This is a genomic window from Citrobacter sp. CK188, from assembly GCF_030333525.1.
In the GTDB taxonomy this organism is placed as follows: domain Bacteria; phylum Pseudomonadota; class Gammaproteobacteria; order Enterobacterales; family Enterobacteriaceae; genus Citrobacter_B; species Citrobacter_B koseri.
In genome coordinates this window covers 1-115,343 of sequence record NZ_JAOWFU010000003.1, presented here as the reverse complement: position 1 = coordinate 115,343, position 115,343 = coordinate 1, and the positions used below count along the sequence as shown (strand labels likewise).

General features: G+C 54.2%; 104 protein-coding genes and 2 pseudogenes (1 of these 106 running past the window's edge). 53 read left to right on the top strand and 53 right to left on the bottom strand.

The features are described from left to right. Both argB and argC read right to left on the bottom strand, forming a co-directional pair. Window positions 1-694: the 5' portion of an acetylglutamate kinase gene (argB, locus tag OGV67_RS01830; RefSeq protein WP_012133833.1), read on the bottom strand. Its footprint begins 83 nt before the window's first position; 694 of the gene's 777 nt are visible here — the first part of the coding sequence; the start codon lies at window positions 692-694; the stop codon falls past the left edge of the window. A 7-nt stretch (window positions 695-701) separates the two neighbouring features. Beyond that, a complete protein-coding gene (argC, locus tag OGV67_RS01825; protein WP_112001501.1) occupies window positions 702-1,706 on the bottom strand; it encodes an N-acetyl-gamma-glutamyl-phosphate reductase in 1,005 nt (334 codons plus the stop codon). 154 nt (window positions 1,707-1,860) lie between these two features. Between argC and argE the strand changes: the two genes are divergently transcribed. The 4 genes from argE (at window position 1,861) to OGV67_RS01805 (ending at window position 8,902) form a co-directional block, all read left to right on the top strand. Beyond that, on the top strand, window positions 1,861-3,012 hold the full coding sequence (gene argE, locus OGV67_RS01820) for an acetylornithine deacetylase (protein WP_024130656.1): 1,152 nt from the start codon (window positions 1,861-1,863) through the stop codon (window positions 3,010-3,012). Window positions 3,013-3,299: 287 nt separating this feature from the next. Continuing rightward, window positions 3,300-5,951, top strand: a complete 2,652-nt coding sequence (gene ppc / locus OGV67_RS01815; protein ID WP_012133836.1) for a phosphoenolpyruvate carboxylase — start codon at window positions 3,300-3,302, stop codon at window positions 5,949-5,951. A gap of 218 nt (window positions 5,952-6,169) precedes the next feature. Continuing rightward, a complete protein-coding gene (locus OGV67_RS01810; RefSeq protein WP_115615265.1) occupies window positions 6,170-7,903 on the top strand; it encodes a phosphoethanolamine transferase CptA in 1,734 nt (577 codons plus the stop codon). A gap of 138 nt (window positions 7,904-8,041) precedes the next feature. Continuing rightward, window positions 8,042-8,902, top strand: a complete 861-nt coding sequence (locus tag OGV67_RS01805; RefSeq protein ID WP_012133838.1) for an AraC family transcriptional regulator — start codon at window positions 8,042-8,044, stop codon at window positions 8,900-8,902. Here the strand turns inward: OGV67_RS01805 and OGV67_RS01800 are convergent. The 5 genes from OGV67_RS01800 to OGV67_RS01780 all read right to left on the bottom strand — a co-directional run bounded on the left by OGV67_RS01800 (window position 8,889) and on the right by OGV67_RS01780 (window position 13,915). After that, complete coding sequence (locus tag OGV67_RS01800; protein WP_012133839.1) at window positions 8,889-9,245, bottom strand: PTS fructose-like transporter subunit IIB; 357 nt, start codon at window positions 9,243-9,245, stop codon at window positions 8,889-8,891. The two genes, OGV67_RS01805 and OGV67_RS01800, sit on opposite strands and share 14 nt — an antisense overlap. A 1-nt stretch (window position 9,246) precedes the next feature. Further along, window positions 9,247-10,125: a [formate-C-acetyltransferase]-activating enzyme gene (locus OGV67_RS01795; protein WP_024130657.1), complete on the bottom strand. Its 879-nt coding sequence runs from the start codon at window positions 10,123-10,125 to the stop codon at window positions 9,247-9,249. Continuing rightward, a complete protein-coding gene (locus OGV67_RS01790) occupies window positions 10,091-12,388 on the bottom strand; it encodes a formate C-acetyltransferase (RefSeq protein ID WP_286464852.1) in 2,298 nt (765 codons plus the stop codon). The genes OGV67_RS01795 and OGV67_RS01790 overlap by 35 nt, the downstream gene beginning before the upstream one ends. Window positions 12,389-12,500: 112 nt before the next feature. Further along, entirely contained in the window at window positions 12,501-12,821 is a 321-nt protein-coding gene (locus tag OGV67_RS01785) for a PTS fructose-like transporter subunit IIB (protein WP_024130658.1), read from the bottom strand. Between the two features lie 14 nt (window positions 12,822-12,835). Continuing rightward, window positions 12,836-13,915 (bottom strand): PTS fructose transporter subunit EIIC, encoded by a 1,080-nt coding sequence (locus OGV67_RS01780; RefSeq protein WP_049008130.1) that lies wholly within the window; start codon window positions 13,913-13,915, stop codon window positions 12,836-12,838. A 308-nt stretch (window positions 13,916-14,223) separates the two neighbouring features. Between OGV67_RS01780 and ptsP the strand changes: the two genes are divergently transcribed. Genes ptsP through gldA form a run of 3 tightly spaced genes read left to right on the top strand, consistent with a single transcriptional unit; the run spans window position 14,224 to window position 18,515 of the window. Continuing rightward, a complete protein-coding gene (gene ptsP, locus OGV67_RS01775; RefSeq protein WP_286464851.1) occupies window positions 14,224-16,725 on the top strand; it encodes a phosphoenolpyruvate--protein phosphotransferase in 2,502 nt (833 codons plus the stop codon). 11 nt (window positions 16,726-16,736) lie between these two features. Beyond that, window positions 16,737-17,399 carry a fructose-6-phosphate aldolase gene (gene fsa / locus OGV67_RS01770; protein WP_058668384.1) on the top strand — a complete coding sequence of 221 codons (663 nt, stop codon included), beginning with the start codon at window positions 16,737-16,739 and terminating at the stop codon, window positions 17,397-17,399. A gap of 12 nt (window positions 17,400-17,411) precedes the next feature. After that, window positions 17,412-18,515: a bifunctional L-1,2-propanediol dehydrogenase/glycerol dehydrogenase gene (gene gldA, locus OGV67_RS01765; protein ID WP_115615268.1), complete on the top strand. Its 1,104-nt coding sequence runs from the start codon at window positions 17,412-17,414 to the stop codon at window positions 18,513-18,515. 98 nt (window positions 18,516-18,613) lie between these two features. Here gldA and katG read toward each other — a convergent pair whose 3' ends face one another. The 3 genes from katG to OGV67_RS01750 all read right to left on the bottom strand — a co-directional run bounded on the left by katG (window position 18,614) and on the right by OGV67_RS01750 (window position 22,913). Beyond that, window positions 18,614-20,794 (bottom strand): catalase/peroxidase HPI, encoded by a 2,181-nt coding sequence (gene katG, locus OGV67_RS01760; RefSeq protein WP_012133848.1) that lies wholly within the window; start codon window positions 20,792-20,794, stop codon window positions 18,614-18,616. 162 nt (window positions 20,795-20,956) lie between these two features. Then, the gene (gene metF / locus OGV67_RS01755; RefSeq protein ID WP_012133849.1) at window positions 20,957-21,847 is read right to left on the bottom strand and encodes a methylenetetrahydrofolate reductase; all 891 of its coding nucleotides are present in this window, start codon (window positions 21,845-21,847) and stop codon (window positions 20,957-20,959) included. 157 nt (window positions 21,848-22,004) lie between these two features. Continuing rightward, window positions 22,005-22,913, bottom strand: coding sequence for a LysR family transcriptional regulator (locus OGV67_RS01750; protein ID WP_058668383.1), 909 nt, complete (start codon window positions 22,911-22,913; stop codon window positions 22,005-22,007). A 91-nt stretch (window positions 22,914-23,004) separates the two neighbouring features. Between OGV67_RS01750 and OGV67_RS01745 the strand changes: the two genes are divergently transcribed. Beyond that, window positions 23,005-23,376 carry a carboxymuconolactone decarboxylase family protein gene (locus tag OGV67_RS01745; RefSeq protein WP_012133851.1) on the top strand — a complete coding sequence of 124 codons (372 nt, stop codon included), beginning with the start codon at window positions 23,005-23,007 and terminating at the stop codon, window positions 23,374-23,376. A gap of 80 nt (window positions 23,377-23,456) precedes the next feature. Here OGV67_RS01745 and metL read toward each other — a convergent pair whose 3' ends face one another. Together metL and metB are read right to left on the bottom strand one after the other, a co-directional pair. After that, on the bottom strand, window positions 23,457-25,889 hold the full coding sequence (metL, locus tag OGV67_RS01740) for a bifunctional aspartate kinase/homoserine dehydrogenase II (protein ID WP_047459806.1): 2,433 nt from the start codon (window positions 25,887-25,889) through the stop codon (window positions 23,457-23,459). A 2-nt stretch (window positions 25,890-25,891) separates the two neighbouring features. Then, window positions 25,892-27,052, bottom strand: coding sequence for a cystathionine gamma-synthase (gene metB / locus OGV67_RS01735; RefSeq protein ID WP_047459810.1), 1,161 nt, complete (start codon window positions 27,050-27,052; stop codon window positions 25,892-25,894). Window positions 27,053-27,319: 267 nt separating this feature from the next. On the opposite strand from metB, the gene metJ reads away from it, so the two are divergent. Continuing rightward, window positions 27,320-27,637, top strand: coding sequence for a met regulon transcriptional regulator MetJ (metJ, locus tag OGV67_RS01730; RefSeq protein ID WP_012133855.1), 318 nt, complete (start codon window positions 27,320-27,322; stop codon window positions 27,635-27,637). 117 nt (window positions 27,638-27,754) lie between these two features. On the opposite strand, the gene rpmE is transcribed toward metJ, so the two are convergent. Next, window positions 27,755-27,967, bottom strand: a complete 213-nt coding sequence (rpmE, locus tag OGV67_RS01725; protein WP_024130659.1) for a 50S ribosomal protein L31 — start codon at window positions 27,965-27,967, stop codon at window positions 27,755-27,757. Between the two features lie 206 nt (window positions 27,968-28,173). Here rpmE and priA point away from each other — a divergent pair, with 206 nt between their 5' ends. The 7 genes from priA to rraA all read left to right on the top strand — a co-directional run bounded on the left by priA (window position 28,174) and on the right by rraA (window position 36,181). Further along, window positions 28,174-30,372, top strand: a complete 2,199-nt coding sequence (gene priA / locus OGV67_RS01720; RefSeq protein WP_286464850.1) for a primosomal protein N' — start codon at window positions 28,174-28,176, stop codon at window positions 30,370-30,372. A 155-nt stretch (window positions 30,373-30,527) separates the two neighbouring features. Then, entirely contained in the window at window positions 30,528-31,553 is a 1,026-nt protein-coding gene (gene cytR / locus OGV67_RS01715; RefSeq protein ID WP_012133858.1) for a DNA-binding transcriptional regulator CytR, read from the top strand. A gap of 86 nt (window positions 31,554-31,639) precedes the next feature. After that, window positions 31,640-32,644, top strand: a complete 1,005-nt coding sequence (ftsN, locus tag OGV67_RS01710; protein ID WP_024130660.1) for a cell division protein FtsN — start codon at window positions 31,640-31,642, stop codon at window positions 32,642-32,644. Window positions 32,645-32,735: 91 nt separating this feature from the next. Then, entirely contained in the window at window positions 32,736-33,266 is a 531-nt protein-coding gene (gene hslV / locus OGV67_RS01705; protein ID WP_012133860.1) for an ATP-dependent protease subunit HslV, read from the top strand. Between the two features lie 9 nt (window positions 33,267-33,275). Beyond that, window positions 33,276-34,607 (top strand): ATP-dependent protease ATPase subunit HslU, encoded by a 1,332-nt coding sequence (gene hslU / locus OGV67_RS01700; RefSeq protein ID WP_012133861.1) that lies wholly within the window; start codon window positions 33,276-33,278, stop codon window positions 34,605-34,607. Between the two features lie 66 nt (window positions 34,608-34,673). Beyond that, the gene (gene menA / locus OGV67_RS01695; protein WP_047459819.1) at window positions 34,674-35,603 is read left to right on the top strand and encodes a 1,4-dihydroxy-2-naphthoate polyprenyltransferase; all 930 of its coding nucleotides are present in this window, start codon (window positions 34,674-34,676) and stop codon (window positions 35,601-35,603) included. A gap of 92 nt (window positions 35,604-35,695) precedes the next feature. Continuing rightward, on the top strand, window positions 35,696-36,181 hold the full coding sequence (rraA, locus tag OGV67_RS01690) for a ribonuclease E activity regulator RraA (protein ID WP_012133864.1): 486 nt from the start codon (window positions 35,696-35,698) through the stop codon (window positions 36,179-36,181). Window positions 36,182-36,346: 165 nt separating this feature from the next. Here the strand turns inward: rraA and zapB are convergent, their stop codons facing one another. Next, on the bottom strand, window positions 36,347-36,592 hold the full coding sequence (gene zapB / locus OGV67_RS01685; protein WP_012133867.1) for a septal ring assembly protein ZapB: 246 nt from the start codon (window positions 36,590-36,592) through the stop codon (window positions 36,347-36,349). Window positions 36,593-36,982: 390 nt separating this feature from the next. Here zapB and OGV67_RS01680 point away from each other — a divergent pair, with 390 nt between their 5' ends. Beyond that, window positions 36,983-37,828: an MIP/aquaporin family protein gene (locus OGV67_RS01680; protein WP_012133869.1), complete on the top strand. Its 846-nt coding sequence runs from the start codon at window positions 36,983-36,985 to the stop codon at window positions 37,826-37,828. Window positions 37,829-37,851: 23 nt separating this feature from the next. Then, window positions 37,852-39,360 carry a glycerol kinase GlpK gene (gene glpK / locus OGV67_RS01675; protein ID WP_012133870.1) on the top strand — a complete coding sequence of 503 codons (1,509 nt, stop codon included), beginning with the start codon at window positions 37,852-37,854 and terminating at the stop codon, window positions 39,358-39,360. Between the two features lie 117 nt (window positions 39,361-39,477). Here glpK and OGV67_RS01670 read toward each other — a convergent pair whose 3' ends face one another. Further along, window positions 39,478-39,897, bottom strand: a complete 420-nt coding sequence (locus tag OGV67_RS01670) for a helix-turn-helix domain-containing protein (RefSeq protein ID WP_049011786.1) — start codon at window positions 39,895-39,897, stop codon at window positions 39,478-39,480. Next, on the bottom strand, window positions 39,897-40,205 hold the full coding sequence (locus OGV67_RS01665; protein ID WP_047459826.1) for a type II toxin-antitoxin system HigB family toxin: 309 nt from the start codon (window positions 40,203-40,205) through the stop codon (window positions 39,897-39,899). Before OGV67_RS01665 ends, OGV67_RS01670 begins: the two co-directional genes overlap by 1 nt. Before the next feature lie 140 nt (window positions 40,206-40,345). Here OGV67_RS01665 and glpX point away from each other — a divergent pair, with 140 nt between their 5' ends. Together glpX and fpr are read left to right on the top strand one after the other, a co-directional pair. Further along, entirely contained in the window at window positions 40,346-41,356 is a 1,011-nt protein-coding gene (gene glpX, locus OGV67_RS01660; protein ID WP_012133873.1) for a class II fructose-bisphosphatase, read from the top strand. Window positions 41,357-41,451: 95 nt separating this feature from the next. Continuing rightward, a complete protein-coding gene (fpr, locus tag OGV67_RS01655; protein ID WP_012133874.1) occupies window positions 41,452-42,198 on the top strand; it encodes a ferredoxin--NADP(+) reductase in 747 nt (248 codons plus the stop codon). A 75-nt stretch (window positions 42,199-42,273) separates the two neighbouring features. Here fpr and OGV67_RS01650 read toward each other — a convergent pair whose 3' ends face one another. Continuing rightward, window positions 42,274-42,720 (bottom strand): DUF805 domain-containing protein, encoded by a 447-nt coding sequence (locus OGV67_RS01650; protein WP_115615272.1) that lies wholly within the window; start codon window positions 42,718-42,720, stop codon window positions 42,274-42,276. Between the two features lie 100 nt (window positions 42,721-42,820). On the opposite strand from OGV67_RS01650, the gene OGV67_RS01645 reads away from it, so the two are divergent. Both OGV67_RS01645 and tpiA read left to right on the top strand, forming a co-directional pair. Further along, window positions 42,821-43,417 (top strand): YiiQ family protein, encoded by a 597-nt coding sequence (locus OGV67_RS01645; RefSeq protein ID WP_047459831.1) that lies wholly within the window; start codon window positions 42,821-42,823, stop codon window positions 43,415-43,417. 114 nt (window positions 43,418-43,531) lie between these two features. Continuing rightward, window positions 43,532-44,299, top strand: coding sequence for a triose-phosphate isomerase (gene tpiA / locus OGV67_RS01640; RefSeq protein WP_024130662.1), 768 nt, complete (start codon window positions 43,532-43,534; stop codon window positions 44,297-44,299). An 83-nt stretch (window positions 44,300-44,382) separates the two neighbouring features. On the opposite strand, the gene OGV67_RS01635 is transcribed toward tpiA, so the two are convergent. The 6 genes from OGV67_RS01635 to cpxP form a co-directional block, all read right to left on the bottom strand. Further along, the gene (locus OGV67_RS01635) at window positions 44,383-45,687 is read right to left on the bottom strand and encodes an SLC13 family permease (RefSeq protein WP_115615273.1); all 1,305 of its coding nucleotides are present in this window, start codon (window positions 45,685-45,687) and stop codon (window positions 44,383-44,385) included. 73 nt (window positions 45,688-45,760) lie between these two features. After that, window positions 45,761-46,510: a CDP-diacylglycerol diphosphatase gene (locus OGV67_RS01630; RefSeq protein WP_115615274.1), complete on the bottom strand. Its 750-nt coding sequence runs from the start codon at window positions 46,508-46,510 to the stop codon at window positions 45,761-45,763. Window positions 46,511-46,613: 103 nt separating this feature from the next. After that, a complete protein-coding gene (gene sbp, locus OGV67_RS01625) occupies window positions 46,614-47,603 on the bottom strand; it encodes a sulfate/thiosulfate ABC transporter substrate-binding protein Sbp (RefSeq protein WP_012133881.1) in 990 nt (329 codons plus the stop codon). A gap of 207 nt (window positions 47,604-47,810) precedes the next feature. Then, complete coding sequence (gene pfkA, locus OGV67_RS01620; RefSeq protein WP_012133883.1) at window positions 47,811-48,773, bottom strand: 6-phosphofructokinase; 963 nt, start codon at window positions 48,771-48,773, stop codon at window positions 47,811-47,813. Window positions 48,774-48,963: 190 nt separating this feature from the next. Next, window positions 48,964-49,866 carry a CDF family cation-efflux transporter FieF gene (gene fieF, locus OGV67_RS01615; protein WP_012133884.1) on the bottom strand — a complete coding sequence of 301 codons (903 nt, stop codon included), beginning with the start codon at window positions 49,864-49,866 and terminating at the stop codon, window positions 48,964-48,966. Window positions 49,867-50,014: 148 nt separating this feature from the next. Next, window positions 50,015-50,515 (bottom strand): cell-envelope stress modulator CpxP, encoded by a 501-nt coding sequence (cpxP, locus tag OGV67_RS01610; protein WP_012133885.1) that lies wholly within the window; start codon window positions 50,513-50,515, stop codon window positions 50,015-50,017. Between the two features lie 150 nt (window positions 50,516-50,665). Between cpxP and cpxR the strand changes: the two genes are divergently transcribed. Together cpxR and cpxA are read left to right on the top strand one after the other, a co-directional pair. Next, a complete protein-coding gene (gene cpxR, locus OGV67_RS01605; RefSeq protein ID WP_012133886.1) occupies window positions 50,666-51,364 on the top strand; it encodes an envelope stress response regulator transcription factor CpxR in 699 nt (232 codons plus the stop codon). Beyond that, a complete protein-coding gene (gene cpxA, locus OGV67_RS01600; RefSeq protein ID WP_012133887.1) occupies window positions 51,361-52,734 on the top strand; it encodes an envelope stress sensor histidine kinase CpxA in 1,374 nt (457 codons plus the stop codon). The genes cpxR and cpxA overlap by 4 nt, the downstream gene beginning before the upstream one ends. Before the next feature lie 268 nt (window positions 52,735-53,002). On the opposite strand, the gene yiiM is transcribed toward cpxA, so the two are convergent. Then, on the bottom strand, window positions 53,003-53,674 hold the full coding sequence (gene yiiM / locus OGV67_RS01595) for a 6-hydroxyaminopurine reductase (protein ID WP_115615275.1): 672 nt from the start codon (window positions 53,672-53,674) through the stop codon (window positions 53,003-53,005). Window positions 53,675-53,827: 153 nt separating this feature from the next. Between yiiM and OGV67_RS01590 the strand changes: the two genes are divergently transcribed. After that, window positions 53,828-54,718 carry a dihydrodipicolinate synthase family protein gene (locus tag OGV67_RS01590; RefSeq protein ID WP_024130663.1) on the top strand — a complete coding sequence of 297 codons (891 nt, stop codon included), beginning with the start codon at window positions 53,828-53,830 and terminating at the stop codon, window positions 54,716-54,718. A 52-nt stretch (window positions 54,719-54,770) separates the two neighbouring features. Here OGV67_RS01590 and kdgT read toward each other — a convergent pair whose 3' ends face one another. Together kdgT and sodA are read right to left on the bottom strand one after the other, a co-directional pair. Further along, entirely contained in the window at window positions 54,771-55,754 is a 984-nt protein-coding gene (kdgT, locus tag OGV67_RS01585) for a 2-keto-3-deoxygluconate transporter (protein WP_012133890.1), read from the bottom strand. 341 nt (window positions 55,755-56,095) lie between these two features. Then, the gene (gene sodA / locus OGV67_RS01580) at window positions 56,096-56,716 is read right to left on the bottom strand and encodes a superoxide dismutase [Mn] (protein WP_024130664.1); all 621 of its coding nucleotides are present in this window, start codon (window positions 56,714-56,716) and stop codon (window positions 56,096-56,098) included. 288 nt (window positions 56,717-57,004) lie between these two features. On the opposite strand from sodA, the gene rhaT reads away from it, so the two are divergent. Continuing rightward, a complete protein-coding gene (gene rhaT / locus OGV67_RS01575; RefSeq protein WP_049009553.1) occupies window positions 57,005-58,039 on the top strand; it encodes an L-rhamnose/proton symporter RhaT in 1,035 nt (344 codons plus the stop codon). Here the strand turns inward: rhaT and rhaR are convergent. Beyond that, complete coding sequence (gene rhaR / locus OGV67_RS01570; protein ID WP_047459845.1) at window positions 58,036-58,884, bottom strand: HTH-type transcriptional activator RhaR; 849 nt, start codon at window positions 58,882-58,884, stop codon at window positions 58,036-58,038. The two genes, rhaT and rhaR, sit on opposite strands and share 4 nt — an antisense overlap. 153 nt (window positions 58,885-59,037) lie before the next feature. Continuing rightward, complete coding sequence (rhaS, locus tag OGV67_RS01565; protein ID WP_012133897.1) at window positions 59,038-59,874, bottom strand: HTH-type transcriptional activator RhaS; 837 nt, start codon at window positions 59,872-59,874, stop codon at window positions 59,038-59,040. Window positions 59,875-60,174: 300 nt separating this feature from the next. Between rhaS and rhaB the strand changes: the two genes are divergently transcribed. From rhaB to rhaM, 5 genes are all read left to right on the top strand, one after another. Continuing rightward, on the top strand, window positions 60,175-61,644 hold the full coding sequence (gene rhaB / locus OGV67_RS01560) for a rhamnulokinase (RefSeq protein ID WP_115615276.1): 1,470 nt from the start codon (window positions 60,175-60,177) through the stop codon (window positions 61,642-61,644). Next, a complete protein-coding gene (gene rhaA, locus OGV67_RS01555) occupies window positions 61,641-62,900 on the top strand; it encodes an L-rhamnose isomerase (protein WP_012133900.1) in 1,260 nt (419 codons plus the stop codon). Before rhaB ends, rhaA begins: the two co-directional genes overlap by 4 nt. A 143-nt stretch (window positions 62,901-63,043) precedes the next feature. After that, on the top strand, window positions 63,044-63,871 hold the full coding sequence (gene rhaD, locus OGV67_RS01550; protein ID WP_049009559.1) for a rhamnulose-1-phosphate aldolase: 828 nt from the start codon (window positions 63,044-63,046) through the stop codon (window positions 63,869-63,871). Window positions 63,872-63,992: 121 nt separating this feature from the next. Continuing rightward, the gene (gene fucO / locus OGV67_RS01545) at window positions 63,993-65,141 is read left to right on the top strand and encodes a lactaldehyde reductase (RefSeq protein WP_058668376.1); all 1,149 of its coding nucleotides are present in this window, start codon (window positions 63,993-63,995) and stop codon (window positions 65,139-65,141) included. Next, on the top strand, window positions 65,138-65,452 hold the full coding sequence (gene rhaM, locus OGV67_RS01540) for an L-rhamnose mutarotase (RefSeq protein WP_012133904.1): 315 nt from the start codon (window positions 65,138-65,140) through the stop codon (window positions 65,450-65,452). The genes fucO and rhaM overlap by 4 nt, the downstream gene beginning before the upstream one ends. Window positions 65,453-65,590: 138 nt before the next feature. Here the strand turns inward: rhaM and OGV67_RS01535 are convergent, their stop codons facing one another. Continuing rightward, complete coding sequence (locus OGV67_RS01535) at window positions 65,591-66,139, bottom strand: helix-turn-helix domain-containing protein (RefSeq protein WP_012133905.1); 549 nt, start codon at window positions 66,137-66,139, stop codon at window positions 65,591-65,593. Between the two features lie 101 nt (window positions 66,140-66,240). Between OGV67_RS01535 and OGV67_RS01530 the strand changes: the two genes are divergently transcribed. Together OGV67_RS01530 and OGV67_RS01525 are read left to right on the top strand one after the other, a co-directional pair. Further along, window positions 66,241-66,900, top strand: coding sequence for an AzlC family ABC transporter permease (locus OGV67_RS01530; RefSeq protein ID WP_047459858.1), 660 nt, complete (start codon window positions 66,241-66,243; stop codon window positions 66,898-66,900). After that, the gene (locus tag OGV67_RS01525) at window positions 66,900-67,223 is read left to right on the top strand and encodes an AzlD domain-containing protein (protein WP_012133907.1); all 324 of its coding nucleotides are present in this window, start codon (window positions 66,900-66,902) and stop codon (window positions 67,221-67,223) included. Before OGV67_RS01530 ends, OGV67_RS01525 begins: the two co-directional genes overlap by 1 nt. An 88-nt stretch (window positions 67,224-67,311) precedes the next feature. Here OGV67_RS01525 and OGV67_RS01520 read toward each other — a convergent pair whose 3' ends face one another. From OGV67_RS01520 to OGV67_RS01495, 6 genes are all read right to left on the bottom strand, one after another. Further along, window positions 67,312-67,524 (bottom strand): YdgH/BhsA/McbA-like domain containing protein, encoded by a 213-nt coding sequence (locus OGV67_RS01520; RefSeq protein ID WP_115615278.1) that lies wholly within the window; start codon window positions 67,522-67,524, stop codon window positions 67,312-67,314. A gap of 128 nt (window positions 67,525-67,652) precedes the next feature. Further along, window positions 67,653-68,405, bottom strand: coding sequence for a formate dehydrogenase accessory sulfurtransferase FdhD (gene fdhD, locus OGV67_RS01515; RefSeq protein WP_320337787.1), 753 nt, complete (start codon window positions 68,403-68,405; stop codon window positions 67,653-67,655). 216 nt (window positions 68,406-68,621) lie between these two features. Further along, entirely contained in the window at window positions 68,622-69,212 is a 591-nt protein-coding gene (locus OGV67_RS01510; RefSeq protein WP_233598293.1) for a DUF1120 domain-containing protein, read from the bottom strand. Window positions 69,213-69,232: 20 nt separating this feature from the next. Beyond that, window positions 69,233-71,656: a fimbrial biogenesis outer membrane usher protein gene (locus OGV67_RS01505; protein ID WP_115615281.1), complete on the bottom strand. Its 2,424-nt coding sequence runs from the start codon at window positions 71,654-71,656 to the stop codon at window positions 69,233-69,235. Between the two features lie 36 nt (window positions 71,657-71,692). Further along, window positions 71,693-72,376 (bottom strand): fimbria/pilus chaperone family protein, encoded by a 684-nt coding sequence (locus OGV67_RS01500; protein WP_012133912.1) that lies wholly within the window; start codon window positions 72,374-72,376, stop codon window positions 71,693-71,695. 73 nt (window positions 72,377-72,449) lie between these two features. Then, window positions 72,450-73,157, bottom strand: a complete 708-nt coding sequence (locus OGV67_RS01495; RefSeq protein ID WP_047459869.1) for a DUF1120 domain-containing protein — start codon at window positions 73,155-73,157, stop codon at window positions 72,450-72,452. 642 nt (window positions 73,158-73,799) lie between these two features. On the opposite strand from OGV67_RS01495, the gene fdnG reads away from it, so the two are divergent. The 4 genes from fdnG to fdhE are packed head-to-tail and all read left to right on the top strand — an operon-like array spanning window position 73,800 to window position 79,323. After that, complete coding sequence (fdnG, locus tag OGV67_RS01490; RefSeq protein ID WP_286464849.1) at window positions 73,800-76,850, top strand: formate dehydrogenase-N subunit alpha; 3,051 nt, start codon at window positions 73,800-73,802, stop codon at window positions 76,848-76,850. Window positions 76,851-76,862: 12 nt separating this feature from the next. Then, a complete protein-coding gene (fdoH, locus tag OGV67_RS01485) occupies window positions 76,863-77,765 on the top strand; it encodes a formate dehydrogenase O subunit beta (RefSeq protein ID WP_012133916.1) in 903 nt (300 codons plus the stop codon). Then, window positions 77,762-78,397: a formate dehydrogenase cytochrome b556 subunit gene (gene fdoI, locus OGV67_RS01480; RefSeq protein ID WP_012133917.1), complete on the top strand. Its 636-nt coding sequence runs from the start codon at window positions 77,762-77,764 to the stop codon at window positions 78,395-78,397. Before fdoH ends, fdoI begins: the two co-directional genes overlap by 4 nt. Further along, window positions 78,394-79,323: a formate dehydrogenase accessory protein FdhE gene (fdhE, locus tag OGV67_RS01475; RefSeq protein ID WP_047459875.1), complete on the top strand. Its 930-nt coding sequence runs from the start codon at window positions 78,394-78,396 to the stop codon at window positions 79,321-79,323. The genes fdoI and fdhE overlap by 4 nt, the downstream gene beginning before the upstream one ends. A 36-nt stretch (window positions 79,324-79,359) precedes the next feature. Here the strand turns inward: fdhE and OGV67_RS01470 are convergent, their stop codons facing one another. Continuing rightward, window positions 79,360-79,734, bottom strand: coding sequence for a type II toxin-antitoxin system VapC family toxin (locus tag OGV67_RS01470; protein WP_115615283.1), 375 nt, complete (start codon window positions 79,732-79,734; stop codon window positions 79,360-79,362). Beyond that, window positions 79,731-79,976 (bottom strand): ribbon-helix-helix domain-containing protein, encoded by a 246-nt coding sequence (locus OGV67_RS01465; protein WP_162790489.1) that lies wholly within the window; start codon window positions 79,974-79,976, stop codon window positions 79,731-79,733. Before OGV67_RS01465 ends, OGV67_RS01470 begins: the two co-directional genes overlap by 4 nt. 204 nt (window positions 79,977-80,180) lie before the next feature. Between OGV67_RS01465 and OGV67_RS01460 the strand changes: the two are divergent. Then, window positions 80,181-80,261 (top strand): annotated as a pseudogene (locus OGV67_RS01460) (hypothetical protein); the annotation flags it as partial. Between the two features lie 27 nt (window positions 80,262-80,288). On the opposite strand, the gene fabY reads toward OGV67_RS01460, so the two are convergent. The 7 genes from fabY to OGV67_RS01425 form a co-directional block, all read right to left on the bottom strand. Then, window positions 80,289-81,230, bottom strand: a complete 942-nt coding sequence (fabY, locus tag OGV67_RS01455; protein ID WP_024130670.1) for a fatty acid biosynthesis protein FabY — start codon at window positions 81,228-81,230, stop codon at window positions 80,289-80,291. 44 nt (window positions 81,231-81,274) lie between these two features. Beyond that, window positions 81,275-81,712: a D-aminoacyl-tRNA deacylase gene (gene dtd / locus OGV67_RS01450; protein WP_047459887.1), complete on the bottom strand. Its 438-nt coding sequence runs from the start codon at window positions 81,710-81,712 to the stop codon at window positions 81,275-81,277. Beyond that, entirely contained in the window at window positions 81,709-82,581 is an 873-nt protein-coding gene (locus OGV67_RS01445) for a virulence factor BrkB family protein (RefSeq protein WP_286464848.1), read from the bottom strand. Before OGV67_RS01445 ends, dtd begins: the two co-directional genes overlap by 4 nt. Next, window positions 82,575-83,174 (bottom strand): glucose-1-phosphatase, encoded by a 600-nt coding sequence (gene yihX / locus OGV67_RS01440; protein ID WP_047459890.1) that lies wholly within the window; start codon window positions 83,172-83,174, stop codon window positions 82,575-82,577. Before yihX ends, OGV67_RS01445 begins: the two co-directional genes overlap by 7 nt. Before the next feature lie 283 nt (window positions 83,175-83,457). Further along, window positions 83,458-86,172: an autotransporter outer membrane beta-barrel domain-containing protein gene (locus OGV67_RS01435; RefSeq protein ID WP_115615284.1), complete on the bottom strand. Its 2,715-nt coding sequence runs from the start codon at window positions 86,170-86,172 to the stop codon at window positions 83,458-83,460. A 436-nt stretch (window positions 86,173-86,608) separates the two neighbouring features. Next, on the bottom strand, window positions 86,609-87,412 hold the full coding sequence (locus tag OGV67_RS01430; protein WP_058668368.1) for a DeoR/GlpR family DNA-binding transcription regulator: 804 nt from the start codon (window positions 87,410-87,412) through the stop codon (window positions 86,609-86,611). Window positions 87,413-87,444: 32 nt separating this feature from the next. Then, the gene (locus tag OGV67_RS01425; protein ID WP_115615285.1) at window positions 87,445-88,341 is read right to left on the bottom strand and encodes a sugar kinase; all 897 of its coding nucleotides are present in this window, start codon (window positions 88,339-88,341) and stop codon (window positions 87,445-87,447) included. Between the two features lie 166 nt (window positions 88,342-88,507). Between OGV67_RS01425 and yihU the strand changes: the two genes are divergently transcribed. From yihU to ompL, 7 genes are all read left to right on the top strand, one after another. Beyond that, window positions 88,508-89,404, top strand: coding sequence for a sulfolactaldehyde 3-reductase (gene yihU / locus OGV67_RS01420; protein ID WP_024130674.1), 897 nt, complete (start codon window positions 88,508-88,510; stop codon window positions 89,402-89,404). A 22-nt stretch (window positions 89,405-89,426) separates the two neighbouring features. Then, on the top strand, window positions 89,427-90,305 hold the full coding sequence (gene yihT / locus OGV67_RS01415) for a sulfofructosephosphate aldolase (RefSeq protein WP_047459903.1): 879 nt from the start codon (window positions 89,427-89,429) through the stop codon (window positions 90,303-90,305). A 15-nt stretch (window positions 90,306-90,320) separates the two neighbouring features. Beyond that, window positions 90,321-91,562 carry a sulfoquinovose isomerase gene (gene yihS / locus OGV67_RS01410; RefSeq protein WP_286464847.1) on the top strand — a complete coding sequence of 414 codons (1,242 nt, stop codon included), beginning with the start codon at window positions 90,321-90,323 and terminating at the stop codon, window positions 91,560-91,562. A 110-nt stretch (window positions 91,563-91,672) separates the two neighbouring features. After that, the gene (locus tag OGV67_RS01405) at window positions 91,673-93,697 is read left to right on the top strand and encodes an alpha-glucosidase (protein WP_115615286.1); all 2,025 of its coding nucleotides are present in this window, start codon (window positions 91,673-91,675) and stop codon (window positions 93,695-93,697) included. A gap of 45 nt (window positions 93,698-93,742) precedes the next feature. Then, window positions 93,743-95,125, top strand: coding sequence for an MFS transporter (locus OGV67_RS01400; protein ID WP_012133934.1), 1,383 nt, complete (start codon window positions 93,743-93,745; stop codon window positions 95,123-95,125). Window positions 95,126-95,170: 45 nt separating this feature from the next. Further along, window positions 95,171-96,565 carry an MFS transporter gene (locus tag OGV67_RS01395; RefSeq protein WP_012133935.1) on the top strand — a complete coding sequence of 465 codons (1,395 nt, stop codon included), beginning with the start codon at window positions 95,171-95,173 and terminating at the stop codon, window positions 96,563-96,565. An 88-nt stretch (window positions 96,566-96,653) separates the two neighbouring features. Continuing rightward, the gene (ompL, locus tag OGV67_RS01390) at window positions 96,654-97,346 is read left to right on the top strand and encodes a porin OmpL (protein WP_024130675.1); all 693 of its coding nucleotides are present in this window, start codon (window positions 96,654-96,656) and stop codon (window positions 97,344-97,346) included. Window positions 97,347-97,457: 111 nt separating this feature from the next. Here ompL and typA read toward each other — a convergent pair whose 3' ends face one another. Continuing rightward, window positions 97,458-99,281: a ribosome-dependent GTPase TypA gene (gene typA / locus OGV67_RS01385; RefSeq protein ID WP_012133937.1), complete on the bottom strand. Its 1,824-nt coding sequence runs from the start codon at window positions 99,279-99,281 to the stop codon at window positions 97,458-97,460. 377 nt (window positions 99,282-99,658) lie between these two features. On the opposite strand from typA, the gene glnA reads away from it, so the two are divergent. The 4 genes from glnA (at window position 99,659) to OGV67_RS01365 (ending at window position 104,040) form a co-directional block, all read left to right on the top strand. Then, a complete protein-coding gene (glnA, locus tag OGV67_RS01380; RefSeq protein ID WP_024130676.1) occupies window positions 99,659-101,068 on the top strand; it encodes a glutamate--ammonia ligase in 1,410 nt (469 codons plus the stop codon). A gap of 279 nt (window positions 101,069-101,347) precedes the next feature. Continuing rightward, complete coding sequence (gene glnL, locus OGV67_RS01375) at window positions 101,348-102,397, top strand: nitrogen regulation protein NR(II) (RefSeq protein ID WP_047459914.1); 1,050 nt, start codon at window positions 101,348-101,350, stop codon at window positions 102,395-102,397. Window positions 102,398-102,408: 11 nt separating this feature from the next. Further along, window positions 102,409-103,818 (top strand): nitrogen regulation protein NR(I), encoded by a 1,410-nt coding sequence (gene glnG / locus OGV67_RS01370; RefSeq protein WP_047463826.1) that lies wholly within the window; start codon window positions 102,409-102,411, stop codon window positions 103,816-103,818. Between the two features lie 111 nt (window positions 103,819-103,929). Further along, complete coding sequence (locus OGV67_RS01365) at window positions 103,930-104,040, top strand: YshB family small membrane protein (protein ID WP_096753919.1); 111 nt, start codon at window positions 103,930-103,932, stop codon at window positions 104,038-104,040. Between the two features lie 90 nt (window positions 104,041-104,130). Here OGV67_RS01365 and hemN read toward each other — a convergent pair whose 3' ends face one another. From hemN to OGV67_RS01350, 3 genes and pseudogenes are all read right to left on the bottom strand, one after another. Continuing rightward, window positions 104,131-105,504, bottom strand: a complete 1,374-nt coding sequence (gene hemN / locus OGV67_RS01360; protein WP_101744345.1) for an oxygen-independent coproporphyrinogen III oxidase — start codon at window positions 105,502-105,504, stop codon at window positions 104,131-104,133. A gap of 188 nt (window positions 105,505-105,692) precedes the next feature. Then, window positions 105,693-106,202, bottom strand: a complete 510-nt coding sequence (yihI, locus tag OGV67_RS01355) for a Der GTPase-activating protein YihI (RefSeq protein ID WP_012133944.1) — start codon at window positions 106,200-106,202, stop codon at window positions 105,693-105,695. Between the two features lie 178 nt (window positions 106,203-106,380). Beyond that, window positions 106,381-106,605: pseudogene (locus tag OGV67_RS01350) on the bottom strand (hypothetical protein). Between the two features lie 241 nt (window positions 106,606-106,846). Here OGV67_RS01350 and yihA point away from each other — a divergent pair. After that, the gene (yihA, locus tag OGV67_RS01345; RefSeq protein ID WP_024130677.1) at window positions 106,847-107,479 is read left to right on the top strand and encodes a ribosome biogenesis GTP-binding protein YihA/YsxC; all 633 of its coding nucleotides are present in this window, start codon (window positions 106,847-106,849) and stop codon (window positions 107,477-107,479) included. A 275-nt stretch (window positions 107,480-107,754) separates the two neighbouring features. Here yihA and spfP read toward each other — a convergent pair whose 3' ends face one another. Next, on the bottom strand, window positions 107,755-107,802 hold the full coding sequence (gene spfP / locus OGV67_RS22130) for a small protein SpfP (protein WP_071892919.1): 48 nt from the start codon (window positions 107,800-107,802) through the stop codon (window positions 107,755-107,757). A 166-nt stretch (window positions 107,803-107,968) separates the two neighbouring features. After that, window positions 107,969-110,755: a DNA polymerase I gene (polA, locus tag OGV67_RS01340; protein ID WP_114848722.1), complete on the bottom strand. Its 2,787-nt coding sequence runs from the start codon at window positions 110,753-110,755 to the stop codon at window positions 107,969-107,971. 363 nt (window positions 110,756-111,118) lie between these two features. On the opposite strand from polA, the gene yihG reads away from it, so the two are divergent. After that, window positions 111,119-112,054 carry a 1-acylglycerol-3-phosphate O-acyltransferase, YihG family gene (yihG, locus tag OGV67_RS01335; RefSeq protein WP_115615287.1) on the top strand — a complete coding sequence of 312 codons (936 nt, stop codon included), beginning with the start codon at window positions 111,119-111,121 and terminating at the stop codon, window positions 112,052-112,054. Window positions 112,055-112,066: 12 nt separating this feature from the next. On the opposite strand, the gene dsbA is transcribed toward yihG, so the two are convergent. The 3 genes from dsbA to OGV67_RS01320 all read right to left on the bottom strand — a co-directional run bounded on the left by dsbA (window position 112,067) and on the right by OGV67_RS01320 (window position 114,049). After that, window positions 112,067-112,690, bottom strand: coding sequence for a thiol:disulfide interchange protein DsbA (gene dsbA, locus OGV67_RS01330; protein WP_012133950.1), 624 nt, complete (start codon window positions 112,688-112,690; stop codon window positions 112,067-112,069). 26 nt (window positions 112,691-112,716) lie between these two features. Further along, window positions 112,717-113,703 (bottom strand): serine/threonine protein kinase, encoded by a 987-nt coding sequence (locus OGV67_RS01325; protein WP_115615288.1) that lies wholly within the window; start codon window positions 113,701-113,703, stop codon window positions 112,717-112,719. Between the two features lie 76 nt (window positions 113,704-113,779). Beyond that, entirely contained in the window at window positions 113,780-114,049 is a 270-nt protein-coding gene (locus tag OGV67_RS01320; RefSeq protein WP_012133952.1) for a YihD family protein, read from the bottom strand. 68 nt (window positions 114,050-114,117) lie between these two features. On the opposite strand from OGV67_RS01320, the gene mobA reads away from it, so the two are divergent. After that, window positions 114,118-114,702 carry a molybdenum cofactor guanylyltransferase MobA gene (gene mobA / locus OGV67_RS01315; protein ID WP_047459935.1) on the top strand — a complete coding sequence of 195 codons (585 nt, stop codon included), beginning with the start codon at window positions 114,118-114,120 and terminating at the stop codon, window positions 114,700-114,702. After that, window positions 114,699-115,202, top strand: coding sequence for a molybdopterin-guanine dinucleotide biosynthesis protein MobB (gene mobB, locus OGV67_RS01310; protein WP_115615289.1), 504 nt, complete (start codon window positions 114,699-114,701; stop codon window positions 115,200-115,202). Before mobA ends, mobB begins: the two co-directional genes overlap by 4 nt. Window positions 115,203-115,343 lie beyond the last annotated feature (141 nt).

The window sequence follows — 115,343 nt, the reverse complement described above, 5'->3', positions numbered from 1 at the left end:
CCGGGCGCCCCAGCGTGCGGGCGGCGTCCAGCGCCGCGTTCACCTTCACAATCATGCCGTCGGTAATGATACCTTGATCGATCAGCTGTTCCGCTTTGGCCGCCGTCATCTCGGCAATGCGCTGACCTTTGCCATCCAGAATACCGCTTACATCAGAAAGCAGGATCAGATCCGCCCCCAGCGTTGCCGCCAGCGCCGTCGCCGCCTGATCGGCATTGACGTTCATCAGTTGCCCTTCTTCGGTCACGCCAATGGAACTGACCACCGGCAAGAAGCCGCCTTCCAGCAGCGTGTTAATCAGCTTAGGCGAACCCGGCTGCGCCAGTCCAACGTGGCCCAGCTCTTCATCGAGTTGAGTCACTTTTACGCTATCGCCGTCGCCGAGATACAGGCCAACGGACGCGATATGGTGTTTTTTCGCCCACGCCAGCAAGGTTTTATTGGCGGTTCCCGCCAGCGCGCCGGTGATGATGTCAATCTGATCGGCGGGCGTCACGCGCAGGCCATTTTTCTTTTTCACCGGCAAATTTAACTGTTTCATCAGCTCATCCACAACGCAGCCGCCGCCGTGCACGATAATCAGCGGACGCTGATGCGACTCGCGGTAATTGACCAGCGCAGTAAACAGACGCTCCAGCGCCTCTTCGCTATCCAGTAATACGCCGCCCAGCTTGATAATTAATGGATTCATCATTGCACCCTTAAATAAGAGACTGCGTTTCAGCAAAGCCGAAACGGATATTTGCGCACTGCACTGCCTGCGCCGCTGCGCCTTTCAACAGGTTATCTTCGGTCGCCACCACGATCAGGTGCTCGCCCTGAACGGCAAAACCAATATCGCAGAACGGCAGCCCGACCACATTCTTCAGCGCCGGAACGCCCTTGTCATATAGCCGCACCAGCGGCTTGTCGCCATACGCCTGCTGCAACGCTTGCGCCACCTGAGTATGGGTAACGCCAGCTTTCAGGCGGCAGGTGATCGTTTCCAGAATTCCGCGCGGGAAGTTCCCCAGATGCGGCGTGAAAATAACCTCTGCCCCCAGATGGGTGGCGATTTCCGGCTGATGACGATGGGTAAAGACGCCATACGGTTGCAGGCTGACTTCACAGAAACTGTTCGAAAGCGCCGCCTTACGCCCGGCGCCGCTCACGCCGCTGGTTGCGTTAATGACCGGCCACTGGTTGAGATCCAGCAGGCCTGCGTCAATCAGCGGTTTTAACGACAATTGCGCCGCCGTCGGATAGCATCCCGGCACCGCAATCAGATTCGCTTCTTTTAGCTTGCCCGCGCTCCACTCCGCCAGGCCATACACCGCCTGTTCCAGCAGCTCAGGGTGCTGATGGGTAAAGCCATAATATTTTTCGTAGAAGGCGCTATCATTAACCCGAAACGCACCGGAGAGATCAAACACAACGCAGCCCGCATTCAGGAACTGCGGGGCCAGGTCGTGGCTCACTTCATGCGCGGTGGCGAGAAACACCACATCCACCCCGCCGCTGAACTCGCTAATATCAGACATTGGCTGCAATGGCAGATCGACAATGCCTTTTAACTGCGGATGTAAATCAGAGATTAGCTTTCCTGCATCATTGCTTTGCGCTGAGACGGTTAAAGCGGTTATGGTCATATCAGGATGACGATTTACATAGGTCACAAGCTCTGCGCCAGCGTAACCGCTGGCACCCACAATCAGCGTATTCAACATCGGGGCTGTTCACCTTCTTATGTCTGGTTGCCTGGTTAAGCCGTAACAACTTCACCTTACAGTTGGTGGGTTTTCTTACGCTCAACGTTAATGTATTTTTATTCACAAATAATGCATGAATATTGATACTATCATGACCCGAGGTGTGTCAACAATGAAAAACACTTTACCGCCATTTATCGAGATTTACCGCGCTCTGATTGCCACACCGTCGATTAGCGCTACCGAAGAAGCGCTCGATCAAAGTAATGCGTCTTTAATCACTCTGCTGGCAGACTGGTTTAAAGATCTGGGCTTCAAGGTTGAGGTTCAGGCAGTCCCCGGTACGCGCAATAAATTCAATATGCTGGCCAGCACCGGACAGGGTGCTGGCGGTTTGTTGCTGGCGGGCCATACCGATACCGTTCCCTTTGACGACGGACGCTGGACGCGCGATCCGTTCACGCTGACCGAGCACGATAACAAGCTCTACGGGCTGGGTACGGCGGACATGAAAGGCTTCTTTGCTTTTATCCTCGATGCCCTGCGTGACGTGGATGTGACGACGCTGAAAAAACCGCTGTATATTCTGGCTACCGCCGATGAAGAGACCAGCATGGCGGGCGCGCGCTATTTCGCTGAAACCACCGCCCTGCGCCCGGACTGCGCGATCATCGGTGAACCAACGTCCCTGCAACCGGTGCGTGCGCACAAAGGCCACATTTCAAACGCCATCCGCATTCTGGGGCAATCGGGCCACTCCAGCGATCCGGCGCGCGGGGTTAACGCCATTGAACTGATGCACGACGCCATTGGCCGCATCATGCAGCTGCGCGATGACCTGAAAGAACGTTATCACTACGCGGCGTTTACCGTTCCTTATCCGACATTAAACCTGGGTCACATTCACGGTGGCGACGCCGCGAACCGTATCTGCGCCTGTTGCGAGTTGCATATGGATATTCGCCCGCTGCCGGGCATGACGCTGAACGATCTCAACGGATTGCTCAACGATGCGCTGGCGCCCGTGAGCGAGCGCTGGCCGGGCCGTCTGACGGTGTCCGAACTGCATCCGCCGATTCCCGGCTACGAATGCCCGCCTGACCATCAACTGGTGGAAGTGGTCGAGAAACTGCTGGGCGCGCAAACCGAAGTGGTGAACTACTGCACCGAAGCGCCGTTTATCCAGACCTTGTGCCCAACGCTGGTGCTTGGCCCGGGTTCGATTAATCAGGCGCACCAGCCGGATGAATATCTGGAAACGCGTTTTATCAAGCCAACCCGCGAGCTGATTACGCAGGTTGTCCATCATTTCTGCTGGCATTAACTGCTTATCACCTCGCTAACCCTTTAGTGGTAAACGAGGTGATTTATTAACATTTCCATAAGCAACGCTTATTTGATTCGATGTGAATTAAATTACGTAAATTCCCGTCATTTATTCGTTTGCTGAACCGATTTCGCAGCAATTGACGTCAGGTGTTTTACGTGGCTTTATAAAGATAAGAAGTGATGTAAAAAATTAAAGTCCGAAAGATTTCACGTTGCAGCCAACGCCGCTGTGACGCGAAAGATACAGGACATATTCAAAACAGATGGGGTGTCTGGGATCATATGAACGAACAATATTCCGCGTTGCGTAGTAATGTCAGTATGCTCGGCAAAGTGCTGGGAGAAACCATCAAGGATGCGCTGGGAGAGAACATTCTTGATCGCGTAGAAACAATCCGTAAGCTGTCTAAATCATCTCGCGCTGGCAATGAAGCGAATCGCCAGGAGTTGCTCACCACGCTACAGAATCTGTCCAACGACGAGCTGCTACCTGTTGCCCGCGCGTTTAGTCAGTTCCTGAACCTGGCCAATACCGCCGAGCAGTACCACAGCATTTCGCCGCAGGGCGAAGCTGCCAGCAACCCGGAAGTGATTGCCCGCACCCTGCGTAAACTGAAAGATCAACCCAATCTCGACGAAGCCACCATCAAAAACGCGGTGGAGTCGTTATCTCTGGAACTGGTACTGACCGCACACCCTACCGAGATCACTCGCCGCACGCTGATTCACAAAATGGGCGAAGTCAACGCCTGTCTGAAGCAGCTTGATAACAAAGAGATCGCGGATTACGAACGTAATCAGCTCATGCGCCGTCTGCGCCAGCTGATCGCCCAGTCCTGGCATACGGATGAAATCCGTAAAAACCGCCCAAGTCCGGTCGACGAAGCCAAATGGGGCTTTGCGGTGGTTGAAAACAGCCTGTGGGAAGGGGTGCCAAATTATCTACGTGAGTTGAACGAACAACTGGAAGAACATCTGGGCTACAAACTGCCGGTGGATTTTGTTCCGGTGCGTTTCACCTCCTGGATGGGCGGCGACCGTGACGGCAACCCGAACGTAACGGCTGATGTCACCCGCCACGTTCTCCTGTTGAGCCGCTGGAAAGCCACCGATCTGTTCCTGAAAGATATTCAGGTTCTGATTTCTGAGCTGTCGATGGTCGACGCCACGCCGGAACTGCTGGCGCTGGTCGGCGAAGAAGGCGCATCAGAACCTTACCGCTACCTGATGAAAAGCCTGCGTTCCCGCCTGATGGCAACGCAAGCCTGGCTGGAAGCGCGTCTGAAAGGCGAGAAACTGCCGAAACCCGCTGGCCTGCTGACGCAAAACGAGCAGCTGTGGGAGCCGCTGTACGCCTGTTATCAGTCTCTGCAAGCGTGCGGCATGGGCATCATCGCCAATGGCGAACTGCTTGATACCCTGCGCCGGGTGAAATGCTTTGGCGTGCCGCTGGTGCGCATCGATATTCGCCAGGAGAGCACCCGCCATACCGAAGCGCTGGGCGAGCTGACGCGTTATCTGGGCATCGGCGATTATGAAAGCTGGTCCGAAGCCGATAAACAGGCTTTCCTGATCCGCGAACTCAACTCCAAGCGTCCGCTGCTGCCTCGTCAGTGGGAACCGAGCGACGACACCCGCGAAGTGCTTGAGACCTGTCAAGTGATTGCCGAAGCGCCGCTGGGTTCCATCGCCGCTTACGTTATCTCTATGGCGAAAACGCCGTCCGACGTGCTGGCCGTGCATCTGTTGTTGAAAGAAGCCGGAATTAGCTTTGCCATGCCGGTTGCGCCGCTGTTCGAAACGCTGGACGACCTGAACAATGCCGACGCGGTAATGACTCAGTTGCTGAATATCGACTGGTATCGCGGCTTTATTCAGGGCAAACAGATGGTCATGATTGGCTACTCTGACTCGGCGAAAGACGCAGGCGTAATGGCCGCCTCCTGGGCGCAGTATCAGGCTCAGGACGCGCTGATCAAAACCTGTGAAAAAGCCGGAATTGAACTGACGCTGTTCCACGGTCGCGGCGGTTCCATTGGCCGTGGCGGCGCGCCTGCCCATGCGGCGCTGCTTTCCCAACCGCCGGGCAGTCTGAAAGGCGGCCTGCGCGTGACCGAACAGGGTGAGATGATCCGCTTTAAGTACGGCCTGCCTGAAGTCACCATCAGCAGCCTGTCCCTGTACACCGGCGCGATTCTGGAAGCCAACCTGCTGCCGCCGCCGGAGCCGAAAAATTCGTGGCGTCATATCATGGACGAGCTGTCCGTGATCTCCTGCGACCTGTATCGCGGCTATGTCCGCGAGAATAAAGACTTCGTCCCGTACTTCCGTTCCGCAACGCCAGAACAGGAACTGGGCAAGCTGCCGCTCGGTTCGCGCCCGGCAAAACGTCGCCCGACAGGTGGGGTTGAATCCCTGCGCGCCATTCCCTGGATCTTCGCCTGGACGCAAAACCGCCTGATGCTCCCGGCCTGGTTGGGTGCGGGCACCGCGCTGCAAAAAGTCGTTGAAGATGGCAAGCAAAGCGAACTGGAAGCCATGTGCCGCGACTGGCCGTTCTTCTCCACGCGCCTCGGCATGCTAGAGATGGTGTTCTCTAAAGCCGACCTGTGGCTGGCGGAATACTACGATCAACGCCTGGTCAAAAAAGCGCTGTGGCCACTGGGTGAAGAGTTACGCAACCTGCTGGCAGAGGACATCAAAGTGGTGCTGGCGATTGCCAACGATTCCCATCTGATGGCCGACCTGCCGTGGATTGCCGAGTCTATCCAGTTAAGGAATGTGTATACCGACCCGCTGAACGTGTTGCAGGCGGAACTTTTACACCGTTCCCGTCTTGCAGAAGAGCAAGGCAAAGATCCAGACCCGCGCGTCGAACAGGCGCTGATGGTCACGATTGCGGGCGTGGCTGCGGGGATGCGTAATACCGGCTAACCCACACGCATCGTCATATCCCCTCTCGCCCGCCCGGGCGAGAGGGCTTTGAAATATTTCTGTAATAATCGCCTGTTTTTCAATATATTCCTGCCTGCGTTTTGTTCACTCTGCTGAATACGCCATCAACAAGAATAGGTCACTGGCATCGCCATACTTAAGGTTCTCTTAATGATTTGTCGCTACGTTGGCGACTCGAATAAAAACAGGCTTCATATATGTTCTTCACACACACATCTGCTAAACCTTCGTTTAGCTGGAAAGCCCTTGGCTGGGCGCTACTCTATTTTTGGTTCTTCTCTACATTACTTCAGGCCGTTATTTGCATCAGCGGCTATAGCGGCACCAACGGGCTGCGTGACTCACTGCTTTTCAGTTCGCTCTGGCTGATCCCGGTATTTTTATTTCCCCGTCATACCCGCGCGATTGCCGCCGCTATTGGCGTTGTACTCTGGGCCTCTTCGCTGGCGGCGCTCAGTTATTATGTCATTTACGGGCAGGAATTCTCGCAAAGCGTTCTGTATGTCATGTTTGAAACAAACGCGAACGAAGCCAGCGAGTACTTGAGCCAGTATTTCAGTCTGAAGATTATCCTTATCGCCCTGGCCTATACCGCCGTGGCAATCCTGCTGTGGACGCGTTTAAAGCCAATATATATTCCCGCGCCGTGGCGCTGGTTAGTCTCCTTTGTATTGTTATACGGCCTTATTCTGCATCCGATCGCCGTCGGGACGTTTATCAAACATAAGCCGTTTGAGCAGACATTAGGCGGCCTCGCCTCGCGTATGGAACCCGCTGCGCCGTGGCAGTTTATCAATGGCTATTATCAATATAATCAGCAACTCACGTCGCTGAATAGTCTGCTTAACGAGAACAACGCGCTGCCTCCGTTAACGAATTTTAAAGATAACTCCGGTGATGCGCCGCGTACGTTAGTGCTGGTTATCGGCGAGTCAACCCAGCGTGGTCGCATGAGTCTGTACGGTTATCCGCGTGAAACCACGCCAGAGCTGGACGCGTTGCATAAAAGCGATCCGGGTCTGACCGTATTCAATAACGTCGTCACCTCCCGGCCATACACGATTGAAATTCTGCAACAGGCGCTGACCTTCGCCAATGAAAAGAACCCGGATCTGTATCTGACGAAACCGTCGCTGATGAACATGATGAAACAGGCAGGTTATAAGACGTTCTGGATCACCAATCAGCAGACGATGACCGCGCGTAATACGATGCTGACCGTATTCTCGAAACAGACCGACAAGCAGTTTTATATGAATCAGCAGCGTACTCAAAGCGCGCGGGAATATGACACCAACGTTCTGGCGCCCTTTAAAGACGTAATGGCCGACCCGGCACCGAAGAAATTTATTATCGTTCACCTGCTGGGAACACATATCAAATACAAATTCCGCTACCCGGAGAATCAGGGAAAATTTGACGGTCAAACCGATCATATCCCTGCGGGCGTGAGCGAAGACGAACAGGATATTTATAACGATTACGATAACGCGAATCTGTATAACGACCATGTCGTCGCCAGCCTGATTAAGGACTATAAAGCGACTGACCCGAACGGTTTTCTGCTCTACTTCTCCGATCACGGTGAAGAAGTGTATGACACGCCGCCGCACAAAACGCAGGGACGTAACGAAGACAACCCTACGCGTCATATGTATACGGTGCCGTTCCTGTTATGGACGTCAGAAAAGTGGCAGGCCGCACACCCGCGCGATCTCTCGGCGTATGTTGACCGCAAGTACAGCAGCTCTGAACTTATCCATACCTGGTCCGACTTAGCGGGGCTGACCTACGACGGGTTCGACCCGACGCGCTCCATCACCAGCCCGCAGTTTAAGGCGATCACGCGCTGGATTGGCAACCCGTATAAGAAAAACGCGTTGATTGATTACGATACCCTGCCTTACGGGGATCGTGTCGGGAATCAGTAACGGCATCGCCGGATAACGCTGACGCTTATCCGGCCTACAAAATGCATAACCCGTGTACCGCCATCCGGCAATTATCGCTTGAGGCGGTTTACGTTCAACGTTACTGTTTCCTCTGTCTGCGCTCTGCAAGGTATCAACATGTATCACGACGTCAGCCACCTTCTCTCCCGTCTGATTAACGGCCCTATGGCGCTGCGGCAGGTTTTTTTCGCCAATACCAGCGGTACGGCGCCCGAACTGGCGTATCAGGTTGATTTTCCACGCCTGGAGATGGTGCTGGAGGGAGAGTTCACCGATACAGGCATCCCGGCCGCGCCCGTGACACTCATCGCTGGCGACGTTCTGTATGTTCCGGCAGGCAGCTGGAACTTCCCGCAGTGGCAAACGCCCGTCACCACGCTCAGCATCCTGTTCGGCAAGCAGCAATTAGGTTTCAGCGTTGTTCACTGGGACGGCAAACAATATCAGAATCTTGCAAAGCAGCATGTCGCACGTCGAGGTCCACGTATTGGCTCCTTCCTGCTGCAAACGCTCAATGAAATGCAGATGCAGCCGCAGGAACAGCAGACGGCCCGATTAATTGTCGCCAGCCTGTTGAGCCACTGCCGCGATCTGCTGGGTAGCCAAATCCAGACGGCGTCACGGAGTCAGGCGCTTTTTGAAGCGATTCGCAACTATATCGATGAGCGTTACGCTTCCCCGCTCACCCGCGAATCGGTGGCGCAGGCGTTTTATATTTCGCCAAACTACCTTTCTCATCTGTTTCAAAAAACAGGCGCTATCGGCTTTAACGAATATCTGAATCACACTCGGCTGGAACACGCGAAAACGCTGCTGAAGGGCTACGATCTGAAAGTCAAAGAAGTGGCTCACACCTGTGGATTTGTCGACAGTAACTATTTCTGCCGCCTGTTTCGTAAAAATACGGAGCGTTCGCCGTCAGAATATCGTCGGCAGTACCACAGCCAGTTGACGGAAAAGAAGGCTACTCCAGAATAAGATGCGTATGCTGCGGCGCAGTGAGCAGTTTACGCACGGCGCTCATCACCCGCTGAGGTTCGCGAAGAAAGGCGTTAATTCCTGACTGAACATACCGACTCTGAATAAAACGCTCCGCGCCCGCCAGTTCAATATCCGTAATCAGCAACACAACATCCGCCCGGTTGATATCCTCCTCCGTTAAGCGATTTTCCGTGCCCAGCGCTCCCTGGGTTTCAATTTTAATGTTCCATTTTTCCTGCTGGCAGAGCTTCTCCAGGCGTTCGGCGGCCATATAGGTATGCGCCACGCCGCTGACGCAGGCGGTAACGGCAACCAGATAGCGTACAGTTGAGACTGTCATATTAACCTCCCACAGTGACCAGAAACCCGGCTCGCTCTGCCAACGCCTGCATTTCCGCCACCTCTTGCGGCGAGGGTACAGGCACATCTTTCATTGCCCACGGCTGCCCAAGCAGACGGTATTTCGCTTCACCATACTGATGAAACGGTAGCAGGTGCACCTGATTAATCCCTGACGATAGCAACACTGCTAACGCTCGCTGCATATTCTCAACGTTGAGCGTGTAGCCCGGAATCAACGGCAAACGGGGGATGACCGTAATCCCCTCGTTTACCAGTAAACGCAGGTTATCCAGCACGCGTGGTAAATTCATTTTGACCACCTCATGCGCCTGGCGCGGCTCCATAATCTTTAAATCAAACAGCACTTCATCACACGCTTTAGCCAGCGGTAGCAACCGGCTGGCAGGCGCATCGCCTGCGGTTTCAATCGCGCAGGAAATGCCGAAACGTCGCAGACGTTGCAGAAACCGCGTGGCAAACGCCGCCTGCATTAATACTTCACCGCCAGAAAGCGTGACGCCACCGCCGGAGGTGCGAAAAAAGAGTTCGTCTTTCATCACCTCGCGTTCCAGTTCATCCAGCGTAATATCGCGCCCGATACGTTCAAACGCCCCGGAAGGACATTCATCCGCATCACGCAAGCAGGGCGAGCAGTGCAGACATTTACTCTCCCGCCGCACCGTTTCGATGCGTGGCGAAATAGATTCTGGATTGGCGCACCACGGACAGGTATGCGGGCAGCCTTTAAAAAAGACCACCGTACGAATTCCCTGCCCGTCATTCAACGAATAACGCTGAATGTTGAAAATACGTGCGACATCATCAGCGCTCGTTTCCAAATTCTTACAGCTGATGCGCGGTGCGGCGAATGATGTCATCCTGGATCTCCTTCGACAGCTCGACAAAGAAGGCACTGTAACCCGCCACGCGCACCACCAGCCCGGCGAAATCCTGCGGGCGCAATTGCGCTTCACGCAACGTATCCGCATTCAACACGTTAAACTGAATATGCTGTAGCTTAAGCTGGGTAAAGGCGCGCAGAAAATCCGCCAGTTTGCGCAAGCCGGCCTCACCTTCCAGCGTCGCGGGCGTAAACTTCACGTTGAGCAGCGTACCGTTAGAAAGCAGCGTGTTATCCAATTTACTTACTGATTTCAGCACCGCCGTCGGCCCCTGCATATCCTGGCCGAGCATTGGCGACAACCCGCCGTCTGCCAGCTGTTCCCCGGCAAAACGGCCATCCGGCGTCGCCCCCACCACCGAACCCAGCGGCACATGCGCGGAGACAGTGTATGAACCCGGTGTAAATTGCCCACCGCGCGGGTTCTGGTATTTCTCCACCTCTTTACAGTAATGGCGCAGCAGTTCAGCGCTGATGTTATCCACATCATCAATATCATTACCGTATTTCTCGAAGCGGTTAATCAGCCGGGCACGAATTCGCTCACCTTCCGGCGTCGCAAAGTTCGCCTTTAACACCGCCAGCAGTTCATCGAAACGTAAACGTTGCTGATCAAATACCAGCCCTTTTAACGCGTGCAGGGAGTCGCTCAGATTAGCAATGCCAATCCCCTGTACGCCAGAGAAGTTATAACGCGCGCCGCCATCGGTAATATCACGGCCTTTATCCAGGCAGTCGCTGATAAACGAGGAAAGCAGCGGCACCGGCGCCCAGTCACGGTGGCCGATATCGCAAATATTACTGCCTTCCACCATCAGCGTAATGTAATGGCTGATTTTGGCGCGAATATGCGCCAACAGATCTTCGTACGTCAGCGTGCGGTTTCCTTCATTCTCATACAGGCTGATTTCCATCACTTTCAGCAGGTTGAACATGGCGATGTCGTGCAGGCCGTAGGTTCTACCCGGAATCGACAGCTCCACACACCCCACTACCGCGTAATCACGGGCGTCCTCCAGCGAAACACCCCGGTTCAGGAACGCGGGCACAACCACTTCATCATTAAAGATCTGCGGAATACCGGTGCCGAGGCGAATCGTCTCCGCTGTTTTCATCAGGAAGGGCGTGTCAATCAGCGCATTGGTACGCACGCCAAGGTTCGGCTGCGGCAACTGCACATTCTGGTACGCGTCAAGACAGAGAAAAGAGAGCACGTTCACCGCACTGCGTCCGTTCTCCGTCAATCCCCCAAGCAATGCGGTGTAACCGGTCGGGAATCCGGCGAAATAGCGTGCGCTGCTGGTCGAACGTAACAGCACGATATCGTTACATTTTACCCACAGCGATTCGAGGAGCTCTTTTAAAAATGCCGGGTCTTCGCCCTGGATCAGCGATGCCTGATAAAACGGCAGCATATACTGGTCAAAACGCCCCAGCGAGAGCGAGCTGGCGTTAGACTCATATTGCAGAATGATGTTCATGTACCAGAACAGCTGGCACGCTTGCCAGAAGGTTTGCGGCTTGTACTGCATGTTATGTCGGGAGTTCGCGGCAATGGTGAGCAACTCCTGACGCCGACGCGCATCCAGGCAACTTTCCGCCATTTTCTCCGCCAGCGTCGCGTAACGCAGAATGTGGCCTTGCGAAGCCTCCAGCAGCAGCAACGCCGCCTGGTAAAAGTGATTGTCCGGCTGCTGCTGGCAGTGTTGCCGCACTTGCGCCACCAGTTCACCCAGACCGTGATTCAACAGCCGCGGGTAATCAATAATAATGTGCCCCTGCCCTTTATCCGTCTGGTTAACGCTAAAAATCTGCGTGCTGACGGCGGCTTTCACGTCATCGGTCATCTGGCCGTTGATGAAATCCTTCATCGACCGTTTTTCCCAGTACGGGAACAGCACCTCGCGGTAGAGGCGCTTATCGTCCTCGCTGATGTCAAAACGGTCCTGTGGACGCGTCGGGAACTGATCTAACTCGTTAAGTAACCAGTACGGATCCATTTCCGGCGACATAATCCCCGCCCGCGGTTTCACCGTACGGTTCCCGGCAATCAACTCCTCATCACGAATCGAAATTTCAACATGCTCAAGGATATACGCCGTCGCTTTAGCGCGACGCAATATGACCGGCTCTCCCTCTGTCTGCTGATAGCTGGCGGTATACAGCTGCGCGCGCTCAAGCGAAATTTCACGGTTATTCTGGAAAAGTGCGGCTTTAAGGCGCTGGGTACGATTCGTCATGAGGAACTCCTGTAGGCAAGCTTGTTGCCGGATGGCGGCGTGAGCGCCTTATCGGGCCTACGGGGATTAACATCGTAGGCCCGATAAGCTTGCGCCATCGGGCATTCTAACGTTAAGCAATTTGCGAAAGATGCGCGTCAATTTTGTTCATAATGGCATCGGCGCGTTTTACCGCATCGCTGATGTTGACGCGGACAATGGTTTTACCCGCAAAGCGTTCCTCAAACTTGATGCCGATATCTTTGGTCAGAATCACCATATCCGCATCCGCCACATCCGCCGCAGTCAGTTCGTTTTCCAGACCAATCGAGCCCTGGGTCTCGACTTTGACTTCCCAACCTTTTGCTTTGGCCGCGCTTTCCAGCGCTTCGGCCGCCATATAGGTGTGTGCGACACCAGAAGGACATGCGGTTACTGCGATAATTTTCGTCATGGCTCATTCCTCACTTAATTCATCTCAAACTCTAAATCCAGGTCGTCTTCTTTCTCATCAACCTGAGACACTTTCTTACGCGCCAGACTTTTCAGCACGTTAACGCAGATTGCCGTCACTACCGCCCCGACAGCGACTGCCGCGATATAACCCAGCTTGCCTTCCACAACCGGCAGAACAATCAGCCCGCCCCAGCCGGCATAACACTGCGCGCCAAACAGCGCAGCCGTTACCGCACCACAGGCAGAGCCAACCATAATGGATGGGATCACGCGCAGCGGATCGGCGGCAGCGAAGGGAATCGCGCCTTCCGTGACCCCAACGCAGCCCATTACCAGCGCGGCTTTACCGGCTTCACGTTCTTCAGAAGAGAAGTTTTTACGACCAACCAGCGTTGCCAGGCCCAGACCCAGCGGCGGAACGCAGATGCCCACCGCAGCAATCGCCACCACGCTGTATACGCCCTGCGCCACGCAAATCAGCATGAAGGCGTAGGCCACTTTGTTAATCGGGCCGCCCATATCGAAGGCCAGCATCAACCCCATGATGACCGCCAGCAGCACGATGCTGCCCTGCTGCATTCCTTGCAGCCATTGGGTCAGGCTGGTGGTTAACGCGCCAACCGGTTCGCCCAGCCCCCACATCATGATGCCTGCGGTAATGAAGGTGCCGACGATAGGGATAACAAAGATAGGCATCACCGAGCGCAATACCTTATGCACCGGGATTTTCTTCAGATAATGCACGACGATACCGCCGATAATCCCGGCGATGAGCGCGCCAAAGAACCCGGCGCCAAAGCTGTTGCCCACCCAGGCGCCGATCGCGCAAGGCGCCAGCGCGGAACGTTCAGCAATGGAGTAGCCAATATAGGCGGCGAGAAAAGGCACCATCAGCGTCAGCCCTGCGACGCCAATATCAAAAAGCTTCTTGAGATTAGGATCGGTCGCGACATCGGGAACAGCGCCTTTGCCATACAGCATGACGGAAACCGCCAGCAAGATCCCACCCGCTACGACGAAGGGGATCATATGCGAAACACCGGTCATCAGATGTTGACGGGTGTTTTTCAGGATCTGCACCAACTCTTTCATAAGTCGCTCCCGGGCCACTTCAGGCCCTTATCCATAACGTTGTTGTGGCAAACAATAGGCAATCCAACGCGGCGCAGACAGTGGATAAAAAGGCCATTTACTGGATTTTTGTAATATCAGTACAAAAATGCGATCCGCCTCATAACTTATCAAACCTCAGAAATAAGATGCCGCATTCCGACTTGTGAAGTGTCTCGCAATTTGACGTGTATGTTACATTTGTCCAGCGTTTGGCAGTTTTGTCACATGGCACTATGCGGCAACGCCCTTTTATCCTGTAGCCAGAAAATCGTTATGGGAGAAAGGCAATGGCCCTGATTGTGGAATTTACCTGTGAGCTGCCCAATGGCGTACACGCCCGCCCGGCAAGCCACGTTGAGACGCTGTGCAACACTTTTACCTCACACATTGAGTGGCATAACCTGCGCACCGACCGTAAAGGCAACGCCAAAAGCGCGCTGGCGCTGATTGGCACCGACACGCTGGCAGGCGACGCCTGTCAGTTGTTGATTTCGGGTACGGACGAACAGGATGCCCACCAGCGCCTGAGCCAATGGCTGCGCGATGAATTCCCCCTTTGCGATGCGCCTCTGGCGGAGATCAAAAATAGTGAGCTGGAGCCGCTTCCGGCGTCGCTGACAAACCTGAACCCGCTGTTTTTTCGCGCCCGCGCCGTCTGCACCGGCAGCGCGGGCGGCGTTCTGACGCAGCTCTCCTCGCTGGATCTCAATACGCTCGGCGAACTTCCTGCTGCCAGTGATATAGAGACCGAGCAATCTGCGCTGGATAACGGCTTAACGCTGCTGATAAAGAATATTGCGTTCCGCCAGCTCGACAGCGACGGCGCCACCAGCGCTATTCTGGAAGCCCACCGTTCGCTGGCAGGCGACACCTCCCTGCGCCAACATTTGCTGGCAGGCGTTGCGCGCGGTTTAAGCTGTGCGCAGGCGATAGTCGAAAGCGCCGGGCACTTTTGTGATGAGTTTGCCCGTTCCAGCAGCCGCTATTTACAGGAACGCGCGCTGGACGTACGCGACGTCTGCTTCCAGCTCCTGCAACAAATTTATGGCGAACAACGCTTCCCGGCGCCAGGCAAACTGACCCAACCCACCGTCTGTATGGCCGATGAACTCACCCCAAGCCAGTTCCTCGAACTGGACAAAACGTTCCTCAAAGGCTTGTTGTTAAAAAGCGGCGGTACGACTTCGCACACGGTTATTCTTGCCCGCTCATTCAACATTCCCACGCTGGTTGGCGTGGATATTGAGGCGCTAACGCCGTGGCTGCACCAGACGGTCTATATCGACGGCAACGCCGGTGCGATTGTCGTTGTGCCAGATGAACCCGTCACCCGTTACTACCAACAGGAAGCCCGTGTGCAGGACGCTTTACGCGAGCAACAGCGTATCTGGCTGACCCAACAAGCACGCACTGCCGACGGTATCCGTATGGAAGTGGCCGCCAACATTGCGCACTCCGTCGAAGCGCAAGCGGCATTCGGCAACGGCGCGGAAGCGGTTGGTCTGTTCCGTACAGAAATGCTGTATATGGACAGAATCAGCGCACCTTGCGAGAACGAGCTGTACAACATTTTTTGCCAAGCGCTGGAGTCCGCACAGGGCCGTAGCATTATTGTGCGCACGATGGATATCGGCGGTGACAAGCCCGTTGATTATCTGAACATTCCTGCGGAAGCCAACCCGTTCCTCGGCTATCGCGCCGTACGTATTTATGAAGAGTACGCCACGCTGTTTACCACGCAGCTGCGATCGATCCTCCGCGCTTCCGCACATGGCAGCCTGAAAATCATGATCCCGATGATCTCCTCAATGGAAGAGATCCTGTGGGTCAAAGAGAAGCTGGCGGAGGCTAAACAGCAGTTACGCAACGAGCACGTCCCGTTTGATGAGAAGATCCCCCTCGGCATCATGCTGGAAGTGCCATCGGTGATGTTCATCATCGACCAGTGCTGTGAAGAGATTGATTTCTTCAGTATTGGCAGCAATGACCTGACGCAATACCTGCTGGCGGTCGATCGCGACAACGCCAAAGTCACTCGTCACTACAACAGCCTGAATCCGGCCTTCCTGCGCGCGCTGGATTTCGCCGTACAGGCGGTACATCGTCAGGGGAAATGGATTGGCCTGTGCGGCGAACTCGGCGCGAAGGGGTCAGTGTTGCCGCTGCTGGTCGGTCTGGGGCTGGACGAGATCAGCATGAGCGCGCCGTCAATTCCTGCCGCTAAAGCGCGGATGGCGCAGCTCGACAGTCGTGCCTGCCGCCAGTTGCTGAATCAGGCGATGGCCTGTCGCACCTCGCTGGAAGTGGAGCATCTGCTGGCGCAATTCCGCATGGCCCAGCAGGACGCGCCGCTGGTCACCGCCCAGTGCATCACGCTTGATAGCGACTGGCGCAGCAAAGAAGAGGTGATCAAGGGGATGACCGACAACCTGCTGCTGGCAAGCCGCTGTCGCTACCCGCGCAAGCTGGAGGCCGACCTGTGGGCGCGTGAAGCCGTGTTCTCCACCGGGTTAGGGTTTAGCTTCGCCATTCCGCACAGCAAATCTGAACACATTGAGCAGTCCACCATCAGCGTGGCGCGTCTGAAAGCGCCGGTACGCTGGGGCGATGACGATGCGCAGTTCATCATCATGCTGACACTCAACAAACACGCCGCAGGCGACCAGCATATGCGCATTTTCTCACGCCTGGCCCGCCGCATTATGCACGAAGAATTCCGCAACGCGCTGGTCAACGCCGCATCTGCCGAGGCAATTGCCAGCCTGTTGCAACATGAACTTGAACTCTAAGAGGGAGCAAAATGGAACTCTATCTGGATACCGCGAACGTCGCGGAAGTCGAACGTCTGGCGCGCATCTTCCCTGTTGCTGGCGTCACCACCAACCCAAGCATTGTGGCGGCGAGTAAAGAATCCATCTGGGATGTACTGCCTCGCCTGCAAAAAGCCATCGGCGAAGAGGGAACGCTATTTGCCCAGACGATGAGCCGCGATGCGCAAGGAATGGTGGAAGAAGCCAAACGCCTGAGCAATGCCATTCCCGGTATTGTGGTGAAGATTCCAGTCACTGCCGAAGGTCTGGCAGCGATCAAACAGCTCAAAAAAGAAGGTATTACGACGCTGGGAACGGCTGTCTACAGCGCAGCGCAGGGCTTGCTGGCGGCGCTGGCAGGCGCAAAATACGTCGCCCCGTATGTCAATCGGGTTGATGCCCAGGGCGGCGACGGCATCCGTATGGTGCAGGAACTGCAAACCTTGCTGGAGATGCATGCGCCTGGCAGCATGGTACTGGCCGCCAGCTTTAAAACGCCGCGTCAGGCGCTGGATTGCTTACTCGCAGGATGCGAAGCAATCACCCTTCCTTTAGATGTAGCTCAACAAATGCTCAATACCCCTGCGGTAGAGTCAGCTATAGGGAAGTTTGAGCAAGACTGGAATAACGCATTTGGCCACATCAACCTGTGAGGGAAATAAAGTATGGACCACATTATTCAATCTCCTGGTAAATACATCCAGGGTGCAGATGTCATCACACGTCTTGGAGAATATCTCAAACCCCTGGCCGAACGCTGGCTGGTGGTCGGAGACAAGTTTGTCTTAAATTTTGCCCAGTCCGCGCTGGAGAAAAGTTTCCAGGATGCCGGACTGGCTCTGGACATCGCGCCATTTGGCGGCGAATGTTCGCAAAATGAAATCGATCGTCTGCGTATCGTCGCAGATAAAGCGCAGTGCGGCGCCGTTCTCGGCATCGGCGGCGGCAAAACGCTGGATACCGCGAAAGCGCTGGCCCACTTTATGGATGTCCCGGTCGCTATCGCGCCGACCATCGCCTCTACCGATGCCCCCTGTAGCGCGCTTTCCGTGATCTACACCGATGCAGGCGAGTTTGAACGCTATCTGATGCTGCCGCGTAACCCGAATATGGTGATTGTTGATACCAAAATCGTTGCGGGCGCGCCCGCGCGTCTGCTGGCTGCCGGTATCGGCGATGCGCTGGCGACCTGGTTTGAAGCGCGCGCCTGTTCACGCAGCGGCGCGACCACGATGGCGGGCGGCAAGTGTACACAGGCGGCGCTCGCGCTGGCGGAGTTGTGCTATAACACGCTGATCGAAGAGGGTGAAAAGGCCATGCTGGCGGCTGAGCAGCATGTCGTCACGCCAGCGCTGGAACGCGTGATTGAAGCCAACACTTACCTGAGCGGCGTCGGTTTTGAAAGCGGCGGTCTGGCGGCGGCGCATGCCATACATAACGGCCTGACGGCGATTCCAGACGCGCATCACTACTATCACGGTGAGAAAGTGGCGTTCGGCACGCTGACACAACTGGTACTGGAAAACGCGCCGGTTGAAGAGATCGAAACCGCTGCGGCGTTGTGCCATTCCGTTGGCCTGCCGATCACGCTGGCGCAACTGGATATTAAGCAGGACATTCCGGCGAAGATGCGCACGGTGGCGGAAGCCTCCTGCGCGGAAGGCGAAACCATTCACAACATGCCTGGCGGCGCCACGCCGGATCAGGTTTACGCCGCCCTGCTGGTTGCCGACCAGTATGGTCAGCGTTTCCTGCAAGAGTGGGAATAACGGTCAGGAGAGACAAAAAGCCCGCAGATCGTGCGGGCTTTTTTTATTTGCCGGATGGCGCTGACGCTTATCCGGCCTACACATTTTACTGAGATGGCTTACAGCAGATCGAAACGATCCAGGTTCATCACTTTCACCCATGCCGCGACGAAATCCTTCACGAATTTCTCGCGCGCATCGCTGCTGGCGTAGACTTCCGCCAGGGCACGCAGTACCGAGTTAGAACCGAATACCAGGTCTGCGCGGGTAGCCGTAAATTTCACCTCACCGCTCAGGCGATCGCGGCCTTCGAACAGCTCTTTCGATTCGTCCGCCGCTTTCCACTCGTTACGCATATCCAGCAGATTCACAAAGAAATCATTGCTGAGTACGCCCGGGCGGTCGGTAAACACGCCATTCTGGCTGCCATCAAAGTTAGCGCCCAGAACGCGCATCCCACCCACCAGCGCCGTCATCTCCGGCGCGGTCAGCGTCAGCTGCTGCGCTTTATCAATCAGCAGTGACTCGGTGGTCGACACATCAAGCCGTGCGCGATAGTTACGGAAGCCGTCTGCGATCGGTTCGAGAAGCTCAAACATCTCGATATCCGTCTGATCCTGACGAGCATCCACACGGCCTGGCGCGAACGGCACGCTGATGCTGACGCCCGCCGCACTTGCTGCCTGCTCCACACCGACAACGCCCGCAAGGACGATGATATCGGCCAGAGATGCCTTCCCGGACGATTTCTGAATCTCTTCCAGAACCGGCAGAACGCGCGCCGCAGCGGCGTTCACATCCCAGTCTCGCTGCGGCGCTAAAGCCAGGCGAGCGCCGTTGGCGCCGCCACGTTTATCGCCGCCACGGAAGGTTGACGCAGATGCCCATGCAACCGACACCAGTTCGCTGACGGAAAGCCCGGACGCGGCAATCGCGGCCTTCAGGTTGACGATGTCTTCCTGGCTCGGATTAAATACCGGCTGCGGCAGCGGGTCCTGCCAAATCAGATCTTCTTTCGGTACTTCCGGCCCGATATAGCGCGCTTTTGGCCCCATATCCCTGTGCGTCAGTTTGAACCATGCGCGGGCGAATGCTTCGTTAAACGCCTGCGGATCGTTGAGGAAACGGCGGGAAATTTTCTCGAATTCTGGATCGAAACGCAGCGTCAGGTCAGTCACCAGCATGGTGGGTTTACGTTTCTTCGACGGATCGAACGGATCGGGAATGATTTCTGGCGCATCAACCGCTTCGAACTGGATCGCGCCCGCCGGGCTGCGCGTCTGCACCCACTCGTATTTGAACAGGTTTTCGAAGAAGTAATTACTCCACTGGGTCGGCGTCTGCGACCAGACCACTTCCAGACCCGAGGTAATCGCATCGCCGCCTGCGCCGCTGCCGTAGTCACTGCTCCAGCCCAGCCCCTGCAATTCAATCGGCGCGGCTTCTGGATCAACGCCAACATGGGACGCCGCCGCCGCACCGTGGGTTTTACCCAGCGTGTGACCGCCGCCAATCAGCGCCACGGTTTCTTCATCGTTCATGCCCATATTGCCGAACGTCGCGCGGATAGCCGCAGCGGCGGAAAGTGGTTCACCGCTGTGATCCGGCCCTTCCGGGTTAACGTAGATAAGCCCCATTTCGGTGGCGCCTAACGGCGCTTTCGCCAGCGCTTCGGGATGACGGTGCGTCAGCCAGGCTTTCTCATCCCCCCAGTTCACATCAAGATCCGGTTCCCACACATCTTCACGCCCGGCGCCAAAACCGAACGTACGGAAACCGGAGTTCTCCAGCGCCACGTTACCCGCCAGAATAAACAGGTCGGCCCAGGAGATTTTCTGGCCATATTTCTGCTTGATAGGCCACAGCAGACGACGCGCCTTATCCAGGCTGACGTTGTCCGGCCAGGAGTTCAGCGGTGCAAAACGCTGCTGCCCGCGTCCGGCGCCGCCGCGCCCGTCGACGGAACGATAAGTGCCCGCGCCATGCCATGCCATACGAATAAACAGACCGGCATAGCTGCCCCAGTCCGCAGGCCACCACGGCTGAGAATCGGACAGGAGAGCTTTAAGATCCCCTTTCAGGGCGGAATAGTCGAGTTTGCTAAATTCTTTGCGGTAGTCGAAGTCCTCACCCAGCGGGTTCGAACGGTTGGAGTGTTGATTCAAAAGATCTACACGGAGTTGGTTAGGCCACCAGTCGTGGCTGCTGGTGCCAGCACCCGCGCTACGGTCGTGGCTGCCCTGATGGAAAGGGCACTTCCCGGTAGACAATGAATTATGGGTATCGTCAGACATGCTCATCTATATGCTCCCTCTACAGTGTTATCGTTACGATATACATCACCAACGATAAGATATAGTTGAAATAACCCACAGATTCGATAGCTAATATCTTTTAAATTTATGTATCAGGCGTCAGATCAAAATGTGCATAAAAAAGCCCTCCGAAGAGGGCTAATCATGTTACAGGCCGGGCCGCACACCCAACGTGTGGCAAATGGCGTAACTCATTTCAGCGCGGTTCAGGGTGTAGAAGTGGAAATCTTTCACGCCTTCACGGCTCAGGATCTTCACCATGTCCATCGCGATATTCGCCCCAACCAGCTTGCGGGTTTCCGCATCGTCATCCAGGCCGTCAAACATCTGTGACATCCACGCCGGAATGCGCACGTTAGTCATATCAGCGAATTTCTTCGCCTGCTTAAAGTTGGAGACCGGCAGAATGCCCGGAATAATTTCGACATCAATACCCGCAGAGACGCAGCGATCGCGAAAACGCAGGTAGCTTTCCACATCGAAGAAAAACTGGGTAATTGCGCGGTTAGCGCCAGCATCGACTTTGCGTTTCAGGTTGAGCAGATCCGCCTGCGCGCTTTTCGCTTCCGGGTGGACTTCCGGGTAAGCGGCGACGGAGATATCAAAATCGGCAACCTCTTTCAGTAAGCTGACCAGGTCAGCGGCATACATATCCGGCTTGCCGCTCCCCGGTGGCAGGTCGCCGCGCAGGGCAACAATATGGCGGATACCGTTATTCCAGTAATCCTGGGCAATGGTACGCAGTTCATCGCGGGTGGCGTCGATGCAGGTCAGGTGCGGCGCGGCTTCCAGGCCCGTACGCTCTTTAATGCCTTTGATGATGCTGTGCGTACGGTCGCGCTCACCGGAGTTGGCGCCGTAGGTCACGGAGACAAACTTCGGTTTCAGGCTGCTCAGTCGATCGATAGAGTTCCACAGGGTTTGCTCCATTTCACTGGTGCGCGGCGGGAAAAACTCGAACGAAACATTAATCTGACCCTGAACTTCCGCCAGGCTCTGATTCAGGGCTTCCCGCTGGTTGGCGTGAAAAAAGCTCATACCTTACCTCATCAATCGCATGTCATTATATGTTGTGTTGTGAACATCTATCCGTTTAGACGTCTGGATGTAAAAATGACCGAAAAGTGGGATGCCGTCAACAGAAAAATCACTGTTAAAGGTGAGGAATACTCAGACAACGTGAAAAAAATTCAAATCAGTCCGAAATAATGAAGGATTGCATCGCAAGCGTATTTAACCACCGCAACCGTACAGCGTTCTCAGGCAGCATCACCAGCCCGGCACGAATACGTAATTCAGTGTCGCTAAGTACGCGGAATATCACGCCCTGGCGCTGAATAGCGGCAAACGAGCCCGGGAGCAAACTCAGGCCATCGCCGTGGGCGATTCGCGCGAGCAGCACATCATGTTCCAGCGGTTCTTCAAGGCAGGAGGGGGCGTAGCCAGCGCGACGGAAAATGTGTCGGGTGTAGTCAAAAAAGGCCGGATTACGTTCCCGTTTGAACCAGAACAGCGGGCGGTGGTTAAGCGCAGCTAAGGAGAGCGACGTCAGGCTCGCTTCCGGCCAGACGGAGGGTAATGCGGCAATCAACGGTTCTTGCCAGTCGAGCGGCGTGACGGTTAACCCTGTGGCCTCAAGCGGCAGCGCCACCAGCGCCGCATCCAGTTTCCCCCGACGTACCTGGCGTACCAGTTCAGGCGAACCATGACGCACAATATGCAGCCTCTCCACACGCGTATTCAGCTGCGCCTCCAGGGGGGCAAAAATCCCCTGCTCAAACGCGGTGCTCAGCCCTAAACGCAGCGATTGCGCGCCGGTTTGCGCCAGTTGATTCAGCGCAGCATACGTTTTGTCCTGCTGCGCCAGCAGCGGGCGGACGATTTCCAGCGCGCGTAGCCCCTCATCCGTCAGCGTGAGTCCACGAGTATGACGGACAAAAAGCGTCACCCCCAGGCGTTCTTCAAGCTGGCGAATATGGCGGCTCAGCGGCGGTTGCGACATAAACAGTCGCTGTGCCGCGCGGCTCATATTGTTCTCTTCCGCCACCACGGCAAAGTAGCGTAGCAAGCGGATATCCAGAGAGTGCAGAGGGGATGTTGTCATACCGAAAAGGTATCACGGAAACGGTATTATCCAAATCATTCCGCGCCCCCTATCCTCACGCCACAGACTCCAGACAAACGAGGAATACACTATGCATTCAGAACGCTTTATTACCGGTCAGAAAATGCTGCAACAGGTGGATGGCAAGGGTGGCGATGCGGTGATCGAAAGTTTGCAAGACATTGCGCCAGATTTTGCCCGCTATCTGATCGAATTTCCGTTTGGCGATATCTATTCCCGGCCAGGGCTGGATTTACGCAGTCGGGAAATCGCAACCGTCGCCGCGTTAACCGCGCTGGGCAACGCCACGCCGCAGCTGAAGGTACATATTGCCGCTGCGCGACATGTGGGGCTAACGCAGGAGGAAATTATCGAAGTGATAATGCAGATGGCGGTTTATGCCGGTTTTCCGGCTGCGCTGAACGGTCTGTTCGCCGCAAAAGAGGTGTTTGCGACTCGGTGAAGCGCCGGGTGGCGGCGTTGCCTTATCCGACCTACATGTTCCGTAGGCCGGATAAGCGCAGCGCCATCCGGCAACAAACACTACAGCAGCTGCGCCAGGCGGTTGATATCCGACTGAATCGCCCCGGCGGTGACGTCACGACCGGCCCCCGGCCCGCGGATCACCAGCGGATTGTCGCGATACCAGCGGCTTTCGATGGCAAAGACGTTATCGCACGGCAGCAGCGCCGCCAGCGGATGTTCCGGGCGCACCGCTTCAACGCCAACGCGCGCTTTACCGTTGGCGTCGAAACGCGCCACGTAGCGCAGCACCAGCCCCATTTCACGAGCGGCTTCCAGACGCTGTACCATCTGCTCATTCAGCTCATCGCCATTTTCAAAGAAGTGATCGACAGATCCCTCTTCGCAGTGTGTGGGCACCAGCGATTCAACGCGCACCTGGTCCGGTTCGATGTCGTAACCCGCTTCACGCGCCAGAATCACCAGCTTGCGCATCACATCTTTACCAGAAAGGTCAACACGCGGGTCCGGCTCGGTCAGCCCCTGCTGCCAGGCCTGATCCACCAGATCGGTAAACGGTATGGAACCGTCAAATTGCAGGAACAGCCACGACAGCGTGCCGGAGAAGATCCCGCTGATCGACAGAATGGCATCGCCGCTGTCAATCAGATCGCGCACCGTATAGTTGATCGGCAGGCCCGCGCCGACGGTCGCGTTATACAGCCAGTGACGCCCGGTTTTTTCGAACGCGTCGTGGATCTGGCGATATTTATCGCTGGTGCTCGCCCCCGCCAGTTTATTGGCGCTGATGACGTGGAAACCGTGGCTGGCGAAATCAAGATACTGATCGGCCAGTTGCTCGCTGGCGGTGACATCCAGCACCACCAGATCGTCATACGGGTGGGCGCGCATCCACAGGAACAGCGACTCTTCATCCTGCTCAATCGCTTCGTCGTTGAAGAACGCCAGCGCACGGCTGGCATCCAGCCCTTCGTAGTTCAGCAGGCTGCGACGGCTATCCACCACGCCCGCCAGGACGAATTCAAACCCGGTACGCGCGGAGAGCGTGCTCTGCTCGCGGGCAAACAGTTCCAGCCAGCGGGAACCAATGTTGCCTTTGCCGAACAGCACCAGGCCGATGCGTTTTTCCGCGCGGAAAATAGACTGGTGCAACCCCTGAATCAGGCTTTCAGTCGGGCCGGTGCGCAGTACGGCCACCAGGCTGATCCCCTCTTCCGACTGCCAGGTAAATTCAACCGGCTGGCCTTTCAGCTGTTGCCAGAAGCGGTGGCAGTGCAGCGGGTTACGGGTGACGCCAGCGCCAACCATCGCGACCAGCGCCAGCCCCTGACGCAGGCGCAATTCGCCCGGCAGGCCCGCTTCATCAAGAATTTTTAATGCGCTATCAGCGACTTCAGAGGTGTAGCAGAATTGCAGCAGATGGCGATCGTTATGCACGCCAACCGCCAGCGGACGCACCTGCGCCCGTTTCAGAATCTGGTCGACGTCTCTCCAGGCCAGTTTAAAGTCCTGGCTGGCGGGCACCTGAAACTCAATCAGGCAAACGTCATCATGACTGGTGACGATACGCGCCCCGGTGCCGGACGCCAGCACGCGTTCAATGCGCGTGGACCCCTGATCCGGCGTGTAGCTACAGCGCAACTGCAAATCGATATCGCTGCCGGAAACCGGCTGTAGGGTACGGGCGTGCAGAACCGGCGCGGCCAGACGCGCCAGCTCGCTGGCTTCATCCAGACGCAACAGCGGCAGCAGGCAGGCATCTTTCACTTTACGCGGGTCGGCGCTGTAAACCCCGGCCACATCGCTCCAGATGGTAACGCGGGAAACACCCGCCAGCGCGCCAATTTGCGTGGCGGAATAGTCAGAACCGTTACGGCCCAGCAGCACCGTTTCGCCCGCATTGCTGCGACTGATAAAACCGGTAACGACCAGGCGCTTGCCCGGATGCTGCACCAGCAGCTGTTGCAGTAACGGGTAAGAGAGACCTTCATCTACCTGCGGCTGCGCGGCGCGTTCAGCGCGTAAAAACTCACGCGCGTCCAGCCATGCCGACGCCAGTCCTTGCTCATTCAGCACTGCGGACATCAGACGCGCAGACCAGATCTCGCCGTGTCCGACGACTTCGGCATAAACGGCATCGGTCACGCCGCTGTCGAGCAGCGCGGCAAGACGCTCCAGATCGCTAATGAAAGCGCTGATCAGACCATCCGCAACGTCGGCGGGAAGCAGCCCGCTGATCAGATCGCTCTGATAGCGGCGTAACGTCTGTTGCACCTGATGCGCGGAGAGGCGGTCGGTCTGGCTTAACTTCAGCCAGCTAATCAACTGGTTGGTGGTACTACCGGCGGCGGAAACAACCATCATATCGTCAGGCTGCGAGTACTCCGCCATAATGCCTGCGACACGCAGATAACATTTCACGTCTGCCAGACTACTGCCACCAAATTTATGCAGTTGACGACCCTTCGCCCCTGCCTGCGCAATCACACTCATGTTTACCCCTTGTTTGCAGCCCGGAAGCCATTTTCCAGGTCGGCAATTAAATCTTCGCCATCTTCAATACCGGTGGAGATACGCAGCAGCGTCTCTGAAATTCCGGCGGCAGCACGCGCTTCTGGCGCCATGCCTGCATGTGTCATCGTTGCGGCGTGGGAGATCAGGCTTTCAACACCCCCTAAGGATTCCGCCAGCGTAAACAACGACAGCCCGCCCAGGAAACGACGCAGCGTCTGCTCATCGCCATCCAGTTCAAAACTCAACATTGCGCCAAAGCCTTTTTGCTGGCGCGCGGCAATCTCGTGCCCTTGATTATCCGGCAGCGACGGATGATACAGTTTTTTCACCAGCGGCTGGGTTTGCAGATAGTCCACAATGGCCTGGGCATTGCGCTGAGCCACGTCCATTCGCGGCGCCAGAGTACGCAGCCCACGTAGCAGCAGATAGCTATCAAACGCGCCGCCGGTGACGCCAATATTATTTGCCCACCATGCCAGTTCGGTGACAATCTCTGGATCTTTCGCAATCACCACGCCAGCCACCACATCCGAATGGCCGTTTAAATATTTCGTGCATGAATGCAACACCAGATCGGCGCCCAACGCCAGCGGATTTTGCAGCGCAGGGCTTAAAAACGTGTTGTCCACAACGCTCACCGCGCCCGCTTCTCGCGACAGCTGGCAGATTTTCGCAATATCCACCACGCGTAACAACGGATTACTGGGGCTTTCCACCAGCACCAGCTTCGGTTTTTCCGCCAGCGCCGCTTTCAGCGCCTGCTCATCACCTTGATCGACAAACAGCACGCGATAACAGCCCCGCTTCGCCAGGCTGTCAAACAGGCGATAGCTGCCGCCGTAGCAGTCGTGCGGCGCCACCAGCAGATCGCCCGGCTTCAGGAACACGGTCGTCACCAGCAGAATGGCCGACATCCCGGTATTGGTCAGCACCGCGCCCGTACCGCCCTCCAGCTCCGCCAGCGCGCGCTGAACCACATCACGCGTCGGATTTCCACGTCGCGAATAGTCATGGGCGCGAGGTTCATTAAAACCAGTGAAGTTATAGGTGCTGGAAAGGTGAATCGGCGGGACAACGCAACCGTACTGCTCGTCGTCATTTAACCCGCTACGCACTGCGATGGTGGCCTGTTTACGCGTCATGTTGAGAAGTTCCTGGGCTGAATCGGTGAAAAGTCAGGCACCAGAGTAAACATTGTTACAATAGACGTCAATACATCTGGACATCTAAACTTCTTTGCGTATAGATTGAGCAAACTGGAAATAGCCGTTAAAATTATATGCATTAGCGCACATCTACAAACGCTTAACCCGTGTCACGATATCGCCTGTACGGTAAACTATGCGGGATTACGGCCAGGCACGACGATTCTGGCCCTTAACTAATGACGAGAAGATTAAAGGTATCTCATGGCTGAATGGAGCGGCGAATATATCAGCCCATACGCTGAGCACGGTAAGAAGAGTGAGCAAGTCAAAAAGATTACGGTTTCCATTCCTCTGAAGGTGTTAAAAATCCTCACCGATGAACGCACGCGTCGTCAGGTGAACAACCTGCGTCACGCCACCAACAGCGAACTGCTGTGTGAAGCGTTTCTGCATGCCTTTACCGGGCAACCATTGCCGAACGATGAAGACTTGCGTAAAGAGCGCAGTGATGAAATACCGGAAGAGGCCAAAATCATCATGCGTGAACTGGGGATCGACCCGGATACGTGGGAGTATTGATTTTTTTGCCGGATAGCGGCGGAAGGATTCAGTACCGCAGGTACTGATAAGCGTCAACGCCATCAGGCAAAGACAAAAAAAGCGCCTTTCGGCGCTTTTTTCTTTGACAGCAATAACTTATTTGCTGCCCGGGATGCTGAAACGCTTGTTGAAGCGGTCAACACGGCCACCGGTAGCAACATCACGCTGTTTGCCAGTGTAGAACGGGTGGCATTTACCGCACACGTCCAGGTTCAGGTCGTGACCTGCAGTAGAGCGGATTTTGATGACATTACCGCAAGAGCAGTTTGCAGTAATTTCTTCGTATTTCGGGTGAATATCTTTTTTCATGGGGAAACCTCGGTTTAAGGCCGCGTCGCTCTTCCAGCCCTAACGCCAGACACCACGCGATGTTGATAGTATAGGTCGATGATACAAATGTGTATCAAAGGCGGCGAATCATACAGAATTTGACCAGCGTATGCAAACTGATCCGCGCTCCCTCATCACAATGTGTATACTAACCCGCCAGAATTCAAGTCAGCCAGGATGATTACATGCCCGTCGCGCACGTTGCCTTGCCCGTTCCGCTACCCCGCACCTTTGACTATCTCTTGCCAGAAGGCATGACCGTCAAAGCCGGGTGTCGGGTGCGCGTGCCGTTTGGCAAACAGCAGGAACGCGTCGGGATTGTGGTGTCGGTCAGCGAACAAAGCGAACTGCCGCTTAACGAACTGAAAGCGGTCGTTGAGGTACTGGACAGCGAGCCGGTCTTTTCGCCCTCCGTCTGGCGTTTGCTGCTTTGGGCGGCGGATTACTACCACCATCCAATGGGTGACGTTCTGTTTCACGCTCTGCCGATTTTGCTGCGCCAGGGGAAACCCGCCAGCAACGCGCCGATGTGGTACTGGTTCGCCACCGAAGACGGCCACGCTATCGATCTCAATAGCCTGAAGCGTTCGCCTAAACAGCAACAGGCGCTGGCCGCGCTGCGGCAGGGGAAGATCTGGCGCGACCAGGTGGCGGATCTTGAATTTAATGACGCGGCGCTCCAGGCGCTGCATAAAAAAGGACTGTGCGAGCTGGCGAGCGAAACGCCCGGCTTTAGCGACTGGCGCACCCATTACGCCGTCTGTGGCGATCGGCTGCGTCTCAATACCGAACAGGCCACCGCCGTTGGCGCCATCCACAGCGCGTCGGACAGCTTTTCTGCCTGGCTGCTGGCGGGCGTTACGGGTTCCGGTAAAACAGAGGTCTATCTCAGCGTACTGGAAAACGTCCTCGCTCAGGGCAAACAGGCGCTGGTGATGGTGCCGGAAATTGGCCTGACGCCGCAAACCATCGCCCGCTTTCGCGAGCGCTTCAACGCCCCCGTCGAAGTTCTGCACTCCGGGTTAAATGACAGCGAACGTCTCTCAGCCTGGCTGAAAGCCAAAAACGGCGAGGCGGCGATTGTCATCGGCACCCGCTCATCGTTGTTTACGCCGTTTAAAAACCTCGGCGTCATTGTGATCGACGAAGAGCATGATAGCTCCTATAAGCAGCAGGAAGGCTGGCGTTACCACGCCCGCGACCTGGCGGTATACCGCGCTCACAGCGAACAAATCCCGATTATTCTCGGCTCGGCAACACCGGCGCTGGAGACGTTATGCAACGTGCGACAAAAAAAGTACCGCATGCTGCGCCTGACGCGCCGGGCAGGCAACGCACGCCCTGCCCTCCAGCATGTGCTGGATTTAAAAAGCCAGAAGATCCAGGCCGGGCTGGCTCCCGCGCTTATCGCCCGTATGCATCAGCACCTGCAGGCAGATAACCAGGTCATTCTCTTCCTTAACCGCCGGGGATTTGCTCCTGCGCTGTTATGCCACGACTGCGGCTGGATTGCCGAATGTCCGCGCTGCGATCACTATTACACGTTGCACCAGGCGCAACACCACCTGCGCTGTCACCATTGCGACAGCCAGCGCCCGATACCGCGTCAGTGCCCTTCCTGCGGCTCCACGCATATGGTGCCGGTCGGGTTAGGGACAGAACAGCTTGAGCAGGCGTTGGCGCCCTTCTTTCCCGGCGTGCCGGTCTCGCGCATCGACCGCGACACCACCAGCCGTAAAGGCGCGCTGGAGCAGCATCTGGCGGAAGTCCATCGCGGCGGCGCGCGCATTTTGATCGGCACGCAAATGCTGGCGAAAGGGCACCATTTCCCGGACGTCACCCTGGTGGCGCTGCTGGACGTTGACGGCGCGCTGTTCTCGGCGGATTTCCGTTCGGCGGAACGTTTTGCCCAGCTTTACACTCAGGTTTCCGGCCGCGCCGGACGCGCCGGAAAACAGGGCGAGGTGGTATTGCAGACCCACCATCCAGAGCACCCTTTGCTGCAAACCTTGCTGCACAAAGGCTATGACGCTTTTGCTGAACAGGCGCTGGCCGAGCGGCAAACGCTGCAACTTCCGCCGTGGACCAGCCATGTAATTGTGCGGGCGGAAGATCATAACAACCAGCAGGCGCCGGTGTTCCTGCAACAGCTGCGTAATCTGATTCAGGCCAGCCCGCTTGCGGATGACAAGCTCTGGGTATTAGGCCCGGTGCCTGCGCTCGCGCCAAAACGCGGCGGCCGCTACCGTTGGCAAATTTTGTTGCAGCATCCGTCGCGAATTCGTCTGCAACATATCGTCAGCGGCACGCTGGCGCTCATCAATACGCTACCCGAATCCCGCAAGGTTAAATGGGTGCTGGATGTCGATCCCATTGAGGGATAACGGGTCACGATGCGAGGCGGATCGTAAAATTAAATATCCATCACACTTTTTATGAAAATTCTGTAACCGCTTCCATTAACTATCTGATAAAAATGTTTTCGATGTGAGTTAAACAAGGATAGTTCTGCGCCTGATTTCCCAGGCGAGGAGAGAGTGTGAAACCGAAGAAACAGGTTGCTGCCGCTACAATGAAAGATGTTGCTATGAAGGCGAAAGTCTCAACAGCAACCGTGTCCCGTGCGTTAATGAACCCGGATAAAGTCTCCCAGTCGACCCGTAACCGGGTTGAACAGGCGGCGATGGAGGTGGGATATTTACCGCAATCAATGGGGCGAAATAGCAAACGGAATGAATCACGCACCATCCTGGTGATCGTCCCGGATATTTGTGATCCCTTTTTCAGTGAAATCATCCGGGGCATTGAGGTTACCGCCGCAAGCCACGGATATCTGGTGTTGATTGGTGACTGCGCGCACCAGAATCAGCAAGAAAAGACCTTTATCAATTTGATCATCACCAAACAAATTGATGGCATGTTATTGCTCGGTTCACGCCTGCCGTTCGACGCCAGCATTGAAGAGCAACGAAATCTGCCGCCGATGGTGATGGCCAACGAATTCGCGCCGGAGCTGGAGCTGCCTACCGTTCATATTGATAACCTGACTGCGGCCTTTAACGCCGTAAATTATCTGCATGAACAGGGGCACCAGCGTATCGGATGCATTGCCGGGCCGGAGGAGATGCCGCTGTGCCACTACCGTCTGCAAGGCTATGTGCAGGCGCTGCGTCGCTGCGGCATTACCGTCGACCCGCATTATATCGCCCGGGGCGATTTCACCTACGAGGCGGGCGGCCACGCGCTGCAACAGCTGCTTGCGCTTCCGCAGCCTCCGACCGCCGTGTTCTGTCACAGCGACGTTATGGCGCTCGGCGCGCTCTCCTGGGCCAAGCGTCATGGTCTGAAAGTCCCTGACGATCTGTCCATCATTGGCTTTGATAACATTGCGCTGGCGGAATTTTGCGACCCGCCTCTGACGACGGTTTCACAGCCGCGCTTCGATATCGGGCGCGAAGCAATGCTGCTCTTGCTCGACCAGTTACAGGGGCAAAATGTCAGCAGCGGCTCGCGCTTGCTGGACTGCGAGTTAATTATTCGTGGTTCGACGCGAGCCTTAACTTAAACCTTTAAGACTCACCTATCTGGTCAAAAGCCCGCCGCTTAAGTAACATGGCGGGCTGACGAACGAATAAATACAGCGAAACGATAGTGGCACAACGAGATTATGTACGTCGCGGTCAACCGGCACCTTCGCGGCGCAAAAAGAGCACCTCACGGAAAAAGCAACGCAACACGCCTGCGGTTTCACCCGCAATGGTCGCTATTGCGGCGGCTGTCCTTGTGGCCTTTATCGGGGGTCTGTACTTCATTACTCATCACAAAAAAGAAGAGTCCGAAACGCTGCAAAGCCAGAAAGTGACCGGCAACGGGCTGCCGCCGAAGCCGGAAGAGCGCTGGCGCTACATTAAAGAGCTGGAAAGCCGCCAGCCGGGCGTGCGTGCGCCAACCGAGCCTTCTGCGGGCGGCGAAGTGATGAACCCGGAGCAGCTCACCAGCGAGCAGCGTCAGCTACTGGCGCAAATGCAGGCGGATATGCGCCAGCAGCCGACCCAGCTTAACGAAGTGCCGTGGAACGAACAGACGCCTGAACAGCGTCAGCAGACATTGCAGCGCCAGCGTCAGGCACAGCAGCAGGTACAACAGCAGCAGTGGGCTAACACCCAGCCGGTTCAACAGCCGCGTACGCAGCCACGCGTGACGGAGCAACCGTACCAACAGCCACAGCAGCAACCGCGTACGGCGCAGACTGCGCCTGCACAGCAGCCACGCCAGACGCAGCAGCCGAAGCAGACGACATCCCAGCAGCCTTATCAGGACCTGTTGCAGACGCCTGCGCACACCACGACTTCTCAGCCTAAAACGCAGCAGGCCGCGCCGATCGCGCGTGAACCTGAAGCGCCAAAACAGACGGCAGAGAAGAAAGATGAACGTCGCTGGATGGTGCAATGCGGCTCCTTCAAAGGCGCCGAGCAAGCGGAAACCGTGCGCGCCCAGTTGGCTTTTGAAGGCTTTGACTCCAAAATCACCACCAACAACGGGTGGAATCGTGTGGTCATCGGCCCTGTCAAAGGCAAAGAGAATGCAGACAGCACCCTTAACCGCCTGAAGATGGCGGGTCACACAAACTGCATTCGACTCGCCTCCGGGGGTTGAAACCCCCAAAATCCCCCCCATTTATATTTGCATTATGCCCCGTACCGCGTGCGGGGCCTGTATTCTGCATTTGTAACCAAGGGGTCTGCTCGTGACAACAATAGTAAGCGTACGCCGTAACGGCCATGTGGTAATCGCCGGTGATGGTCAGGCCACACTGGGCAATACCGTAATGAAAGGCAACGTGAAGAAAGTTCGCCGTCTGTACAACGATAAAGTCATTGCGGGATTTGCAGGGGGAACGGCAGACGCATTCACGCTGTTCGAACTGTTTGAGCGTAAATTAGAAATGCATCAGGGCCACCTGGTCAAAGCCGCCGTTGAACTGGCGAAAGACTGGCGTACCGACCGCATGCTACGCAAGCTCGAAGCGCTGCTGGCCGTCGCAGATGAAACCGCTTCACTGATCATCACGGGTAATGGCGATGTCATACAGCCGGAAAATGATCTGATTGCTATCGGCTCCGGTGGTCCCTACGCCCAGGCTGCGGCACGCGCACTGTTAGAAAATACCGAACTGGGCGCCCGCGAAATTGCTGAAAAGGCGTTGGATATTGCAGGCGATATCTGCATTTACACCAACCACTTCCACACCATTGAAGAATTACCGTCTAAAGCGTAAGGATCTCCCATGTCTGAAATGACCCCACGCGAAATCGTCAGCGAACTGAACAAGCACATCATTGGCCAGGACAACGCCAAGCGTTCCGTGGCGATTGCACTGCGTAACCGCTGGCGCCGCATGCAGCTCAACGAAGAGCTGCGCCATGAAGTGACGCCAAAAAATATTCTGATGATCGGCCCGACCGGCGTAGGTAAAACCGAAATCGCGCGTCGCCTGGCAAAACTGGCCAACGCGCCGTTCATCAAAGTTGAAGCGACAAAATTCACCGAAGTCGGTTATGTGGGTAAAGAAGTGGATTCCATTATCCGCGACCTGACCGACTCCGCGATCAAGATGGTGCGCGTTCAGTCTATTGAGAAAAACCGCTACCGCGCAGAAGAAATGGCGGAAGAGCGTATTCTCGACGCGCTGATCCCTCCGGCAAAAAATAACTGGGGTCAGGCTGAGCAACAGCAAGAGCCGTCCGCCGCGCGCCAGGCATTCCGCAAAAAACTGCGTGAAGGCCAGCTCGACGATAAAGAAATTGAGATCAATCTCGCAGCCGCACCGATGGGCGTTGAAATTATGGCGCCTCCGGGAATGGAAGAGATGACCAGCCAGTTGCAGTCCATGTTCCAGAACCTGGGCGGCCAGAAACAAAAACCGCGTAAGCTGAAAATCAAAGACGCAATGAAGCTGCTAATTGAAGAAGAAGCGGCCAAACTGGTGAACCCGGAAGAGCTGAAACAGGAAGCCATCGACGCCGTTGAACAGCACGGAATCGTGTTTATCGACGAAATCGACAAAATCTGTAAACGCGGCGAATCCTCTGGCCCGGACGTTTCCCGCGAAGGCGTACAGCGCGACCTGCTGCCGCTGGTAGAAGGCTGCACCGTCTCTACCAAGCACGGTATGGTGAAAACCGACCACATCCTGTTTATCGCCTCCGGCGCGTTCCAGGTGGCGAAACCGTCTGATCTGATCCCTGAGTTGCAGGGGCGTCTGCCGATTCGCGTTGAGCTGAAAGCGCTGACGACGGAAGATTTCGAACGCATTCTCACCGAGCCGAACGCGTCCGTTACCGTTCAGTACAAAGCGCTGATGGCGACTGAAGGCGTGGACATTGAGTTTACCGAATCCGGCATCAAACGCATTGCCGAAGCGGCATGGCAGGTAAACGAAACCACCGAAAACATCGGTGCGCGTCGTCTGCATACCGTTCTGGAACGTCTGATGGAAGATATCTCCTATGACGCCAGCGATCTGAATGGTCAGAGCATAACAATTGATGCGGAATATGTGAGCAAACATCTGGATGCGCTGGTCGCAGATGAAGATCTGAGTCGTTTTATCCTATAATCGCGTTCAATGCATTTTCATCACTGTTGATGGGGCTGAAAAGCCCCATTTTTATTGGCGCTAAATATGACTGAACAACAACAAATTAGCCGCTCCCAGGCCTGGCTGGAAAGTTTACGACCGAAAACGTTGCCGCTCGCGTTTGCGGCAATCATCGTCGGTACAGCGCTGGCATGGTGGCAAGGGTACTTCGATCCCCTGGTTGCGCTGCTGGCGTTAATCACCGCCGGGCTGCTGCAAATCTTATCGAACCTTGCCAACGATTATGGCGACGCCGTCAAAGGCAGTGATAAGCCTGACCGCATCGGGCCGCTGCGCGGGATGCAAAAAGGGGTGATCACCCGGCAGGAGATGAAGCGGGCGCTGATCATTACCGTGGCGCTGATTTGCCTCTCCGGTCTGGCGCTGGTGGCTGTCGCATGTCACACGCTGGCGGATTTTGTCGGATTCCTGGTGCTGGGCGGCCTGTCGATTATCGCCGCGATTACCTACACCGTCGGGAACCGTCCTTACGGCTATATTGGTCTGGGCGACATTTCCGTGCTGGTGTTCTTTGGCTGGCTCAGCGTAATGGGCAGCTGGTATCTACAGGCGCATACGCTCATTCCTGCGCTTATCTTACCTGCTACCGCCTGCGGACTGCTGGCGACCGCCGTGCTCAACATCAACAATCTGCGCGATATCAACAGCGATAAAGAAAACGGTAAAAACACGCTGGTGGTACGTTTAGGCGCGGTTAACGCACGTCGTTATCACGCCTGCCTGTTGATGGGTTCACTGGTCTGCCTAGCGCTGTTTAACCTGATTTCGCTGCAAAGCCTGTGGGGATGGCTGTTCATCCTGGCCGCACCGTTACTGATTAAACAGGCGCGTTATGTGATGCGCGAAATGGAACCCGCTGCGATGCGCCCGATGCTGGAACGTACCGTTAAAGCCGCGTTGTTGACTAACCTGCTGTTTGTCGTCGGGATTTTCTTAAGCCAGTGGGCGGTTTAACTGACAAATATCAATGAACAATTGATGATTTTGCAAACAGTACGCATAGCGCGATATACTAAAAATTCTCGCAGCAACTGAACGTTAAGCCTATGAAATACGATACTTCCGAGCTTTGTGACATCTACCAGGAAGATGTCAACGTCGTGGAACCACTGTTCTCTAACTTTGGAGGGCGGTCGTCGTTTGGCGGACAAATCATCACGGTAAAATGTTTCGAGGACAACGGGTTGCTCTACGATCTGCTCGAACAGAATGGCCGTGGTCGCATTCTGCTGGTCGATGGCGGTGGTTCTGTCCGTCGCGCGCTGGTCGACGCCGAACTGGCGCGTCTGGCTACGCAGAATGAATGGGAAGGGCTGGTCATCTACGGCGCGGTGCGTCAGGTAGACGACCTGGAAGAGCTGGATATCGGCATCCAGGCGCTTGCCGCGATTCCGGTAGGCGCCGCAGGTGAAGGAATCGGGGAAAGCGACGTCCGCGTCAATTTTGGCGGCGTGACCTTCTTCTCCGGCGATCATCTCTACGCCGACAATACCGGGATAATCCTCTCCGAAGACCCGCTTGATATCGAGTGATCAAAAAAGGCACCGTAAGGTGCCTTTTTTATTGCGTTGCCGCTCATAAACGATGCCGACTGTAGGCCTGATAAGCGTAGCGCCATCAGGCGATATTGCAGTGCCGGATGGCGGCTTACGCCTTATCCGGCCTACAACGCTGAGCGCAGCCAACACTGCTACGGCTCAGACTTCTTCCATACGACCCAGCAGCGCCTGCAAACGATCCTGCCACCCGCTCTGCTGTTCTTTCAGATGGTTGTTCTCACGCTCCAGCTCTTCACGCTGATGCTGAGCAGACTGTACATCCTGCGCCAGGCTGTTGTTCTTTTCTTTCAGCTCTTCGATTTCCATCTGCAAAAGCGTAATGGTATCAATCGCCTGCTGTACTTTTGCTTCCAGTTTCTCAAACACTTCTAATGACATGGCCATACCTCTCCTGAATTGCAAGGCGACGCTTCACGTAAACGCGCACAATATATAGTGCCGATTGTATGAAGCCGCGCCATCCCTGTCCAGCGACATACCGCGTAGATTGCGGTTTGCAACACTTTTCATCCTTGTCCTGGTGACATAACTCACATAACTCTAAAGTGTTAACATATTGGTTAATGAAATGATTCAGCTCACACTCCTGGTTTGTCGTAAAACGCGCTTCATGGCGCGATAACGCTCATTTTATTGACGCAGTACACACATTTTGATTTCGATATTTCTCGTTTTTGCTCGTTAACGATAAATTAACAGTATGCCTACAGGCATCGAAGGCGTCAGTGACCTCTTCGCAAACAATAAACATTAAACTCTCTTCAGGATCCGATTATGAGTCAAACATCAACCTTAAAAGGCCAGTGCATTGCTGAATTTCTCGGTACTGGGTTGTTGATTTTCTTCGGTGTGGGTTGTGTCGCTGCTCTTAAAGTAGCAGGTGCTACTTTCGGTCAGTGGGAAATCAGTATCATCTGGGGTCTGGGGGTGGCGATGGCTATCTACCTGACAGCAGGTGTCTCCGGCGCACATTTAAATCCAGCCGTAACAATCGCACTGTGGCTGTTTGCCTGTTTCGACAAACGCAAAGTTGTTCCTTTTATCATTTCTCAAGTTGCCGGCGCGTTTTGCGCAGCGGCATTAGTTTACGGGCTTTACTACAATCTTTTCGCTGATTTTGAACAAACGCACCACATCGTCCGTGGCAGTATCGAAAGTGTTGATCTGGCTGGCACTTTCTCAACATATCCAAATCCACATATCAATTTTGTGCAAGCCTTCGCGGTTGAGATGGTAATTACCGCTATTCTGATGGGGCTTATTCTGGCGCTGACCGATGATGGTAACGGCGTACCGCGCGGCCCACTGGCTCCTCTGCTCATTGGTTTACTGATCGCAGTAATTGGCGCTTCTATGGGGCCGCTGACCGGGTTTGCGATGAACCCGGCGCGTGACTTCGGCCCGAAACTGTTCGCCTGGCTCGCTGGCTGGGGGAACGTTGCCTTGACTGGCGGTAAGGATATTCCTTACTTCCTGGTGCCGATGTTCGGCCCGATTGCGGGCGCCATTCTGGGCGCATTCGCCTATCGTAAACTGATTGGCCGCCATTTGCCGTGTGATACTTGCGTGGTTGAAGAGAAGGACACCACCACTACCGCACAACAAAAAGCTTCGCTGTAATGTGACTACGGGACAAAAAAATTATGACTGAGAAAAAATATATCGTTGCGCTCGACCAGGGCACCACCAGTTCCCGCGCCGTCGTGATGGATCACGATGCGAATATCGTTAGCGTGTCGCAACGTGAATTTGAGCAAATCTACCCGAAAGCAGGCTGGGTAGAACACGACCCAATGGAAATCTGGGCCACCCAAAGCTCAACGCTGGTTGAAGTGCTGGCGAAAGCAGACATCAGTTCCGATCAGATCGCAGCAATCGGTATTACTAACCAGCGTGAAACCACCATCGTCTGGGAACGTGAAACCGGCAAACCGATTTATAACGCGATTGTCTGGCAGTGCCGCCGTACCGCCGAAATCTGCGAACGCCTGAAGCGTGACGGCATGGAAGATTACATCCGCAACAACACCGGTCTGGTGATTGACCCGTACTTCTCCGGCACCAAAGTGAAGTGGATTCTCGATCACGTAGAAGGCTCCCGTGAGCGCGCACGTCGCGGTGAACTGCTGTTCGGTACGGTGGATACCTGGCTTATCTGGAAAATGACGCAGGGACGCGTACACGTCACGGATTACACCAACGCTTCACGTACCATGCTGTTCAACATCCATACCCTGGACTGGGATGACAAAATGCTGGATGCGCTGGATATCCCGCGCGCCATGCTGCCGGAAGTGCGTCGTTCTTCAGAAGTGTACGGCCAGACGAACATCGGGGGTAAAGGCGGCACGCGTATTCCAATCGCCGGGATCGCCGGTGACCAGCAGGCGGCGCTGTTCGGCCAGCTGTGCGTCAAAGAGGGGATGGCGAAAAACACTTACGGCACCGGCTGCTTTATGCTGATGAACACCGGCGAGAAAGCGGTTAAGTCCGAAAACGGACTTTTGACCACCATCGCCTGCGGCCCGACCGGCGAAGTGAACTACGCGCTGGAAGGGGCGGTGTTTATGGCTGGCGCATCCATTCAGTGGCTGCGTGATGAGATGAAACTCATTAGCGACGCATTCGACTCTGAATATTTCGCCACCAAAGTGAAAGATACCAACGGCGTATATGTTGTTCCGGCCTTTACCGGTCTGGGCGCGCCGTACTGGGACCCGTATGCGCGCGGCGCCATCTTCGGTCTGACCCGTGGCGTAAACTCCAACCACATCATCCGTGCAACGCTGGAATCGATCGCTTACCAGACGCGCGACGTGCTGGAAGCGATGCAGGCGGACTCCGGTATTCGCCTGCACGCCCTGCGCGTTGACGGCGGCGCGGTTGCCAACAACTTCCTGATGCAGTTCCAGTCAGACATTCTTGGTACGCGCGTTGAGCGCCCGGAAGTGCGCGAAGTAACGGCGCTGGGTGCGGCGTATCTGGCAGGTCTGGCGGTGGGTTACTGGCAGAACCTGGATGAGTTGCAGGAAAAAGCGGTCATCGAGCGTGAATTCCGTCCAGGCATCGAAACCACCGAGCGTAACTTCCGTTACAGCGGCTGGAAAAAAGCGGTCAAACGCGCCCTGGCGTGGGAAGACCACGAAGAGTAATACTGACATGCCGGATGGCGGCTTCGCTTATCCGGCCTACAGGTACTTATTATAATTTGATTACCATAGAGTAATACCACTCCAAAAGAGCGGTATTACTCGAATGTAAGACACGGTTTAAAGAAACCACTCTGGCTTCACACCGAAGCGAGCAGAGAGTGCCTTAATGTGAGCGATAGTCAGAGAGCGCTGACCAGATAAGATCTGACTCACCAGCGACTTTGAACCGATCTCCTCTTTCAGGTCTGAGTAGGACAGCTTGTACTGGTCAATCAGAGTACGTAGCAGCGCCACGCCAACCGGCATTTCAGCGATATCTTTATTGAACTCAGCGAAACGGTCGCTGTTATCCTCATAATCGGCAATTTTGCTCGCCAGGAAGTCAATGAGCGGGTTCTCATCGTCGTTCTCGATCAGATAATCCACCAGAGACAGCGCTTCACGGTAATCGCTCTCTGAAGAGCTGCCTCCCAGGAAAGGAACAGCAGCGACGAGTTGTTTGGTTGCTTCAATGGCTTTTGCAGTGTCGGTATTCATTATTTGTTCTCCCTGTAATAGCGGGTCAACTTGTCATATTCAGCGTGGGTGCTGATGTGCTTCACATAGAAGCGTTTATTCACAAAATTGATGTAGGCGATAACCCTCAAGTTGTTGCCTCCCACATCCAGAACCCACCATTTGTTCCGGTACTTAAAATTGTCCAGGCTCGGTATCAGAGTTCTCATCTCAGTCGGAGAAGAGAAGTCAGTTTCACGCATTAAGCGGTACAGCGCCCGTATGGCTAACGAATCGTTGGGATATCGCTTTGCCGCTTCCTCAAAAGGTTCTTTTGAAATGACGTGCATCTTGCGTTCGTTCCATCCGTTTACATTATGTGAACACCATAGCATGGTATTTTACTGTTTACAATATGTGAACACTTCCTTCAGATTGCCCCCTCCCCTGTGCTACACTTCGCGCCATTCCTTTCTGCTACGAGTTTGCTATGAGACGAGAACTTGCCATCGAATTTTCCCGCGTAACGGAAGCGGCGGCGCTGGCTGGCTATAAATGGCTGGGACGCGGCGACAAAAATACCGCTGACGGCGCAGCGGTAAACGCCATGCGTATTATGCTCAACCAGGTCAATATTGACGGTACCATTGTCATCGGCGAAGGTGAGATTGATGAAGCGCCCATGCTGTTTATCGGTGAGAAAGTCGGCACCGGCCGTGGCGATGCGGTAGATATCGCCGTCGACCCTATCGAAGGCACCCGTATGACGGCGATGGGCCAGGCGAACGCGCTGGCGGTTCTGGCGGTCGGCGATAAAGGCTGTTTCCTCAACGCGCCTGATATGTACATGGAAAAGCTGATCGTCGGGCCGGGCGCTAAAGGATCTATCGACCTGAATCTGCCGCTGGCGGACAACCTGCGCAACATCGCAGCCGCCCTCAGCAAACCACTCAGCGAACTGACGGTTACGATTCTGGCCAAACCGCGTCATGACGCGGTGATTGCAGAGATGCAGCAGCTTGGCGTGCGCGTATTCGCCATTCCTGATGGCGACGTGGCGGCCTCTATTCTGACCTGTATGCCGGACAGTGAAGTGGACGTGCTGTACGGCATTGGCGGCGCGCCGGAAGGCGTTGTCTCCGCAGCGGTGATTCGTGCGCTGGATGGCGACATGCAGGGCCGTCTGCTGGCGCGTCACGACGTCAAAGGCGACAGCGAAGAGAACCGCCGCATTGGCGAGCAGGAGCTGGCACGCTGTAAAGCCATGGGCATTGACGCCGGTAAAGCGCTGCGTCTGGACGAAATGGCGCGCAGCGATAACGTCATCTTCTCCGCCACCGGGATCACCAAAGGCGATCTGCTGGAGGGGATTAGCCGCAAAGGCAATATCGCTACCACCGAAACGCTGCTGATTCGCGGCAAATCGCGCACTATCCGCCGTATTCAGTCCATCCACTATCTGGATCGCAAAGACCCGGATGTGCAGGCGCATATCCTGTAACTGATTTGTTCGATTGAGCCTTCCGGCCCTTCGGGGCTGGAAATCTTTCGTTCAACGAACGAAGATAAGGGTATTGCAGCAGACAGGAGAAGATCATGGCAGATTGGGTAACAGGAAAAGTCACGAAGGTACAGTACTGGACCGACGCCCTGTTTAGTCTGACCGTTCACGCCCCCGTTCATCCCTTCACCGCAGGCCAGTTTACCAAGCTCGGACTGGAGATCGATGGCGAACGCGTACAACGCGCCTATTCCTATGTGAATGCGCCCGATAATCCCGATTTAGAGTTTTACCTGGTGACGGTTCCCGAAGGCAAACTAAGCCCACGTCTGGCGGCGCTTAAACCTGGCGATGAAGTACAGGTGGTGAGTGAAGCGGCGGGGTTCTTTGTTCTGGATGAAGTGCCTGACTGCGACACCCTGTGGATGCTGGCGACCGGAACGGCCATTGGCCCTTATTTGTCGATTCTGCAACTCGGTAAAGACCTGGAGCGCTTTAACAACCTGGTACTGGTGCATGCCGCGCGTTACGCCGCTGATTTAAGTTACCTGCCGTTAATGCTGGAATTGCAAAAGCGCTACGAAGGCAAGCTGCGCATTCAAACTGTCGTCAGTCGGGAAACCATCGCAGGCTCGCTTACCGGGCGCGTCCCCGCGCTGATTGAAAGCGGCGCGCTGGAAGCGGCGGTCGGTTTACCGATGGACACCGAGACCAGCCATGTGATGCTGTGCGGAAATCCACAGATGGTGCGTGATACGCAGCAGCTGCTGAAGGAGACCCGGCACATGACCAAACACCTGCGTCGTCGTCCCGGGCACATGACCGCTGAGCACTACTGGTAAGCACGGTTGCAGGCCCGGTAAGCGCCAGCGCCACCGGGCGCTCTGCCGGATAGCGGCATAAATGCCTTATCCGGCCTACGGTTTATCGCCTGCCTGAGGCTCTGCTTTAAACTTCACATCCTGCGTTTCTTTGCCGAACTTATTCTCGCCCTGAGTGCCGACAAACGCCCCCAGATCGATAAACACCATGACCAGAATGAGCGTCGGGACAAAGCGCCCCACGACCCACTGCCACATTCCCGGCAACATCACCCAATTTCCGGCCAGCAGCATCCACGCCAGAATCATCAATAACGCCCACAGGCCGGAGCGCCCCCGGTCATGCAAACGCTTAACCATGACCGCCGCCGTGGGCCAGAGCAGACACACCAGACAAAATGCCGCCGTCTGGATATCGAGTAAGTTCTTGCTCGCCAGCGAAAACAGCACCAGCATGCCGACAAACCAGAAACCGAGCCAGATCCAGAAATCACGGCGTCCAATACGCCCTTTAAATGAGAATAACCACTGCTGTATGGTCATGTAAGTTCCTTTATTATTGCCTTCGCTGTCAGTTTACCCTTTTGACAAGCCCGACAGTTATCGTTTTAATCGTGAGCAGTCCTAACGAAAGGTAAGATTGATGAAGCCAGGGTGTACACTGTTTTTATTATTGTTTTCCGCCATAACTGCGAGCACAACGGTGCTGGCGGAGGCATCGCCGTCTGCGACGACCGCGCCCTACCTGCTGGCTGGCGCGCCGACGTTTGATCTCTCCATCAGCCAGTTTCGCGAAAACTTTAATCAGCAAAATCCCCGGCTTCCACTGAACGAATTTCGTGCTATCGACAGCAGCCGCGACAGGGCGAACCTGACCCGCGCCGCCAGCAAGATCAATGAAAATCTGTACGCCTCAACGGCGCTGGAGCGCGGTACGTTAAAAATCAAAAGTATGCAGATTACCTGGCTTCCCATTCAGGGGCCCGAGCAAAAAGCCGCCAAAGCCAAAGCGCAGGAATACATGGCGGCGGTGATCCGCACCGTCGCCCCGCTTCTGACAAAAGAGCAAAGCCAGCAAAAACTGCAAAAATTACTCACAGCGGGCAAGAATAAGCACTACTACGCCGAAACGGAAGGCGCGATTCGCTATGTTGTCGCAGACAACGGGGAAAAAGGGCTGACCTTCGCTGTTGAACCGATTAAGCTAGCGCTATCGGAGAATCTGGAAGGGCTGAATTAAGTGACAAAAAGCAAAGCCTTTCGAGGGAGGGATCTCTATACTGTTTCACAGACCATGCCGTCCCTGAAGGGCGGCCATCTTCCTTAATTCGCTGACAAAGCGTGGAGAAATGAAATGCGACATCCTTTAGTGATGGGTAACTGGAAACTGAACGGCAGCCGCCACATGGTAAACGAGCTGGTGGCTAACCTGCGTAAAGAACTGGCTGGCGTTGCTGGCTGTGCAGTTGCGATTGCACCGCCGGAAATGTATATCGACATGGCGAAACACGCCGCTGCCGGTAGCCACATCATTCTGGGCGCGCAGAACGTTGACCTGAACCTGTCTGGCGCATTCACCGGTGAAACTTCTGCTGAAATGCTGAAGGATATCGGCGCGCAGTACATCATCATCGGCCACTCTGAGCGTCGTACTTACCACAAAGAGTCTGACGAGCTGATCGCAAAGAAATTCGCTGTGCTGAAAGAGCAGGGTCTGACTCCGGTTCTGTGCATCGGTGAAACCGAAGCAGAAAACGAAGCCGGCAAAACTGAAGAAGTCTGTGCTCGTCAGATCGACGCGGTACTGAAAACTCAGGGCGCTGCGGCGTTTGAAGGCGTGGTTATCGCTTACGAACCTGTATGGGCGATCGGTACTGGCAAATCCGCCACTCCGGCGCAGGCGCAGGCTGTTCACAAATTCATCCGTGACCACATTGCCAAAGCTGACGCGAAAATCGCTGAGCAAGTGATCATCCAGTACGGCGGTTCCGTAAACGCAGCTAACGCGGCAGAACTGTTCGCTCAGCCGGACATCGACGGCGCGCTGGTTGGCGGTGCTTCCCTGAAAGCTGACGCGTTCGCGGTGATCGTTAAAGCAGCGGAAGCGGCTAAACAAGCTTAATGCTGTTGTGGCGGGTGGCGCGTGCGCTTACCCGCCACACAAAATCACAGGCCCGGTAAGCATTAACGCCGCCGGGCTTTTTTTTACAAACGCCCCAGTAAACTAAACCACACGTAATCCAGCGGCAACAGCACCAGATACGTTGCCAGCGCCAGTGCCAGACACAGCGTCATACCTGGTTTTGCCGGGACTTTCCCTAATGCCATCGCCACCACAATCGGCGACGCCTGATACGGGAGCAGCGGCGTGGAGTATCCCAATACCTGAATCATAATCACCGACAGCAGCGGAAAACCGGTTGCGTCGGAAAAACTCTGCGCCAGCGTGGTATACAGCGCCGGAACGCCGTTCGCCGTCATAATAAAATTCAGCGCGGTGGTAATGCCGGTCAGCGCCAGGAAACTGGTGAAGGGCTTTTCCGGGTCCAGCGGCATGACATGCAGCAGCGCCTCGCCCACCGCATTGCCAATGCCGGTTTGCGTCACGGTGATCGCCAGCCCCAGAATGCCTGCCACATAAATACAGGTGCGGATATTCACGCCGCTGGAAAACTCTTCCCCGTTGATGAACCCCACGCGCGGCAACAGTGTGATCACCGCCGCCGCCAGCCCGGTCCACGCCGGGCCAATACCGTGCCAGCTTTCGCTGACCCACATCGCCAGCACCACCGCCAGCATCCACGCCAGCCGTTTCTCCGCACAGCTCATCGGCGCAGGCGGCGTCAGGTCGCGAGGCGCATGCGGTTTACCGGGAAACAGCCAACAAATCAGGACGATTAACAGCGCGCCTTTCAACCAGCCCAGAACAGGCGTATGCAGCAGAAGATACGGCAGATAGTTCAGGTGGATGCCATACGAGCCTTCCGCCGCCCCGCTCATCACCAGGTTAGGTACGTTAGCAGGCAGGATAGTCGCGGAGAGCTGGAAGGTTCCAAAGCCCACCGCAAGCGCCAGTCCGTACCAGGCGCGCGTGCCATCGGCAATCCCGGCACGTTTCGCCATCGCCGCGACAATGGGCATCAGCAGCGCGATACGCCCCATATTGGACGGCATCACAAACGCCAGCGCATAGCTGAGCAGCACCACGCTCGCCACCATCAGCGGCCATGAGTCGGTCAGTCTGGCGGATAAGGCGCGCGCCGCCCTGTCTGCCAGCCCTGTTTTGCGAATCGCCACCCCCAGCACAAAACCGCTAAAAACCAGCCAGAAAGCCGACGAGGCAAAACCGCCAAAAATGACGTCCGGCGGCGCGATCTTCGCCACCATCGCCACGGTAAAGAACAGCAGCGCGGTAATAAACTCCGGCAACAGCGAGGTTGCCCAGAGCAGAATGGTCACGCCGACCACCAGCGAAGGAATGAACAGAGGGTGTGTAAGCCAGAGCGACATGCCTGTCTCCTGTTGTTTTTTTCAACAAGAATACGGAGACAGGCAGGTGGAGTAAACGCCAGATTAGGTGGGGTTACTGCAAAATCTCACATTGATGATCCTGAATTTCCTCAGCGGAAGCGAGGTTAAACGCCAGCAGGTTGCGCTGCGTCGCCAGCAAAACAAAAGAGTCGTCGCTCTGGCGCACCACCGCCAGCGCATAGCTGCCCATGTGCTCACGCGCATCCGGCACTTCTTCCGCCAGCATCATGAACGGGCTGCGTTGCGCCAGCTCGCTTTCCGTCACCCGACGCGCCAGATATTCATTCCCGCGCAATCCGCCCGGCAGCGGCAGCCATCGGGTACTCACTTTCGCCAGATTATCATCCAGTTTCGCTCGCACATCAGGGCGCAGGCAGGAGATGTGGATATGAAAGTGGTTTTGCGTCCGCCCGGAGCGTGAGTTAATCGCCAGCGAAATGGCGCTATCTGGAATATCTTTGCCGTACTTTTGGCTCATAAAGCTGCGCGCCTGCCAGGCTAGCCAGAAGAAGTTCGGCGTGTAGGGCTCCACCAGCAGCGGGCTTTCCGTACCGTTGATGCGGTACGTCGGCATCAACAGATACTGCAACGGGCCGTTACGATCTTTAAACACGACATACCCGGCATCCGGTTTCACTTCAGCGCATGGCGCAGGATTTTGCTGTTGCAGTTGGTTCGGTACACATTGTTGCAGAACAATATCCCGCAATGCGTTCGGATTAGCGGCCAGCTTCCAGTAGCCAATGCCCGCGACGGCGGCAACAATCACAACCGCCAGCAAAAAATAACCTGTTTTTTTCATTACTCATTCCCTGTCTCTTATTGACGTGCAAGAGTAACGCAAAATGATGACAAATAAAAAAGCCCGGTCGCACGATGCCACCGGGCTGGAAAAGCCATTTACATTAGCGTTTGCTGATTTGGTCGAACGTACCGCCATTAGAGAAATGCTCTTTCTGCGCTTTCGTCCACCCGCCAAACTCCTCGTCAATGGTGAAGAGTTTCAGCTTCGGAAATGCATTTTCATATTTCTTCGCCACTTCAGGGTCGCGTGGGCGATAGAAGTTTTTCGCCGCAATTTCCTGCCCTTCCGGCGAGTAGAGATACTTCAGATAGGCTTCCGCCACGGCTTGCGTCCCTTTTTTCTCCACGACTTTATCCACCACGGAGACGGTCGGTTCTGCAAGAATTGATTCGCTCGGCGTCACGATTTCGAATTTATCTTTGCCCAGTTCGTTCGTCGCCAACAGCGCTTCGTTCTCCCAGGCGATCAGCACGTCGCCAATCCCACGCTCAACAAAGGTGTTGGTTGAACCGCGCGCGCCAGAATCCAGCACTTCCACGTTCTTAAATAACGCTTTTACGAAGTCCTGCGCTTTGGCCTGATCGTTGTTGTTGTGGTGCAGGGCGTATCCCCACGCAGCCAGATAGTTCCAGCGTGCGCCGCCAGAGCTTTTCGGGTTCGGCGTAATCACCGACACGCCCGGTTTTACCAGGTCGTTCCAGTCATGGATTTGCTTCGGATTGCCTTTACGCACCAGGAAAACGATGGTGGACGTGTACGGCGCGGAGTTGTCCGGCAGACGTTTGATCCAGTTTTTGTCGATACGACCGCGCTCTGCAATGGCATCAACGTCATAAGCCAGCGCCAGCGTCACCACATCGGCCTCAATACCGTTAATGACTGACGTCGCCTGCTTACCGGAACCGCCATGCGACTGACGGATCACCACGTTGTCGCCCGTTTCTTGTTTCCAGTGCGCGCTAAACGCTTTGTTGTACTGATCGTACAGCTCGCGCGTTGGATCGTAAGACACGTTAAGTAACTGAATATCCTTCGCCAGAACGCTGGTCGATGCCAGCAATAATGTTAACCCCACGCCCCATTTATTCATCGCCCAGCTCTCTTATGTAGTGTTGTGATGAGTAAAGCGTGCCAGAAAGGAATCCAAACATTAAAGAATAAAAAAAGATTGGCTATAACTTGAGGGAATAAATGAAGGATATTGCCGGATGCTGGCTAACGCCTTATCCGGCCTACAGGCCGTACTGTTGTAGGCCGGGTAAGGCGAAGCCGCCACCCGGCACAATACACACAACGATCAGTACAGCTTTTTAGCGCAATCCAGCCAGTCACCTTTGAACGGACGCTTCATGTTTTCGATAGCGTCGATGATGTCATGGTGAACCAGTTGTTCGTTCTGGATGCCCACACAACGTCCGCCAAAACCTTCCAGCAGCAGTTCAATGGCATATGAGCCCATACGGGAAGCCAGAATACGGTCGTAAGGCACCGGAGAGCCGCCACGCTGGATGTGACCCAGTACGGTCGCACGCGTTTCACGGCCAGTCTCTTTCTCGATGTAGTGCGCCAGTTCATCAACGTCACACATATGTTCGGTGATCGCGACAATCGCGTGTTTTTTACCTTTCGCGATGCCCGCTTTGATTTCCGCAACCAGATCGTCACGGCTGAATTCCACTTCCGGCACCACAACAAACTCACAGCCCCCAGCGATAGCCGCCGCCAGGGTCAGGTCGCCGCAGTAACGCCCCATCACTTCAACGATGGAAATACGCTGGTGAGAGGAAGAGGTGTCACGCAGACGGTCAATCGCTTCCACTACCGTACCCAGCGCGGTGAAATAACCGATGGTGTAGTCAGTGCCTTTGATGTCGTTGTCGATCGTGCCCGGCAGACCGATGCACGGGAAGCCCATTTCAGTCAGACGTTTTGCACCCATATAGGAACCGTCACCGCCGATAACAACCAGCGCGTCGATGCCACGTTTTTTCAGGTTTTCGATAGCCACTGCGCGAACATTTTCATCGCGGAATTCCGGGAAGCGCGCGGAACCGAGGAAAGTACCGCCACGGTTGATCATGTCGGACACGCTGTAACGGTCGAGCTGAACCATACGGTCTTCATACAGACCCAGGTAGCCATCATAAATACCCATTACTTCCAGTCCTTCCGTCAACGCTGCGCGTACAACACCACGGATTGCTGCGTTCATGCCAGGCGCATCACCGCCGCTTGTCAACACACCGATTTTCTTAATCATGACTACCTCTGAACTTTGGAATGCAAAATGAAATCTGTTGCCGGAAGCCGATACTGTTACTGCACATCGGGACGATCCAACGAATATGCAGATAGTATAACAACCGCTTCCTGCTGAATTGATTCAGGTCAGGCCAAACGGCGGTAATTTATACACAAAATGCTGGCCTTGCTCACTTTTTTACAACGAATTACGAAAGCTCAAACCTCTTGCCTTCCCTGGGTACGACTGAACAGGGGTCCTGGTGGATAATGACATCCGAACCCGGAAAACGCCGCAAAATCGCCTGCTCTACCTGTTCAGCCACCAGATGCGCCTGAACGAGCGGCAGATTATCTTCCATTTCCAAATGAATCTGAATAAAGCGGGTCGGCCCTGACTGCCGCGTGCGAAGATCGTGAGCACCGTTGACGCCCGGCCACGATGTCACGATATCAATAATTTCCTGACGTTCCTCATCGGGCAGCGCGCGATCCAGTAACGACTGCACTGCCTCATACCCCATACGTAGTGCGCTGTATAGAATATAGATGCCGATTCCCAACGCAAACAAGGCGTCCGCGCGATGCCAGCCATACCAGGCCAGCCCAAGCGCAACGAGAATCGCTCCGTTCATCATAACATCAGACTGATAATGAAGCATATCTGCCCGTACTGCCTGACTTTGCGTCTTGCGCACAACCCAACGCTGAAACGTGACCAGAATGATCGTACAAACCAGGGCGATAAGCGTCACCACGATCCCGACGCCCGGTTCGTTCATTGGCGTAGGGGTAATCAGATGCTGAATACCGGTCAAAAACAGAAACAGCGCCGAGCCGGAAATAAACATGCTCTGCGCCAGCGCCGCCAGCGACTCTGCTTTGCCGTGTCCAAAGGTGTGTTCATCATCCGCCGGTTGCAGCGAATAGCGCACCACTAACAGGTTAGTCAGCGACGCGGCAATATCCACCAGCGAGTCAACCAACGCAGCCAGAATACTCACCGACCCGGTGTACCACCACGCAAAAATTTTGATCAAAAGTAACAGTGACGCCATCACTGTCGCGGCAATTGCCGCCCGGCTGACCAGTCGCCCATAGGTTTGATTCATAAACACTCCTGCCTTTCCATGCCGGTAGTATAACGGATGGAGTAAAACAGTAAGGCAATAACCGGATGACAAATTTTGGACAAAAAAAACCCCTCCATCATGGAGGGGAAGACAGGGATGGTGTCTATGGCAAGGAAAACAGGGTTTGTTACTGGGAACGTGAGTTGCTACTACTCAATAACTTCAACGAGGAGCCGTTTTGCCATTGCGCCACATCGCGCAGTTGCTCCATTCGTTGTTGATGCTTCTCATTTAAAACCGCTTGCTGCTCCGGCGTTAACAGGCGATACATCTGGTTGCGAACCCTGGCCATTTCGACCTGACGGGCAACCTGTTCTTGCGCCATTTTTTCTGCCTGAGCGCGCACAGCGTTTTCATCAAATTTTTCTGCGATGACAAGGCGATGCATTGTCTCCATTTCGCTAACATTAACAGGAGGCTGTTCGTGTCTTGCCTGCTGCATCAGATCTCGCATCTGTTGACGCTGATGTTCGGTTAAACTTATGCCGTCGAACATATGGCTCTGCGTACTGCGCTGCGTAAGTCCTTCACCTTGATGCCAGTTATCGCCTGTAACGACTTCAGCAGCGTGGCTTAAAGGACTGAGTGCCAGCGTTGAGGCCATGACGGCAGCGGTAACTTTGCGCATCACTTGCTCCCAAAATCTTTTCTGTCGCGATTCAACGAGAGACAGTTTACGATTCGGGCTGCAAACATGCGTCAGGGGGTGTAAAACAACGTAAAGTCATGGATTAGCGACGCCTGATGACGTAATTTCTGCCTCGGAGGTACTTAAACAATGAATAAAATCCTGTTAGTTGATGATGACCGAGAGCTAACTTCCCTGTTAAAGGAGCTGCTCGAAATGGAAGGCTTCAATGTGCTGGTTGCCCATGACGGGGAGCAGGCGCTTGAGCTTCTGGACGACAGCATTGATTTACTTTTGCTCGATGTCATGATGCCGAAGAAAAACGGTATTGATACGTTGAAAGCGCTTCGCCAGACACACCAGACCCCTGTCATTATGCTGACCGCGCGCGGCAGCGAACTGGATCGCGTACTCGGCCTTGAGCTGGGCGCGGATGATTATTTACCTAAACCGTTTAACGACCGCGAACTGGTCGCGCGTATCCGTGCGATTCTGCGCCGCTCGCACTGGAGCGAACAGCAGCAGAACAACGACAACGGCTCGCCGACGCTGGAAGTGGATGCGTTAAGCCTCAATCCGGGTCGCCAGGAGGCCAGCTTCGATGGTCAAACCCTGGAGTTAACCGGCACCGAATTTACCCTGCTCTATCTGCTGGCACAGCATCTCGGCCAGGTGGTTTCGCGTGAACATTTGAGCCAGGAAGTGCTGGGTAAACGCCTGACGCCGTTTGACCGCGCGATCGACATGCATATCTCCAACCTGCGTCGTAAGCTGCCGGAGCGTAAAGACGGGCACCCGTGGTTTAAAACCCTGCGTGGTCGCGGTTATTTGATGGTTTCCGCTTCATGATAGGCAGTTTAACCGCGCGCATCTTTGCCATCTTCTGGTTGACGCTGGCGCTGGTGCTGATGTTGGTATTGATGTTACCCAAGCTCGACTCACGCCAGATGACCGAGCTACTGGACAGCGAACAGCGCCAGGGGTTGATGATTGAGCAACATGTAGAAGCTGAACTCGCGAACGATCCACCCAACGATTTAATGTGGTGGCGTCGCCTGTTCCGTGCGATCGACAAGTGGGCGCCGCCAGGACAGCGGTTATTGCTTGTGACCACTGAAGGACGCGTGATCGGCGCAGAACGCAGCGAAATGCAGATCATTCGTAACTTTATTGGTCAGGCGGATAACGCCGATCATCCGCAGAAGAAGAAATATGGCCGCGTTGAGATGGTAGGCCCGTTCTCTGTCAGAGACGGGGAAGATAACTACCAGCTTTATCTGATTCGACCGGCCAGCAGTTCCCAATCCGATTTTATTAATCTGCTGTTTGACCGCCCGCTCTTGTTGCTGATCGTCACCATGCTGGTCAGTTCGCCTCTGTTGCTTTGGCTGGCCTGGAGCCTGGCGAAACCGGCGCGTAAGTTGAAAAATGCGGCGGACGAAGTGGCTCAGGGTAATCTGCGACAACATCCAGAACTGGAAGCAGGCCCGCAGGAATTTCTTGCGGCTGGCGCCAGCTTTAACCAGATGGTGACCGCGCTGGAACGTATGATGACCACGCAGCAGCGTCTGCTGTCGGATATCTCGCACGAGCTACGCACTCCGCTTACGCGTCTGCAACTGGGCACCGCGCTGCTGCGTCGCCGTAGCGGCGAGAGTAAAGAGCTGGAGCGCATCGAGACCGAAGCGCAGCGGCTGGACAGCATGATCAACGACCTGCTGGTGATGTCGCGTAATCAACAGAAAAACGCGCTGGTCAGCGAAACGATGAAAGCCAATCATCTGTGGGGAGACGTGCTGGATAACGCCGCCTTCGAAGCCGAGCAGATGGGCAAATCGTTAACGGTGAACTTCCCGCCGGGGCCGTGGCCGTTATACGGCAACCCTAGCACCCTGGAAAGCGCGCTGGAGAACATTGTCCGTAACGCCCTGCGCTATTCGCACACGAAGATTGAAGTCGGCTTCGCGGTGGATAAAGACGGCATTACGATAACGGTTGATGACGATGGCCCGGGCGTTAGCCCTGAAGACCGCGAACAGATCTTCCGCCCGTTTTATCGTACCGATGAAGCGCGCGATCGGGAGTCCGGTGGAACAGGGTTGGGGCTGGCCATCGTTGAGACCGCGATCCAGCAGCATCGCGGTTGGGTGAAAGCCGAAGACAGCCCGCTGGGCGGCTTACGGCTGGTGATCTGGCTGCCGTTGTATAAGCGTTCTTAAGTCTCGCTGTGGTGCCGGATGGCGGCGTGAACGCCTTATCCGGCCTACGGAAACCGCACGTTGTAGGCCCGATAAGCGCAGCACCATCGGGCATTACGCCGGATGGCGGCGTGAACGCCTTATCCGGCCTACGGGAAACCGCACGCTGTAGGCCCGATAAGCGCAGCACCATCGGGCATTACGCCGGATGGCGGCGTGAACGCCTTATCCGGCCTACGAAAAACCGCACGTTGTAGGCCCGATAAGCGCAGCGCCATCGGGCGTTACATCATCCACGTAAACGTCGTGACTGATCTTCAATTTTGCCGCTCAAACGGCGCTTCTGCATCGTTCTGGTCCAGCTTTTCGATAACCCCGCTGCCGACAGCAACCGATGATACTGGTCGTCGTCGAACGGCATATGCCAGGCTATCGCAATCGCCTCCTGTACGCTCACATCGCTGACGCGCGACGCCAGAATCAGCGGCGCATCCGCCGATACCTGCCCCGGCGCGATAACGCTGTACAGCCAGCCGGTTTTCCCGGCGTTCTGCATCTGCGTCGCCATATCGCTAATGCCGAAATGGAAGTTGAGCTTAAAGCACGGCGAACGTGGCTGAGTCACCTGAATCAGCGCCTCTCCCCACTGAAAAATATCGCCGATAAAAACATTTTGCTCAGTCAGACCGTCGGTCGAAAGGTTTTCGCCAAACGCGGGCGCGACAAACAGATCCGCCTGCGCCGGGAATTGACGCGCCCAGTGCAGATAGTGTTCACGGGGATAATGGCACAGCGCGCGATCGGGCCCGCCGTGAATTTTCATCTCGGCCTGCTCATCACCGGCAAGGCCCAGATCGCTAAGCATCAGCTCGCCATCAACCTGGATTTTCGCAATGGCGCTGGGACGACTTCCCGCATAGTCCCGAATTTTGCCCGTAAACACCTCGACCGGATATCGCATCAGCTTCCCTCTCCCGACAAATAATCCTCATTAGAGCATATTTATTTTGTCTCAGCCGCTCAAAATGAGAGCCGGGTTCACATGATGCGCCAGCAGACGTGCTATCAATTAAAGTGATTTTGAAACACCATTTCATAATAAGGAGTCAACAACGTGACAGTACAATCGCAGTTTGCTGGCGTCTGGTGTCCTTCCATTACGCCGATGGACAATGACGGAAAAGTCGATCTCAATGGCCTGAGCCAGCATCTCAAACGCCTTACCGAGGCCAACATTGATGTTATTTTGCTGATGGGCAGCATTGGCGAATTTGCGTCTTTCACGCTGGAAGAGCGGCTGATGCTGATCCGCGAGGCCCGCGCGATGAGTTCGCTGAAGATGGTTGCCAATGTCTCCTCCACCTGCACCGGCGACATCCTGCTTATGGCGCAGGAAGCGTACCGCGTCGGGTACGATGCGGTGATGATTCTGCCGCCGTATTACTACGGGCAGACGTCGAAGCAGCTTCTGAGCTACTTCCGCCAGCTTGGTAACGCCCTGAGCGGCAAATGGTTTGCCTACAATTTCCCGGCACGCACCGGCTGCGATTTAACGCCGGATCTGGTGGCGACCCTTGCCGCCGAATTCCCGAATTTTGCCGGGATTAAAGATACCGTCGACTGCCAGTCCCATACCCGCAGCATGATTCAGACCACCCGCGCGGTACGCGACGATTTTGCCGTGCTCTCCGGCTATGACGAGTATTACATTCCCAACCTGCTGGCGGGCGGCGCAGGCATTATTTCCGGCTTAAACAACGTGATGCCGGAGCTGTTTGTCAGCGCGCGGGAGGCGTTTAAGCAGGGTGATTTGCAAACGTTGCGCGATATCCAGGAGAAAATCGGCACGTTTATGTCCATTTACGCGATTGGCGAGGATTTTGTAACCACGATTAAAACCGTGGTATCGCGTAAGTTCGGCTATTGTACCGGCGTGTCGCGTAATGCGGGAGGAGAACTGAACGAGCACGAGCGTCGCACAATTGATGAGGTGTTTGGCCGTTAATTCTGACCGGAAGCGCCGGATGAGGCATAAGCCGTCATCCGGCAAAACGGGTTTATTTCACCGTACCGCGAATATCGATTTCCGCCGCTCTGGCCTTCACCTTCCGCGACCAGACTGAGGTAATGATCGGCACCAGAATCGAAGTCACGATAACCGATGTGGCAACCAGCGAGGTCGCGGCGGGCGCCATCGGTTTAAACGCCGGAACCATCTCTGCGATCAGCACGGGCGTGGCTACTGCGGCGCCCGCAGAACTTGAGGCGGCAATACCTGCCGTACCGTCACCGCCGCCGATAAACTTGTCAGCGATGATTAACGGGATGCCGGTGATAATAATGACCGCCACACCCAGTAGAATCCCCAGCACGCCCGTCTGTGCAATCACGCTCAAATCAATGGTGTTGCCCAGTGCGAAGGCGAAGAACGGGATCAGCGTCTGTACCGCTTTGCTGAAGAATTCCCGCAGTTCCGGGTCGAGATTCCCCAGCGCGAAACCAATCAGGAACGGCAATACCGCCCCCACAAATACATGCGGTTCAAACGAGGCAATCCCGGCGGTTCCCAGAATAACCATCGTCATCAGCGGCCCTGACTCCAGCGACATCAGGACAAATGCCCCGGCCTCTTCTTTGGTGCCGTACTGCTGCATGATGGAGGCATACAGCCCGCCGTTGGTCATGTCCATAGAGGCCACCAGCGCCAGCGTCGACAGCCCGGCGAAGAAGCCCGCTTCCACCCCATGTTCCGGGATAACGCGTGACGCAATAGCGGCCACCACCCAGGCAACCGCAATTTTGGTCACCACCAGCGTCCCGGATTTACGCAGTACGGTGCCTGTGGCGCTCAGTTTGATCGACGCGCCCATACAAAAGAACCAGACCGCCAGAATCGGCACCGTACCGGTGATCATACCGTTTGTGAATGAGCCGAAGTATTTCCCTGCACCTGGCGCGAAGGTGTGGCATAGCGCGCCGAGGAACAACGGAACGAGCATCATGCCACCCGGGACTTTTTCTATCGTGCGTTTAATCTGCATTTCCTTCACCTGTAGACATAAAAACGGGCAATTTTTATGGGCGAATGCACCTTACTTTGAGGCACACCCGCGTTGATGAAGAAACGATAGACATTCATTCGAACAATAAAAGTGATCCCAACCACATAACAAAACTATGTTTCATTTTTTATGGATTGATGTTTTTAATTTGACGTAAGTCACACCAGGCAAGCCCAAAAGCGCCTAAAAGAAAGCCCCCGCAGGTTATGCCTGCGGGGGCTGAATCTAATGCCGGATGGCGGCTAACGCCTTATCCAGCCTACAAATCGACAAATCCTCTTCGTAGGCCTGATAAGCGCAGCGCCATCAGGCAAAAAGACTTATTTTTTCGCCGCGAAACGCGCAGCAGCTTCGTCCCAGTTCACCACGTTCCAGAACTCTTTGATGTAGTCCGGGCGACGGTTCTGGAATTTCAGGTAGTAAGCGTGTTCCCATACGTCCAGACCCAGGATTGGGAAACCGGAAACGCCGGAAATGGCCTCGCCCATCAGCGGGGAGTCCTGGTTAGCGGTAGAGACAACCGCCAGTTTGTCGCCCTGCAACACCAGCCAGGCCCAACCGGAACCGAAACGCGTTGCCGCCGCTTTTTCAAACTCCGCTTTGAAGTTATCAACGGAACCGAAATCACGTTCGATAGCCGCTTTCAGGTCGCCCTGCAAAGCGGTGCCTTTTTTCAGGCCTTTCCAGAACAGGCTGTGGTTAGCGTGGCCGCCCGCGTTGTTGCGCAGTACGGTTTTTTTGTCCGCCGGAAGCTGATCCAGTTTGGTGATCAGTTCTTCAACCGGCAGGTTCGCGAATTCAGGCAGGTTTTCCAGCGCCGCGTTAGCGTTGTTGACATAAGTTTGATGGTGTTTGGTATGGTGGATTTCCATCGTCTGCTTATCGAAGTGCGGTTCCAGCGCATCATAAGCGTACGGCAGGGATGGCAGTGTATAACTCATAATCATCTCCATTATTGTCGAGCGGCTGAAGTGTTAATGCCGCGTAAGCAGTTGGTTCATTATAGTTAATTAAATGATATTGAAAATGCTTATCAATGCCGTAGTTTTAATAAGGATATAACTTTTCATTATGTTCTTGAATATGTGAGCCAAATCACCCGTATAACGTGCTGGTTGCCAGGAAGGAAGAAATGTCGGCAATCCTCAAAAGGTTAATCAACTGCGCAATTTTTACACTCATCAGGTCGGGAGGGTCACACCGGCAATAAAAACGATGAGGATTAAGTCATGAGTAACGCGATTACGATGGGTATCTTTTGGCATTTGATAGGTGCGGCCAGTGCAGCCTGTTTTTATGCCCCGTTCAAACAAGTTAAACAATGGTCCTGGGAAACCATGTGGTCAATCGGTGGGATTGTCTCCTGGCTTATCCTGCCCTGGACCATCAGCGCCCTGCTGCTCCCGGATTTCTGGGCCTATTACAGTTCCTTCAACCTCTCCACCCTGTTGCCCGTATTTCTGTTCGGCGCAATGTGGGGCATCGGTAATATTAACTACGGCCTGACCATGCGCTATCTCGGCATGTCGATGGGGATCGGCATCGCGATTGGTATTACGCTGATCGTCGGCACCCTGATGACCCCCATCATCAATGGAAACTTTGATGTGCTGATCAATACCGAAGGCGGACGAATGACGCTGCTGGGCGTCCTGGTGGCGCTGATCGGCGTTGGCATCGTCACCCGCGCCGGGCAGTTAAAAGAGCGCAAAATGGGGATCACCGCCGAGGAGTTCAACCTGAAAAAAGGTCTGCTGCTGGCGGTGATGTGCGGTATTTTCTCCGCCGGGATGTCCTTTGCGATGAACGCCGCCAAACCGATGCATGAAGCCGCCGCCGCGCTCGGCGTCGATCCGCTGTATGTCGCTCTGCCAAGCTACGTGGTCATCATGGGCGGCGGCGCGCTGATCAACCTGGGCTTCTGTTTCATTCGTCTGGCAAAAGTGAAAAACTTGTCGATAAAAGCCGACTTCTCGCTGGCAAAATCGATGATCATCACCAATATCCTGCTGTCCGCGCTGGGTGGCCTGATGTGGTATTTGCAGTTCTTTTTCTACGCCTGGGGCCACGCTCGCATTCCGCCGCAGTATGACTACATCAGTTGGATGCTGCACATGAGCTTCTACGTGCTGTGCGGTGGGATTGTGGGTCTGGTGCTGAAAGAGTGGAAAAACGCGGGTCGTCGTCCTGTCAGCGTTCTCAGTCTGGGTTGCGTGGTCATTATTATTGCCGCCAACATCGTCGGCATGGGAATGGCAAGCTAATCGTTTTGCGTACTGTGATGACGCCACTGGCTGGGCGTCATCCCGGTTTCCCGCGTAAACACCACCGAAAAGTAGTTACTGTCCTCAAAGCCGCACTGCATTGAAATCTCACTGATCATCAGGCGGCTGTGCTGAAGCAAATACTGCGCATGGCAGATGCGGATCTGGCGAAGATACTGGTTGATGGTCATCCCGGTCTGTGAGCGAAACTGCTGTCGCAGCACCCGCTCGCTGCACTGCTCCTGGTCGCAAAACGCATCCAGCGCAAAGGGGCGCTCCAGGCTGCCGGCCAGCGCGGTAATCAATTTATCCAGCAACGTTTCGCTCGCTCTGGTCGGGAGATCATCGGTAGCATAGCGGTGTCTTTTTAGCGTCATCACCAGCTGACCAAATAGCAGTTCCGCCATCTCATTCGCCAGCGGATCGCCCTGATTGCTCTCATGTTCAAGCTGGCTGATAACCTGCCGCGCCTGATTCATCCCCACGCTGCCCAGCCGCCAGTGCGGGCGCCGTTCACTGCCGTTAAAGCCCGGAATGGCGCTTTCCCAGCCAAGATTCAGGGTCAACCGCTCCGGGCAGTAAATAATATTCTGCAAAACCAAATCGTTAACGGAGGTGTAGGAGTGTCTGTCCTCGGCGCGAATATAAAACAGATCGCCGCGCGTGATGCGGTAAGGGCGATCGTTGAGCACATGCAAACCGTTGCCGCGCCAGACCAACACCAGTTCACAAAACTCGTGTGTATGTTCCGCGAACACATTTTGCGGATAGCGATCGGCAACCGCGACAGCCTGGCCGTCATTCGCAAAAAAGTCTTTTTTCAGAAGGACTAACTGATTTGCCACCGCAGCACCTCACGTTGAATGCTTACCGGATGGCGCTACGTTTGTCTGGCCTACAGATCGCCGCCGTAGGCCGGATAAGACGAAGCCGCCATCCGGCATTGAAGGGGACGATTATCAGCAAATTGGCGACAAAAAACGGTGATAGCTTTCGCGTTACTGTAGCAATGCGTCCCGCCCCTGGCGAATATCCCTGGGCGACCAGTCAAATTCCCGGCGAAACAGCGTCGAAAAATGGTTACTGTCGCCAAAACCGCAGCGATACGCGATATCTGTGACGCTTTCATCACTGTGACGCAGCAGGTGGCGAGCCTTGATAAGCCGCAGACGGTTAAGATAGCGCTGCGGCGTCAGGCCGGTCTGTTGTTTGAGCTGACGATGCAGCGTGCGCAGCGAGAGCGAAAACTTGTCGGCTATCGATTCCCAGCACACCTCTTCAGCAAAATGATCCTCCAGCCAGGCCAGCAACTGATTCAGCCGCGCATCGTTATTGGCCGCCCCTTCCATCAGGCTGCTTTTACGCAGCAGCACCAGCAACTGCATAAACAGAATTTCACGGTTGGCGACCGCAGGCGTGTCCATCTCGTCTCCGGCGTTTTCCATCTGCGCCACCAGTTGCCGCACCTGCTGCAACGCGCTCTGATTCACGCGCCAGTGTGACGGGTACTGCCCATCCTGTTCCTGCGGCAAGAGCTGGTTCAGCCCCGCCAGAAACTGAAACGCGTCCGGCGAGCGATAGAGCACATTCGTCAGACACAGGTTGTCGGTATGTTCATACAGATGTCTGTCGTGATCGCGAACAAAGCAGACCGTACCGCCACTAATGGTGTAGGGCTGCCCATTGAACACATGAATGCCAGTGCCATGTTCAACAATCACAATCTCGTGAAAATCATGATGATGTTCAGGAAAAGCAGACTGAGGAAGCCGGGGTTCAATGGCCACGGGCGCTTTACCTGACGGAAAAAAATCCACGCTATGCAGTACGGTCATGATGGCTTCCTGATATGAGAAACATGTCAGAAATAGTAATTAAGGGTTACTACCCTCACCTTAAATTTTTAACGCCAAAGCGCGCAAACCCGGTCGTTTTTTCAAGAAAGGACGGGAAAGATCAGGAAATGCGGACGCCGTCACATCCGGCCAATTCACGCTGATAAACGGAAATTGTGAACGCTATCACGTTCACCTTTGCCTCCTTGCCAGCGGCCAATTTAACCTGTCAGTAACAGGAAGGTACGCCTTCCTGGGGGTTCTTAGACTGAGTGCAATGAAACTCAGAAGGACTTCACCATGACTTTTCGCCATTGTGTCGCTGTCGATCTCGGGGCATCCAGCGGGCGCGTAATGCTGGCGCGTTACGACAGTGAACAACACGCCCTGACGCTGCGTGAAATCCACCGTTTCGCGAACTGTTTGCAAAAAACAGACGGGTTCGACGCCTGGGATATCGACAGCCTGGAAAATGAAATTCGCCTTGGACTGGAGAAAGTCTGCGATGAAGGTATCCGTATTGACAGCATCGGCATTGATACCTGGGGCGTGGACTATGTGCTGCTCGACAAGCACGGCCAGCGCGTCGGTCTGCCCGTATCTTATCGCGACAACCGTACCACGGGGGTGATGCAGCAGGCGCTGGCGCAGCTCGGTAAGCATGATATCTATCGCCGCAGCGGCATTCAGTTTCTGCCGTTCAATACGTTGTATCAGCTCCGCGCGCTGGTTGAACAACAGCCTGAACTTATCCCGCAGGTGGCGCATGCCCTGCTGATCCCCGACTATTTCAGTTTCCGCCTGACGGGCGAAATGAACTGGGAATACACCAACGCCACCACCACGCAGCTCGTCAATATCAACAGCGATGACTGGGACGATGCCCTGCTGGACTGGACCGGCGCCAACAAAGCCTGGTTTGGCAGACCTACCCATCCGGGCAACGTGATCGGCTACTGGATCTGCCCACAGAAAAATCAGATTCCGGTGGTCGCCGTCGCCAGTCACGACACCGCCAGCGCGGTGATCGCCTCTCCACTGGCCGATAAAAACAGCGCTTATCTCTCTTCCGGCACCTGGTCGTTGATGGGCTTCGAGAGTAGAACGCCCTACACCGATGACGCGGCGCTGGCGGCGAACATCACCAATGAAGGCGGCGCAGAAGGCCGCTACCGGGTGCTGAAAAACATCATGGGGCTCTGGCTGCTTCAGCGCGTACTGAAAGAGCGCCAGATTACCGACCTGCCCGCGCTGATCGCCGAGACCCAGTCGCTTCCGGCCTGCCGTTTCCTGATAAACCCGAATGACGATCGCTTTATCAACCCCGCCGATATGAGCGCGGAGATTCAGGCGGCCTGCCGTGAATCCGGCCAGCCGGAACCCACCCGTAACGCCGAACTGGCACGCTGCATTTTCGACAGTCTGGCGCTGCTGTATGCCGATGTGTTGCAGGAGCTGGCGAACCTGCGTGGTGAAGCCTTTAGCCAGTTGCACATCGTCGGCGGAGGTTGCCAGAACGCCCTGCTGAACCAGCTGTGCGCGGATGCCTGCGGCATTCGCGTGATGGCCGGGCCGATTGAGGCTTCCACCCTCGGCAATATCGGCATCCAGCTCATGACGCTGGACGAACTGAACAACGTTGACGACTTCCGTCAGGTGGTGAGAACCAACTACGACCTGACGACCTTTACCCCAAATCCTGACAGTGAAATTGCCCGCCACGTTGCGCAGTTTCAATCAAAACGACAGACAAAGGAGCTTTGCGCATGACCACTCAACTTGAACAAGCCTGGGAACTGGCGAAACAACGTTTTGCTGCGGTAGGTATTGATGTCGAGGAGGCGTTACGCCAGCTCGATCGTCTGCCGGTATCGATGCACTGCTGGCAGGGCGACGACGTCGCCGGATTCGAAAACCCGGAAGGATCGCTCACCGGCGGTATTCAGGCCACCGGTAACTATCCCGGTAAAGCACGTAGCGCCAGCGAGCTGCGCGCCGACCTGGAACAGGCGCTAAGCCTGATCCCGGGGCCAAAACGCCTGAACTTACACGCAATCTATCTGGAGTCTGACACGCCGGTGTCCCGCGACCAGATCAAACCGGAGCACTTCAAAAACTGGGTGGAATGGGCAAAAGCGAACCAGTTAGGGCTGGACTTCAACCCCTCCTGCTTTTCTCACCCGCTGAGCGCTGACGGCTTTACCCTGGCGCACGCGGACGACAACATTCGCCAGTTCTGGATTGACCACTGCAAGGCCAGCCGCCGCGTATCCGCGTACTTCGGTGAGCAACTGGGCACGCCGTCGGTGATGAACATCTGGGTCCCGGATGGCATGAAAGACATCACCGTTGACCGCTTAGCGCCGCGCCAACGCCTGCTGGAGGCGCTGGACGAGGTGATCAGCGAAAAACTGAATCCAGCGCATCACATCGACGCCGTGGAAAGCAAACTGTTCGGTATTGGCGCGGAAAGCTATACCGTCGGCTCCAACGAGTTCTACATGGGCTACGCCACCAGCCGCCAGACCGCGCTGTGCCTCGACGCGGGCCACTTCCATCCGACCGAAGTGATTTCCGACAAGATTTCCGCCGCCATGCTGTATGTGCCGCGCCTACTGCTGCACGTCAGCCGCCCGGTACGCTGGGACAGCGACCACGTCGTGCTACTGGATGATGAAACCCAGGCAATTGCCAGCGAAATCGTGCGTCATAACCTGTTTGACCGCGTGCATATCGGCCTCGATTTCTTCGATGCCTCCATCAACCGTATCGCCGCGTGGGTTATCGGCACGCGCAATATGAAGAAAGCGCTGCTGCGCGCGCTGCTGGAACCAACCGGGCAACTGCGTCAGTTAGAAGCCAGCGGCGATTACACCGCCCGCCTGGCGCTGCTGGAAGAGCAGAAATCCCTGCCGTGGCAAGCCGTCTGGGAAATGTATTGCCAGCGTCACGACACGCCAGCCGGCAGCCAGTGGCTGGAAAGCGTCCGTGCCTATGAAAAAGAGATTCTGAGCAAACGTAGCTAACCGCGACGCCTGACTTGTAGGCCGGATAAGACGTTCCGCGTCGCCATCCGGCAATAAATGAAACACGATTGCCGGATGGCGCTGCGCTTATCCGGCCTACGTAAGACCCGATAACGTTCGGGCAATAAATGGGAACACCGAACATGCAGAACATTACCCACTCCTGGTTTGTCCAGGGAATGATCAAAGCCACCTCCGACGCCTGGCTGAAGGGCTGGGACGAACGCAACGGCGGCAACCTGACGCTGCGTCTGGATGAGGCGGATATCGCGCCGTTTACCGACGATTTCCACCAGGAGCCGCGCTATATCGCGCTGAGTCAGCCAATGCCGCGGCTGGCGAACACGCCGTTTATCGTCACCGGCTCCGGCAAATTCTTCCGCAACGTACAGCTCGATCCGGCAGCGAATTTAGGCGTGGTGAAAGTGGACAGCGACGGCGCGGGCTACCACATTCTGTGGGGGCTGAATCATGAGGCGGTTCCAACCTCCGAACTGCCGGCTCACTTCCTCTCCCACTGCGAGCGCATTAACGCCACCGATGGCAAAGACCGCGTGATTATGCATTGCCACGCCACCAACCTGATCGCGCTAACCTACGTGCTGGAAAACAACACGCCGCTTTTCACCCGCAAACTGTGGGAAGGCAGCACCGAGTGCCTGGTGGTGTTCCCGGACGGCGTCGGCATTCTGCCGTGGATGGTGCCGGGCACCGATGAGATCGGTCAGGCCACCGCGCAGGAAATGCAGAAGCACTCGCTGGTGCTGTGGCCCTTCCACGGCGTGTTCGGCAGCGGCCCGACGCTGGATGAAACATTCGGCCTGATCGATACCGCCGAGAAGTCTGCGGAGGTGCTGGTCAAAATCTATTCGATGGGCGGTATGAAGCAAACCATCACGCGTGAAGAACTGGTAGCGCTTGGCAAACGCTTTGGCGTGACTCCGCTTGCCAGCGCATTAGCGTTGTACTGATTCTTTCCGCAATCCAATGCCGGATGGCGGCTTCGCCTTATCCGGCCTACGAAGCCGTAGGCCGGATAAGCGCAGCGTCATCGGGCAATAGGGTAACGCGTCAATCTTAAGGAGAATATTCATGAGCTTCATGTTGGCACTTCCCAAAATTAGCCTGCATGGCGCAGGCGCAATCGGCGATATGGTTAACCTCGTCGCGAACAAGCAATGGGGTAAAGCGCTGGTCGTCACTGACGGGCAACTGGTAAAACTGGGCCTGCTGGACAGCCTGTTTGCCGCGCTTGACGCGCATCAGATGTCGTACCACCTTTTCGACGAGGTTTTCCCGAACCCCACTGAAGAACTGGTGCAAAAAGGGTATGCGGCATATCAGGACGCGCAGTGTGATTACATCATCGCCTTCGGCGGCGGCAGCCCGATCGATACCGCCAAAGCGGTCAAAATTCTGACGGCGAACCCTGGCCCCTCTACCGCCTATTCTGGCGTCGGCAAAGTCAAAAACGCGGGCGTTCCGCTGGTGGCGATTAATACCACCGCCGGTACGGCAGCGGAAATGACCAGCAATGCCGTCATTATCGACTCCGCGCGCCAGGTCAAAGAGGTCATCATCGACCCGAATATCATCCCTGATATCGCGGTGGACGACGCCAGCGTTATGCTGGACATCCCGCCATCCGTCACTGCCGCCACCGGCATGGATGCGCTGACCCACGCCATTGAGGCCTATGTCTCGGTTGGCGCGCATCCGCTTACCGACGCCAATGCGCTGGAAGCCATTCGGCTGATTAACCTGTGGTTGCCGAAAGCGGTTGATGACGGCCACAACCTCGAAGCGCGTGAGCAGATGGCGTTTGGCCAGTATCTGGCGGGTATGGCGTTCAACAGCGCTGGTCTTGGTCTGGTACACGCGCTGGCGCATCAGCCGGGCGCCACGCACAACCTGCCGCATGGCGTCTGTAACGCCATCCTGCTGCCGATCATTGAGAACTTTAACCGCCCGAACGCAGTCGCGCGTTTTGCCCGCGTCGCCCAGGCGATGGGCGTCGATACTCAAGGTATGAGCATTGAGGCGGCGAGTATGGAAGCGATCAATGCAATTCGCGCATTGAGCAAACGCGTCGGCATTCCTGAAGGTTTCAGCACACTGGGCGTCACGAAAGACGATATTGAAGGCTGGCTGGACAAAGCGCTGGCAGATCCGTGTGCGCCGTGCAATCCACGCACCGCCAGCCGCGATGACGTCCGCGAGTTGTATCTGGAGGCGCTATGATCCGCAAAGCGTTTGTGATGCAGGTGAATGCCGACGCACACGAGGAGTATCAGCGTCGCCATAATCCCATCTGGCCGGAGCTGGAAAGCGTATTGAAAGCGCATGGCGCGCATCACTATGCGATTTACCTCGATAAAGAACGCAACCTGTTGTTCGCGACCGTCGAGATTGAATCGGAAGAGCGCTGGAATGCCATCGCCAGTACCGACGTGTGCCAGCGTTGGTGGAAGCATATGCGCGACGTGATGCCTGCCAACCCGGATAACAGCCCGGTGAGCGCAGAGCTGAAAGAAGTGTTTTACCTGGCGTAGGCTGTCTGAAGCCGGATGACTCAACGCCGGATGGCGGCGCTAACGCGTCTTATCCGGCTTACAGGTAGCAAACGGCACGAAATTGTAGGCCGGATAAGCGTCAGCGCCATCCGGCATCATAAACCTCATCGCGCGGAATTAATTTTGCTCGGCCACCAGGATCGCCTGCGTATCCGCTTCCAGCGCTTTAAAAATGTGCTCCTGATCGGCGGGATAACAAATATAATCGCCCTCGCCTAACTCTTCCGGCGCCTCTGTCAGCCCGACAAGCGCTTTCCCCTGCGTCACAATAATATGCTCCACCGATCCCGGCGGATGTGGATGTGAAATACGATCCGCCCCCGGCTGCGTCAGCAGCAGGTAGATATCGCGCCGCGCCCCTGGCGGACAGGCAGCCAGTAAAATAGCCTGATAGTGGGCCTGTTCCGCCACCACTTTTGTCCCTTCTCCGCGACGAATCACCTGCGTTTTTTGCGCCTGCGGCTCCAGCAGACGTGCAAAGGGAATATCCAGGGCCACGCAAAGCGCCCAGAGCGTTTCCAGGCTAGGATTTCCATTGCCCGCTTCCAGTTGCGACAGGGTAGATTTCGCAATCCCCGCACGCCGGGCGATTTCCGCCAGCGACAGGCCGGTACGCTGACGTTCGCGCACCAGGCTTTTCGCGATCACGCTAATGGGCTGTGTCATTCACGACTCCGCGTTCTTTATATCGAACGAATCGTTCGACTTGTAAATCAATTCTGTTGCGTTCATTATAATGGAAATTCGTTCGATATGGCTAAAATAGTATGAAACATCACCTCTCATGTCTCAGCGGAGACACGATAAAAGCGATATTTTTAGTGTGTCTGGCCGTTGGCGTCGTCGGGATGTCCTACGGATCGCTGGCGATGGCCTACGGCTTCCCGATTTGGGTGCCGTTTGTACTCTCCATTTTTGTCCTGGCGGGGGCGTCCGAATTTATGTTTATCGGCATTGTCGCCAGCGGCGGGAACCCGCTGGCCGCCGCCGCTGCCGGTTTGCTGGTGAATGCCCGCCACATTCCATTCGGCGTAACGGTACGTGAACTGGTAGGCACCCGCGCCGCCAGCTTTCTGGGCTGCCATATCATGAATGATGAAAGCGTCGTCTTTGGTCTGTCGCAAAAAACACGGCAACAGCGCAAAGCCGCCTACTGGCTGTGCGGCGCGGGCGTCGCAATTTTTTGGCCGCTGGGCGCACTGCTTGGCGCGATGGTCGGCAAACTGCTCCCGGCACCGGAAACCATCGGTCTGGATGCGGTATTTCCCGCCATTTTATTGGCGTTAGTGATCCCGGCGTTCAGGAATCGTACCACGCTGATCCGCGCCTGTAGCGGCGCCGGGCTGTCGCTTGCCGCCGTCCCCTTCGCACCGGTCGGGTTGCCGGTACTGCTCTCTCTGCTTGGCTTACTGACGAGGAAAAAATAATGGGCAACATGACGCTGTTTATCGTCGGTATTGCTGTGTTATCGGCAGGCACCTATCTGATGCGTCTTGGCGGAGCAAAGCTCGGCAACCGGCTGGCGCTCTCCGAACGTTCTCAGGCGCTATTGTCGGATGCGGCAACGGTATTGCTGTTTTCAGTGGCGCTGGCAACCACGTTTTATGAAGGCGAACATTTTGCCGGAATGGCGAGGGTACTGGGCGTCGCGTTCGCTGTTTTCCTGGCGTGGCGCAAAATGCCGCTGATTGTGGTGATTATCGCTGCGGCGGTGGTGACAGCACTGCTGAGGCTGGCGGGTATGCACTAAATATGAGGCATTTATCGGAATAGTAAAACAGTAAACGCAGAAACGAAAAAAGCGCCCTGAAGGCGCTCTTTCGACAGTTTTGGATCACTTATTTCAGCAGTTCAGCGGTCATATGCACGCGGTTACCGGAGTATGCGGAAGTGATTTTGTAATCACTGGCGCCAGCCTGCTGAGCCTGAGCGGCGATTTTTGCTTCTGCGCTTTCCAGAGTAGAGCCCGTCGCGGTAACAGACTGAGCGGCGAAAGAGCCGAAAGAAGTAGCGAGAGCGATAACTACGACAAAAATTTTGATGTTTTTCATGATATAAACCCTTTAACTTAGTTGTTTAAGTAAGGCACCGTGCCTTGATGTGATAAATAATAGGCCGGTATTCGAACAACTAAAAGCGGAAGGATTTGCTATTCTTTTTCAAATTTACTGAATAAAATTCAACCTGTCATCAAACGCCGTGGATGCGTATAAATTGTCGCCTTGCCCGGCTTGCAAAAGCCCACCAGCGTCAGGTTACAGCGCTCAGCCACGTCAACCGCTAACGTGGTGGCAGCGGAGACGGCAAACAGGATTTCAACGCCGCACATCGCCGATTTCTGCACCATTTCATAGCTGGCGCGACTGGAGACCAGCACCGCGCCCTGCTGCCAGCTTTCGCCTTCCGTCGCCCGGTGCCCCAGCAGTTTATCCAGCGCGACATGGCGACCGACATCTTCATGCCCGCCCGCTAATTCACCGGACGGCATCGCCCACGCCGCCGCGTGAGTACAGCCGGTAAGCTGACCGACCGGTTGAAAATCAGACAGATGCTTCAACGCGCGATCAAGATTCGCCAGGTTAAAGGTTTGGGTAAACGGGAGCGGCGTAATGGGTTTGCCGATGTCATTCAGCTGCTCCACGCCGCAAACGCCGCAGCCGGTACGCCCGGCCAGGGCGCGACGACGTTCTTTCAGCCCCATAAAACGGCGGCTGGAAAGCTCAATCTGCACTTCAAGGCCGTTGCAGGAAGGAACGACGTCCATGCCATAAATATCCTGCGGACATTCAATAATGCCTTCCGACAGTGAAAAACCGATCGCGAATTGCTCCAGATCTTTCGGCGTGGTCATCATCACCACATGGGAAATGCCGTTATAGACCAGCGCGACAGGAACTTCCGTCGCCAGCATATCCGGTTTTGATTGCGTCAGGCACCCGCGCGTCCAGACGGCATGAGAAACAGCGCCCTCCGGGGATAAATTTTGATGGTCAGACAAAGCAGCTTCCTGGTATGGACTCACGATAAGAGAGATTGCGTTCAGGCAGGATGAGAGCGCCTTTGCGCATTTAACTGCGGTTATTGTCCTCCATTATTTTTGTGAGGTCAAAACCGGGGCAAAACCGCCCCGGTCGGCAGGATGAGAACGCTAGTTAGCCGCGAGAGCGTCAAACGACACGGTGTAGGTTTCTTCCAGATCCTGCGTATTGCTGGTCTGGAAAGCTTTATCGGCAAGATAAGTGGTGATCATCAGTGTTGCAACCCACTGTTTTCCTGCCACTTCCTGACCGTTTACCGCAGCAGCGGACATATCCGGCAACAGCGTCATTTCCGCAGCGCCGCCCGATACCTGCGCCGCGCCGCGGGGAACCGAAGCCAACTGAACGGGAGCGTTATCGACTCTGGCATTTTTCATTTTAATCGACATCGCGCCGTTGTCAGAAAACTGCCAGGCCTGCCCCTGCCGGGCGGGGCCATCCACAAAGAGCCGAATTTTATGTTCATCAGTACAGATGACGGAGACCTGTAACTCCCGGGTGACGGAGGCATAACCGTGATACATATTCCCGGCGTATTCGGTGCTCCCCTCCCTCATATCCTCCCTGCGGAACCGCCCATAGTCGACCTGTTTTGTCGAAGATAAAATCTGACAGTCGCCTTCTTCCGCCAGTGCGGATGGCGCATTCCCACACAAGAAACCCGCCAGTAATACAGACATAAAAACGCTAAGGTGTTTCATGGAGCCAGCTCCCTGTTTCATTAGAGACATTTCCCTTTTATCTCCTCGTAGAATTTCTGCGGATCGGCTTCCGGCAGGGTGTAGTTCAGTTTGCATCGTCCACCGTCCACCTTCGCATACAGCTGATGGCTTGCTGAGATATCATTCAGGAAGATCAAACCGTCCTCTGGCGCGGAAGTGATGTATTCCCCGGCGTCGTTGACAATGGAGACGCCTTTCGGCAACGGAGTACCGTCTGCACGCATGACAGAGAGCAGCACGCGCCGCTGACTCAGCGTGGTGAATTGCCATTTCGCGACCGCCCCGTGCGACGCTTTAATCGCCGTCCGGCCATTATTGACGTCAAGATTGCCCGGAAGACTTTGGGTATTGAGTTCCAGCGTACTTTCATGGAACGGCGTCAATGACGGGACAACGGCCTGACCCCATTTATCGGTCCAGACGGGCCCGCGCGACGTCACGATTTCGATACCGGCAACAGGCTTGTCCAGTTGGGTAATGGCATACGTGTCCGCGACCGGATACGGTGAGAAGGTCACGCCATCGTCATGCGCCACAATGCCGCCACTCAATGCGGCAGAGTAGTTCGTATTGCTGTCGTTATCGCCGCCAGCCGCCACGGACAGCGTGGTATAGTGAAGATTGCTGTTAAGCGAGCTATCCCAGTCGGTAACACTTTCGTCCTGATCGCGAGACACGCCGACCGTGTATTGGTTGTCGTCATTCAGCGACCCCATCGCCCGCGTGCCATAAGAGCTTCTTCCTTCACTCTCGCGATACCACGAGTTCGTTGAAACACCGGTACGGCCTAACGGAACAGAAACGTTCACGTAGAACATATCGTGATCGCTCTCATCCCCACGACTGATATCCGATTCCCAGTTCACGCTGACGCTGAAATATTTATAGGTTTGCGACCAGGAAGAGATAATGCGGCGGCTATTATAGTCGCTGTCCCAGGCCTCATTACGGTAGTAGCCGAGTGAAAAACGCCCCAGAAGCGTATCCGACCAACTGACCGCGACGTTCGTATCGTATTTCGTTGGGGAGTAATCATCGTCGTCGCTATACAGTTCCTGCATTTCGCGATAGTCCGCCGTGCCGTAGCTGCCGCCCAGCGAAATCCCCATCCCCCAGGGCAAGGAATACCCAAGATCCAGCGTGGTTTTGTGCCCATCAGTCTGGCTACGGTTATCGATCGACCCAAGAAACCCGAGCGAGGCATATAAATTCTGTACGGGAACGGTATCCACATTGGCAGAGAAACCGTAATAGTGGTTATCCGCCATCACCATTCCGGCCATGAGATTCATACGATTATTCACTGACCAGCCATCAGACGCCGACACAATCCAGGGCTGCTCAAAATTCGTGTCCATATCTTCCGCACGCCCCACGGCCAGAGAAAAGCCCGGCGCCCTGCCGACATGGTTGCTACGAAACGTGCTCGCCGATACGGTAAAATGGCTTTCGCTTCCATCGGTCTCCGTCACCGTGACATTCAGGTCGGTGTTGAGGTTAGCAATGGGTACATCGGTTAAGGTAAAGGGGCCAGCGGGAACAAGCGTTGAATAGATGATCTGCCCGCCCTGGCGAATATCCACGCGCGCCTGAGAATATCTGGCGATCCCCGTCACCTCGATGCCGCTCCCCTCGTTCGGCAGCAGGGTATTATCCGGCATGACTTGCACACCGTAGACCGATGGAATACTAAAGCGGCTGTTGGCAATGTTGATTTGCCCGCCCTGCACCATCACGCCATAGTCGGCGAAAGTGCGTTGCGCGTAGGTATAATACGAGTCGGTCTCTAATTCCTGGTCGCTGCCGTCGCTGACGAATTGCGTGCTGCGCACAATCCAGTCACCCGCATTAAAACCAAGTTCAAACGTTGACTGAAAGCGGTCTGAATTATCGCCGTCATATTTATAATGCGTGCCAAACATGGAGTAATTCAGCATTGCGGCATGACCACCGCGAACGTCCGCGACCTGTCGGTTATTATCTGGATCAATCGCTTCCTGCGGAACAACCAGCGACATTTCTTCTGTTTCAGGCGTAGCGCTAACGGTTGCCGTAGACCAGTATTGATGGATCAGCGGGCAGGTTTCTCTTTTTATTTTCGTGATGAGTCCTGCGCTTTCCAGAAATGCTTTATCAATACAGGGCTGCCCTTCCTCATTAAACTTAACCGACATGACACTGTGTTTCTTGCCATTAATAATAACGGTCACATTATGGACACCAGGAGTGAACCGGGACGCTAAGGAATAATAATCAGCAATCACAGGATCGAGACCATTAGATTCTAATGCATCAGTATCAAATACCGCTCTCGCCAACTCCATCGTTCCAGTAGAGGTCGGCATTATTTCCGCCCGTATACTGAAAGCGATTGCCGTCAGACAAAACACAATAATTCCTTTTTTAGCGGAACCGCGAATCATAACCACTCCATGTGTTTTACAATAAACTGAGATTAATTATTTTATTTCTGCAACAAAACTCTTCGCCTTATAGCCATAGCGCGTAGCAGGATACATTTCGATATTTTTATCCAGTGCGGATAATGTGGTCGAGGCATGGGCACTTATTGTTTCACCCGGCAGAATATAAGCCTTTGGTAAATCAGCGTGCGCGCCTGATGGCAATAATTTTACTTTCTGCTCCAGACGGATAACATAAGGCGTTTTATTTTCCACGCTGAGTTTTCCGCCGCGCATATGCCACTGGAGATCTTTCCACGGCTCCATATTCACGTCTAAACCCGAAGGATGAATAATGACGGGAAGGTTTTGGCTAAAGACCACTTTAACTTTGTTTTTATCCCGTTGCGGGATGGTCGTAAAAATAACGCGCTTCAAATGCTCAACTTTTAACGGCTCCGCGCTATTTTTAAGAACGAATCGCACACGTTGCGTCTTACCGGCATCAACACGCGTAACGGGTTGCGTGACAATCAGGCCAGGCTGAGGATCGTCTGGAAGATTGACGATTTTGGTATACAAGAGCTGGGCATCAGCATCGGTGTTTTTGACATCCATACTGCCGCCTTGCTCTTCTTCATTAATCAGCAGCAGCGACGTGTCGGGCACCATCCCGGCAGCCAGACAGTTAAATGACGCCAATAAACAGGCGCAGATTAATGTTTTCTTGAAGGAAAGCATAATATTAGTCCATTAATATTCATAACTGCTCCCCATAGTAATATGGGGAGCATCTACGATACGTGCAGTGTAATTACAGGTATACCAGCTCTACGGTGGTTAAGCCGTCAAGCGTCGCTTCATCGGTAATTTGCAGATCGTCTGTCGGGTTGATAATCGCGGACACACCGACGTTAAAGTTGACTTTTGTTTGCGGTTCTGGCGCATCAGCCGAGCTTTTACCAAAGCTGTAAACCTCGCTGTTATTATTTATAATCTGCATATAGCTGTTGCCTGCTTTTGTTCCCCAGGTAGTGCCGTCATTTGCTGAGAAATAGGCAATCAGGTTATCGCCATTGCCGTTAGTCAGCGTTCCTGAATCAATCTGAATACCCAGCGCATATGCCCCAATTTTCTGGCTACCGTACAGCCCCAGGCCAAAAAGATAATTAGCAGAAGAAATGAAATCAGTCGATGCGAAATTAATGGCATAACCGGTGGTCGGTACAGAAGCGCTATGCATATCAGTAAAAGAAACGCCGACACGCGTATCTTCTTCACAGGTAATGGCGACTGGCACGGTTTTAATGTCAGGCAGTGCGGTTGGCGCAGTTGAATTTAATGACGCCACTTTGATGGTGCCAAAATCAGCGATACCGCCGCCGCTTGGGAATGACGGAATACAGGAAGCAGGAACAATTTTCCCTGATACTTTAATATCAACGCTCGGTGCCGCCATAACGGAAGAAGCCGTCAGCGCCAGCACAGACACCATCAGGCTTTTTTTAAAAAAAACATTCATTTTTATTTCCTTATAAAAGAAGCCACTTTATATAATGATGACCTCTGCATATTTCAAAAAATTGACATGACACCAACATACAATATTGGTTGGCGAAATTTATCATTTGTCAAAAAACCATAAAATCGAAAGATTATTTTTAAGAATTTATTCCAGGAAAATCCTCAAAGGAAATCCTTATATATATTCACCAAACATATACAATGATTCATATAAAAGATTAAATCCCGTTATTGTATAAATAATAAATATTATCTACCGCCAGAAAAGCCGATCCATCCAGAACTACCGATAAAGAATGCTGATACCTCATCTCTTTTCGAACAACGACACAATTATTTAACATAGTGATGATTACGCAGCGAAATTTATTAACTCCAAAGTATTGGTTCCTGCTTTTTCGGTTGCAAAGATCGTCAGTCATTATGCATCAATGTGATAAACATCACGTTTTCATGTTGCCATCATGAAAACTCATTCACTTTTATTTAACCGCAACAGAACACACCTACCAACATTATGGTATCCTGAGTTATATCCCTCCCGGAACTGAGGGAATGCACAAATTCTTCCCTTTGCGGCCAGTTTCATGGTGGTCCGCAAAGTAAAACTACATAGCAATGTCGAAACAAGGAGCAAACCATGCAGGTCAGCAGAAGGCAGTTCTTTAAGATCTGCGCTGGCGGTATGGCAGGCACCACGGCGGCGGCACTGGGTTTCGCACCCAGCGTAGCGCTAGCGGAAACACGGCAATATAAATTGCTGCGCACCCGCGAAACCCGTAACACCTGCACTTACTGTTCCGTTGGTTGTGGGCTGTTAATGTACAGCCTCGGCGACGGTGCAAAAAACGCCAAAGCATCTATCTTCCACATCGAGGGCGATCCGGATCATCCGGTCAGCCGTGGCGCGCTTTGCCCGAAAGGGGCCGGTCTGGTGGACTTCATTCACTCCGAAAGCCGCCTGAAATACCCGGAATACCGCGCGCCAGGTTCAGATAAATGGCAGCAAATCAGTTGGGATGAGGCATTCGACCGCATCGCTAAACTGATGAAAGAAGACCGCGACGCCAACTACGTTGCGCAGAACGCCGAAGGCGTGACCGTTAACCGCTGGCTCTCCACCGGGATGCTGTGCGCTTCCGCATCCAGTAACGAAACCGGCTATTTAACGCAAAAATTCTCCCGCGCGCTCGGTATGCTCGCGGTCGACAACCAGGCGCGTGTCTGACACGGACCAACGGTAGCAAGTCTTGCTCCAACATTTGGTCGCGGTGCGATGACCAACCACTGGGTCGACATGAAGAACGCCAACCTCATCGTGGTGATGGGTGGTAACGCCGCTGAAGCCCACCCGGTAGGGTTCCGTTGGGCGATGGAAGCTAAAATTCACAACGGCGCGAAGCTGATTGTGATTGATCCTCGCTTCACGCGTACGGCGTCGGTGGCCGATTTCTATGCCCCTATCCGTTCCGGTACTGACATTGCCTTCCTGTCAGGCGTACTGCTGTACCTGCTGAACAACGAAAAATACAACCGCGAATACACCGAAGCCTATACCAACGCCAGCCTGATCGTGCGTGAAGATTTTGGCTTCGAAGATGGCCTGTTTACGGGCTATGACGCGGATAAACGCAAGTACGACAAAACCAGTTGGGCCTACGAACTGGATGAAAATGGCTTCGCTAAACGCGATACCACGCTGCAACATCCTCGCTGCGTGTGGAACCTGCTCAAACAGCACGTTTCCCGCTATACGCCGGAGGTGGTGGAAAATATCTGCGGCACGCCGAAAGCCGATTTCCTGAAAGTATGCGAATACATTGCGGAAACCAGCGTCAAAGATAAAACCGCGTCGTTCCTGTATGCCCTCGGCTGGACGCAGCACTCCATCGGCGCGCAAAACATCCGCACGATGGCGATGATCCAACTGTTGCTCGGCAACATGGGGATGGCTGGCGGCGGCGTCAACGCGCTGCGCGGTCACTCCAACATTCAGGGGCTGACTGACTTAGGGTTGCTGTCGCAAAGCCTGACGGGTTACATGACGCTGCCCAGCGAAAAACAGACCGACCTGCAAACCTACCTTGCCGCCAACACGCCAAAACCGCTGCTGGAAGGTCAGGCCAACTACTGGAGCAACTACCCGAAATTCTTCGTTTCTATGATGAAAGCCTTCTTTGGCGATAACGCAACGAAGGAAAACGACTGGGGCTTCGACTGGTTGCCGAAGTGGGACAAAGGGTACGACGTCCTGCAATACTTCGAGATGATGAACGAAGGTAAGGTCAATGGCTATCTCTGCCAGGGCTTTAACCCGGTCGCCTCATTCCCGAACAAAAACAAAGTGGTTGCGTCACTCTCTAAACTGAAGTTCCTGGTGACTATCGACCCGCTCAATACCGAAACGTCCACCTTCTGGCAAAACCACGGTGAGTCGAACGATGTTGATCCGTCGAAAATCCAGACCGAAGTGTTCCGTCTGCCGTCAACCTGCTTCGCCGAAGAGAACGGCTCTATCGTCAACTCCGGCCGCTGGCTGCAATGGCACTGGAAAGGCGCGGACGCCCCCGGCGACGCCGTAACCGACGGCGAGATCCTGGCCGGTATCTTCTTACGCCTGCGTAAGATGTACGCCGAGCAAGGCGGCGCGAACCCGGAACAGGTGCTGAATATGACCTGGAACTACTCCACGCCGCATGAACCGTCTTCGGAAGAAGTGGCGATGGAAAGTAACGGTAAGGCGCTGGCCGATCTTATCGACCCGGCAACGGGTGCGGTGATCGTGAAGAAAGGCCAACAGCTCAGCTCGTTCGCCCAGCTGCGTGACGATGGCACAACTTCCAGCGGATGCTGGATTTTCGCCGGTAGCTGGACGCCGGAAGGCAACCAGATGGCGCGCCGCGATAACTCCGATCCGTCAGGCCTCGGCAATACGCTGGGGTGGGCATGGGCATGGCCGCTGAACCGCCGCATTCTGTATAACCGCGCCTCCGCAGACCCACAGGGCAACCCGTGGGATCCGAAGCGCCAAATCCTGAAATGGGACGGCGCGAAATGGGGCGGGATGGATATCCCGGACTACAGCGCCGCTGCGCCGGGTAGCAACGTCGGGCCGTTCATCATGCAGCCGGAAGGGATGGGTCGCCTGTTCGCGCTCGACAAGATGGCGGAAGGGCCGTTCCCGGAACACTACGAGCCGTTTGAAACGCCGCTGGGGACGAACCCGCTGCACCCGAACGTTATCTCCAACCCTGCCGCCCGTATCTTTAAAGGCGACGCAGAGGCGTTGGGTAAAGCCGATAAGTTCCCTTACGTCGGAACAACTTACCGTCTGACCGAGCACTTCCACTACTGGACCAAACACGCGCTGCTTAACGCTATCGCGCAGCCGGAACAGTTTGTGGAGATCGGCGAGAAGCTGGCGAACAAGCTCGGCATCGCGCATGGCGATACCGTAAAAGTCTCCTCCAACCGTGGCTATATCAAAGCCAAGGCGGTAGTGACCAAGCGCATTCGCACGCTGAAAGCAGACGGCAAGGATATCGATACTATCGGTATTCCTATTCATTGGGGCTACGAAGGGGTGGCGAAAAAAGGCTTTATCGCCAATACGCTTACGCCATTCGTCGGTGATGCGAACACGCAGACGCCGGAGTTCAAGTCCTTCCTGGTGAATGTGGAAAAGGTGTAACGGAGACGACCTATGGCTTATCAATCGCAAGACATCATTCGTCGTTCCGCGACTAACGGTTTCACTCCCGCGCCACAGGCGCGGGATCACCAGCAAGAGGTGGCGAAGCTTATCGACGTCACCACCTGTATTGGCTGTAAAGCCTGTCAGGTGGCCTGTTCGGAATGGAACGATATTCGTGATGAAGTGGGCAGCAACATCGGGGTGTACGACAACCCGGCTGATCTGACCGCAAAATCCTGGACGGTGATGCGCTTCTCGGAAGTGGAGCAAGACGACAAACTGGAATGGCTTATCCGTAAGGATGGCTGTATGCACTGCGCCGATCCGGGCTGCCTGAAGGCATGTCCGGCAGAAGGGGCTATCATTCAGTATGCCAACGGCATTGTCGACTTCCAGTCTGAACAGTGCATCGGCTGCGGCTACTGCATCGCCGGTTGTCCGTTCGATGTGCCGCGCCTCAACCCGGACGACAACCGCGTTTATAAATGTACGCTGTGCGTTGACCGTGTGGTGGTGGGGCAAGAACCGGCCTGCGTGAAGACCTGCCCGACTGGCGCTATCCACTTTGGTTCCAAAGAGGCGATGAAAACGCTGGCAGGCGAACGTGTGGCTGAGCTGAAAACCCGTGGTTACGACAATGCAGGTCTGTACGATCCGGCGGGCGTCGGCGGTACTCACGTCATGTACGTGCTGCACCATGCCGACAAACCGAATCTGTACCACGGTCTGCCGGAAAACCCGGAAATCAGCGCGACGGTGAAATTCTGGAAAGGCATCTGGAAACCTCTCGCAGCGGTCGGCTTTGCTGCGACCTTTGCGGCCAGCATCTTCCACTATGTCGGTGTCGGCCCGAACCGTGCAGATGAGGAAGAAGACAATCTGCATGAAGAGAAAGACGAGGTGCGCAAATGAAACGACGTGACACCATCGTGCGCTATACGGCGCCGGAACGCATCAACCACTGGATCACCGCCTTCTGTTTCGTACTGGCGGCGGTGAGCGGACTGGGCTTTTTGTTCCCGTCCTTCAACTGGCTGATGCATATCATGGGCACCCCACAGCTGGCGCGCATTGTGCACCCGTTCGTGGGCGTGATCATGTTCGCCTCATTCATCATCATGTTTTTCCGTTACTGGCACCACAATCTAATCAATCGGGATGATATCTTTTGGGCGAAGAATATTCGTAAGATCGTCGTCAACGAGGAAGTCGGCGACACCGGACGTTATAACTTCGGCCAGAAATGCGTATTCTGGGCGGCGATTATTTTCCTGGTCCTGTTGCTGGTCAGCGGAGTGATCATCTGGCGTCCGTATTTTGCGCCTGCTTTCTCAATCCCGGTGATCCGATTCGCGTTAATGCTGCATTCATTTGCCGCAGTAGCGTTAATTGTGGTTATCATGGTGCACATTTACGCCGCCCTCTGGGTGAAAGGCACCATTACCGCGATGGTGGAGGGATGGGTAACCCGGTCATGGGCGAAGAAACATCACCCGCGCTGGTACCGTGAAGTCCGCCAGAAACAGGAAAAGTCATCTGAATGAGTATTCGCATAATCCCGCAAGATGAGCTGGAGAAGAGCGAGAAACGTACGGCGGATATGATTCCGCCGTTATTGTTCCCCCGGCTCAAAAATTTGTATAACCGCCGCGCCGAGCGTCTGCGCGAGCTGGCCGAAAACAACCCGCTTGGCGATTATCTGCGCTTTGCCGCGCTGATCGCACATGCCCAGGAAGTGGTGCTGTACGACCATCCGCTGGAGATGGATCTGACCGCGCGCATCAAAGAAGCGAACGCGCAGGGCAAACCGCCGCTGGATATTCACGTTTTACCGCGCGATAAGCACTGGCAGAAACTGCTGCATTCGCTGATTGCTGAGCTGAAACCGGAGATGAGCGGCCCCGCGCTGGCGGTAATCGAAAATCTGGAGAAGGCTTCAGAACAGGAACTGGAGCAAATGGCGAGCGCGCTGTTTGAATCCGATTTTGCCTCCGTCAGCAGTGATAAAGCCCCGTTTATCTGGGCGGCGCTGTCGCTCTATTGGGCGCAAATGGCCAGCCTGATTCCCGGTAAAGCCCGTGCGGAGTACGGCGAGCAGCGTCAGTATTGCCCGGTGTGCGGCTCAATGCCGGTTTCCAGCATGGTGCAAATCGGCACCACGCAGGGTCTGCGTTACCTGCACTGCAACCTGTGCGAAACCGAGTGGCATGTGGTGCGCGTCAAATGCAGCAACTGCGAGCAGAGTCGCGATCTGCACTACTGGTCGCTGGATAACGAACAGGCGTCGATTAAAGCAGAAAGCTGTGGCGACTGCGGTACTTACCTGAAAATTCTGTATCAGGAAAAAGACCCGAAAGTGGAAGCCGTCGCCGACGATCTCGCCTCACTGGTGCTCGACGCGCGCATGGAGCAAGAGGGCTTTGCCCGCAGCTCCATCAACCCGTTCCTGTTCCCGGGCGAAGGGGAGTAATTCTGACGTCAGGTCGGGTGGCGCTTGCCGCCCGGCTTATAAATGGTAAGGCGTAATGACTCCCGGAATCCCCGCGAAGTCCTTTGTATTGCGCGTCACGAGCGCAAAACGATGAATGTGCGCTGTAGCCAGAATGACCGCATCCGGCAACTTCATCCCGTATTCCTGCCTGAGACTGACACTTCTTTCGGCAATATCCTGTGAAATGCCAATAACGTTAAAAGCGCTCAATGCTATACGTGTGCGGGATTCCTGATGGTACTTTTTTGCCCCTACCATCACTTCCATCCAGGTAATGAGACTAATGGCATTCTGGGGTGAGTAAGCTTCGAGAGCCTTCTTCGCTTCACCACGCCCGCTAAATAAATCAATGAGAATATTGGTGTCAAACAACACCGGACCTTTAATCATTGCCACTCCTCGCGGAGCTTCCTTTCGTATTCAACGCCATCTTCTTCGCAACCTTGCCAGAGCCCCAGCGCATCGGAAATAGTGGTTTCGGCTTGTCCCTGCCTTTCCAGGTATTGTTCAACTGCTTCGCGTAATAGCTCTGCTCGCGGAAGATTACGCTGTTGTTTGAGGTCATCAAGCCGCTTGATAACTTCATCTGATAAATCAAGTAATATTCTGCCCATTTCCATCCCAGCCATCATACTCATATATACTCCCAGTATATCATTGGCGATTGATTTTCAAACAACATACACCGATGAAAGACCAGAAAAAAGACTTTATGAGCGCGATTTTTGCTTTTACGAGCCGCTTTCCAGAATTGCAACCTCGTCAGCACTCCCCGTTTCTTTTCGCTAAAAACCAGGTTATAACGCTGTATATCCATACAGATAAAGGGAGTAAAAATGGCACTGGAAAGCGGTATTGCACAGCTGGTTGAGGCGTTTATCGCTGCGGGTCGCCCCTCTTCACGGGAGCAAAATATTGGATAAAGGAGGATGACCCCCTTTATCCTACTCTTCCTCGTTGCCGCCCTCTTCATAGGGGCCAAACGGTTTTGCCGGCAATACGATATAAATACCTTCAAAAACTGCGCCTGACGTCTCGTCGCCAAACAACTCCACTTGCAGTTGCACGCGTGCTTTACGGCCTCGCGCCAGCCTGTCCAGATCGCCGCTCAACGACCCCAGATCGGCAATTGCGCTGGGTTTGCCGCTGATGGGTCTGCTGTAGCGAATATGCGCATCGGCGAGAATAATCGTACCGCCCAGATGACGCTCGCGCAGCATGAGCCAGATCAGCCCCCAGCCGGTAAGCGTTGCCAGTGAAAACAAACTCCCGGCAAACAACGTGTGGTGCGGATTCTGATTGCCCGTTTCAGGCATGGTCGTAATAAATTTCTGACCAGTGTACTGCTGAATGCGCACCCCCATTTTTTCACTTAACGGGATGTGCTCATACCAGGCCTGCTGAAGCTGCCCACACCAGTCGCCACGGTGCAGAATGTCATCCAGCGTCGCGACCGGTTTAATCATCAGAAAATGGCGAACCGGCGTGGTTTGCGGGGTCGTGATTTCCCCTTGATTCACAAAGCCAAGTTTGGCGAAGAACGCTACCGCATCTTCACGGGCGCTACAGGTGACGCGTTTTACCCCTTCCTGGCGCGCCACGGACTCCAGGGTCATCGCCATCAACGTTCCCAGCCCTTTATCCTGAACAGACGGTTCAACGGCCATGAAACGAATAGAGGCTTCGTTATCCGCATTGATATACAAACGCCCTACCGCAACCAGGTTCCCCTCTTCATCCACCACCATTTGATGATGCGCCATCGCATCCCAGGCATCGCGTTCGGAACCTTTCGGCTGGTGGAGCGGTTTGCGCAGCATTTCCCAGCGAAACTGGTAGTAACGTGCTAATTCTTCTTCTGTTTGCGGTACTCGAAGGTGATACATAGCTGTACTCTCTCTTGTTACCCGCGGCCACGCCGGAAGCTGGCTCATACCTGTAGCCAGAACGTTACGGGGCCATCATTGACCAGCGAGACCTGCATATCGGCAGCGAAACGTCCGGTTTGCGTGTTCATTTCCTGTTGGCGACAGCGCTCAACAAAGTATTCATATAGCGCTTCAGCGCGATCCGGCGCGGCGCCTCTTGAGAAGCCCGGTCGCATACCGCGTTCGGTATCGGCGGCCAGCGTAAATTGCGACACCACCAGCACGCTTCCCCCCGCCTGTTGCACGTTGAGATTCATTTTGCCTTCGGCATCGCTAAAAATTCGATAACCGAGCACGCGCTCGCACAGGCGATTCGCTTTCTGTTCGTCATCATCCCTTTCGACACCTAATAACACTAAAAGTCCCTGGCCGATTTCACCCGTCACCTCGCCCTCCACGGTGACGCTGGCACGGGTTACGCGCTGAATTAATGCAATCATGATTGGTCTGCTTCTTCTTGTTCTGCGGCTTGTTTGAGTTTGCGGTATTCCCCGAGAGTGACAGTTATTTCGGCACCAAGCAAGACGATACACCATATCCAGTACACCCAGACAAACAAAATGGGGATAACCGCCAGCACGCCGTAAATCAACTGATATGACGGGAACATGGTGATATAAAGCGCGAATCCTTTCTTTCCTGCTTCGAACAGTACCGCTGCGACAAAAGCGCCGACAACAGCATCGCGGTTTGGTACGCGCGTGGTCGGCACAATGCTGTACAGCAGCCAGAACGAAATCCAGGAGAGAATCAGAGGGAATACCCTCAGGACGTTATCGATAACCGTGTTGAGCTCGCTGGCCCAGCGCAGAGAAAGCAGATAGGAGCTGATCGCCAGGCTGGCGCCCGCCAGCAGTGGCCCCAGGGTCAGGATCATCCAGTAAACGGCGAAAGAATACACTTTTGGACGCGTGCGTTTGCTACGCCAGATGGTGTTCAGGGCGCTGTCGATGGCATACATCAGCAACAGCGCCGTGACGATCAGTCCACAAGCGCCTACCGCCGTCATTTTGTTGGAATTTGCGACGAACTGCTCAATATAACGCTGAATAACATCTCCCGTCGCCGGGATGAAGTTAGCAAAAATAAAATGGCGTAACTGGAGGCTGACGTCGGAAAACATGGGAAAGGCGGCGAAAAGCGCAAAAACGACGGCGATCAACGGCACTAACGAGAGCAACGAGACATAGGCCAGGTTCCCCGCGAGGGTGGTCATATTGTCCTCGTCAATGCGCTGCCACAACAGTTTAAGCCAGGCCCTGACTGGACGCGTATGATGCCTGGCTTTTTGATGCACGTTTTTTAGCATAACAACTTCGCGAAATAGTCCGGGATGGTCGTTTTATCCGTCACCAGAATACTGGTGATCCCCAACTGGTTAGCCCCTTCTATATTATCGGCGTTGTCGTCAAAAAAGACCGTATCGGCGGCAGAAAAACCTTCTGTCTGCAAAACATGCTGGTAAATCCGCACCTCAGGTTTACGCATGCCCAATTCCTGGGACAGATAAATATGATCGGCAGCCTGGCGAACTTCAGGGTATTCATCCGGCCAGAAGGTCGTATGCAGACGGTTGGTATTAGACAATACGACGACACGATGCCCCTGCTCGCGAAGCTTATGCATGATGTCGATAACCTCGGGCCGTAATGCGACAAATACCGCCTGCCAGCCGTGGGAAAATTGCTCATAGCTCAGCGGTAACGCCATCTCATGGCACAGCGCTTCTGCGAAGGCTTCATCAGTGATCTCCCCCCGCTCATGCTGATGAAACGCCTCTCCCATCGTAAAACTTTGCTTCAACGAAGCCAGCGGGACACGGCTCAGGTCACTCCATGCACCTAACACGCGGTTGAAGTCGATATCGACAATCACATTACCTAAATCAAAGATATAGAGCATGATCCTCTCCTTGCAAGCCGTGGATGAATAACTGTAGCGGGAAAGCAGGAGTTTGACTATGCGCCGGACAGGGAAAAAATCGACTAACGCAAACGGAAAAAAGCGATGCAATGCATCGCCTTAACACTTTTCGCCGGATGGCGGCTATGCCTTATCCGGCCTACAAAACAGCCCGTAGGCCCGGTAAGCGGTAGCGCCACCGGGCGACCTGCCGGATGGCGGCTTTGCCTTATCCGGCCTACAAAATAGTCCGTAGACCCGGTAAGCTATCCGCCGTTATGGTTCAGAAGCTGTATTTCACCCCCAACATCGCTGCGGTATCACTGTAACTGTTGTCGCCTACCTGCTGAGCTACATTCCCCCACACCTGCAAACGCGGGTTAATTTGCCCTTCCACACCAACTTTCAGCTCACCAATATTTTTGGTGCCGCTGATTTCATCCCGGATCGCCCCCATCTGGACGCTCTGGTTATGGGTATTGTGGAGCCAGTTTGCTTCAACAAACGGCTGAAACTCGCGGTCTTTGCCATCATCAATGGCGTTATGGCTCTTCAGGTATGCACGCACACCGAGTCGGGTCATCAGGTTGCCGTCAGTTTTGTCTTTCACCTGAGTGCCGTTGCTTTCACGGTGCGAGTCAGCCTGCACGTCCATCCAGGTCACCTGGGCTTTTGGCTGGAGCCAGTAACTCGTACGCTCGCTTTCGCCTATCAGGAAGGTGTATCCCCCTTCGATGGATGCCGTGATACCGTCAGATTTGTATTTTTCACTGGCAAGATGGTCACCCTGCACGGTGTTATCAAACCAGTTATAGAGCACCCAGCTATCCAGATACGTCCCGGTTTTATCCGCTTCATTCGCATACCACGTCGCATACAACCCCGCGCTGTAGCCGTTCACATGACCGCGTGAAGCGTAGCCATTATGGGTGTTATGCGTTTTACTTTTCTGATTGGCATAACCTGCCATCACACCCAGATGCCAGCGGTCGAGACTATCGCTGCTCCACTGCGCCAGGTCGCCGCCAATCTGCAATACATAGCGATTAGCCTGCGTTTTCAGTTGCTTGCTGCCATCAGTAAAGCGCATATGACCACCTACGTTACGCATCCACATGCTGGTCACTTTCTGCTCGCCCGTTAATATGTCGGTGTACTGGGTTTCACCCAGGCGATCGTGCAGACGGGTGATAAACAGCGTATTGGCGGCATAGTTGTTCGCCAGATAGCTACCAAATTCAGGGCGGTATTGATGTTCACCAGGTTCAGGCGCTGGCGGCAGCGGTGGCTCTGGTGGCGCGGGGGGATCAACAGGATCGACCGGCCCTGGCGGCGTTGGTGGTTCCACGGGATCAACCGGCCCTGGTGGTGCCGGCGGGTCCACCGGGTCAACCGGTCCCGGCGGTGTTGGTGGATCGACCGGGCCCGGGTTTTCTGGTTCCGGCTCCGGCTCAGGTTCTGGTTCTGGCTCCACCGGGCTTAGCTGGCTGGTGAGATACCAGTTGCTGGCATTTTTCACCACGTCATAGTCATAGCCGCCCGCCACAATACGTCCTGCTTTGGTGAACGTTCCGTCGGAAACGCCCTCAACGTCCACAATCTCAATGCCGTTAAGGGTCAGATCGCCCACACCGCCGATGTTATTGATGCCTACGTTGGTATTGCCGGAGGTATCCCCTTTGACGATCAGTTTATCGGTAAAAGAGTCATCGCCTTCAAGCACGGTGTTCAACACCAGTAACGCATCTGTGCCGGTGTAGTTGCCCACCACGGTCAGGGTTTTAAAGGTACTTTCGTCATCGCGGGACACGCCGTCTGCGCTATAACGTAATGTGGCCTGGTTCAGCGTCAGAGTAGAGACCACAGAGTTACCGGTCATCGTCCATTCGCTGTTTGCACCGTTTATATCCAGATCCAGCGTACCATGGTAGTTCGCGTTACTATTTTGTTGTGAAGAATCCGTTTGCCCCACAAAGCGGCTCCCCTCTTCCATCCGCAGATCCATCGTACCGCCGTAATATGCGCGTAAATTTCCTTCAATGTCGTATACGCCAGAGCCAACACTATCGGTAGCATAATCCCACGAGCGAACCAACGCCTGTGAACCATAGGCGTAAATGGCATAAGCGCCGCTATCAGTAACCTGAATTTTACTATCACCGCTAAGGTTCACCGTTGCAGAATCAGTAGATGAATACGCATAAACGCCATGTGCGCTCACGCCGGAGGTTTTCAAATCCACATTATTAAGGTTTATTAACCCTTTACGGGCCACATATACCGCATGAGCACTACGCCCTGACGTCGCGACTGATGCGGTGCCATTAACCGTAATACTCGCATCGCCTTTTGCTGTACCTGTAAATTGCGCGGGATCTCTACCTGCATAGATCCCGTATCCCGTATTCGCTCCACCAGGACCACGGGTAACAATATCAGTATCACCATGGATAATTATTGATGACTGGGCGTTATCTTTATTCGCAGACGCGTTGGCGCGTAGCCCCATTCCATTTTCAGCATCAACCGTTACATCACCATTGACTTCAACAATTGAATAATCAGCCTGTAATTCGCGACCAATATTTATTCCATCAGCACTACTTCCTGTTGCGGTAATATAGATATTATCTGCGACCAGTTTACCGCCTGCATTTTTAGAGTGGATTCCATCTGCTGCGGTGCCTGTTGTATTGATAACCAAATTTTTAAATTTATAGCCAATGTTATCAATATAGACACCCCAGCCAGTTAATCCTGAAGTGGTTCCTTCTGAGGTGGTATCAATACGGACTTCATCAAATCCACTGTAATCCCTTGCAGCTCCTCCGAGCGGATTACCATAGTGATATATAGTTGTATTGTCACAAAATAGTTGTGCGGTAGACGTGTAACTACATCCTGCTACAGCCTGCCCGCTCAACGCCAGCGCACTGGCGATACAGAGCGCGAGCTTTGCCGGGATCGGCGTTTTTTGAATAAGACGAGAAGATTTCATGAGAGCCACCTTTTCCGTAAGGCTTTTTTATTCGGATAAAAGCATCAAAGACGCGTGCATAAGATATTTATAAAAGGCGAAATCCATCCGCTCATCTTTAAATAGTTAAAGAGTCAGAGTTCAAAGGCGTAATGAATTGTCACCTTAGCAGAATAAATACAAGTATTCATTTAATCTGTCAATGTACGGCAGGGTCTCATGAGATAACAGTAAATAAAATGCACCTTATTTATTTGCATTATTCTTAATAACTATTTTTATAAAATAAAAGCATCCCCGGCAGGGAAATAAACGCCTTATAAAACAACAGCTATCAGGGTAACAATAAGCAGGCGGTTTTTATTTTAAGATTTTTATATCACCACCAGGATGATTATATATTTAGCAAGAAGGTGAAAAAGAACCGTCTAAAAAGACGGTTCTGTTTATAACCCCTTCAGACTGACGTTGCGTCATCCAGGCCTGGGCTAACCTGAACGATCTCAACCTGCTGTGACTGAAGCAGGTTATGCAATGCCGGGCCAGGGTACTCATCAGTAAACAGCGCCGTTACCTGCGACACGTTGCCAATCTCTACCGCTGCGGAAGCATGGTATTTCGTATGATCGGCAGCAAGGAGAATATGCCGGGAGTGAGCCATCATGGTTTTCACCACGCTGGCTTCATTGACGTCAAACTCCAGCAACGCGCCATCGCTTTCTATCGCACCGACGCTGGTGACAAGATAGTCCGCACGAAACCCCGCCACAAACGCCGTCGCAGAAGGGCCGATAATGCCGCTGTTATGCGGGCGAAGCGTTCCGCCGGGCACCATCACTTCAAAACGCGGATTATTGTACAGAATATGCGCCACACGCAGGCTGTTAGTGATAATGCGCAGATGATTGTGGTTTAACAGCGCCCGCGCTACCTGCTCAACGGTCGTACCAATGGTGATAAAGACCGTGGAGCCGTCTGGAATATAGTCCGCCACCGCTTCCGCGATGGCTTTTTTCTCTTCCGTCCAGGAGACTTCTCGCTGCTCAAAGGCGGTATTCACAACGCTGGAAGCCCGTCCCGCGCCACCGTGATGACGCGTAATCAATCCCTGATCGCTCAGTTTACGGATATCGCGACGCACGGTCTGCGTGGACACATCCAGCAGGCCAGCCAGTTCGTCAATATTCATGTAACCGCGCTCGCCAATCAGCGCCAGCAACTGATCATGCCGTGGGTTACCGGTCAGTTCAGTAAGACTCATGCAAATTCCTCGAAAAACCATTGCCTTACATTTTATACAAAAAGTGACAGAAAAGATCGGGTTTGATCACAGTCAGGGATTCCGGCACGCCCGCCAGGTCGGGTGCATTTCAGTGCGGCCACGCCGCTGGCAAACCTGACGGCCTCTTCGACCGGCGTTCCACCCGCCAGGCTAAAGGAGAGCGCACCGTGAAAAACATCCCCCGCGCCGGTGGTGTCGACCACCTCTACCGGGAATCCGGGTTGATGCCGGAAGACATTATCGTCTAACCAGTCGCATCCTTCACCGCCGCGCGTGACATAGACATGTCCATTTGTGAGCATTTGTGATTTTTTTAACGCGCTTACGGTATCCTGTATTCCCGTCAGGCGCGCCAGGCCCGGTTCAGAGAAGGCGGCATGATCGCTTAACGCCACCAGCTCGCTGATATCCTGTGGCGTCACATCGCCATCCAGAACCGTCATGACTCCGGCCCGGCGCGCCAGCGTGAACGCCCGTTTCGCCCCTTCATGCCAGCGAACATCCGCCAGCACCACATCCCATTGAGAAAAGTCGATCTCATTAAGCCAGTCAGCGTCATGCAATAAATCCGGGCTGGGATAATTGACGATAATCCGCTCCCCTTTCGCATCGACGATGACCGCAGACTGTGAGGACTTCGCCCCCGCGTAACGCCGGGTATAGCGGGTATTTACCCCCAGGGATTCCAGCTCCGCCAGCAGGCTGTTTCCGGTGTCGTCATCTCCCACACGCCCAATAAAGTCCACCTGCGCCCCCAGTTTCGCCGCAGCCACTGCGGCAGTTGCAGCAGGCCCGCCGCCCACTTCTGTATAACGTTTCGCCACATATTTACCTCCTTCAGTCGGTAAACCTTCAACGTAATAGATGCGATCCATCACGGTGATACCCACACAAGCAACACGAATCATGGTCATTCCTTAAGCATTTCGGGATGCGATTATTTTAATTTCGCAAAATGTTTAAAAAGTGACGGCTGTCAATTTTTTGACCATAAATTACAAATACGATCAAAAACAGACAAAATCAGCGTCACGCAAGTGACAAAAAATGACATTCACGTTTCAGGAGAACGATATGGCAGTGATTGCATTTGTCGGATTAGGCCAGATGGGTTCGCCCATGGCGAGTAATTTGCTCAAGCAGGGCCATCAGCTCAGCGTCTTTGATGTGAACCCCGACGCCATACAGACCCTGGTGGAAAAAGGCGCTCGTCCTGCCAGCAGCCCGGCGCAGGCGGCGAAAGAGGCCGAGTTTGTCATCACAATGCTGCCTAATGGCGATCTCGTTCGCAGCGTGTTATTCGGCGATCAAGGCGTTTGCGAAGGCTTGTCGCAGGACGCGCTGGTGATCGATATGTCCACCATCCATCCGCTACAGACGGACAAACTTATCGCAGATATGCGCGCCAGAGGGTTCAGCATGATGGATGTCCCGGTCGGTCGAACATCCGATCACGCCATTGCGGGGACGTTGCTATTACTGGCAGGCGGCAGCGCAGAACAGGTGGAGCGCGCAACGCCGGTACTGATGGCGATGGGCAATGAGTTGATTAACGCTGGCGGCCCCGGCATGGGGATTCGCGTAAAGCTTATCAATAACTATATGAGCATCGCGCTGAATGCGCTTTCTGCCGAAGCCGCCGCGTTATGCGAAGCGCTGGGCCTCTCCTTCGACGTCGCGTTAAAAGTGATGAGCGGAACCCCGGCAGGCAAAGGCCACTTCACCACCTCCTGGCCCAACAAAGTGCTGAAAGGCGACCTTTCTCCCTCCTTCATGATCGATCTGGCGCACAAAGACCTGGGGATTGCGCTGGATGTTGCCAACCAACTGCATGTGCCGATGCCGCTCGGCGCCGCATCCCGTGAAGTTTATAACCAGGCTCGCGCCGCCGGTCGTGGCCGGGAAGACTGGACAGCCATTCTCGAACAGGTGCGTAACAGCGCCGGATTACCGAACAAATTCAAAATGTAACGACTGAATAAAGGAAAACTGAATGAACAACTACACCATCAAAGACATTACGCGCGCATCCGGCGGCTTTGCCATGCTGGCGGTCGATCAGCGTGAAGCGATGCGCTTAATGTTTGCAGCTGCTGGTGCGAAGTCTCCTGTTGCCGACAGCGTACTGACGGATTTCAAAGTGAATGCCGCAAAAGCGCTGTCTCCTTATGCCTCCGCCATTCTGATTGACCAACAGTTCTGTTACCGCCAGGTGGTGGAGCAAAACGCGATTGCGAAAAACTGCGCCATGATCGTCGCCGCCGATGCGTTCATTCCCGGCAATGGCATTCCTGTCGATAGCGTCGTCATTGATAAAAAAATCAATCCACAAGCGATAAAGCAAGACGGCGGTAAAGCGCTAAAACTGCTGGTGCTCTGGCGTAGCGATGAAGACGCCCAACAGCGTCTTGATATGGTCAAAGAATTTAATGAGATGTGCCACAGCAATGGTCTGGTGAGCATTATCGAACCGGTTGTGCGCCCACCTCGCCGTGGCGATAAGTTCGACCGTGAACAGGCCATCATTGATGCCGCGAAAGAGTTGGGCGACAGCGGCGCGGATCTCTACAAAGTTGAAATGCCGCTGTACGGCAAAGGCGCGCAGCACGACCTTCTCGCCGCGTCACAGCGCCTGAACGAGCATATCAATATGCCGTGGGTCATCCTCTCCTCCGGTATTGATGAAAAATTGTTCCCTCGGGCGGTCAGAGTCGCAATGACCGCGGGCGCATCCGGTTTTCTGGCGGGTCGCGCCGTCTGGTCATCGGTGATTGGCCTGCCGGATACCGAACTGATGCTGCGTGATATTTCTGTGCCTAAGTTGCAGCGTTTGGGTGAGATCGTCGACGAAATGATGGCCCGCCGTCGTTAATGTGAGGATGAAAGCATGAAATGGTTTAACACGTTGAGCCACAACCGCTGGCTGGAGCAAGAAACCGATCGCATTTTTGACTTTGGGAAAAAATCCGCAGTACCTACCGGTTTCGGCTGGCTGGGAAACCAGGGACAGATCAGAGCGGAGATGGGTACGCACCTGTGGATTACCGCCCGTATGCTGCACGTTTATTCCGTTGCTGCATCGATGGGCCGTCCGGGCGCATATCAGTTAGTCGAGCATGGTATTAACGCGCTGAACGGCGCGTTACGCGATCGGCGCTACGGCGGCTGGTATGCCTGTGTAAACGATGAAGGCGTGATGGACGCGTCCAAACAGGGATATCAGCATTTCTTCGTCCTGTTAGGGGCGGCAAGCGCCGTCACCACGGGCCATCCACAGGCCAGAAAACTGCTGGATGACGCGATCGAGGTCATCGAAAAATACTTCTGGAGCGAAGAGGAGCAAATGTGCCTGGAGTCCTGGGACGAAGCCTTCAGCCAGACCGAAGATTACCGTGGCGGCAACGCCAACATGCATGCCGTAGAGGCTTTTTTGATCGTGTACGACGTGACCCACGATCGTAAATGGCTCGACCGCGCGCTGCGCATCGCCTCCGTCATTATTCACGATGTGGCCCGCAACGGCGACTACCGCGTCAACGAGCACTTCGATGCGCAGTGGAACCCCATTCGCGATTACAACAAAGATAACCCTGCCCACCGTTTCCGCGCTTACGGCGGCACGCCGGGGCATTGGATCGAGTGGGGTCGCCTGATGCTGCACCTGCATGCGGCCCTGGAAGCGCGTTTTGAAACTCCGCCCGCCTGGCTGCTGGAAGATGCCAAAGGGTTATTCCACGCCACCCTTCGCGACGCCTGGGCGCCCGATGGCGCAGACGGCTTCGTCTACTCCGTGGACTGGGACGGCAAACCGATTGTACGTGAAAGAGTACGCTGGCCGATTGTGGAAGCAATGGGCACCGCTTACGCCCTGTATACCCTCACCGGCGATAGCCAATACGAAGCCTGGTATCAGAAGTGGTGGGATTACTGCATCACTTATCTGATGGACTACGAGAACGGTTCGTGGTGGCAGGAGCTGGATACCAATAACCAGGTGACCACCAAAGTGTGGGACGGCAAGCAGGATATTTACCACCTGCTGCACTGCCTGGTGATCCCGCGCCTGCCGCTGGCGCCGGGGCTGGCGCCCACCGTTGCTGCGGGCCTGCTGGATAGCAACGCGAAATAACAATATGACATGCCGGATGGCGACGTTAAGGCGTCTTATCCGGCCGACGAGCGCCGTGCTAACCGTAGGCAAGAGCGCTGCCGTCCGGCAACATTGAGGATAGAAAACTTATGCATACCCTACACAATATCACCCTGACAACAACCGATGACGGCTTCACCCTGAGCTGGCAAGATCGTCTGTTGCTATCCCACAGCGCAGAAAATCCCTGCCTGTGGATTGGCGCCGGCGTCGCCGATATCGACATGTTTCGCGGTAATTTCAGCATAAAAGATAAGCTGAATGAGAAAATCGCGCTGACTGACGCAACGATAAGCCAGTCCCCGGATGGCTGGTTGATCCATTTCAATCGCGGCGATGCCATCAGCGCAGCGTTACACATCGCCACCGATGAGGCGGGCCGCCTGACGCTGAAACTGCAAAACAGCGCTCTTACCCATAACCGCATCTGGTTACGCCTGGCCGCCCAGCCAGAAGATCACATCTATGGCTGCGGCGAACAGTTCTCTTATTTCGATTTGCGCGGCAAGCCTTTCCCGCTCTGGACCAGCGAACAAGGCGTCGGGCGCAACAAAAACAGCTATGTCACCTGGCAGGCGGACTGCAAAGAAAACGCGGGCGGGGATTACTACTGGACCTTTTTCCCACAGCCCACTTTTGTCAGCACGCAAAAGTACTACTGCCACGTCGATAACAGCTGCTACATGAATTTCGACTTTAGCGCGCCGGAATACCATGAGCTGGCGCTATGGGAAGACAACGCCACCCTGCGTTTTGAATGCGCCGACAGCTACATCGCCCTGCTGGAAAAATTGACGGCGCTGTTAGGCCGCCAGCCGGTGTTGCCGGACTGGGTTTACGACGGCGTGACGCTCGGCATTCAGGGCGGCACCGACGTCTGCCAGCAGAAGCTGGACACCATGCGCAACGCAGGCGTGAAGGTGAATGGCATCTGGGCGCAGGACTGGTCCGGCATCCGCATGACCTCTTTCGGCAAACGCGTGATGTGGAACTGGAAGTGGAACAGCGACAACTACCCGCAGCTGGATACCCGTATCAAGCAGTGGCAAGAAGAAGGCGTGCAGTTCCTCTCCTACATCAATCCTTACGTCGCCAGCGATAAAGATCTTTGCGCCGAAGCGGCCAGACACGGTTATCTGGCAAAAGACGCTGCGGGCGATGACTATCTGGTTGAGTTCGGCGAGTTTTATGGCGGCGTCGTGGATTTGACCAATCCTGAAGCCTATGACTGGTTCAAGAATGTCATCAAGAAAAACATGATTGAGCTGGGTTGCGGCGGCTGGATGGCGGATTTCGGGGAATACCTGCCAACCGACACTTACCTGCATAACGGCGTCAGCGCGGAAATTATGCATAACGCCTGGCCGGCGCTGTGGGCGAAATGTAACTACGAAGCGCTACAAGAGACCGGCAAGCTGGGCGAGATCCTGTTCTTTATGCGTGCGGGTTATACCGGCAGCCAGAAATACTCCACCATGATGTGGGCGGGCGATCAGAACGTCGACTGGAGTCTGGACGACGGTCTCGCCTCCGTGGTGCCTGCCGCATTGTCGCTGGCGATGACGGGTCACGGTCTGCATCACAGCGATATTGGCGGTTATACCACCCTGTTCGACATGAAGCGCAGCAAAGAGCTGCTGCTGCGCTGGTGTGACTTCAGCGCCTTCACCCCGATGATGCGTACCCACGAAGGGAACCGCCCCGGCGATAACTGGCAGTTTGATGGCGACGCGGAAACCATCGCCCACTTTGCCCGTATGACAACCGTCTTTACCACCCTGAAACCGTATCTCAAACAGGCGGTGGCGCAGAACGCCAGAACCGGTCTGCCGGTCATGCGCCCGCTGTTCCTGCACTACGAGGACGATGCGCAGACTTACACCCTGAAATACCAGTATCTGCTGGGTCGCGACCTGCTGGTTGCGCCGGTCCACGAACAAGGACGCCGCGACTGGACGCTATATCTGCCTGAGGATAACTGGATCAACGCGTGGACGGGCGAAACGCTTCGCGGCGGCGAGATTACCGTGGACGCGCCGCTCGGCAAGCCTCCGGTCTTTTACCGTGCAGAGAGCGAGTGGGCATCTCTGTTTGCCTCTTTACGCACTATCTAATACGGCTCGCCCGTGGGGAAACTCACGGGCATATGGAGAAAAATAATGAGTCAAACGTCATCAAATCCGGCGACCCTACGCTTGCCGTTTAAAGAAAAACTTGCCTATGGGATGGGTGATTTAGGCTCCAATATCCTGCTGGATATTGGTACGCTTTATTTACTTAAGTTTTATACCGATGTGCTGGGTCTACCGGGCACGTATGGCGGTATTATTTTCCTGATCGCCAAATTCTTTACCGCCTTCACCGATATGGGCACCGGGATTATGCTCGACTCGCGACGTAAAATCGGCCCGAAAGGCAAGTTCCGTCCGTTCGTGCTCTATGCCGCGTTTCCGGTGACCCTGCTGGCCATCGCCAACTTTGTTGGCACGCCGTTTGAAATCACCGGTAAGACGGTGATGGCGACGGTGCTGTTTATGCTGTACGGCCTGTTCTTCAGCATGATGAACTGTTCGTATGGCGCGATGGTGCCCGCCATTACCAAAAACCCGGATGAGCGCGCCTCGCTTGCCGCCTGGCGTCAGGGCGGTGCCACGCTCGGCCTGCTGCTGTGCACCGTCGGTTTTGTTCCGGTGATGAATCTGATCGAAGGGAACGCACAGCTAAGCTATATTTTCGCCGCCACGCTGTTCTCACTGTTTGGCCTGCTGTTTATGTGGCTCTGCTACGCAGGCGTCAAAGAGCGTTATGTGGAGGTAAAACCGGTTGAAGCGACCGAAAAACCGGGGCTGCTTCAGTCGTTTCGCGCCATTGCCGGGAACCGTCCGCTGTTCATTTTATGTATCGCGAATCTCTGCACCCTGGGCGCTTTCAACGTTAAGCTGGCGATCCAGGTGTATTACACCCAGTACGTACTGAATGACCCGATCCTCCTCTCCTGGATGGGCTTTTTCAGCATGGGCTGCATTTTCATCGGCGTCTTTTTAATGCCCGGCGCGGTAAGACGCTTCGGCAAGAAAAAGGTCTACATCGGCGGCCTGCTGGTTTGGGTTATCGGCGATCTTCTCAACTACTTCTTTGGCGGCGGCTCAGTCAGTTTTGTCGCGTTTTCCTGCCTGGCGTTTTTCGGTTCAGCGTTTGTGAACAGCCTGAACTGGGCGCTGGTCTCCGACACGGTGGAATACGGTGAATGGCGCACCGGCGTGCGTTCAGAAGGAACGGTATACACCGGTTTTACCTTCTTCCGTAAGGTGTCTCAGGCGCTGGCGGGCTTCTTCCCCGGCTGGATGCTGACCCAAATCGGCTACGTGCCCAATGTGGTGCAATCGGCAGGTACTGTCGAAGGTTTGCGGCAGCTGATCTTTATTTATCCGTGCGCGCTGGCGGTGATAACCATCATCGCAATGGGGTGTTTCTACAACCTCAACGAGAAGATGTATGTCCGCATCGTTGAAGAGATAGAAGCCCGTAAACAAACGGCTTAACAATGATAATAAAGGCGCCCTTCGGGGCGTTATTGAGGAGCGATTATGTCTGACCATGATCCGCTGACGCTAAAACTGAGCCTACGGGAAAAATATGCCTATGGCATGGGTGACTTCGGCTCAAATTTGATGCTGTGTATCGGTACGCTGTATCTGCTTAAGTTTTATACCGATGAACTGGGGATGCCCGCATATTACGGTGGGATTATCTTTCTGGTGGCGAAATTCTTTACCGCATTCACCGATATGTTGACGGGAGTGCTGCTGGATTCCCGTCGTCATATTGGCGCTAAAGGTAAGTTTCGCCCTTTCATTCTGTATGCATCATTTCCTGTCGCGCTGGTTGCCAGCGCGCAGTTTCTCGCCACCGATTTTACACTGACGGTCAAAACAGCGCTGGCAACCGTACTGTTCATGCTGTTTGGCCTGTTTTACAGCCTGATGAATTGCTCATACGGGGCGATGGTGCCCGCTATCACCAGAAACCCGCATGAGCGCGCCCAACTCGCAGCATGGCGTCAGGGCGGCGCAACGCTCGGTCTGTTGCTGTGTACCGTTGGCTTTATGCCGATTCAGGCGCTCTTTACCCAGTCATCTTCTCTGGGTTATCTGGTAGCCGCGCTGATTTTCTCCGTTTGCGGCCTGTTCAGTATGTGGTGGTGTTTCAGCGGGGTGAAAGAACGGTATATCGATATCGTTCCGGCCCACCATAAGCCCAGCATTCTTAAATCCTTCTGTGCGATTTTCCGCAATCCGCCGCTGCTGGTGCTCTGCGTGGCCAACTTATGTACGCTGGCCGCGTTTAACATCAAACTGGCGATTCAGGTCTATTACACCCAGTACGTGCTGAACGACATCCATTTGCTGTCATGGATGGGATTTTTCAGTATGGGGTGCATTCTGGTCGGCGTACTGCTGGTGCCCGTAACCGTAAAACGGTTTGGGAAAAAGCAGGTCTATCTCGGCGGCCTGACGCTGTGGGCTATCGGCGATGTGCTGAACTTTCTCTGGGGTGGAACCTCTTTCCTGTTCGTGATCTTCTCCTGCATGGCGTTTTTCGGCACCGCGTTCGTTAACAGCCTGAACTGGGCGCTGGTTCCTGATACGGTCGATTACGGCGAATGGAAAACAGGCATTCGTGCGGAAGGGTCGGTCTATACCGGTTATACCTTCTCACGAAAAATTTCTGCGGCGCTGGCGGGTTTCTTGCCCGGCATTATGCTGACGCAAATTGGCTACGTGCCGAACATAGCGCAAAGCGCGGAGACGTTACTTGGCCTGCGTCAGCTGATATTTCTCTGGCCATGCGGCCTGGCGATTATCGCCGCTCTCACAATGGGCTTTTTTTATAAGCTCAATGAAAAACGTTTTGCTTTTATTATTGAGGAAATTAGCCAACGAAAGAAACAATCGATACAAACCGGCGTTGTAAGCCATTAAAAAACCTCTGTTCTAATTAAATAAAATAATTGCCGCTCTATCCATTTCGATGGATAGCGGCTCCCTACGCTTAAAAAATGGATTTACTATGAAAACGTTGAACACAATAATGCTGTTATCCTCTGTTATCTCCACTTCTGTTTTTGCGGGCGCTTATGTGGAAAACCGCGAAGCCTATAATCTGGCATCCGATCAAATGGAATTCATGCTGCGCGTTGGCTACAACTCCGATATGGGGGCTGGAATTATGTTAACCAACACCTATACGCTACAGCGTGATGATGAATTAAAGCATGGCTATAATGAAATTGAGGGTTGGTATCCGTTATTTAAACCGACGGACCGGTTAACCATTCAACCCGGTGGTCTGATAAACGATAAAAGCATCGGTTCTGGCGGCGCTGTTTATCTGGATGTCAATTATAAATTCACGCCGTGGTTTAACCTGACGGTTCGTAACCGTTACAACCATAATAACTACAGTTCTACTGATTTAAATGGTGAATTAGATAATAACGATAGCTATGAAATCGGCAACTACTGGAATTTCATCATTACTGATAAATTTTCTTATACCTTTGAGCCACACTATTTTTATAATGTGAATGATTTTAACAGCAGCAACGGAACCAAACACCACTGGGAAATTACCAATACTTTCAGATACCGGATTAACCAGAACTGGCTGCCGTACTTAGAGTTACGTTGGTTGGATCGCAATGTGGAGCCCTACCATCGGGAGCAAAACCAGATTCGTGTCGGGGTAAAATATTTCTTCTGAACAGGATAATAAAAAAGCCGCTGAAATCAGCGGCTTTTTGTTGCCGGATGGCGGCTAACGCCTTATCCGGCCTACGAATCGGAGTTATCAGGCCGATTTTGTAAGCCCGTATTACTCTTCTTTCGCGCCGCGCATTGCACGACGACGATCGTTTTCCGTCAGGTGACGTTTACGAATACGGATAGAGGTTGGAGTCACTTCTACCAGTTCGTCGTCATCGATGAACTCCAGAGCCTGCTCCAGGGTCATCTTGATCGGCGGAACCAGAACCGTTGCTTCGTCAGTACCAGACGCACGCATGTTGGTCAGTTTCTTACCGGTCAGGCAGTTTACGGTCAGGTCGTTAGAACGGCTGTGAATACCGATGATCTGGCCTTCGTAAACTTCCGCGCCGTGACCCAGGAACAGCTTACCGCGATCCTGCAAACCGAACAGTGCGAACGCAACCGCTTTACCCTGACCGTTGGAGATCAGTACGCCGTTCTGACGCTGGCCCACTTCGCCCGGACGGATATCGTCGTAGTGGCTGAAGGTGGAGTACAGCAGACCCGTACCGGAGGTCATGGTCATGAACTCTGAACGGAAACCGATCAGACCTCGGCTTGGGATCACGTAGTCGAGACGTACGCGGCCTTTGCCATCTGGATTCATGTTTTTCAGGTCGCCTTTACGCTCGCCCAGCGCCTGCATCACAGAACCCTGGTGCTGCTCTTCGACGTCCAGCGTGACGTTTTCGTACGGCTCTTGTTTACGGCCGTCGATTTCGCGGAAGATAACTTTCGGACGGGAAACCGCCATCTCGAAACCTTCACGACGCATGTTTTCAATCAGAACGGACAGGTGCAGTTCACCACGACCGGATACACGGAACGCGTCCGCATCTTCGGTTTCTTCAACGCGCAGCGCAACGTTGTGTACCAGTTCTTTGTTCAGACGCTCAAGGATCTGACGAGAGGTCACGTATTTACCTTCTTTACCGCAGAACGGAGAGGTGTTTACGCAGAAGAACATAGAAACGGTCGGCTCATCAACAGACAGCGCTGGCAGCGCTTCAACATTCTGCGGATCGCAGATGGTGTCGGAGATGTTCAGCTCGCCCAGACCGGTGATTGCAATGATATCGCCCGCTTCCGCCAGGTCGCTATCAATACGTTCCAGACCCAGGTGAGTCAGCACTTTGCCCACTTTACCGTTACGGGTTTTGCCTTCGCTATCGATGATAGTGATCTGCTGGTTCGGCTTCACTTTACCGCGCTTGATACGACCAATGCCGATAACGCCAACATAGTTGTTGTAGTCCAGCTGAGAGATCTGCATCTGGAGCGGGCCGTCCAGGTCAACGTCCGGTGCCGGTACGTGGTCAACGATCGCCTGATACAGCGGGGTCATGTCTTCCGCCATATCTTCGTGATCCAGACCTGCGATACCGTTCAGCGCCGAAGCGTAGATGATCGGGAAGTCCAGCTGTTCGTCGGTCGCGTCGAGGTTAACGAACAGGTCGAATACCTGGTCTACAACCCAGTCAGGGCGCGCGCCAGGACGGTCAACTTTGTTGATAACAACAATCGGCTTCAGGCCATGAGCAAAGGCTTTTTTGGTCACGAAGCGCGTCTGCGGCATCGGGCCGTCAAATGCGTCAACCACCAGCAGCACGGAGTCTACCATGGACATTACACGTTCAACTTCACCACCGAAGTCGGCGTGTCCTGGGGTATCAACGATGTTGATACGGTAATCATTCCATTTGATAGCAGTGTTTTTAGCGAGGATGGTAATCCCACGCTCTTTCTCCAAATCGTTGGAGTCCATCACACGCTCTTGAGTTTCGGCACGCGCATCAAACGTACCGGATTGCTGTAGCAGCTTATCGACCAGGGTAGTTTTACCGTGGTCAACGTGCGCGATGATGGCGATGTTACGCAAATTTTCGATCACAACTTTGCCTCAGGCATTAGAAATAGCGCGTTATTGTACACGGATTAATCGCACTACAAAACAGGATCACAGAGATCCTCCGCAAACAAGTATTGCAGAGTTTCTTTGTGATCGCTTTCACGGAGCGTTAAAAGGGTCACTCACTGTCCATTGCACCAACATGGTGCTTAATGTTCGCATTAAAGCACTATATTGGTGCAACATATCCACTATGGTGCGGCCCTTTTGCACGATGGTGCGCATGATAACGCCTTTTAGGGGCAATTTAAAAGTTGGCACAGATTTCGCTTTGTATTTTTTACGGCGACACGGCCAATTTTTGCAGAATTGAAGACTTCGTTACCACGACGACAATGACCAATCCGGGAGAGTTAAGTATGTCCGCTGAACACGTTTTGACGATGCTGAATGAGCATGAAGTGAAGTTTGTTGATTTGCGCTTCACCGATACCAAAGGTAAAGAACAGCACGTCACGATTCCTGCTCATCAGGTGAATGCCGAATTCTTTGAAGAAGGCAAAATGTTTGACGGCTCCTCGATCGGTGGCTGGAAAGGTATCAACGAATCCGACATGGTTCTGATGCCGGACGCATCCACTGCGGTCATTGACCCGTTCTACGCTGATTCTACGCTGATTATTCGTTGCGACATCCTGGAGCCAGGCACCCTGCAAGGTTACGATCGCGACCCGCGTTCCATCGCCAAGCGCGCGGAAGAGTACCTGCGCTCTACCGGCATCGCAGACACCGTTCTGTTCGGGCCAGAGCCAGAGTTCTTCCTGTTTGACGATATCCGCTTCGGTTCTTCTATCTCCGGTTCCCACGTCGCTATCGACGATATCGAAGGCGCATGGAACTCCTCCACCCAGTACGAAGGTGGCAACAAAGGTCACCGTCCGGCAGTAAAAGGCGGTTACTTCCCGGTTCCGCCGGTAGACTCTTCTCAGGACATCCGTTCTGAAATGTGTTCCGTTATGGAGCAAATGGGTCTGGTTGTAGAAGCTCACCACCACGAAGTGGCAACCGCAGGTCAGAACGAAGTGGCAACCCGCTTCAACACCATGACCAAAAAAGCGGACGAAATTCAGATCTACAAATACGTTGTGCACAACGTCGCTCACCGTTTCGGTAAAACCGCGACCTTTATGCCAAAACCGATGTTCGGCGATAACGGTTCCGGTATGCACTGCCACATGTCCCTGTCCAAAAACGGGACTAACCTGTTCTCCGGCGACAAATATGCGGGTCTGTCTGAGCAGGCGCTGTACTACATCGGCGGCGTAATCAAACACGCAAAAGCGATCAACGCCCTGGCGAACCCGACCACTAACTCCTACAAACGTCTGGTTCCGGGTTATGAAGCACCGGTCATGCTGGCCTACTCCGCCCGTAACCGTTCTGCCTCTATCCGTATTCCGGTTGTTGCCTCTCCGAAAGCGCGTCGTATCGAAGTGCGCTTCCCGGACCCGGCTGCGAACCCGTACCTGTGCTTTGCCGCTCTGCTGATGGCGGGTCTTGACGGTATTAAGAACAAGATCCACCCAGGCGAAGCGATGGACAAAAACCTGTATGACCTGCCGCCGGAAGAAGCGAAAGAGATCCCACAGGTTGCAGGCTCTCTGGAAGAAGCGCTCAACGAGCTGGATATTGACCGTGAATTCCTGAAAGCAGGCGGCGTGTTCACTGATGAAGCGATCGACGCGTACATCGCCCTGCGCATTGAAGAAAATGACCGCGTGCGCATGACGCCGCACCCGGTAGAGTTTGAGCTGTACTACAGCGTTTAATCGTTGAGTTGCCGTGGAACTTTTAGCCTGTTCAGGCAGGTTTGAGATTGATGGCGAATGATAAGACGCCTGATGGCGCAAGCTTATCAGGCCTACCGGTAACATCACCTTGTAGGCCGGATAAGGCAAAGCCGCCATCCGGCACAACGTTTGCCACTCATCTGTAGCCCATCACACGATGGGCTTTTTTCTCCACCAACGTTCTGATCCCACGCGCTTTTTACACGTAAAAAGCTATAATGCACTAAATTGGTGCAAACTATTCCAGGAGACTGCTAAATGGCAACAGGCACGCAGCCCGATGCTGGGCAGATCCTCAATTCTTTAATCAACAGCATTTTACTGGTCGACGACGAGCTGGCGGTGCATTACGCCAACCCGGCCGCACAACAGCTGCTCGCCCAAAGCGCCCGCAAGCTGTTTGGTACGCCGCTGCCTGAGCTGTTGAGCTATTTTTCATTAAATATTGGGCTGATGCGCGAAAGCCTGGAAGCAGGTCAGGGATTTACGGACAACGAAGTCACGCTGGTGATCGACGGACGCTCCCATATTCTCTCGCTAACCGCCCAGCGCCTGCCGGATAACTTCATCCTGCTGGAAATGGCGCCGATGGATAACCAGCGTCGCCTGAGCCAGGAACAGCTTCAGCATGCCCAGCAAATCGCCGCCCGCGACCTGGTGCGCGGTCTGGCGCATGAGATCAAAAACCCGCTTGGTGGTTTACGCGGCGCGGCCCAACTGCTCAGTAAAGCCCTGCCTGACCCGGCGTTGCTGGAGTACACCAAAGTCATTATTGAGCAGGCCGACAGGCTGCGTAATCTGGTTGACCGACTGCTGGGGCCGCAACAGCCAGGTATGCACGTCACGGAGAGTATCCACAAAGTCGCAGAACGCGTCGTCGCACTGGTGTCGATGGAGCTGCCGGAGAACGTCACGCTGATTCGTGATTACGACCCCAGTCTGCCGGAACTGCCTCACGACCCGGACCAGATTGAACAGGTCCTGCTGAACATCGTGCGTAACGCTTTACAGGCGTTAGGGCCGGAAGGCGGTGAAATCATTCTGCGTACCCGTACCGCATTCCAGCTGACGCTGCATGGCGTGCGTTATCGCCTGGCGGCGCGCATCGACGTTGAGGACAACGGGCCGGGTATTCCGTCCCATTTACAGGACACGCTGTTTTACCCGATGGTCAGCGGCCGCGAAGGCGGCACCGGGCTGGGCTTATCCATTGCCCGTAATTTGATTGATCAGCATTCCGGCAAAATTGAATTTACCAGTTGGCCGGGTCATACCGAGTTCTCGGTTTACCTGCCTATCAGGAAATAAAGGTGACGTTTATGCAACGAGGGATAGTCTGGGTAGTCGATGACGATAGTTCCATCCGTTGGGTGCTTGAACGTGCGCTCGCCGGGGCGGGATTACATTGCACCACATTTGAAAACGGCAACGAAGTGCTGGACGCGCTGGCGAGTAAAACGCCGGATGTCCTGCTGTCGGATATCCGTATGCCGGGAATGGACGGACTGGCGCTGTTAAAACAGATCAAACAGCGTCACCCCATGCTTCCGGTCATCATAATGACGGCGCATTCCGATCTCGATGCCGCCGTCAGCGCTTATCAACAAGGCGCGTTTGATTATCTGCCAAAGCCTTTTGATATTGACGAAGCGGTCGCGCTGGTTGAACGCGCGATCAGCCATTATCAGGAGCAGCAACAGCCACGCAATGTCCAGATCAACGGCCCGACAACCGATATCATCGGCGAAGCGCCCGCGATGCAGGATGTCTTTCGCATTATTGGCCGCCTCTCACGCTCGTCTATCAGCGTGCTGATCAACGGCGAGTCCGGGACCGGTAAAGAGCTGGTCGCCCATGCGCTGCATCGCCATAGCCCACGCGTAAAAGCTCCCTTTATCGCCCTGAATATGGCGGCTATTCCGAAGGATTTGATCGAGTCCGAACTGTTTGGTCATGAAAAAGGGGCGTTCACCGGGGCGAATACCATTCGTCAGGGGCGCTTTGAGCAGGCCGACGGCGGCACGCTGTTTCTCGATGAGATCGGCGATATGCCGCTGGATGTGCAGACGCGTTTGCTACGCGTCTTAGCCGATGGGCAGTTTTACCGCGTTGGTGGCTATGCGCCGGTGAAGGTTGATGTGCGGATTATCGCCGCCACCCATCAGAACCTGGAATTACGCGTACAGGAAGGTAAGTTCCGTGAAGATCTGTTCCACCGCCTGAACGTGATTCGCGTACATTTACCGCCGCTGCGCGAGCGCCGGGAAGATATTCCACGCCTGGCGCGGCATTTCCTGCAAGTGGCTGCCCGCGAGCTGGGCGTCGAAGCCAAATTGCTCCACCCGGAAACCGAAGCGGCGCTGACGCGTCTGGCCTGGCCTGGCAACGTGCGTCAACTGGAGAATACCTGCCGTTGGTTAACGGTGATGGCCGCCGGACAGGAGGTTCTGATTCAGGACTTACCCGGCGAGCTGTTTGAAGCCACGGTGCCAGACAGCCAGTCGCACATACAGTCAGACAGTTGGGCCACATTGCTGGCACAGTGGGCGGATCGCGCGTTGCGTTCCGGTCATCAAAACCTGCTTTCTGAAGCGCAGCCTGAGCTGGAGCGTACGCTGTTAACCACCGCGCTGCGTCATACCCAGGGGCACAAACAGGAAGCGGCACGGCTGCTGGGATGGGGTCGTAACACCCTGACTCGCAAGCTAAAAGAGCTGGGTATGGAGTGACGATTCGTCGTTGTGTAAAGATTAATATTTAAGCGCAAATTGCCGTTATTTTGCGCTTTACTGTTCCGATGAGTTGAGTATGATCATGCCCGGCAAACAGGGGGAATCATCATGCTGGAATCATTAATCAATCTGGTATCGAGCGGAGCGGTCGACAGCCACACGCCACAAACTGCGGTTGCCGCAGTGCTGTGTGCAGCGCTGGTTGGGCTGTTTAGCTAAATGCGTGCCGGATGGCGCTACCGCTTATCCGATCTACGGTTGATGTTAACTTGTAGGCCCGGTAAGCGGTAGCGCCACCGGGCAACGCCACTAAATCACCCGTGAGAACTGCTGCATCCGCGCTTTCTGGCGCAGATAAGCATCAAAGCACATACAGATGTTACGGATCAACAGACGGCCTTTCGGCGTAACCTGAATCCCCTTATCATCCACATCCACCAGCCCATCTTTCGCCAGCGGCGCCAGCAGCGCTAAATCTTCCGCAAAGTACGCCGCGAAGTTGAGATCCCACTGCTGTTCAACCGCTGCGTAATCGAGACGGAAGTTGCAGATCAGCGACTTAATAATATCCCGACGAATGCAGTCATCGCGGGTCAGCACAATGCCGCGCCATAACGCATTCCCCAGCTCATCCACCTGCTGATAGTAGCGCTTCAGCTCTTTCTGGTTCTGCGCGTAGCTGTCGCCAATCATACTGATGGCGGAAACGCCCAGCCCCAGCAGATCCGTATCGCCCTGAGTGGTATAGCCCTGGAAGTTACGATGCAGAACGCCCTCACGCTGGGCAACGGCCAGCTCGTCATCCGGGCGGGCAAAGTGATCCATCCCGATGAACTGATAGCCCGTCTCCGTCAGCGACGAGATGGTCTCTTGCAGGATATCGAGTTTTTGCTGCGCGCTGGGCAGGTCGGCCTCTTTGATTTTGCGCTGAGCGGCGAATAACGTGGGCAAATGAGCGTAGTTAAAGACACTCAGGCGATCGGGGCTCAGCTCTGCCACGCGTCTGAGCGTAAAGGCGAAGCTTTCCGGCGTTTGCTTTGGCAGCCCGTAAATCAGATCGATATTCGTCGAGGTGAAGCCTATCTCGCGCGCATGATTGAGCAGCGAGAAGATAAACTCTTCATCCTGCTCGCGGTTAACCAGACGCTGAACGTCTTTATTGAAGTCCTGCACTCCCATACTCAGGCGGTTAAACCCTTGCGCGCGTAAATGATCGAGCACATCCAGCTCAATTTCACGGGGATCGACTTCGATCGAGATTTCGACGTCGTCGTTAAAATGAAAGTTTCCACGCAGAAGCGTCATTAACCGACTGATTTGCGCTTTATTCAGGTACGTTGGCGTTCCGCCGCCCCAGTGCAGTTGACTAACGCGACGTCCGGCAAACAGCGGCGCGCGATGAATAATTTCTTGTTCAAGCGCATCGAGATATTGGTCGGCCTTATGCTGCTGGCGGGTCACAATCTTGTTGCAACCGCAGAAGTAGCACAATTTATGGCAAAACGGGATATGAACGTACAGAGACAGCGGACGTTCAGGGTAACGCGCCACAGCGTGCTGAAATGCCTCTTCGCCGTAGTCTTCCGAAAACTCCAGCGCTGTGGGATACGAGGTATATCGTGGCCCGGAATAGTTATATTTCTGGATCAGGGCCAGATCCCAGTCTATCAACTGTTCAGACATGCTCACTCCTTCCGATGGCGTCGCTGGCGGGTACGGCGTACCGGCTTTACCCCACTACGGGTAATAAACCGGTTGCGCAGCCACTTCTGTCGCCGCGACAACCGCTGTAGTTTAACGAATAACCACACCAGATAACATACAACCGGAAGGGTTATAAGCAGGACGGGAAGGCCCACGGTGTAAACCCGTTAGTTGCCGCCCCGGAGCAGGCGCATCATATCTTCCTGCTTTTCGTCCTCTTCCTCTTCTTCGTCGTCATCATAAGAGAGGCCCAACTTCTGCATCAGCTCATCAATACGATCCAGTTTGGCATCTACCCAGGTTTGGTCTTCCGCACTCAGGGTTTCGCCTGCTTCCAGACGTTCCAGCAGCGCATCCAGGCGCTCATCCGTTTCCAGTAAATCCAACTCAGCCTGCGGTGAAAGCATAGGTTTCTCACTCTTCGGTTTGTGCTGTTTGGTGACTTTTTCAGTCACACCCAGGGGAATGGGGGTTTTACTGCCAATTCGTGGATCTTTCTGCTTGTTCTGGTTTTTACCGCCTGAAGCCGCGTTGTCACCTGTCGCACGGCTCCCCGCCGCATGACCACGGTGTTTTTTCTGACGCTTACGGTCGCGCGCTTCCTGATTCAGCTCTTCGCGTGTTTTACGACGCGCTTTTGCGGGACCTTTACCGCGTGGTGTAGAAGTTGATTTCATAGTGATTCGTCTTTGGCTGTTTTAGTCAGTATATACTCTAAATAATTCGAGTTGCAGGAAGTCAACGCACATGCAACCTGAAGTATGACGAGTTTCATTTGCCGCGGAATCTAGCAGAAACCCTATAAAGAAAAAAGGCGACAGAGTAATCTGTCGCCTTTTTTGCTGTCTAACAACCCTAACGGGCTCTACGATCCCTGTTGGCTACCAACACGCCCTGTTTTTCCCTTAGCCTGAAACATTCCGTGTTGTTTCCATTTCCTTTTACTAACGTCTCCGAACGTTTGTCTTCCTGACAAATCCTGCGTCTTCGCCTCCTGGCGCTCCTGACCCTCATCCTGAGTCGTAATCCTGACAGCTTCCTCGCTATGGATGCTACTTTACTCTTCTGGCATAAACGCACAAGTAATCGAAACGCGAATGTCCACTTTTCAGAATATTGCCTGAAACATAACATTATGATTTTATTATTTTATCTTAATTTTCGACCTGCGCTTACTCTGAAATTTCGCATAAGAACAATCGGCAATGTCTCACAAAGAGCATGGTTTTAGCTTACACACATCCCGCATGCTGAAAAATCCGTCTTTTGCCGCTGTTCAGGTATAATCGCTGCAAAGCTTTGACTGACGGAGACGACCGCTTTGACTAATTTGAATTATCAACAGACGCACTTTGTGATGAGTGCGCCTGATATTCGCCATTTACCTTCCGATACCGGAATCGAAGTGGCTTTTGCTGGCCGTTCCAATGCAGGCAAATCCAGCGCGCTGAACACGCTTACGAATCAGAAGAGTCTGGCGCGTACATCCAAAACACCGGGCCGTACTCAGCTCATCAACCTGTTTGAGGTGGTTGAAGGCAAACGTCTGGTTGACCTGCCCGGCTATGGCTATGCAGAAGTCCCGGAAGAGATGAAGCGTAAGTGGCAACGCGCGCTAGGCGAATATCTGGAAAAACGTCAGAGCCTGCAAGGCCTGGTGGTACTGATGGATATCCGTCACCCGTTAAAAGATCTCGACCAGCAGATGATCCAGTGGGCCGTAGAGAGCAACATTCAGGTTCTGGTTTTACTCACCAAAGCGGACAAACTGGCCAGTGGCGCACGTAAAGCGCAGCTGAATATGGTGCGTGAAGCGGTACTGGCCTTTAACGGCGATGTGCAGGTAGAAACGTTTTCTTCCCTGAAGAAGCAAGGCGTGGATAAATTACGTCAGAAACTGGATAGCTGGTTTAACGATCTGGCTCCCGTAGAAGAGACGCAGGACGGGGAATAACCCACCGATATGCCGGATGGCGCCGCTGCGCGTCTTATCCGGCCTACAGTTCTTTATTCTTGCTCTAAGGCGGCAACACAGCAAATCCTCAGGAGCTTACATAAGTAAGTGACTGGGGTGAGCGACAAATCTGTCTGGAACAGATTTGAACGCCGCGAAGCGGCGGCCCGTAAGGGATGAGCCGAGTAATTCGAAGCCAACGCGTATGCAGCTTGAAGTATGACGAGCAAAATAAAAAACGCCCCAGTCATTACTGACTGGGGCGGCTAAAATATTCAGCCAAATCCGATTACGTGAAGTAAAAGGTCTGAAAGATAGAACATCTTACCTCTGTACCCTACGCGAATAACTTTACTCTTTTTTGAGCAGCTCAGAAAGCACTTTTTGTAATTTTTTTTCATTCTTTACATAGGGAATTCTAATGATCATCACAAAACGTTCTATCTTATGTTGCTTAGTTACGAAAAAAGCGCGTTATTCAGTAAAGCCTTAGTGCGCCTGATCCCAGTTTTCGCCGCTACCCACTTCCACCAGCAACGGCACATCAATACGCGTGCAGTTTTCCATCAGTTGATGGATCTTTTTCGATACCACGTCGAGATCATCTTTATGCACTTCGAACACCAGTTCATCGTGTACCTGCATGATCATACGCACGCGCGGCTGTTCATCTTGCAGCCATTTATCGACGGCAATCATAGCGCGCTTGATGATGTCTGCTGCCGTTCCCTGCATCGGAGCGTTGATGGCGGCACGTTCCGCACCGGCACGACGCGCAGCATTGCTGGATTTAATATCCGGCAAGTAGAGACGACGCCCTTCCAGCGTTTCAACATAGCCTCGCTCTTTTGCCTGAGCGCGCGTGCGTTCCATATATTCCAGTACGCCAGGGTAGCGTTCGAAGTAGAGATCCATGTATTTCTGCGCCTCTTTGCGCGGAATATTGAGCTGACGCGCCAGACCGAATGCGCTCATGCCGTAGATCAGACCAAAGTTAATCGCTTTGGCGCTGCGGCGCTGTTCAGCCGTAACGCTCTCCAGCGGCAGTCCAAACACTTCAGCAGCCGTCGCCCGGTGGATATCTTTTCCTTCGGCAAAGGCGGTTAACAGACCTTTATCGCGGGAAAGGTGCGCCATAATACGCAGCTCAATCTGCGAGTAGTCCGCTGATGCGATGACATAATCTTGCGGAGCGATAAACGCCTGACGGATACGGCGTCCTTCCTCGTTACGTACCGGAATATTTTGCAGGTTAGGATCGGTAGACGATAAACGCCCCGTCGCGGTCACCGCCTGATGATAAGAGGTATGCACTCGCCCGGTTTTCGGGTTGATCATCAGCGGGAGTTTATCGGTGTAGGTTGATTTCAGCTTCGCCAGCCCGCGATATTCCAGAATCACCTTCGGCAGCGGATAGTCCAGCGCCAGCTCTTCCAGCACCTCTTCCGAGGTGGACGGCGCACCGCCCGGCGTTTTCTTCAGCGGCTTAATACCCTGTTTTTCAAACAGAATGGTTTGCAACTGTTTGGTAGAAGAGAGGTTAAATTCTTCTCCGGCGATCTCATGCGCCTTCTTCTCCAGCTCCGCCAGACGCAGCGTGATCTCCTCTGAATGCTTGTGCAGCACGGCAGGGTCGATTTTTACACCGTTACGCTCTACGCGGGAAAGCACCGGCACCAGCGGCATTTCGATATTCTCGAAGACATTCAGCGGCCCTTTGTACTGCTGTAGCTCTGGCCACATTTTCAAATGCAGCTGTAACGTAACATCCGCATCTTCTGCGGCATAACGTCCGGCCTCTTCCAGGGCAATCTGGTTAAAGGTCAGCTGATTTTTGCCTTTACCGGCAATCTCTTCAAAAGTGATGGTCTTATGCTTCAACCAGCGTTCGGACAGGCTGTCCATATCATGGCGACCAGCAACGCTGTTCAGGATGTAGGATTCGAGCATAGTGTCAAAAGCAATACCGCGCAGCTCAATGCCATAGTTTTGCAATACGCCGCGATCGTACTTCAGGTTTTGCCCAACCTTACGCGCCTTCTCATCTTCCAGCAGCGGCTTCAACAGCTCCAACGCTCGCTCGCGGGAAATCTGATCGGGTGCATCCAGGTAGTCATGCGCCACGGGAACATAGGCCGCCACGCCCGGTTCAATAGCAAAAGAGAGACCGACCAGATTCGCCGCATGGTTATCCAGGCTGTCCGTTTCGGTATCAAATGCAAAAACGGGCGCCTTTTTCAGCGTCTCAATCCAGCTTTCCAGCGTCGCTTCATCCAGGATAGTGACGTAGTTATCGTAAGAAAGCGCGGTCGCAGGCACGTCTGGCGTCTCATCAATAACAATGGTTTCCTGCGGTTTTGCTGCGGGCTTCGCACCTTTCGCCTGTAGCCATTTACCCGCTTCCACATCGGTGGTCCAGCGCTTAAATTCATATTTCTTAAACAGGCCAAGCAACTCTTCAGCCGCTGGTTGTTGTACTTCAAGCTGATCGCAGCTTAGCTCCAGTTCGACATCCGTTTTGATGGTAGCCAGTTGATAAGAGAGGTAAGCCACCTCTTTATTCTGCTCAAGCTTCCCGGCCATGGTTTTCGCGCCACGGAAGGTTAAGCCCGCAATTTTATCTGATTCGGCATACAGGGTATCCAGCCCGCCTAACCCCTGAAGGAGCGCCTGGGCGGTTTTTTCACCCACGCCCGGCACGCCAGGAATGTTATCGGAAGAGTCGCCCATCAGCGCCAGGAAATCGATGATCAATTCGGGTGGAACACCGTACTTGTTCACGACTTCATCCGGGCCCAGAATCGTATTGGTCATGGTGTTAATCAGCGTGATATTTGGCGTCACCAGCTGGGCCATATCTTTGTCACCGGTGCTGATCAGCACCGGACGGCCCACCTTCTCGGCTTCACGCGCCAGCGTACCGATAACGTCGTCCGCTTCCACACCCGAAACGGCCAGCAGCGGCAGGCCCATCGCTTTTACCATCGCATGCAGCGGTTCAATCTGCGCACGCAGGTCATCAGGCATCGGCGGGCGATGCGATTTGTAATGTTCAAATAACTCATCACGGAAGGTTTTACCCTTGGCATCAAATACCACTGCGGCATGCGTCGGCTGATACTGCATAATCAGGCTGCGCAGCATGTTGAGAACACCGTACATCGCCCCTGTAGGCTCCCCTGCGCTGTTCGTCAGAGGAGGAAAGGCGTGATACGCGCGATAGAGATAAGATGAGCCATCTACAAGGATAAGTGGGTTTTCTGGGATCTGAACCATAATGTCCGTGCCTGTTTATCAGATTATGGGTAAAGGATGCCACAGACAGGATGAAAACATGAGTTTTTCGCCGCATTTGTCGAAAAAGTTTTGTAGATCTTCTGGATCGCTCGCAAAGCGAGCTGTGGATAACTTTGTGCATAAATTATTACATTTCATTTAATTTCATCCTGATGATTTAATTTTCATTAAACTTACTCATGTTTTTCAATATGTTAATTAAATCACCAGAACTTTATCCCATTATTCAGCGTTATCTCAGTGTGTGGATAGATATCAATATTTTTTCTGTTTCGCTAAGACCCGTCATTTGATGCGTTTTCTGATAAAATCAGCCCCTTGCGTCTCTTTCGCGCACTATTTATGGCTAACCTGTTGAATAATTTAATTATGACAAGAATACTCGCTGCGATAACGCTGTTGCTGAGTATCGTATTGACCATTTTGGTCACTATTTTTTGTTCTGTGCCGATCATCCTTGCCGGGATCGTGAAGCTCCTTTTGCCCATTCCTGTCGTCTGGCGCAAGGTATCCGTTTTTTGTAATTTCATGATGTACTGCTGGTGTGAAGGGTTGGCGCTGCTGCTGCATCTCAATCCGTGGCTTAAATGGGACGTGGAAGGGCTGGAAGGCCTGAACAAGAAAAACTGGTATCTGCTTATTTGTAACCATCACAGCTGGGCCGATATCGTGGTGCTTTGCGTTCTGTTCCGTAAGCACATTCCAATGAACAAATACTTTCTTAAGCAGCAGTTAGCCTGGGTGCCGTTTATCGGCCTGGCCTGCTGGGCGCTGGATATGCCGTTTATGAAACGCTACTCGCGCGCTTATTTGCTCCGTCATCCCGAACAACGCGGTAAAGATGTAGAAACAACCCGCCGTTCTTGCGAGAAATTTCGCGCGCATCCCACAACGATCGTAAATTTTGTCGAAGGTTCGCGTTTTACCGAAGAGAAACGTCGGCAAACTCGCTCGCCATATAAAAACCTTCTCCCACCAAAAGCGGCGGGGATCGCGATGGCGCTAAACGTCTTAGGGTCTCAGTTCGATAAGTTGCTCAACGTTACCCTCTGCTACCCGGAAAACGATCGGAAACCATTCTACGATATGTTGAGCGGTAAACTGACGCGCATCGTGGTACGTATCGATCTGGAGCCGATTAAAGAAGAGCTACACGGTGACTATGTGAATGACAAAGGATTCAAACGCCGTTTCCAGCTTTGGTTGAATGCACTCTGGAATGAAAAAGACGAACAGATAGAAAAGATTAAAGCGGAAAACAAAAACGCCGGTCAATGACCGGCGATTTTTTTATTTCTTTTCAACCAGATGTTTCACGGTATCGGCGTACTGTTGTACGAAGATATCCATGCTGCTGGTATCCATCCCTTGCGGGTTAACCTGATATTTGCCGTTTACAAACATCGCCGGTACACCCTGAAGCTGGAGATCAGCGGCCGCTTTTTCTTGCTGCGCAACCAGTGATTTCACCACGAAGCTGTTCCATGCCGCATCGTAGTCTTCACCTTTCACACCCGCATCAACGAATACTTTGCGAATATCGGCAGCAGACTGAACGGTCTGGTTTTTCTGTACTGCTTCAAACATCGGCGCAGTGATTTTATCTTCTACGCCCAGTGCCATCGCCACAGCCCATGCCTGCGTCAGGTCCTTACCCAATGGGCCCAGGAACTCAACGTGGTATTTGGTCATTTTGGTGCCTTCAGGCAGCTTTTTCTTCACGTTATCAGAAACGTGCAGCACTTCTTCAAACTGATAGCAGTGCGGGCAGTAGAAGGAGAAAAACTCCAGAACCTGAGGCTCGCCAGCAACGGGCTTATCCAGTGTGATGTATTGCTTACCATCACTGAACTGCGCTGCCGATGCGCTAAAAGCTAAAATCATACCAGCCAGCGCCAGCCAAATCTTTTTCATGATCAACTCTCTCCTGATGTGTCCGTTTAATACATTGGCGTTAATTGTAAAGGGGGTTCTTGCAGTACTTTTGCCTGCTCAAGAAATGTCGCAGTCTGCCGTTGCCAGTAATCTTCCCCGGTTAACCACGGGAAATTTTTAGGAAACGCAGGATCAGCCCAGCGACGCATCAGCCAGGCAAGATAATAAACCAAACGCATCGCGCGTAAAGGCTCAATAAGTTCTATTTCAGCAATATCAAACTCGCTAACTTCTTCATAAGCCTCGATAATCGTTTCAAGCTGCATCCGCTGCTCGGCTTTATCGCCATTCAGCAGCATCCACAGATCCTGAACGGCAGGGCCATTGCGGGCATCATCTAAATCGACAAACAGCGGGCCATCGCGCCAGAGGATATTTCCGGCATGGCAATCCCCGTGTAAACGCAGCGTCTCAAAACGGGTATGCCAACGTTCGGTAACGGCAGCAATAAGAGTGTCCGTCGCGTTCAGGAAAGCCGCTTTTTGCCCCGAGGGAATCAGTGATGCGTCTTCGAAAAGTTTACGAGGTTCAATGAGATACTCTTCCAGGCCCATTGTCGGCCGGAAGGCAAAAGAATGTTTACGCCCGGTCTGATGCAGGCGACCCAGATAGCGCCCTACCGCTTCCATCTGATCGATATTATCCGCTTCGAACTGTCGCCCACCGATGCTTGGGAAAATCGCGTAGTGGAATCCCTGGTGGTTCAGTAGCGTCTGGCCATTGAGGACAAGCGGCGCCGCGACCGGCACCTCATCTTTTACCAGTTCCAGTGCAAACTGATGCTCTTCCCGTATTTGATCGGCAGACCAACGCTCAGGGCGATAAAACTTAACGACAAAGCGTCGACGGTCTTCGTCCTGAAACTGATAGACGCGGTTTTCATAGCTGTTGAGCGGGGTAAGACCGGAATCCACCCGGATTCCCTGTTCAAACAGCGCATCCATGATGGTATCCGGGTGTAATGTCTGGAAAGTAAAAGCGTTGTCGTTCATCCCATCATCCGGAAAATACTACGAATGATTCAGGATATCATTTTGTGGCGATTTCGGTGGCGCCGCTTACAAGGTTTTACTCTTTAATCACGCCGCGTGCGCGTAATAGCGCTGTTTTGAAATCTTCTTCATAATCTTTCTGAATGCCAGGAATCACCGCATCTTTTGCGGAGTCACGCATTTTCAGGTGATAGATCAGAATGTCGTCGGTTAAATCCGCCAGTTCGCCGTCAAAACCTGACTCTTTCGCCAGTTTCTGTAAAAATTGCAGCAGATTAAGATCGGGCTCTTTCTGCCAGGCTGGTTGCAGGAGTTCAATGACTTCATTCAGGCGTTTACATTTCATGGCTGTGCTCCTTAATTTGATGTAGATACGTTAGCAGGGTCAATCCCACAATAAAAGAGGCGATATCAGTGAATCTGGAGAGTGCAATAACGGGGGTTGTGCTGGCAGGCGGTAAAGCCAGGCGAATGGGGGGGGCTGATAAGGGTCTGCTTGAGCTGGATGGCAAACCACTCTGGAAGCATGTTGCTGATACGCTGGCGTCTCAGCTTGAAACCGTCGTGATTAACGCGAATCGCCATCAGGATATTTATCAACAAAGCGGCCTGAAAGTGATCCCCGATTCACTGGCCGATTTTCCGGGGCCTCTGGCGGGTATATTGTCTGTTTTACAGCAAGAGAAGGGAGACTGGTTTCTGTTCTGCCCTTGCGACACGCCTTACATTCCCCGCGATCTGGTTGCGCGTTTAAAAGCTCAGCGCAATAACGCGCCTGTCGTATGGGTTCACGACGGCGAGCGGGACCACCCGACAATTGCACTGGTTAATCGCTCCGTAGCACCTTTCTTACAGGAATATCTCCGGTCAGGTGAACGGCGGGTCATGGTCTTTATGCGCCAGGCCGGTGGTCATGCTGTTGATTTCAGTGATTTTAAGCAGGCATTTGTGAATGTGAATACGCCGGAAGAACTCGCCAGATGGCAGGAGAAATCATGATCCCACTACTCGGCATAGCCGCATGGAGCGGCACCGGTAAGACTACGCTGCTCAAGAAATTGATTCCAGCGTTATGCGCCAGAGGGGCTCGCCCAGGATTAATTAAGCATACCCATCACAATATGGACGTAGATAAGCCCGGCAAAGACAGTTACGAGTTACGCAAGGCAGGCGCAGCACAAACGCTTGTCGCCAGTCAGCAACGTTGGGCGCTGATGACAGAAACACCGGAAGAACCTGAGCTGGATTTAACGTATCTGGTGAGTCGAATGGATGCTTCCAAGCTGGATATAGTGCTTGTTGAAGGTTTTAAACACGAAGCGGTGGCGAAGATCTTATTATTCCGACAGGGGTGTGGGCATGAAGTGGATGAACTGACCATTGATGAGCATGTGATCGCCGTCGCCAGCGACATTCCGCTTTCCCTGGATGTCCCGCTATTAAATATCAATGATATACCACAGATCGCTACATTTGTTTTGCGTTGGCTGGGACGATAGTACGTGGGCGGCACAGGTTTGCCGGATAAGGTGTTCACACCGCCATCCGGCTGCACCCGGGCGCATGAACGCAAAAAGGCCATCCCTCAGGATGGCCTCTTCACTTAATTAATGCCTGGCAGTTCCCTACTCTCGCATGGG

Excerpts from the sequence above, each read along its gene's own strand:
- argC (WP_112001501.1), bottom strand. The coding sequence starts at position 1,706 with ATGTTGAATACGCTGATTGTGGGTGCCAGCGGTTACGCTGGCGCAGAG.
- argE (WP_024130656.1), top strand. The coding sequence starts at position 1,861 with ATGAAAAACACTTTACCGCCATTTATCGAGATTTACCGCGCTCTGATT.
- ppc (WP_012133836.1), top strand. The coding sequence starts at position 3,300 with ATGAACGAACAATATTCCGCGTTGCGTAGTAATGTCAGTATGCTCGGC.
- OGV67_RS01810 (WP_115615265.1), top strand. The coding sequence starts at position 6,170 with ATGTTCTTCACACACACATCTGCTAAACCTTCGTTTAGCTGGAAAGCC.
- OGV67_RS01805 (WP_012133838.1), top strand. The coding sequence starts at position 8,042 with ATGTATCACGACGTCAGCCACCTTCTCTCCCGTCTGATTAACGGCCCT.
- OGV67_RS01800 (WP_012133839.1), bottom strand. The coding sequence starts at position 9,245 with ATGACAGTCTCAACTGTACGCTATCTGGTTGCCGTTACCGCCTGCGTC.
- OGV67_RS01795 (WP_024130657.1), bottom strand. The coding sequence starts at position 10,125 with ATGACATCATTCGCCGCACCGCGCATCAGCTGTAAGAATTTGGAAACG.
- OGV67_RS01790 (WP_286464852.1), bottom strand. The coding sequence starts at position 12,388 with ATGACGAATCGTACCCAGCGCCTTAAAGCCGCACTTTTCCAGAATAAC.
- OGV67_RS01785 (WP_024130658.1), bottom strand. The coding sequence starts at position 12,821 with ATGACGAAAATTATCGCAGTAACCGCATGTCCTTCTGGTGTCGCACAC.
- OGV67_RS01780 (WP_049008130.1), bottom strand. The coding sequence starts at position 13,915 with ATGAAAGAGTTGGTGCAGATCCTGAAAAACACCCGTCAACATCTGATG.
- ptsP (WP_286464851.1), top strand. The coding sequence starts at position 14,224 with ATGGCCCTGATTGTGGAATTTACCTGTGAGCTGCCCAATGGCGTACAC.
- fsa (WP_058668384.1), top strand. The coding sequence starts at position 16,737 with ATGGAACTCTATCTGGATACCGCGAACGTCGCGGAAGTCGAACGTCTG.
- gldA (WP_115615268.1), top strand. The coding sequence starts at position 17,412 with ATGGACCACATTATTCAATCTCCTGGTAAATACATCCAGGGTGCAGAT.
- katG (WP_012133848.1), bottom strand. The coding sequence starts at position 20,794 with ATGAGCATGTCTGACGATACCCATAATTCATTGTCTACCGGGAAGTGC.
- metF (WP_012133849.1), bottom strand. The coding sequence starts at position 21,847 with ATGAGCTTTTTTCACGCCAACCAGCGGGAAGCCCTGAATCAGAGCCTG.
- OGV67_RS01750 (WP_058668383.1), bottom strand. The coding sequence starts at position 22,913 with ATGACAACATCCCCTCTGCACTCTCTGGATATCCGCTTGCTACGCTAC.
- OGV67_RS01745 (WP_012133851.1), top strand. The coding sequence starts at position 23,005 with ATGCATTCAGAACGCTTTATTACCGGTCAGAAAATGCTGCAACAGGTG.
- metL (WP_047459806.1), bottom strand. The coding sequence starts at position 25,889 with ATGAGTGTGATTGCGCAGGCAGGGGCGAAGGGTCGTCAACTGCATAAA.
- metB (WP_047459810.1), bottom strand. The coding sequence starts at position 27,052 with ATGACGCGTAAACAGGCCACCATCGCAGTGCGTAGCGGGTTAAATGAC.
- metJ (WP_012133855.1), top strand. The coding sequence starts at position 27,320 with ATGGCTGAATGGAGCGGCGAATATATCAGCCCATACGCTGAGCACGGT.
- rpmE (WP_024130659.1), bottom strand. The coding sequence starts at position 27,967 with ATGAAAAAAGATATTCACCCGAAATACGAAGAAATTACTGCAAACTGC.
- priA (WP_286464850.1), top strand. The coding sequence starts at position 28,174 with ATGCCCGTCGCGCACGTTGCCTTGCCCGTTCCGCTACCCCGCACCTTT.
- hslU (WP_012133861.1), top strand. The coding sequence starts at position 33,276 with ATGTCTGAAATGACCCCACGCGAAATCGTCAGCGAACTGAACAAGCAC.
- menA (WP_047459819.1), top strand. The coding sequence starts at position 34,674 with ATGACTGAACAACAACAAATTAGCCGCTCCCAGGCCTGGCTGGAAAGT.
- rraA (WP_012133864.1), top strand. The coding sequence starts at position 35,696 with ATGAAATACGATACTTCCGAGCTTTGTGACATCTACCAGGAAGATGTC.
- zapB (WP_012133867.1), bottom strand. The coding sequence starts at position 36,592 with ATGGCCATGTCATTAGAAGTGTTTGAGAAACTGGAAGCAAAAGTACAG.
- OGV67_RS01680 (WP_012133869.1), top strand. The coding sequence starts at position 36,983 with ATGAGTCAAACATCAACCTTAAAAGGCCAGTGCATTGCTGAATTTCTC.
- glpK (WP_012133870.1), top strand. The coding sequence starts at position 37,852 with ATGACTGAGAAAAAATATATCGTTGCGCTCGACCAGGGCACCACCAGT.
- OGV67_RS01670 (WP_049011786.1), bottom strand. The coding sequence starts at position 39,897 with ATGAATACCGACACTGCAAAAGCCATTGAAGCAACCAAACAACTCGTC.
- OGV67_RS01665 (WP_047459826.1), bottom strand. The coding sequence starts at position 40,205 with ATGCACGTCATTTCAAAAGAACCTTTTGAGGAAGCGGCAAAGCGATAT.
- glpX (WP_012133873.1), top strand. The coding sequence starts at position 40,346 with ATGAGACGAGAACTTGCCATCGAATTTTCCCGCGTAACGGAAGCGGCG.
- fpr (WP_012133874.1), top strand. The coding sequence starts at position 41,452 with ATGGCAGATTGGGTAACAGGAAAAGTCACGAAGGTACAGTACTGGACC.
- OGV67_RS01650 (WP_115615272.1), bottom strand. The coding sequence starts at position 42,720 with ATGACCATACAGCAGTGGTTATTCTCATTTAAAGGGCGTATTGGACGC.
- OGV67_RS01645 (WP_047459831.1), top strand. The coding sequence starts at position 42,821 with ATGAAGCCAGGGTGTACACTGTTTTTATTATTGTTTTCCGCCATAACT.
- tpiA (WP_024130662.1), top strand. The coding sequence starts at position 43,532 with ATGCGACATCCTTTAGTGATGGGTAACTGGAAACTGAACGGCAGCCGC.
- OGV67_RS01635 (WP_115615273.1), bottom strand. The coding sequence starts at position 45,687 with ATGTCGCTCTGGCTTACACACCCTCTGTTCATTCCTTCGCTGGTGGTC.
- OGV67_RS01630 (WP_115615274.1), bottom strand. The coding sequence starts at position 46,510 with ATGAAAAAAACAGGTTATTTTTTGCTGGCGGTTGTGATTGTTGCCGCC.
- sbp (WP_012133881.1), bottom strand. The coding sequence starts at position 47,603 with ATGAATAAATGGGGCGTGGGGTTAACATTATTGCTGGCATCGACCAGC.
- pfkA (WP_012133883.1), bottom strand. The coding sequence starts at position 48,773 with ATGATTAAGAAAATCGGTGTGTTGACAAGCGGCGGTGATGCGCCTGGC.
- fieF (WP_012133884.1), bottom strand. The coding sequence starts at position 49,866 with ATGAATCAAACCTATGGGCGACTGGTCAGCCGGGCGGCAATTGCCGCG.
- cpxP (WP_012133885.1), bottom strand. The coding sequence starts at position 50,515 with ATGCGCAAAGTTACCGCTGCCGTCATGGCCTCAACGCTGGCACTCAGT.
- cpxR (WP_012133886.1), top strand. The coding sequence starts at position 50,666 with ATGAATAAAATCCTGTTAGTTGATGATGACCGAGAGCTAACTTCCCTG.
- cpxA (WP_012133887.1), top strand. The coding sequence starts at position 51,361 with ATGATAGGCAGTTTAACCGCGCGCATCTTTGCCATCTTCTGGTTGACG.
- yiiM (WP_115615275.1), bottom strand. The coding sequence starts at position 53,674 with ATGCGATATCCGGTCGAGGTGTTTACGGGCAAAATTCGGGACTATGCG.
- kdgT (WP_012133890.1), bottom strand. The coding sequence starts at position 55,754 with ATGCAGATTAAACGCACGATAGAAAAAGTCCCGGGTGGCATGATGCTC.
- sodA (WP_024130664.1), bottom strand. The coding sequence starts at position 56,716 with ATGAGTTATACACTGCCATCCCTGCCGTACGCTTATGATGCGCTGGAA.
- rhaT (WP_049009553.1), top strand. The coding sequence starts at position 57,005 with ATGAGTAACGCGATTACGATGGGTATCTTTTGGCATTTGATAGGTGCG.
- rhaS (WP_012133897.1), bottom strand. The coding sequence starts at position 59,874 with ATGACCGTACTGCATAGCGTGGATTTTTTTCCGTCAGGTAAAGCGCCC.
- rhaB (WP_115615276.1), top strand. The coding sequence starts at position 60,175 with ATGACTTTTCGCCATTGTGTCGCTGTCGATCTCGGGGCATCCAGCGGG.
- rhaA (WP_012133900.1), top strand. The coding sequence starts at position 61,641 with ATGACCACTCAACTTGAACAAGCCTGGGAACTGGCGAAACAACGTTTT.
- rhaD (WP_049009559.1), top strand. The coding sequence starts at position 63,044 with ATGCAGAACATTACCCACTCCTGGTTTGTCCAGGGAATGATCAAAGCC.
- fucO (WP_058668376.1), top strand. The coding sequence starts at position 63,993 with ATGAGCTTCATGTTGGCACTTCCCAAAATTAGCCTGCATGGCGCAGGC.
- rhaM (WP_012133904.1), top strand. The coding sequence starts at position 65,138 with ATGATCCGCAAAGCGTTTGTGATGCAGGTGAATGCCGACGCACACGAG.
- OGV67_RS01535 (WP_012133905.1), bottom strand. The coding sequence starts at position 66,139 with ATGACACAGCCCATTAGCGTGATCGCGAAAAGCCTGGTGCGCGAACGT.
- OGV67_RS01530 (WP_047459858.1), top strand. The coding sequence starts at position 66,241 with ATGAAACATCACCTCTCATGTCTCAGCGGAGACACGATAAAAGCGATA.
- OGV67_RS01525 (WP_012133907.1), top strand. The coding sequence starts at position 66,900 with ATGGGCAACATGACGCTGTTTATCGTCGGTATTGCTGTGTTATCGGCA.
- OGV67_RS01520 (WP_115615278.1), bottom strand. The coding sequence starts at position 67,524 with ATGAAAAACATCAAAATTTTTGTCGTAGTTATCGCTCTCGCTACTTCT.
- OGV67_RS01510 (WP_233598293.1), bottom strand. The coding sequence starts at position 69,212 with ATGAAACACCTTAGCGTTTTTATGTCTGTATTACTGGCGGGTTTCTTG.
- OGV67_RS01505 (WP_115615281.1), bottom strand. The coding sequence starts at position 71,656 with ATGATTCGCGGTTCCGCTAAAAAAGGAATTATTGTGTTTTGTCTGACG.
- OGV67_RS01500 (WP_012133912.1), bottom strand. The coding sequence starts at position 72,376 with ATGCTTTCCTTCAAGAAAACATTAATCTGCGCCTGTTTATTGGCGTCA.
- OGV67_RS01495 (WP_047459869.1), bottom strand. The coding sequence starts at position 73,157 with ATGAATGTTTTTTTTAAAAAAAGCCTGATGGTGTCTGTGCTGGCGCTG.
- fdoH (WP_012133916.1), top strand. The coding sequence starts at position 76,863 with ATGGCTTATCAATCGCAAGACATCATTCGTCGTTCCGCGACTAACGGT.
- fdoI (WP_012133917.1), top strand. The coding sequence starts at position 77,762 with ATGAAACGACGTGACACCATCGTGCGCTATACGGCGCCGGAACGCATC.
- fdhE (WP_047459875.1), top strand. The coding sequence starts at position 78,394 with ATGAGTATTCGCATAATCCCGCAAGATGAGCTGGAGAAGAGCGAGAAA.
- OGV67_RS01470 (WP_115615283.1), bottom strand. The coding sequence starts at position 79,734 with ATGATTAAAGGTCCGGTGTTGTTTGACACCAATATTCTCATTGATTTA.
- OGV67_RS01465 (WP_162790489.1), bottom strand. The coding sequence starts at position 79,976 with ATGATGGCTGGGATGGAAATGGGCAGAATATTACTTGATTTATCAGAT.
- fabY (WP_024130670.1), bottom strand. The coding sequence starts at position 81,230 with ATGTATCACCTTCGAGTACCGCAAACAGAAGAAGAATTAGCACGTTAC.
- dtd (WP_047459887.1), bottom strand. The coding sequence starts at position 81,712 with ATGATTGCATTAATTCAGCGCGTAACCCGTGCCAGCGTCACCGTGGAG.
- OGV67_RS01445 (WP_286464848.1), bottom strand. The coding sequence starts at position 82,581 with ATGCTAAAAAACGTGCATCAAAAAGCCAGGCATCATACGCGTCCAGTC.
- yihX (WP_047459890.1), bottom strand. The coding sequence starts at position 83,174 with ATGCTCTATATCTTTGATTTAGGTAATGTGATTGTCGATATCGACTTC.
- OGV67_RS01435 (WP_115615284.1), bottom strand. The coding sequence starts at position 86,172 with ATGAAATCTTCTCGTCTTATTCAAAAAACGCCGATCCCGGCAAAGCTC.
- OGV67_RS01430 (WP_058668368.1), bottom strand. The coding sequence starts at position 87,412 with ATGAGTCTTACTGAACTGACCGGTAACCCACGGCATGATCAGTTGCTG.
- OGV67_RS01425 (WP_115615285.1), bottom strand. The coding sequence starts at position 88,341 with ATGATTCGTGTTGCTTGTGTGGGTATCACCGTGATGGATCGCATCTAT.
- yihU (WP_024130674.1), top strand. The coding sequence starts at position 88,508 with ATGGCAGTGATTGCATTTGTCGGATTAGGCCAGATGGGTTCGCCCATG.
- yihT (WP_047459903.1), top strand. The coding sequence starts at position 89,427 with ATGAACAACTACACCATCAAAGACATTACGCGCGCATCCGGCGGCTTT.
- yihS (WP_286464847.1), top strand. The coding sequence starts at position 90,321 with ATGAAATGGTTTAACACGTTGAGCCACAACCGCTGGCTGGAGCAAGAA.
- OGV67_RS01405 (WP_115615286.1), top strand. The coding sequence starts at position 91,673 with ATGCATACCCTACACAATATCACCCTGACAACAACCGATGACGGCTTC.
- OGV67_RS01400 (WP_012133934.1), top strand. The coding sequence starts at position 93,743 with ATGAGTCAAACGTCATCAAATCCGGCGACCCTACGCTTGCCGTTTAAA.
- OGV67_RS01395 (WP_012133935.1), top strand. The coding sequence starts at position 95,171 with ATGTCTGACCATGATCCGCTGACGCTAAAACTGAGCCTACGGGAAAAA.
- ompL (WP_024130675.1), top strand. The coding sequence starts at position 96,654 with ATGAAAACGTTGAACACAATAATGCTGTTATCCTCTGTTATCTCCACT.
- glnA (WP_024130676.1), top strand. The coding sequence starts at position 99,659 with ATGTCCGCTGAACACGTTTTGACGATGCTGAATGAGCATGAAGTGAAG.
- glnL (WP_047459914.1), top strand. The coding sequence starts at position 101,348 with ATGGCAACAGGCACGCAGCCCGATGCTGGGCAGATCCTCAATTCTTTA.
- glnG (WP_047463826.1), top strand. The coding sequence starts at position 102,409 with ATGCAACGAGGGATAGTCTGGGTAGTCGATGACGATAGTTCCATCCGT.
- OGV67_RS01365 (WP_096753919.1), top strand. The coding sequence starts at position 103,930 with ATGCTGGAATCATTAATCAATCTGGTATCGAGCGGAGCGGTCGACAGC.
- hemN (WP_101744345.1), bottom strand. The coding sequence starts at position 105,504 with ATGTCTGAACAGTTGATAGACTGGGATCTGGCCCTGATCCAGAAATAT.
- yihI (WP_012133944.1), bottom strand. The coding sequence starts at position 106,202 with ATGAAATCAACTTCTACACCACGCGGTAAAGGTCCCGCAAAAGCGCGT.
- polA (WP_114848722.1), bottom strand. The coding sequence starts at position 110,755 with ATGGTTCAGATCCCAGAAAACCCACTTATCCTTGTAGATGGCTCATCT.
- yihG (WP_115615287.1), top strand. The coding sequence starts at position 111,119 with ATGGCTAACCTGTTGAATAATTTAATTATGACAAGAATACTCGCTGCG.
- dsbA (WP_012133950.1), bottom strand. The coding sequence starts at position 112,690 with ATGAAAAAGATTTGGCTGGCGCTGGCTGGTATGATTTTAGCTTTTAGC.
- OGV67_RS01325 (WP_115615288.1), bottom strand. The coding sequence starts at position 113,703 with ATGAACGACAACGCTTTTACTTTCCAGACATTACACCCGGATACCATC.
- OGV67_RS01320 (WP_012133952.1), bottom strand. The coding sequence starts at position 114,049 with ATGAAATGTAAACGCCTGAATGAAGTCATTGAACTCCTGCAACCAGCC.
- mobB (WP_115615289.1), top strand. The coding sequence starts at position 114,699 with ATGATCCCACTACTCGGCATAGCCGCATGGAGCGGCACCGGTAAGACT.